Annotated in this window: 112 protein-coding genes, 1 tRNA gene and 8 pseudogenes (2 of these 121 running past the window's edge); 68 read left to right on the forward strand and 53 right to left on the reverse strand. The window is 71.3% G+C overall.

Features of this window, described 5'->3' with window-relative positions; all coding sequences use genetic code 11:
• Together I6J71_RS28890 and I6J71_RS28895 are read left to right on the forward strand one after the other, a co-directional pair.
• A protein-coding gene (locus tag I6J71_RS28890; protein ID WP_204089753.1) for a hypothetical protein crosses the window boundary here: on the forward strand, window positions 1-351 show its 3' portion. The gene continues 87 nt to the left of window position 1, outside the view; only the last 351 of its 438 coding nucleotides appear in the window; its start codon lies beyond the left edge, outside the window; it ends in the stop codon at window positions 349-351.
• Between the two features lie 126 nt (window positions 352-477).
• Window positions 478-969: pseudogene (locus I6J71_RS28895) on the forward strand (M4 family metallopeptidase); the annotation flags it as partial.
• Window positions 970-1449: 480 nt separating this feature from the next.
• On the opposite strand, the gene I6J71_RS28900 reads toward I6J71_RS28895, so the two are convergent.
• Entirely contained in the window at window positions 1450-1770 is a 321-nt protein-coding gene (locus I6J71_RS28900) for a hypothetical protein (protein WP_204089755.1), read from the reverse strand.
• Between the two features lie 351 nt (window positions 1771-2121).
• Window positions 2122-2481 (reverse strand): DUF488 domain-containing protein, encoded by a 360-nt coding sequence (locus tag I6J71_RS28905; RefSeq protein ID WP_204089756.1) that lies wholly within the window; start codon window positions 2479-2481, stop codon window positions 2122-2124.
• Between the two features lie 58 nt (window positions 2482-2539).
• Here I6J71_RS28905 and I6J71_RS28910 point away from each other — a divergent pair, with 58 nt between their 5' ends.
• Window positions 2540-3157, forward strand: coding sequence for a hypothetical protein (locus I6J71_RS28910; RefSeq protein ID WP_204089757.1), 618 nt, complete (start codon window positions 2540-2542; stop codon window positions 3155-3157).
• Window positions 3158-3189: 32 nt separating this feature from the next.
• Here the strand turns inward: I6J71_RS28910 and I6J71_RS28915 are convergent, their stop codons facing one another.
• Complete coding sequence (locus I6J71_RS28915; protein ID WP_204089758.1) at window positions 3190-3921, reverse strand: TetR family transcriptional regulator; 732 nt, start codon at window positions 3919-3921, stop codon at window positions 3190-3192.
• A 97-nt stretch (window positions 3922-4018) separates the two neighbouring features.
• Here I6J71_RS28915 and I6J71_RS28920 point away from each other — a divergent pair, with 97 nt between their 5' ends.
• Window positions 4019-4489, forward strand: a complete 471-nt coding sequence (locus I6J71_RS28920) for a hypothetical protein (protein WP_204089759.1) — start codon at window positions 4019-4021, stop codon at window positions 4487-4489.
• Between the two features lie 510 nt (window positions 4490-4999).
• Here the strand turns inward: I6J71_RS28920 and I6J71_RS28925 are convergent.
• Together I6J71_RS28925 and I6J71_RS28930 are read right to left on the reverse strand one after the other, a co-directional pair.
• Window positions 5000-5380, reverse strand: coding sequence for a hypothetical protein (locus tag I6J71_RS28925; RefSeq protein ID WP_204089760.1), 381 nt, complete (start codon window positions 5378-5380; stop codon window positions 5000-5002).
• A 141-nt stretch (window positions 5381-5521) separates the two neighbouring features.
• A complete protein-coding gene (locus I6J71_RS28930; RefSeq protein WP_204089761.1) occupies window positions 5522-6334 on the reverse strand; it encodes a DeoR/GlpR family DNA-binding transcription regulator in 813 nt (270 codons plus the stop codon).
• On the opposite strand from I6J71_RS28930, the gene I6J71_RS28935 reads away from it, so the two are divergent.
• Window positions 6328-6741, forward strand: coding sequence for an SDR family oxidoreductase (locus I6J71_RS28935; protein ID WP_255569985.1), 414 nt, complete (start codon window positions 6328-6330; stop codon window positions 6739-6741). The two genes, I6J71_RS28930 and I6J71_RS28935, sit on opposite strands and share 7 nt — an antisense overlap.
• A 47-nt stretch (window positions 6742-6788) precedes the next feature.
• Here I6J71_RS28935 and I6J71_RS28940 read toward each other — a convergent pair whose 3' ends face one another.
• A complete protein-coding gene (locus I6J71_RS28940; RefSeq protein ID WP_204097274.1) occupies window positions 6789-7136 on the reverse strand; it encodes an enoyl-CoA hydratase-related protein in 348 nt (115 codons plus the stop codon).
• Between the two features lie 147 nt (window positions 7137-7283).
• Here I6J71_RS28940 and I6J71_RS28945 point away from each other — a divergent pair, with 147 nt between their 5' ends.
• Both I6J71_RS28945 and I6J71_RS28950 read left to right on the forward strand, forming a co-directional pair.
• Entirely contained in the window at window positions 7284-7748 is a 465-nt protein-coding gene (locus I6J71_RS28945; protein ID WP_370541984.1) for an IclR family transcriptional regulator C-terminal domain-containing protein, read from the forward strand.
• Between the two features lie 62 nt (window positions 7749-7810).
• A complete protein-coding gene (locus tag I6J71_RS28950; protein WP_204089763.1) occupies window positions 7811-8230 on the forward strand; it encodes a Fur family transcriptional regulator in 420 nt (139 codons plus the stop codon).
• Here I6J71_RS28950 and I6J71_RS28955 read toward each other — a convergent pair.
• Window positions 8227-9078: a hypothetical protein gene (locus I6J71_RS28955; RefSeq protein WP_239153966.1), complete on the reverse strand. Its 852-nt coding sequence runs from the start codon at window positions 9076-9078 to the stop codon at window positions 8227-8229. The genes I6J71_RS28950 and I6J71_RS28955 overlap by 4 nt on opposite strands.
• Window positions 9038-10042 carry a DMT family transporter gene (locus I6J71_RS28960; protein WP_239153967.1) on the reverse strand — a complete coding sequence of 335 codons (1005 nt, stop codon included), beginning with the start codon at window positions 10040-10042 and terminating at the stop codon, window positions 9038-9040. The genes I6J71_RS28955 and I6J71_RS28960 overlap by 41 nt, the downstream gene beginning before the upstream one ends.
• A gap of 69 nt (window positions 10043-10111) precedes the next feature.
• Here I6J71_RS28960 and I6J71_RS28965 point away from each other — a divergent pair, with 69 nt between their 5' ends.
• From I6J71_RS28965 to I6J71_RS28975, 3 genes are all read left to right on the forward strand, one after another.
• Window positions 10112-10966, forward strand: a complete 855-nt coding sequence (locus I6J71_RS28965; protein ID WP_204089765.1) for a LysR family transcriptional regulator — start codon at window positions 10112-10114, stop codon at window positions 10964-10966.
• A gap of 991 nt (window positions 10967-11957) precedes the next feature.
• Window positions 11958-12031: transfer RNA gene (locus I6J71_RS28970), tRNA-Cys, on the forward strand.
• Window positions 12032-12062: 31 nt separating this feature from the next.
• On the forward strand, window positions 12063-12530 hold the full coding sequence (locus I6J71_RS28975) for an HNH endonuclease (RefSeq protein WP_204089766.1): 468 nt from the start codon (window positions 12063-12065) through the stop codon (window positions 12528-12530).
• A 43-nt stretch (window positions 12531-12573) separates the two neighbouring features.
• On the opposite strand, the gene I6J71_RS49935 is transcribed toward I6J71_RS28975, so the two are convergent.
• On the reverse strand, window positions 12574-12696 hold the full coding sequence (locus I6J71_RS49935) for a hypothetical protein (RefSeq protein WP_255569986.1): 123 nt from the start codon (window positions 12694-12696) through the stop codon (window positions 12574-12576).
• A gap of 1345 nt (window positions 12697-14041) precedes the next feature.
• Between I6J71_RS49935 and I6J71_RS51175 the strand changes: the two are divergent.
• Window positions 14042-14089 (forward strand): annotated as a pseudogene (locus I6J71_RS51175) (hypothetical protein); the annotation flags it as partial.
• Between the two features lie 204 nt (window positions 14090-14293).
• On the opposite strand, the gene I6J71_RS49025 reads toward I6J71_RS51175, so the two are convergent.
• From I6J71_RS49025 to I6J71_RS29000, 5 genes and pseudogenes are all read right to left on the reverse strand, one after another.
• Entirely contained in the window at window positions 14294-14554 is a 261-nt protein-coding gene (locus I6J71_RS49025; protein ID WP_239153968.1) for an alpha/beta hydrolase fold domain-containing protein, read from the reverse strand.
• Between the two features lie 282 nt (window positions 14555-14836).
• Window positions 14837-15205, reverse strand: a complete 369-nt coding sequence (locus I6J71_RS49030) for an alpha/beta hydrolase (RefSeq protein WP_239155470.1) — start codon at window positions 15203-15205, stop codon at window positions 14837-14839.
• Window positions 15206-15359: 154 nt separating this feature from the next.
• Window positions 15360-16231, reverse strand: a pseudogene (locus I6J71_RS28990) (ornithine cyclodeaminase family protein).
• The gene (locus tag I6J71_RS28995) at window positions 16228-17361 is read right to left on the reverse strand and encodes an aminotransferase class I/II-fold pyridoxal phosphate-dependent enzyme (protein ID WP_204089768.1); all 1134 of its coding nucleotides are present in this window, start codon (window positions 17359-17361) and stop codon (window positions 16228-16230) included. The pseudogene I6J71_RS28990 and the gene I6J71_RS28995 overlap by 4 nt, the downstream one beginning before the upstream one ends.
• Window positions 17345-17962: a transcriptional regulator gene (locus tag I6J71_RS29000; protein ID WP_204089769.1), complete on the reverse strand. Its 618-nt coding sequence runs from the start codon at window positions 17960-17962 to the stop codon at window positions 17345-17347. The genes I6J71_RS28995 and I6J71_RS29000 overlap by 17 nt, the downstream gene beginning before the upstream one ends.
• A gap of 128 nt (window positions 17963-18090) precedes the next feature.
• Between I6J71_RS29000 and I6J71_RS29005 the strand changes: the two are divergent.
• From I6J71_RS29005 to I6J71_RS29015, 3 genes and pseudogenes are all read left to right on the forward strand, one after another.
• Window positions 18091-18653: pseudogene (locus I6J71_RS29005) on the forward strand (alkene reductase); the annotation flags it as partial.
• Window positions 18654-18773: 120 nt separating this feature from the next.
• On the forward strand, window positions 18774-19196 hold the full coding sequence (locus tag I6J71_RS29010; protein ID WP_204089771.1) for a hypothetical protein: 423 nt from the start codon (window positions 18774-18776) through the stop codon (window positions 19194-19196).
• 147 nt (window positions 19197-19343) lie between these two features.
• The gene (locus I6J71_RS29015; RefSeq protein ID WP_204089772.1) at window positions 19344-20231 is read left to right on the forward strand and encodes an SDR family NAD(P)-dependent oxidoreductase; all 888 of its coding nucleotides are present in this window, start codon (window positions 19344-19346) and stop codon (window positions 20229-20231) included.
• Here the strand turns inward: I6J71_RS29015 and I6J71_RS29020 are convergent.
• Window positions 20198-20659, reverse strand: a complete 462-nt coding sequence (locus I6J71_RS29020; RefSeq protein ID WP_239153969.1) for a helix-turn-helix domain-containing protein — start codon at window positions 20657-20659, stop codon at window positions 20198-20200. The genes I6J71_RS29015 and I6J71_RS29020 overlap by 34 nt on opposite strands.
• Before the next feature lie 81 nt (window positions 20660-20740).
• Here I6J71_RS29020 and I6J71_RS29025 point away from each other — a divergent pair, with 81 nt between their 5' ends.
• The 3 genes and pseudogenes from I6J71_RS29025 (at window position 20741) to I6J71_RS49945 (ending at window position 22663) form a co-directional block, all read left to right on the forward strand.
• Window positions 20741-21448, forward strand: a complete 708-nt coding sequence (locus tag I6J71_RS29025; protein ID WP_204089773.1) for an SDR family oxidoreductase — start codon at window positions 20741-20743, stop codon at window positions 21446-21448.
• A 310-nt stretch (window positions 21449-21758) separates the two neighbouring features.
• Window positions 21759-22073: pseudogene (locus tag I6J71_RS51180) on the forward strand (phenylacetaldoxime dehydratase family protein); the annotation flags it as partial.
• A gap of 77 nt (window positions 22074-22150) precedes the next feature.
• Window positions 22151-22663: a phenylacetaldoxime dehydratase family protein gene (locus tag I6J71_RS49945; RefSeq protein WP_204089774.1), complete on the forward strand. Its 513-nt coding sequence runs from the start codon at window positions 22151-22153 to the stop codon at window positions 22661-22663.
• Between the two features lie 64 nt (window positions 22664-22727).
• Here I6J71_RS49945 and I6J71_RS29040 read toward each other — a convergent pair whose 3' ends face one another.
• The 3 genes from I6J71_RS29040 to I6J71_RS29050 are packed head-to-tail and all read right to left on the reverse strand — an operon-like array spanning window position 22728 to window position 25652.
• Window positions 22728-23957 carry an amidohydrolase family protein gene (locus tag I6J71_RS29040; protein WP_239153970.1) on the reverse strand — a complete coding sequence of 410 codons (1230 nt, stop codon included), beginning with the start codon at window positions 23955-23957 and terminating at the stop codon, window positions 22728-22730.
• A gap of 32 nt (window positions 23958-23989) precedes the next feature.
• A complete protein-coding gene (locus I6J71_RS29045) occupies window positions 23990-24751 on the reverse strand; it encodes an alpha/beta fold hydrolase (RefSeq protein ID WP_204089775.1) in 762 nt (253 codons plus the stop codon).
• Window positions 24752-24773: 22 nt separating this feature from the next.
• Entirely contained in the window at window positions 24774-25652 is an 879-nt protein-coding gene (locus I6J71_RS29050; protein ID WP_204089776.1) for a fumarylacetoacetate hydrolase family protein, read from the reverse strand.
• Between the two features lie 148 nt (window positions 25653-25800).
• Here I6J71_RS29050 and I6J71_RS29055 point away from each other — a divergent pair, with 148 nt between their 5' ends.
• The 3 genes from I6J71_RS29055 (at window position 25801) to I6J71_RS29065 (ending at window position 29751) form a co-directional block, all read left to right on the forward strand.
• Entirely contained in the window at window positions 25801-26463 is a 663-nt protein-coding gene (locus tag I6J71_RS29055) for a FadR/GntR family transcriptional regulator (RefSeq protein ID WP_204089777.1), read from the forward strand.
• Window positions 26464-26541: 78 nt separating this feature from the next.
• Window positions 26542-28065: a catalase gene (locus I6J71_RS29060; protein WP_204089778.1), complete on the forward strand. Its 1524-nt coding sequence runs from the start codon at window positions 26542-26544 to the stop codon at window positions 28063-28065.
• 66 nt (window positions 28066-28131) lie between these two features.
• Window positions 28132-29751, forward strand: a complete 1620-nt coding sequence (locus I6J71_RS29065) for an ABC-F family ATP-binding cassette domain-containing protein (RefSeq protein ID WP_204089779.1) — start codon at window positions 28132-28134, stop codon at window positions 29749-29751.
• Window positions 29752-29980: 229 nt separating this feature from the next.
• Here I6J71_RS29065 and I6J71_RS29070 read toward each other — a convergent pair whose 3' ends face one another.
• Window positions 29981-30373, reverse strand: coding sequence for a hypothetical protein (locus I6J71_RS29070; RefSeq protein WP_204089780.1), 393 nt, complete (start codon window positions 30371-30373; stop codon window positions 29981-29983).
• Between the two features lie 407 nt (window positions 30374-30780).
• Here I6J71_RS29070 and I6J71_RS50180 point away from each other — a divergent pair, with 407 nt between their 5' ends.
• The 5 genes from I6J71_RS50180 (at window position 30781) to infA (ending at window position 33099) form a co-directional block, all read left to right on the forward strand.
• The gene (locus tag I6J71_RS50180) at window positions 30781-31284 is read left to right on the forward strand and encodes a TetR/AcrR family transcriptional regulator (protein WP_204089781.1); all 504 of its coding nucleotides are present in this window, start codon (window positions 30781-30783) and stop codon (window positions 31282-31284) included.
• Window positions 31254-31532, forward strand: a complete 279-nt coding sequence (locus tag I6J71_RS49950; RefSeq protein ID WP_255569988.1) for a hypothetical protein — start codon at window positions 31254-31256, stop codon at window positions 31530-31532. Before I6J71_RS50180 ends, I6J71_RS49950 begins: the two co-directional genes overlap by 31 nt.
• Window positions 31436-31954, forward strand: coding sequence for a hypothetical protein (locus I6J71_RS49955; RefSeq protein ID WP_370541985.1), 519 nt, complete (start codon window positions 31436-31438; stop codon window positions 31952-31954). The genes I6J71_RS49950 and I6J71_RS49955 overlap by 97 nt, the downstream gene beginning before the upstream one ends.
• Before the next feature lie 198 nt (window positions 31955-32152).
• The gene (locus I6J71_RS29085) at window positions 32153-32881 is read left to right on the forward strand and encodes a GNAT family N-acetyltransferase (protein WP_370541986.1); all 729 of its coding nucleotides are present in this window, start codon (window positions 32153-32155) and stop codon (window positions 32879-32881) included.
• Window positions 32881-33099, forward strand: a complete 219-nt coding sequence (infA, locus tag I6J71_RS29090; protein WP_204089782.1) for a translation initiation factor IF-1 — start codon at window positions 32881-32883, stop codon at window positions 33097-33099. The genes I6J71_RS29085 and infA overlap by 1 nt, the downstream gene beginning before the upstream one ends.
• Before the next feature lie 56 nt (window positions 33100-33155).
• Here infA and I6J71_RS29095 read toward each other — a convergent pair whose 3' ends face one another.
• On the reverse strand, window positions 33156-36452 hold the full coding sequence (locus tag I6J71_RS29095; protein WP_204097278.1) for an error-prone DNA polymerase: 3297 nt from the start codon (window positions 36450-36452) through the stop codon (window positions 33156-33158).
• 222 nt (window positions 36453-36674) lie between these two features.
• On the opposite strand from I6J71_RS29095, the gene I6J71_RS29100 reads away from it, so the two are divergent.
• Together I6J71_RS29100 and I6J71_RS29105 are read left to right on the forward strand one after the other, a co-directional pair.
• Window positions 36675-37265, forward strand: a complete 591-nt coding sequence (locus I6J71_RS29100) for a TetR/AcrR family transcriptional regulator (RefSeq protein ID WP_204089783.1) — start codon at window positions 36675-36677, stop codon at window positions 37263-37265.
• Window positions 37262-37555: a putative quinol monooxygenase gene (locus I6J71_RS29105; RefSeq protein ID WP_204089784.1), complete on the forward strand. Its 294-nt coding sequence runs from the start codon at window positions 37262-37264 to the stop codon at window positions 37553-37555. The genes I6J71_RS29100 and I6J71_RS29105 overlap by 4 nt, the downstream gene beginning before the upstream one ends.
• Before the next feature lie 33 nt (window positions 37556-37588).
• Here I6J71_RS29105 and I6J71_RS29110 read toward each other — a convergent pair whose 3' ends face one another.
• Complete coding sequence (locus I6J71_RS29110) at window positions 37589-39133, reverse strand: UbiD family decarboxylase (RefSeq protein ID WP_204089785.1); 1545 nt, start codon at window positions 39131-39133, stop codon at window positions 37589-37591.
• A 334-nt stretch (window positions 39134-39467) separates the two neighbouring features.
• On the opposite strand from I6J71_RS29110, the gene I6J71_RS29115 reads away from it, so the two are divergent.
• The 5 genes from I6J71_RS29115 to I6J71_RS29135 are packed head-to-tail and all read left to right on the forward strand — an operon-like array spanning window position 39468 to window position 43610.
• Window positions 39468-40826, forward strand: coding sequence for an MFS transporter (locus I6J71_RS29115; RefSeq protein ID WP_204089786.1), 1359 nt, complete (start codon window positions 39468-39470; stop codon window positions 40824-40826).
• Window positions 40827-40858: 32 nt separating this feature from the next.
• Complete coding sequence (locus tag I6J71_RS29120; protein WP_204089787.1) at window positions 40859-41794, forward strand: ABC transporter substrate-binding protein; 936 nt, start codon at window positions 40859-40861, stop codon at window positions 41792-41794.
• Window positions 41791-42600 carry a carbon-nitrogen family hydrolase gene (locus I6J71_RS29125; RefSeq protein WP_204089788.1) on the forward strand — a complete coding sequence of 270 codons (810 nt, stop codon included), beginning with the start codon at window positions 41791-41793 and terminating at the stop codon, window positions 42598-42600. The genes I6J71_RS29120 and I6J71_RS29125 overlap by 4 nt, the downstream gene beginning before the upstream one ends.
• The gene (locus tag I6J71_RS29130) at window positions 42597-43235 is read left to right on the forward strand and encodes a DUF2848 family protein (protein ID WP_204089789.1); all 639 of its coding nucleotides are present in this window, start codon (window positions 42597-42599) and stop codon (window positions 43233-43235) included. The genes I6J71_RS29125 and I6J71_RS29130 overlap by 4 nt, the downstream gene beginning before the upstream one ends.
• A 27-nt stretch (window positions 43236-43262) precedes the next feature.
• Window positions 43263-43610, forward strand: coding sequence for a cupin domain-containing protein (locus I6J71_RS29135; protein ID WP_204089790.1), 348 nt, complete (start codon window positions 43263-43265; stop codon window positions 43608-43610).
• Between the two features lie 158 nt (window positions 43611-43768).
• Here the strand turns inward: I6J71_RS29135 and I6J71_RS29140 are convergent, their stop codons facing one another.
• Together I6J71_RS29140 and I6J71_RS29145 are read right to left on the reverse strand one after the other, a co-directional pair.
• Window positions 43769-45247, reverse strand: a complete 1479-nt coding sequence (locus I6J71_RS29140; protein ID WP_204089791.1) for a 4-hydroxyphenylacetate 3-hydroxylase family protein — start codon at window positions 45245-45247, stop codon at window positions 43769-43771.
• Entirely contained in the window at window positions 45244-45807 is a 564-nt protein-coding gene (locus tag I6J71_RS29145; RefSeq protein WP_204089792.1) for a flavin reductase family protein, read from the reverse strand. Before I6J71_RS29145 ends, I6J71_RS29140 begins: the two co-directional genes overlap by 4 nt.
• Window positions 45808-45927: 120 nt before the next feature.
• On the opposite strand from I6J71_RS29145, the gene I6J71_RS29150 reads away from it, so the two are divergent.
• Together I6J71_RS29150 and I6J71_RS29155 are read left to right on the forward strand one after the other, a co-directional pair.
• On the forward strand, window positions 45928-46464 hold the full coding sequence (locus I6J71_RS29150; RefSeq protein WP_204089793.1) for a MarR family winged helix-turn-helix transcriptional regulator: 537 nt from the start codon (window positions 45928-45930) through the stop codon (window positions 46462-46464).
• Between the two features lie 63 nt (window positions 46465-46527).
• A complete protein-coding gene (locus I6J71_RS29155; protein ID WP_204089794.1) occupies window positions 46528-47073 on the forward strand; it encodes a MarR family winged helix-turn-helix transcriptional regulator in 546 nt (181 codons plus the stop codon).
• Window positions 47074-47490: 417 nt separating this feature from the next.
• Here I6J71_RS29155 and I6J71_RS29160 read toward each other — a convergent pair whose 3' ends face one another.
• Genes I6J71_RS29160 through I6J71_RS29170 form a run of 3 tightly spaced genes read right to left on the reverse strand, consistent with a single transcriptional unit; the run spans window position 47491 to window position 49848 of the window.
• Window positions 47491-48255 carry an ABC transporter permease gene (locus I6J71_RS29160; protein ID WP_204089795.1) on the reverse strand — a complete coding sequence of 255 codons (765 nt, stop codon included), beginning with the start codon at window positions 48253-48255 and terminating at the stop codon, window positions 47491-47493.
• On the reverse strand, window positions 48245-49021 hold the full coding sequence (locus tag I6J71_RS29165) for an ABC transporter permease (RefSeq protein WP_204089796.1): 777 nt from the start codon (window positions 49019-49021) through the stop codon (window positions 48245-48247). The genes I6J71_RS29160 and I6J71_RS29165 overlap by 11 nt, the downstream gene beginning before the upstream one ends.
• Complete coding sequence (locus tag I6J71_RS29170; RefSeq protein WP_239153972.1) at window positions 49018-49848, reverse strand: ABC transporter ATP-binding protein; 831 nt, start codon at window positions 49846-49848, stop codon at window positions 49018-49020. The genes I6J71_RS29165 and I6J71_RS29170 overlap by 4 nt, the downstream gene beginning before the upstream one ends.
• Window positions 49849-50082: 234 nt before the next feature.
• Here I6J71_RS29170 and I6J71_RS29175 point away from each other — a divergent pair, with 234 nt between their 5' ends.
• Genes I6J71_RS29175 through I6J71_RS29185 form a run of 3 tightly spaced genes read left to right on the forward strand, consistent with a single transcriptional unit; the run spans window position 50083 to window position 53200 of the window.
• The gene (locus tag I6J71_RS29175) at window positions 50083-51045 is read left to right on the forward strand and encodes an ABC transporter substrate-binding protein (protein WP_204089798.1); all 963 of its coding nucleotides are present in this window, start codon (window positions 50083-50085) and stop codon (window positions 51043-51045) included.
• Window positions 51046-51059: 14 nt separating this feature from the next.
• Entirely contained in the window at window positions 51060-51995 is a 936-nt protein-coding gene (locus I6J71_RS29180; RefSeq protein ID WP_204089799.1) for an alpha/beta fold hydrolase, read from the forward strand.
• Window positions 51996-52012: 17 nt separating this feature from the next.
• Window positions 52013-53200: an NAD(P)/FAD-dependent oxidoreductase gene (locus I6J71_RS29185; protein ID WP_204089800.1), complete on the forward strand. Its 1188-nt coding sequence runs from the start codon at window positions 52013-52015 to the stop codon at window positions 53198-53200.
• Between the two features lie 415 nt (window positions 53201-53615).
• On the opposite strand, the gene I6J71_RS29190 is transcribed toward I6J71_RS29185, so the two are convergent.
• The 6 genes from I6J71_RS29190 to I6J71_RS29215 all read right to left on the reverse strand — a co-directional run bounded on the left by I6J71_RS29190 (window position 53616) and on the right by I6J71_RS29215 (window position 59569).
• Complete coding sequence (locus I6J71_RS29190) at window positions 53616-54416, reverse strand: thioesterase family protein (RefSeq protein WP_204089801.1); 801 nt, start codon at window positions 54414-54416, stop codon at window positions 53616-53618.
• An 87-nt stretch (window positions 54417-54503) separates the two neighbouring features.
• Entirely contained in the window at window positions 54504-55337 is an 834-nt protein-coding gene (locus tag I6J71_RS29195) for an amidohydrolase (protein ID WP_204089802.1), read from the reverse strand.
• 5 nt (window positions 55338-55342) lie between these two features.
• Entirely contained in the window at window positions 55343-56380 is a 1038-nt protein-coding gene (locus I6J71_RS29200; RefSeq protein WP_204089803.1) for an Ldh family oxidoreductase, read from the reverse strand.
• Window positions 56377-57123 carry an N-acyl homoserine lactonase family protein gene (locus I6J71_RS29205; protein WP_204089804.1) on the reverse strand — a complete coding sequence of 249 codons (747 nt, stop codon included), beginning with the start codon at window positions 57121-57123 and terminating at the stop codon, window positions 56377-56379. Before I6J71_RS29205 ends, I6J71_RS29200 begins: the two co-directional genes overlap by 4 nt.
• Entirely contained in the window at window positions 57120-58475 is a 1356-nt protein-coding gene (locus tag I6J71_RS29210) for an MFS transporter (RefSeq protein WP_204089805.1), read from the reverse strand. The genes I6J71_RS29205 and I6J71_RS29210 overlap by 4 nt, the downstream gene beginning before the upstream one ends.
• A gap of 14 nt (window positions 58476-58489) precedes the next feature.
• Window positions 58490-59569: an isocitrate/isopropylmalate dehydrogenase family protein gene (locus tag I6J71_RS29215; RefSeq protein ID WP_239153973.1), complete on the reverse strand. Its 1080-nt coding sequence runs from the start codon at window positions 59567-59569 to the stop codon at window positions 58490-58492.
• Window positions 59570-59749: 180 nt separating this feature from the next.
• On the opposite strand from I6J71_RS29215, the gene I6J71_RS29220 reads away from it, so the two are divergent.
• Window positions 59750-60922, forward strand: a complete 1173-nt coding sequence (locus tag I6J71_RS29220; RefSeq protein WP_204089806.1) for a citrate/2-methylcitrate synthase — start codon at window positions 59750-59752, stop codon at window positions 60920-60922.
• Window positions 60923-60932: 10 nt separating this feature from the next.
• Here I6J71_RS29220 and I6J71_RS29225 read toward each other — a convergent pair whose 3' ends face one another.
• Together I6J71_RS29225 and I6J71_RS29230 are read right to left on the reverse strand one after the other, a co-directional pair.
• Window positions 60933-62771, reverse strand: coding sequence for a bifunctional sugar phosphate isomerase/epimerase/4-hydroxyphenylpyruvate dioxygenase family protein (locus I6J71_RS29225; protein WP_204089807.1), 1839 nt, complete (start codon window positions 62769-62771; stop codon window positions 60933-60935).
• The gene (locus tag I6J71_RS29230) at window positions 62758-63630 is read right to left on the reverse strand and encodes a shikimate dehydrogenase (protein ID WP_204089808.1); all 873 of its coding nucleotides are present in this window, start codon (window positions 63628-63630) and stop codon (window positions 62758-62760) included. Before I6J71_RS29230 ends, I6J71_RS29225 begins: the two co-directional genes overlap by 14 nt.
• 148 nt (window positions 63631-63778) lie before the next feature.
• Here I6J71_RS29230 and I6J71_RS29235 point away from each other — a divergent pair, with 148 nt between their 5' ends.
• Window positions 63779-64441 (forward strand): TetR/AcrR family transcriptional regulator, encoded by a 663-nt coding sequence (locus I6J71_RS29235; RefSeq protein WP_239153974.1) that lies wholly within the window; start codon window positions 63779-63781, stop codon window positions 64439-64441.
• 5 nt (window positions 64442-64446) lie between these two features.
• Here I6J71_RS29235 and I6J71_RS29240 read toward each other — a convergent pair whose 3' ends face one another.
• From I6J71_RS29240 to I6J71_RS29260, 5 genes are all read right to left on the reverse strand, one after another.
• Entirely contained in the window at window positions 64447-65214 is a 768-nt protein-coding gene (locus I6J71_RS29240) for an N-acyl homoserine lactonase family protein (protein WP_204089810.1), read from the reverse strand.
• Entirely contained in the window at window positions 65211-66569 is a 1359-nt protein-coding gene (locus tag I6J71_RS29245) for an MFS transporter (RefSeq protein WP_204089811.1), read from the reverse strand. The genes I6J71_RS29240 and I6J71_RS29245 overlap by 4 nt, the downstream gene beginning before the upstream one ends.
• A 296-nt stretch (window positions 66570-66865) precedes the next feature.
• Entirely contained in the window at window positions 66866-68794 is a 1929-nt protein-coding gene (locus tag I6J71_RS29250; RefSeq protein WP_239153975.1) for a prolyl oligopeptidase family serine peptidase, read from the reverse strand.
• Between the two features lie 524 nt (window positions 68795-69318).
• The gene (locus I6J71_RS29255; protein WP_204097280.1) at window positions 69319-70083 is read right to left on the reverse strand and encodes a putative hydro-lyase; all 765 of its coding nucleotides are present in this window, start codon (window positions 70081-70083) and stop codon (window positions 69319-69321) included.
• A 28-nt stretch (window positions 70084-70111) separates the two neighbouring features.
• Window positions 70112-71335, reverse strand: coding sequence for an NRAMP family divalent metal transporter (locus I6J71_RS29260; RefSeq protein WP_239153976.1), 1224 nt, complete (start codon window positions 71333-71335; stop codon window positions 70112-70114).
• Window positions 71336-71436: 101 nt separating this feature from the next.
• Here I6J71_RS29260 and I6J71_RS29265 point away from each other — a divergent pair, with 101 nt between their 5' ends.
• From I6J71_RS29265 to I6J71_RS29280, 4 genes are read left to right on the forward strand one after another with little or no spacing between them, the layout of a single operon-like run.
• Window positions 71437-72261, forward strand: a complete 825-nt coding sequence (locus I6J71_RS29265) for a creatininase family protein (RefSeq protein WP_204089814.1) — start codon at window positions 71437-71439, stop codon at window positions 72259-72261.
• 3 nt (window positions 72262-72264) lie between these two features.
• Window positions 72265-73050 carry a GntR family transcriptional regulator gene (locus I6J71_RS29270; RefSeq protein WP_204089815.1) on the forward strand — a complete coding sequence of 262 codons (786 nt, stop codon included), beginning with the start codon at window positions 72265-72267 and terminating at the stop codon, window positions 73048-73050.
• Between the two features lie 10 nt (window positions 73051-73060).
• Window positions 73061-74305: an MFS transporter gene (locus tag I6J71_RS29275; RefSeq protein ID WP_204089816.1), complete on the forward strand. Its 1245-nt coding sequence runs from the start codon at window positions 73061-73063 to the stop codon at window positions 74303-74305.
• Between the two features lie 22 nt (window positions 74306-74327).
• The gene (locus I6J71_RS29280; RefSeq protein ID WP_204089817.1) at window positions 74328-75320 is read left to right on the forward strand and encodes an LLM class flavin-dependent oxidoreductase; all 993 of its coding nucleotides are present in this window, start codon (window positions 74328-74330) and stop codon (window positions 75318-75320) included.
• Here I6J71_RS29280 and I6J71_RS49045 read toward each other — a convergent pair.
• Window positions 75317-75568: a nuclear transport factor 2 family protein gene (locus I6J71_RS49045; protein ID WP_239153977.1), complete on the reverse strand. Its 252-nt coding sequence runs from the start codon at window positions 75566-75568 to the stop codon at window positions 75317-75319. The two genes, I6J71_RS29280 and I6J71_RS49045, sit on opposite strands and share 4 nt — an antisense overlap.
• Window positions 75569-75736: 168 nt before the next feature.
• Between I6J71_RS49045 and I6J71_RS49050 the strand changes: the two are divergent.
• The 5 genes and pseudogenes from I6J71_RS49050 to I6J71_RS29305 form a co-directional block, all read left to right on the forward strand.
• A pseudogene (locus I6J71_RS49050) lies at window positions 75737-75907 on the forward strand (aldo/keto reductase); the annotation flags it as partial.
• A gap of 61 nt (window positions 75908-75968) precedes the next feature.
• The gene (locus I6J71_RS29290) at window positions 75969-76463 is read left to right on the forward strand and encodes a DUF664 domain-containing protein (RefSeq protein WP_204089819.1); all 495 of its coding nucleotides are present in this window, start codon (window positions 75969-75971) and stop codon (window positions 76461-76463) included.
• A 102-nt stretch (window positions 76464-76565) separates the two neighbouring features.
• Complete coding sequence (locus I6J71_RS29295; RefSeq protein WP_204089820.1) at window positions 76566-76853, forward strand: YciI family protein; 288 nt, start codon at window positions 76566-76568, stop codon at window positions 76851-76853.
• On the forward strand, window positions 76853-78067 hold the full coding sequence (locus I6J71_RS29300) for an RNA polymerase sigma factor (RefSeq protein WP_204089821.1): 1215 nt from the start codon (window positions 76853-76855) through the stop codon (window positions 78065-78067). The genes I6J71_RS29295 and I6J71_RS29300 overlap by 1 nt, the downstream gene beginning before the upstream one ends.
• Window positions 78068-78160: 93 nt before the next feature.
• Window positions 78161-78547, forward strand: a complete 387-nt coding sequence (locus I6J71_RS29305; RefSeq protein WP_204089822.1) for an Imm1 family immunity protein — start codon at window positions 78161-78163, stop codon at window positions 78545-78547.
• 48 nt (window positions 78548-78595) lie between these two features.
• Here the strand turns inward: I6J71_RS29305 and I6J71_RS29310 are convergent.
• Window positions 78596-79343 (reverse strand): annotated as a pseudogene (locus I6J71_RS29310) (transposase family protein).
• Between the two features lie 68 nt (window positions 79344-79411).
• On the reverse strand, window positions 79412-80869 hold the full coding sequence (locus tag I6J71_RS29315; RefSeq protein ID WP_239155398.1) for an NF041680 family putative transposase: 1458 nt from the start codon (window positions 80867-80869) through the stop codon (window positions 79412-79414).
• A gap of 681 nt (window positions 80870-81550) precedes the next feature.
• Between I6J71_RS29315 and I6J71_RS29320 the strand changes: the two genes are divergently transcribed.
• Complete coding sequence (locus tag I6J71_RS29320) at window positions 81551-82237, forward strand: antibiotic biosynthesis monooxygenase (RefSeq protein ID WP_204089823.1); 687 nt, start codon at window positions 81551-81553, stop codon at window positions 82235-82237.
• A gap of 50 nt (window positions 82238-82287) precedes the next feature.
• Here I6J71_RS29320 and I6J71_RS29325 read toward each other — a convergent pair whose 3' ends face one another.
• Together I6J71_RS29325 and I6J71_RS29330 are read right to left on the reverse strand one after the other, a co-directional pair.
• The gene (locus I6J71_RS29325; RefSeq protein ID WP_204097281.1) at window positions 82288-82524 is read right to left on the reverse strand and encodes a DUF2568 domain-containing protein; all 237 of its coding nucleotides are present in this window, start codon (window positions 82522-82524) and stop codon (window positions 82288-82290) included.
• A 185-nt stretch (window positions 82525-82709) separates the two neighbouring features.
• A pseudogene (locus tag I6J71_RS29330) lies at window positions 82710-83747 on the reverse strand (MFS transporter).
• Between the two features lie 1285 nt (window positions 83748-85032).
• Here I6J71_RS29330 and I6J71_RS29335 point away from each other — a divergent pair.
• Window positions 85033-85227 carry a hypothetical protein gene (locus I6J71_RS29335; protein ID WP_204089824.1) on the forward strand — a complete coding sequence of 65 codons (195 nt, stop codon included), beginning with the start codon at window positions 85033-85035 and terminating at the stop codon, window positions 85225-85227.
• A 35-nt stretch (window positions 85228-85262) separates the two neighbouring features.
• Here the strand turns inward: I6J71_RS29335 and I6J71_RS29340 are convergent, their stop codons facing one another.
• Genes I6J71_RS29340 through I6J71_RS29355 form a run of 4 tightly spaced genes read right to left on the reverse strand, consistent with a single transcriptional unit; the run spans window position 85263 to window position 90991 of the window.
• Window positions 85263-87095: an ABC transporter substrate-binding protein gene (locus tag I6J71_RS29340; RefSeq protein WP_204089825.1), complete on the reverse strand. Its 1833-nt coding sequence runs from the start codon at window positions 87093-87095 to the stop codon at window positions 85263-85265.
• Window positions 87092-89161: an ABC transporter ATP-binding protein gene (locus tag I6J71_RS29345; protein WP_204089826.1), complete on the reverse strand. Its 2070-nt coding sequence runs from the start codon at window positions 89159-89161 to the stop codon at window positions 87092-87094. The genes I6J71_RS29340 and I6J71_RS29345 overlap by 4 nt, the downstream gene beginning before the upstream one ends.
• Before the next feature lie 4 nt (window positions 89162-89165).
• Window positions 89166-90047, reverse strand: coding sequence for an ABC transporter permease (locus tag I6J71_RS29350; protein WP_204089827.1), 882 nt, complete (start codon window positions 90045-90047; stop codon window positions 89166-89168).
• Window positions 90047-90991 (reverse strand): ABC transporter permease, encoded by a 945-nt coding sequence (locus I6J71_RS29355; protein WP_204089828.1) that lies wholly within the window; start codon window positions 90989-90991, stop codon window positions 90047-90049. The genes I6J71_RS29350 and I6J71_RS29355 overlap by 1 nt, the downstream gene beginning before the upstream one ends.
• A 291-nt stretch (window positions 90992-91282) precedes the next feature.
• Between I6J71_RS29355 and I6J71_RS29360 the strand changes: the two genes are divergently transcribed.
• The 3 genes from I6J71_RS29360 to I6J71_RS29370 all read left to right on the forward strand — a co-directional run bounded on the left by I6J71_RS29360 (window position 91283) and on the right by I6J71_RS29370 (window position 93735).
• The gene (locus tag I6J71_RS29360; protein WP_204097282.1) at window positions 91283-92533 is read left to right on the forward strand and encodes a hypothetical protein; all 1251 of its coding nucleotides are present in this window, start codon (window positions 91283-91285) and stop codon (window positions 92531-92533) included.
• A 139-nt stretch (window positions 92534-92672) separates the two neighbouring features.
• Complete coding sequence (locus I6J71_RS29365) at window positions 92673-93443, forward strand: trypsin-like serine protease (RefSeq protein ID WP_204089829.1); 771 nt, start codon at window positions 92673-92675, stop codon at window positions 93441-93443.
• Window positions 93444-93534: 91 nt separating this feature from the next.
• On the forward strand, window positions 93535-93735 hold the full coding sequence (locus I6J71_RS29370; protein WP_204089830.1) for a ferredoxin: 201 nt from the start codon (window positions 93535-93537) through the stop codon (window positions 93733-93735).
• Between the two features lie 320 nt (window positions 93736-94055).
• On the opposite strand, the gene I6J71_RS29375 is transcribed toward I6J71_RS29370, so the two are convergent.
• The 4 genes from I6J71_RS29375 to eno all read right to left on the reverse strand — a co-directional run bounded on the left by I6J71_RS29375 (window position 94056) and on the right by eno (window position 96856).
• Window positions 94056-94757, reverse strand: coding sequence for a LysR substrate-binding domain-containing protein (locus I6J71_RS29375; RefSeq protein ID WP_204089831.1), 702 nt, complete (start codon window positions 94755-94757; stop codon window positions 94056-94058).
• A gap of 1 nt (window position 94758) precedes the next feature.
• Window positions 94759-94908 (reverse strand): LysR family transcriptional regulator, encoded by a 150-nt coding sequence (locus I6J71_RS29380; protein WP_204089832.1) that lies wholly within the window; start codon window positions 94906-94908, stop codon window positions 94759-94761.
• A 41-nt stretch (window positions 94909-94949) separates the two neighbouring features.
• Window positions 94950-95504 (reverse strand): PadR family transcriptional regulator, encoded by a 555-nt coding sequence (locus tag I6J71_RS29385; protein ID WP_204089833.1) that lies wholly within the window; start codon window positions 95502-95504, stop codon window positions 94950-94952.
• 77 nt (window positions 95505-95581) lie between these two features.
• Window positions 95582-96856, reverse strand: a complete 1275-nt coding sequence (gene eno / locus I6J71_RS29390; RefSeq protein WP_204089834.1) for a phosphopyruvate hydratase — start codon at window positions 96854-96856, stop codon at window positions 95582-95584.
• Between the two features lie 577 nt (window positions 96857-97433).
• Between eno and I6J71_RS29395 the strand changes: the two genes are divergently transcribed.
• The 13 genes from I6J71_RS29395 to I6J71_RS29455 all read left to right on the forward strand — a co-directional run bounded on the left by I6J71_RS29395 (window position 97434) and on the right by I6J71_RS29455 (window position 110951).
• Window positions 97434-98393: a phosphate/phosphite/phosphonate ABC transporter substrate-binding protein gene (locus I6J71_RS29395; protein WP_204089835.1), complete on the forward strand. Its 960-nt coding sequence runs from the start codon at window positions 97434-97436 to the stop codon at window positions 98391-98393.
• Entirely contained in the window at window positions 98390-99190 is an 801-nt protein-coding gene (gene phnC, locus I6J71_RS29400; protein ID WP_239153980.1) for a phosphonate ABC transporter ATP-binding protein, read from the forward strand. Before I6J71_RS29395 ends, phnC begins: the two co-directional genes overlap by 4 nt.
• A complete protein-coding gene (phnE, locus tag I6J71_RS29405) occupies window positions 99187-100833 on the forward strand; it encodes a phosphonate ABC transporter, permease protein PhnE (RefSeq protein ID WP_204089836.1) in 1647 nt (548 codons plus the stop codon). The genes phnC and phnE overlap by 4 nt, the downstream gene beginning before the upstream one ends.
• Before the next feature lie 275 nt (window positions 100834-101108).
• Window positions 101109-101783, forward strand: a complete 675-nt coding sequence (locus I6J71_RS29410; protein ID WP_370542233.1) for a GntR family transcriptional regulator — start codon at window positions 101109-101111, stop codon at window positions 101781-101783.
• Window positions 101776-102210: a phosphonate C-P lyase system protein PhnG gene (phnG, locus tag I6J71_RS29415; protein ID WP_204089838.1), complete on the forward strand. Its 435-nt coding sequence runs from the start codon at window positions 101776-101778 to the stop codon at window positions 102208-102210. The genes I6J71_RS29410 and phnG overlap by 8 nt, the downstream gene beginning before the upstream one ends.
• Complete coding sequence (phnH, locus tag I6J71_RS29420) at window positions 102207-102794, forward strand: phosphonate C-P lyase system protein PhnH (RefSeq protein WP_204089839.1); 588 nt, start codon at window positions 102207-102209, stop codon at window positions 102792-102794. Before phnG ends, phnH begins: the two co-directional genes overlap by 4 nt.
• Window positions 102794-103909 (forward strand): carbon-phosphorus lyase complex subunit PhnI, encoded by a 1116-nt coding sequence (locus tag I6J71_RS29425; RefSeq protein ID WP_204089840.1) that lies wholly within the window; start codon window positions 102794-102796, stop codon window positions 103907-103909. The genes phnH and I6J71_RS29425 overlap by 1 nt, the downstream gene beginning before the upstream one ends.
• A complete protein-coding gene (locus I6J71_RS29430) occupies window positions 103909-105726 on the forward strand; it encodes an alpha-D-ribose 1-methylphosphonate 5-phosphate C-P-lyase PhnJ (RefSeq protein ID WP_204089841.1) in 1818 nt (605 codons plus the stop codon). Before I6J71_RS29425 ends, I6J71_RS29430 begins: the two co-directional genes overlap by 1 nt.
• A 5-nt stretch (window positions 105727-105731) precedes the next feature.
• Window positions 105732-106469 (forward strand): ATP-binding cassette domain-containing protein, encoded by a 738-nt coding sequence (locus I6J71_RS29435; protein WP_204089842.1) that lies wholly within the window; start codon window positions 105732-105734, stop codon window positions 106467-106469.
• Window positions 106470-106503: 34 nt separating this feature from the next.
• The gene (locus I6J71_RS29440) at window positions 106504-107709 is read left to right on the forward strand and encodes an alpha-D-ribose 1-methylphosphonate 5-triphosphate diphosphatase (RefSeq protein WP_239153981.1); all 1206 of its coding nucleotides are present in this window, start codon (window positions 106504-106506) and stop codon (window positions 107707-107709) included.
• A gap of 76 nt (window positions 107710-107785) precedes the next feature.
• Window positions 107786-108607: an inositol monophosphatase family protein gene (locus tag I6J71_RS29445; protein ID WP_204089843.1), complete on the forward strand. Its 822-nt coding sequence runs from the start codon at window positions 107786-107788 to the stop codon at window positions 108605-108607.
• Window positions 108604-109140 (forward strand): HD domain-containing protein, encoded by a 537-nt coding sequence (locus I6J71_RS29450; RefSeq protein ID WP_204089844.1) that lies wholly within the window; start codon window positions 108604-108606, stop codon window positions 109138-109140. Before I6J71_RS29445 ends, I6J71_RS29450 begins: the two co-directional genes overlap by 4 nt.
• 251 nt (window positions 109141-109391) lie before the next feature.
• On the forward strand, window positions 109392-110951 hold the full coding sequence (locus tag I6J71_RS29455; RefSeq protein ID WP_204089845.1) for a metallophosphoesterase family protein: 1560 nt from the start codon (window positions 109392-109394) through the stop codon (window positions 110949-110951).
• A gap of 290 nt (window positions 110952-111241) precedes the next feature.
• Here the strand turns inward: I6J71_RS29455 and I6J71_RS29460 are convergent, their stop codons facing one another.
• Window positions 111242-111637, reverse strand: coding sequence for a PPOX class F420-dependent oxidoreductase (locus tag I6J71_RS29460; RefSeq protein WP_204089846.1), 396 nt, complete (start codon window positions 111635-111637; stop codon window positions 111242-111244).
• A gap of 423 nt (window positions 111638-112060) precedes the next feature.
• Between I6J71_RS29460 and I6J71_RS29465 the strand changes: the two genes are divergently transcribed.
• Complete coding sequence (locus I6J71_RS29465; RefSeq protein ID WP_204089847.1) at window positions 112061-112996, forward strand: LysR family transcriptional regulator; 936 nt, start codon at window positions 112061-112063, stop codon at window positions 112994-112996.
• 55 nt (window positions 112997-113051) lie between these two features.
• Window positions 113052-113431 carry the 5' end (the start) of an MmgE/PrpD family protein gene (locus I6J71_RS29470; RefSeq protein ID WP_204089848.1) on the forward strand. The gene runs 979 nt beyond the window's last position, so 380 of the gene's 1359 nt are visible here — the first part of the coding sequence; the start codon lies at window positions 113052-113054; its stop codon lies off the right edge, out of view.

Consider the following 113431-nt stretch of genomic DNA (forward strand, 5'->3'; position numbering starts at 1 on the left):
CAGCTCTGGGGTGAGACGAAGGCCGCCACCAACCGCGTCGTGTGCGACGCGAACCGCAAGGTCGTGGACCTCGACGTCGCCAGGCTGGCGGATTTGCGCCGCGGCATCGGCACCGCCTTCAGCGCGACCCGCAGCGAGGGCCAGGCCGCGATGTCGATGGCGGACGTGAACAGCGTCTACGACTTCTTCGGCAAGGCGCAGGACTTCTACTCGCGCTACGCCTCCTACGACCTGACGAACAACATCGACGCCGACTACCGCGACGGCAAGGGCAAGGCGCTGCGCGGCACCGTGCGGACGTACGAGGTCGAGACCGAATCGGACGGTCGGCGGCACACGCAGTGCCCGTAGGCCAACGCGTTCTGGGAAGGCGAGCGGTGGCCTTCGGCGAGGGCGTGACCACGATGGACATCACCGGCCACGAGCTCACCCACGGCGTCACGCAGCACACGTCGCAGCTGGGCAACGGCTACGGGCGCCCTGAACGAGGGTATGTCCGACGTCATGGGCCAGTTCATCGCCATCAAGGCGGGGGACGCCAACGTGCAGGACGCGAACCGCTGGCTGAGGGGCGCGGGTTCGTCGATCGGGCAGGTGCGCGACCTGAAGAACCCGCCGAACTCCGGCGAGGGCCCCAGCCCGGACCGCGTCAACGGCCAGTACTGGGTCGGCGCGAACGGCGACCCCCACATCGAAGCGGGCGTCGTCGACAAAACCGACTACCTCATCACCGACGGCGCCACCTTCAACGGCCAGACGGTCCGCGGCCTCGGCGAAGACAAGGCCATCGCGCTCTGGTGGAAGGTCGAAAACCTCCTCCGCCCGACATCCACCTTCCGCGACGTCGGGACGGCCCTCAACTCCGCCTGCGCCACCAACGCCCGCACCGGCGGCGCCGGCACCACCACGGCGGCCTGCACGCAGGTCGCCAACGCGGTCAAGGCCACGCAGCTGAACCTGGCCTCGTAGATTTCACCCGTCTCGGCCGCTGCCTGCACCCACCCCGGGGCGCCGGCAGCGGCTTCTCGTGTCGCAAACCTGCCAGCGCTCTGCGCCGCCTTCTGTGACGATCGTCGTGACGGTTCCACCAGGAGGCGGTGCGAATGCCCCACCACACATCCGGCGAGCACCGCCATTGCGGTGCCGAACCCCCACCCGCCCGACCGCACAGCAACGTCCTCCGCGCGCAACCCAACATCACCCGTCCAGATCGCGACACCCCCTCCACGCCCCTCACCACTCACCAGTTCGGCAAGCACCGCCGCGACGGTGCCGATCACACACGCAATCGACCCCGCGGCACCGGATCACGAGCGCAACCCAACACCGTGCGTCCAGCACACAACACCTGTTCGATCCATCCCACCGCTCAACAGCTCAGCCGCGACCACCGCGACACTGCCGAACGCCCAACCGGTCGACCCCGCAGCGGCCGGCCCCGAATGAGGATCACCCCCGCAATTCCATCTCGCGGTTCACTTCGCGGGCGCCGCCGTTCAGCGATACCGCCACCACCGCGATGGTGCCGAATGCCCACCAAACCGACCCAGCGGCGACCGAACACGAACGGAACCCATCACCACGCGTCCAAACTGCAACACCCGACCAGTGCTTGCCACCGTTCAGCGATTCGGCAGGCAGCACCGTGATGGTGCCGAACCGCCAGCCAACCTGCGCCGTGACGACGGGACACGAGCGCAACCCACCACCGCACGTCCAGATCGCGACGCCAGCCCATATGCCACCGCCCAGCGATTCAGCTGGCAACACAGCCGCGATGGTGCCGAACGCCCACCCAGCCGACGACGTAACAACCGGGCACGAGCACAACCGATCATCGCCTGTTCAAGTCATGACACCGGCCCAGCACCTGGCGCCGCTCAACGAAACGGCGCGCAACACAGCAGCGATGATGCCGAACGCCCACCCGGCCGGCACCGTGACGACCACACGCGAACACAACCCAACACCGCACGTCCAGATCGCAATACTCGCCCAGCACTTGGCGCCGTTCAGCGAAACGGCCACCACCACTGCGGTGCCGAACCCCCACCCCACCGACGACGTAACAACCGGACACGAGCGCAACCGAACATCGCCTGTTCAGGTCGCGACGTCTGATCAGCGTTTCTTGGTGTTCAACAGCTCGGCGAGCACCGCCGCCTGGCTGATGTCCAGGGCTTTCGTCGCGGTGAGCAGCGTGAGCGGGCCCTTCGCGGCGAGCGCGCGGAGGTCGGCGAGGGCGTCGGCGGCGGGGCCGGGCTCGGAGAGCTCCGCGTGGTAGCGGCGGCTGAACTCGGCGAACCGGGCGGGGTCGTGGCCGTACCACTTGCGCAGCTCGGTGGAGGGCGCGACCGCCTTGCACCAGTCGTCCAGGGCGGCCTTCGCCTTGGCCAGGCCGCGCGGCCAGACGCGATCGACGAGCACGCGGGTGCCGTCGTCGGGGCCGGCGGGGTCGTAGACGCGGGCGATGCGGACCATGTGGCCATTGTCACCCCAGCGCGGGCCTGGGTCCACCTCGACCACCCGGGAGTCCACTGTGGATAGCTCGCCGGCGCGGAACCGCGTGACGCCGCTGGGCGAGATCGTCGCGATCCCGCTGCGCGGCGCGTGGACCGGCAACCGCGGTGTCCTCCACTCGGGACGGGAGATCGTCCGCACCCACGCGAGCGACCTGTGGCTCACGTGCCGCCTGGAGTTTCGCGGGCGGTGGCGGGAGCAGTGGCTACCCCGGCGGTACACGCACCTGTTCTTCCACGACGAAGCCGTTTCGTTCGCGGCGGGACACCGTCCGTGCGGCGAGTGCCGCCGGGCGGACTACGTGCGCTACCGCGACACCTGGGCCCGCGTCCTCGATGTCCCGCCGCCGTCGGCGCGGGCGGTGAACCGGCAGTTGCACACCGAACGCCTGGCCGGGCGTCGGCGCCGGCTGCACCCGATGGCCTGGCGCGACCTGCCGGACGGCGCGTTCGTGCTGCTCGACGACGTTCCGGCAGTGGTCGTCGACGGCGAGCTGACCGAGTGGACCACGAGCGGCTACGGCATCCACCACCGGCTCCCGCGCGAGGGGACCGCCCAGGTGATCACACCGCCGTCGACGCTCGCCGTGCTGCGGGGCGGGTACGCCGTGCAGATCGACCCGTCCGCCCGACGATGACCTGCGGATTCACCTTGTGGCACTGAGTGCACTTAAACCTCGTTCTCCGGGAAGACGGCACTGAGCCGAGCCATGACCTCCGGCAGCGGCGCGGCGGTGTTCAACACGGCGACGACCGTGGTCTCACCGTCCGCCTTCACCGGCCGGAAAGCCTCCCGGACCAGGGCGAACGCCCGCGCGGCGCTCGCCGCGATGTCGTCTTTGCCGCCGCTGCGCAGCCAGCGTCGCAGCACGTGGTTGTTGGCCGCCGCGATCGCCGCGGCGGCGACGGCCGCGCGCAGGCTCGCCGTCACCTCCCCCCGCTCCGCGAAGCGGCCCTGCAGGTAGCGGGCGAGCACACGCTGGTAGCGGTCGACCGTCGCGACTTCCTTGTCCCGCAACGAAGGCACGGTGCGCGTCAGCGTGAAGCGCTTGAGCGAAACGTCGAGATCGGCGGCGTAGTAGTCCAGCACGAGGCTGACCGTCTCGCAGGCCACCTCGACGGGGTCGCGCGCCGGGTCGGCGTTCTCGAAGGCCTGCTCCATCTCGGTGACGATCTCGTCGTGGTTGGCGAAGAGAACGTCGTCCTTGGTGTCGAAGTACCGGAAGAACGTGCGGCGCCCGACGCCCGCGGCCGCGGCGATCTCGTCGACGGTCGTCGTCTCGTACCCGTTGGCCGTGAACAGGTCCACCGCCGCCGAGGACAGCGCCCGGCGCAGCTGCCGTCGACCGGCGGGCGTCGCCCCGACCCGGGTGGCCGGCGCGCGGCGCGGCGATTCCGTCATGTCCGCAGACGGTAGCAGCCCCCTTGCTAGTGGCACTGAGTGCCGTTAGACTCCGGAGCGAGATCTTCTCGCGCACCTCGACCGGAAGGCGTCGACGATGACCCTCGACCAGCACCTGTCGCCGACCGACACCGTCGCGCTCGCCGACCGCCCCCACGAGCGCTTCGACGCCTACTACGGCCGGCTTTTCGGCTGGTCCGTACGCCGGCAAGACAACCGGCTCTTCCTGGCCCTCGAGAACGGTCTCTGCGCCGTCACCCTGCCGAAACTCGCGGCGGGCCCCGTGCTCCGGCACCTGAACACGACGGGTTGCCAGGGCCCCGTCCTGGTCCTCCCCACGCCGCACGGCCCGCGCGTCGCCATCCTCGCCGAGACCGACGGCCTGGTCCCGCCGCGCGCCACCCTCCCCGCCGACGCCGACCTCCTCGACTGCGGGGCCCTCGTGCCGCTGCCCTTCGGCCCCGGCCTGCCCGGCATCTCCGCCGAGTGGCTCACCGCACCTGACCCCAGCCAGCGCTGGCTGCCCAGCCTCAGCGCCGTCCTCGCTGCGGTCCGCATCCGCCACTGACCCCACGCCCGCCGACCGACACCCGCCCGCTCGACGCACCGGCCGCCGACCGGCACCGTCCCTGGCGTCACACCGATTCGTGACGCAGCTTGCTGCGGTGGCTACCGGACGACGGTGCGGACAGGAACGTCGGCGGTCGATCGCACGCAACGACATCGCAGCCCAACGAACCGGCCCGCGATGAGCATCCGCGCGGCCACGCCCGAAGACCGTAGCCCCCGCCCTCCCTCGGGGGGCGTCCCCATCTCAGTCTACCGTTGCCAGACCTCGAAAAGTGGTCTGCACAGAATCTGTGGACAACTGCGGCGAGCAGCGGCGGACTGTGGACAACCGCGAATCCTTCAGCCAGCTGCCGCGTACGGCCGCCATCCGGAGCCACCGTTGAGGCCCGGGGACGGCGAGCAGCGACCTGGCCGCCGGATGGCGCGGTGAGCCGCTTTTGTTGCCTGGGCCCGGGAGAGACGGCGGCTGCCGGCCCACGGCGCAGACAGGAACCTCAGGCCGCGACGATCAGCGACTGGCGGCCAGCTGTCCCCGGAGCACCTCCGCCGCGTGGTCCACCAGGGCGTCCACGCCGGCGACCAGGCCCTCGATCTCCGCCCAGCGACGGTGGTCGCGGTCCGGCTCGGGGGCGAGGGCGGTGTCGACGAGGAGCAGGAGGGTGTCGATCTCGTAGGCGAGGTCAGCCAGACGCAGGAAGGGCACGTGGTCCGGCGCGGGGCCGACGCCGGCGGCCCGGGCGCACGCCGCGTGGCCCAGGCTGCGGCAGATCTCCTGCAGCCGCGCCCGGATCTCCTCCTTACGAGCCCCGCCCCGCGGGACGCCGGTGCGGATGTTCCAGGCGACTGAGAGGAGACAGCGCCCGGCGTCCTCGAGGGAGGTGTTCGTCACCGGACGAGTCTGGGAGATCCGGGGCCCGCCGCAGCCGTTCGACACGCGAGAGCCACCGGATCGGGTGACACGGCACGACAAGTCCTTTGCAGACCAACAAATGGTGTCAGAAGAACACCATCGGCCGGCGGACAAGCACCACTACGCGATCGCGTGCTTCTCTTCCACCGGTACCGTGATCACCTCGACCCCGTGCTGTCGCAACGCATCGCGGTGGCGCACGGGCAGCCGGTCGTCGGTCACGAACACGTCGACGTCGCTGAGCGAACACGCCCGCACCATCGCCGAGGTCTCGAACTTGTCCGAGTCGGCGAGCAGGATCACCTCGTCGGCGACCTCCACGAGCGCGCGCTTGGACACCGCGTCGAAGTGGTTGCCGCAGTACACACCCTCGCCGGTGAGCCCCGAGGCGGCGAGCAGCAGCGTCCGCAGCCGCAGCTCCCCGATCGCCGCCACCGTCATCGGCCCGGCGAACGACTGCGACTTCTGGTGCAGGGTGCCGCCCAGGCTGATCACGTCGAACCCGTCGCGCCCGAGCAGCGTGTTGATGACGGGCACCGACGCCGTCACCACCTGCAGGTTCAACTCCGGCCGCAACAGCTGCGCGACCTCGTGCGTCGTGGTGCCGGCGTCGAAGGCGACCGCACCGGATTCAGGGAGCAGCTCCAGCACCTTGCGCGCGATGGCCTTCTTCGCGTCGCCGTTGCGGGCGGCGCGGGTGTGGAAGTCGGTGCCGCCGATGGCCGCCGCGGGCAGCATCGTCACGCCGCCGTGGACACTGCGCATCCGGCCCTCACCCATCAGCTGGCGGGCGTCGCGGCGGACGGTCATCTCCGAGACGCCGAGCGCGTCGGCCAGCTCGGCAACCGTGCAGAAGCCCTGCGCCGCCACGAGCGCGACGAGTCTGCTCCGGCGTTCCTGTGCGGGAGACAGCTGGGTCTCGGGTGGTGCCACGCGTTCCTCCGGTCGGTCGCGGCGGCCCGTCACCACGACGGGGCCTGCCGGATCCGTCCGATGTTAACCAGCACCAATTCCCGAACACCAACATTGCGCGGCACGACCGGTCCCCTGGCACGTCCAAGCACGCCGTGCTCGGCCTCACCCGCGCGGCCGCCGTCGAAGCAGCCGACCGTGGCATCCGCGTGAACGCCGTGTGCCCCGGCGCCGTCGACGGCCGGATGATGCGCACCATCGACGCGCAGCGACTGTCCACTGAGGACCTTCCGGCCGGCAACCCGCGCGGCCGCCGCGCCCGACCCGCCGAGATCGCGGAAACCGTCGCGTTCCTGCCCTCCCCGCAGGCGAGCTTCGTCACCGGTGAAGCCTTGGTGGTCGACGGCGGCGAACGCGCCCGCACGTGATCGGCAGGTCCCCCGCCGAGGCGCACCTCGGCGCGGAAGCCCGGACGTCAGGACACCGTCCACCGAGGAGCCCGCTTCTCACGGAATGCCCGCGGTCCCTCCGCCCCGTCGTTGCTCTCCGCGATCTCCTTGTCGAGGTGCTTGGCGTAGGCCGACAGCGTCGGTTCGCCCGCGGACATCCGGTACAGCTGCACGGTCGCCTGCACCGCGAGCGGCGAGCTGCGGCACACCATCTCGGCGATCTCCTCCGCCGCTTCGATCAGCTTGTCCTGCGGCACGACGCGGTTCACGATGCCCTGCTGCAGGCACTCGGGGGCGGTAAGCCGACCGTTGCACAGCGTCAGGTACGCCGCCGTCGCGCGCGGCAGCGCCGTGTATTCGAGGTGACGCGCCAGTGGTCGACAACCCGGGCCCGATCAGCAAGGGCGACCTGGTCCAGTCGTTCGAACGCGGCTTGGCCGTGATCCGCGCGTTCGACGGGCACGGGCCGGAGCTGACGCTGACCGAGGTCGCCCAGCTCGCCCCGGTCACGCCCGCCGCTCGTGCGCACGCCGGCGCGGCGGATCATGGCGCTCAACGTGACGATCGGCAGCCGGATCCCGGCGCACCCGTCGTCGATGGGGCGGGTGCTGCTGGCGAACCAGCCCGAGGACTGGCGCGAGGCCTACCTCAAGCGGGTGGAGCTGCAGCCGTTCACCCCGCGCACCGTGAAGGACCCCGAGAAGCTGGGCACGATCCTCGAGCGCGTGCGCACCGACGACTTCGCGCTCGTCGACCAGGAGCTCGACCTCGGCTTGCGCTCGATCGCCGTGCCGCTGCGGCACGCGGACGGCGAGGTCTACGCGTCGCTGAACGTGTCGATGCACTCGACCCGGCGGTCGAAGGAAGCAACGCGCAGCCAGCTGCTCGAACCGTTGCGCCGCACGGCGGCCGGCATCGAATCCGACCTGCGCGCGATCGCGCAGCGGCGCCGGTCGTTCTCGATCAGCGGCGAGGACGGCGCCTGAGCCCGCTGTGACCCGGATCCCTCGGCCCGGACCCGGCGCGGCGGCGAAGTTACCATCAGTTCATGGATGACTTCGCGGGCCTGCTGAAGCAGCGGGGGCTGCGGAACACGGCTCAGCGTCGCACGGTGCTCGGCGCCGTCCGCGAGCACCCGCACACCACCGCGGCCGAGATCGCCGCGCTCGTGGAGGCCGAGGCCGGCGGGCTGTCGCGGCAGGGTCTGTACAACGTGCTGGAAGACCTTGTCTCCGTCGGGCTGCTGCGCACCCTCGAACCGGCCGGCTCCCCCGCGCGGTTCGAACTCGACCACCACGACAACCACCACCACCTCGTGTGCCGCGGCTGCGGACGGATCGAGGACGTGCCGTGCGCCGCGGGGTCCGCCCCGTGCCTCCACCCGGTCACCGCGCCGGGCTTCACGATCGACGAGGCCGAGGTGACCTGGTGGGGCCTGTGCGCTGACTGCGCGCGCCGGGCGTCCTAGTCCTGCGGCGGCGCGGTCTCGTCGACGGCGACGGTGAGCAGGCGGATCATCGCGTCGATCGGCAACCGGTTTTCGTCGGCGTGGTCGAGAAACGACAGGACACGCAGGCCCTCCGCCGTGAGTTCCGACGTGTCGTCGCCGACGTGTGCGCTCGCGGCCTCCAGCGTGCCGAGGCCCGCGTGGTGGTGGGCGTCGCGGACGGCGTTGCGGAGGACGGCGAGTTCGGCCGGCGACGGGCCGCGCTTCTCCGCTCGCAGCCGTTCCACGATGCGCACGACCTGCGGCGACCGCGCCGCCACCGACTGGCGCGCGGCGAACGACGCCACCATCCGCGGGGTCGCCCGCGTCTCGGCCGGCGGTGCCGGGACCGCCGGCGCCGGGGCGCCCTCCACAAGCAGGCTGTCGAGCGCGGCGGCGCGGCGCCGTTCGCTTTCGCGCAACCGGGCCAGCGGGTCCTTGCGCTTCGACGCGGCGAACGCGCGCGCCTGCTCCCGGGCCTGCCGACCCGCCTCGGTGACTCGTGGCGCGCGCCGACCGGTGCCGTCGGCCGCGGACTGGCGCCGGTTGTTCGCGAACCACGCCTCGAACGACTGCCCCTTGCGCGGCGGCTCGTGGACTTCGGACATCGTGGTGTCCGAAGATTCACGGAACCAGCCGTTGAGGCGTGTGCGCAGGAACTCCCCCGGACGTTCGCCGGGCTGGCGCGGGCGCTGGCGGGTGCCGTCGGGCAGGGCGCTGAGCGCGATCAGCAGCGCGTCGGGGCAGTAGCCGCTGCTGTACCAGAACTCCAGCTGGCGCTCGACGTCGTCACGCTCGTCGCGAGTCAGCCGCTCCGTGACCCAGCCCATGCGCCGGAACAGGACACCGGTCGCCTGCGCGCGTTCGTGCGCATCGCTCGGGATGACCGTCGACGGCCACGCCCGGTCCGACATCCGAACCACTCGCCACCTCCTCCGGCTCCGACGGTACGGGGCCCGCTTCCGCGCCTTTCACCCGACACGCCGTCGCGTTGGCAGCGACGATCACCACGATCGCGGTCCACGCCGGCGAGTCGAGGTGCTGACCGAGCACCACCAGGCCCACGAGGGCGGCGAGGACCGGGTTGACGCTCATGAAGACGCCGAAGAACCGCGCCGGCACGCGGCGCAGGGCCAGCAGATCGGCGAGGAGAGGCACCGCTGACGAGAGCACCCCAGTGGTGAGGGCGGCGCCGAGCGAAGCGAGCGTCGGGTGGTGGTGGACGAACACCACCACGCCGACCGGCACGTAGGCCAGCCCGGACACGGCCGCCGCGGCAGCCGAGCCCCGCGCACCGGGCAGCCGGCGGCCGATGGTGCGGTTGAGCAGGATGTAGCCGGCCCAGCACGCGGCGGCGGCGAGCGCCAGGCCGATGCCCCCGTAGTCCGTGCTGGGCCGCGGGCGGGTCAGCACGCCGACGGCCGCCGCCGCCGTGAGCGCGCACACCAGGTCCCTCCGGCGGCGCGAACCGGCCAGCGCGATCGCGAGCGGGCCGAGGAACTCCAGCGTGACGGCGAGGCCCAGGCCGATACGGTCGATGGCCGAGTAGAGCGTGAGGTTCATCGTGGCGTACACCGCCGCGAGCCCGAGCACGGGCCGCCACTGCCGGGCCGTGAAGTCCCGCACCCGCGGGCGTCCGATCGCGAACAACACCACCGCCGCGACCCACTGGCGGACGGCGACCACGCCGGCGGGGCCGAGCACGGGGAACGCGAGCGCGGCCGTGGCCGCGCCCATCTGGTTGGCGGTGGCGCCGCCGAGCATGAGCGCCACGCCTTGGCTCTGCTTGCTCATGACGGCGAGCGTGCGGCACCCGCAAGCATGCGCAAAATGCATTCATCGGCCCGGCTATACGCTGGAGTCATGGATCTGGAGCTGCGGCACCTGCGCTGCCTGGTCGCGATCGTGGACACGGGCACGTTCACGGACGCAGCGATCGAGCTCGGAGTTTCCCAAGCGGCGGTATCCCGCACACTTCTTTCGCTGGAATCCGCACTCGGCGTGCGGCTTCTGCACCGCACGAGCCGCAGCACCACGCCGACCACGGCGGGCGTCCAGGTGCTCGCGCGCGCCCGGCACCTGCTGGCCGAGGCCGACGACCTCGTGCGCGAAGCGACCACCGGCCACACGCGGCTGCGCGTCGGGCACGCGTGGTCCGCGATGGGCCGGCACACCGCGGAGTTCCAGCGCCGCTGGGCCAAGCGGCACCCGGACGTCGAACTGCTGCTGGTACGCACCAACACCGCGACCGGCGGCCTGGCCGAAGGGCTGTGCGATCTCGCCGTGGTGCGCACTGCGATCGACACGTGCCGCTTCGCGCACGCCGTCGTGGGCCACGAAGCCCGCTACTGCGCCATGGCCGCCGACGGCCCGCTGGCGCGCCGCCGCACCGTGACGCTCGCCGACTTGAGCACGCGCGTGCTGGTGATCGACCGCCGCACCGGCACCACGACGACCGGTCTGTGGCCCGAGGCGACCCGCCCGCGCGTGGAATCCACCCACGACATCGACGACTGGCTCGCCGCCATCGCGACCGGCCGCTGCGTCGGCGTCACGCCGCACTCCACCGTCACCCAGTACCGCCGGGACGGGATCGCGTACCGCCGGGTGCGCGACGCGGCCCCGGTGCCGGTGCAGCTGGTGTGGCGCAGCCACGATCCCCACCCGGCGACACACGCGGCAGTGGCGCTGCTGAGCGAGCTGTACCGGAGCCACTGAACCCCGGCAGGCGCATACCGCCGTCGAAACCACTGTGGACGGTCACCCCTTCGGACCAGTCCGGGCCGCCGGGGTGGACAGCCGGCGCCGCGCGGCGGATGCTCCATTTCGGACAAACCGCGAACAGCAGGGGCAGTTTCGGGAGAATTCCCGCTTCCACGCTGGATTCCTGGTCGCTCCGGTCCTGGTCGCGGGCCGCCTCGTCTCGCCGGCGAGTGCGAGCACCGAAGGCGGATCTCGACTTCGGCGTGTTCGCGTGCAGCTGGGTGTTCAGCAAGAACACACGGAGCTGATCTCGGAAACGGATTCGGCGGCCGCGCCTGCAAGAACATCCGGCCTCCGGGCAACGCGGTGTGCGCGATCGCCATCGACGCGCTCGTCATCACCGCGAAGAAAGCGCACAGCGAGGAGGAAGTGCGCGAAGATCTCCTGGACCAAGACCGCATCAGCCGGTGGGCACGTGGTGGCCTTTGCCCGAGGCGGCACGCGCGTCAAGCAAGTCCGCCGCGGCCGCCGGTGCCTCGACCGCCGGTCGCGTGGAGTTCGGCGGCGGCCGGTACCCGTTCGCCGCACCGAGGTTCCCGCCGGCCGGTGGCGCTGCGACACCCACCGGCCGGTGTGGTGCGGGGCCGTCCCGTCCACTGTGGAGAAACGGCGTACGCGTGGACGGCCCCGCCCATGATTTCCGGAGGTGTTCCCCACCCGGGGAAGTCGTTCGCTCTGCGAATTATCACCGTTGCGCGCCCGCGCGCGGTCGGTCATGATGTTCTGGTCCACCCACCACCGAGGAGTGACGAGATGTCCGGCCTGGAAGAGCGCGTGCCGTGGTGCCTGATCGGTACCGCGTGCGCTGCACCGCGCTTTCCGCACGCTGCCGAGACCCCAGGCTCCACGCCGTGACGTGCCCAGGCACGCCGCAGCTGGGAGCCGCCCGTCGGGAGACCGATCAGGGCGGCCTTTTTGTACTCCATGCCATTTCGCCCGACTCCCCGACCACGTGCCCGAACGGCAAGGGCACCGCCTGCAAAGCGGGGCAAACCGGTTCGACTCCGGTCGTGGTCTCCACCTTGACCTGTGGAAGGAGGTGCCCGTCGCCATGGGTGTCCTGGTCCTCAACGCCGGCTACGAGCCCCTGCACACCGTCTCAGTACCCCACGCGATCCGGATGCTCGTCCGGCACGTCGCGGTCGTGCACGAGAGCGACGGCGCCGATCTCGGTGTCTTCCCGCGGCCGAAGGTCGTGCGGCTGATCCGGTACGTCGTGATGAAGTGGCGCTACTGCGGCCCGCCCCGGTGGTCGCGTCGCGGTGTGCTGCAGCGCGACGGCCACCAGTGCGCCTACTGCGGCCGCCACGCCACCACCGTCGACCACGTGGTGCCGCTCTCGCGCGGCGGCGAGCGCACGAGCTGGCTGAACACCGTCGCCGCGTGCGGTGGCACGGCGCGCAGCTGCAACGCGCGCAAGGCCGACCGCACGCCCGCGGAGGCCGGGCTGACCCTGCGGTTCACCCCGCGCGTGCCGACGTGGGACGAGCTGCACCCGCTACGCGCATCGTCCACATGAGACACGTGCTCGCGAGGTGCGCCCGGCGTTAAGCCGGTTCCGCTTAGGGGCTGCTGTTGTGCTTGTCGGCCATCGACGCCGCCGCCGAAGCCGCGGTGCGGGTGATCGCGTACTTCGACGAGCTCGTGACCCGCCGCGCGACACTGCCCGACCTGGTGCGCGCCACAGCGTCGCCGGCCGAATGCGTCGCCGGCCCGCGCCACGGCGACGGACCGCCGCTGCGCTTCCGCCCCGACGGCACCCCCGCCGCCGGGGCGGAAGCACGCCCGGCCGCGACCGAAGCCGGCGGCGCCGCGAGCCAAACGGTGGTCCACGAGCGTGCAACCGACCTCGACGATCACACCCGGGCGGAAGCACACCCGGCCGCGACCGAGACCGGCGGCGCCGCGAGCCAAACGGTGACACGCGAGGGTGCACCTGAGCTCGGCGGCGCCACCGCCCTCGGCGATCACACCCGGGCGGAAGCGCGCGGTGCCGCGCCCCGGCGCTGCCGCTGCGACCAACGTCGGCGACCACACCACCGGTGCAGACGCGGACACCGGCGCCTCCGGCTCGGCTGCCAACACCGCGGCCGCCGACCCCGCCGGTACGGAAGCGCGTCCCACCGCCATTCGTCCCGGCGACCGCTCCACCCGGTCAGGTGCGCACACCGCCGCGGCCATGCTCGTCGGTGCCGCCGCAACCGACCCCCACGGCTCGGAGGCGGAAGCAGGCCCGGCCGCAGCCCACCGCGGCGGCTCCGCTACCGAGCCGGGCGCGCGCTCCAGCGCGGCCGTGGGCCGCGCCGGCGCGGAGGCGGCGGTGCGCGTCGTAGCCGCCGGGCGGGTGTGGCTGGAACGCACGGCGGGGCCCGGGCCTCTCGATGATCTCGTGCTGGAGCGCTTCGCGATCGCCGCGTGGTTGCTCGGGCCGGCGCCGCAGGTGGCACCTCCGCACCTGGCGGATCCGGCGCTCGTCGAGCTCGTGCCGGGTGAGCGGGCGGCCGCGGCGGACCGGTCGCGTGCCCTCACCCCGCTGGGGCTGGACGCAGGGCGCCCGCCGCGGGTCATCGCCGCCGGCACCGAGGACGGAAGCGCCGCGCTCAGCGTGGCGGCGAGGGGAACCGCGGTGGGCGCACGCGTCGCCGTGGTCGGGCACGTCGCGGCGGTGCTGCTGCAACCCCGCGAGGGCTCCGAAACCGTCGTTTCCACGCTGCGCCCAGCCCTCTCCTCGCGCGCCGCCGAGCGCTCGCCGGCGGGCACCGTCCGCGTCGGGATCGGCGACGCCGTCCCCACCCTCGACATCTGTCGGTCCTGGCTTCAGGCGCGCCTCGCCGAACGCTTCGCCGTGCCCGCCACCGACCCCGTCGTGGTCCACCGCGGCGACCTCGGCTCGCTCACCTTGCTCGCCGAGCTCCTGCCTGAGCACCTCCGCTCCCATCCCGGCGTCCGAGCCCTCGACGCGCTCGGCCCGCCGGACCGGGAACCCTGGAAGCCTTTTGCCGCACGGGTTCCCTGCGGCAAGCGGCTGTCGTGCCGCACCGTCACCACAGCTCCGTCGCCACGCGTCTGGCCCGCGCCGAAGATTCCCTGGGCTGGGCCGTCGACGACCCCGCCGGCCGCTTCCGCGCCAGACTCGCCTCTGGCCCACCGGCTGGCACGTCGCGCCTGAGACAGCCCAACCGTCACCACCAGAGCAACGGCCCGAAGCCGCACCACGGCCACACTCGGCCTTCGAGAGACGCGCAACCACTGTCCGTACGACACCACTTCCGAATCAGAGAATCAGCGGAGCTCCACCCCGAGCGCCCGAGCCGGCACCACCCTCGCCTCCCCTTCTTCCCTCCGGGTCACCGCGGCATGCCGCACCATCGCCGACCCGTGAAACGTCCCCGGGAACAAGTGCAGCTCCGTCGGCACGCCGGCAGCCAGCAACGCCTGGGCGTACGCGATCCCCTCGTCCCGCAACGGATCGAACTCCATCACCGATACGTACGCGCGCGGCATTCCCGCGAGCTCCGTCGCCCGCGCCGACGCCGCGTACACGGGAACCTCCGCCGTTCCCCGAACCCCTTCACCGAGATAACAAGTCCCAGCTGAACTCGGCGTTCGGCAGGTTCCACAGTGGAGTGTCGACGAACCGCCGCATGCTCCCCGTCCGCAACCGGTCGTCGATCTCCGGCACCCCAAGGAATTGGAACGCGATGGCCGGCCGACCGCGATCGCGTGCCAGCAACGCCAGCGCCGCGGCCAGCCTCCCCCGGCGCTGGTCCCGTGGATCACGACCCACTCCGGATCGACGCCGAGCTCACCGCCGTTCTTCACGGCCTACACCAGCGCCGCGTAGCAGTCCTCGAGTCCCGCCGGATACGGGTTCTCCGGCGCCAGCCGGTAGTCCACCGACACCACCCCGACACCGAGGTCGCGGGCCAGCGCGACCGCGCGCGGGTGATCGGTCCCCAGGGTGCCCACGATGAACCCACCACCGTGGATGTTGAACAGCAACGCCGGCGAGGCGGCCCCGTCCGGTGTGTACACACGCACCCGAACGTCGGGCGCGCCCTCCGGCCCGGGCACGAGTTCGTCGCGCACCGTCAGGCCGGTCTCGTCGACATCGCCGAGCACCTCGGCCAGCACGGTCTTCATCTGCTCGCACGCCGCGGGCAGGTCCCGCAGGTTGCCGGTGTCGGGCAGCATCAACAATGCGGCGGCGATCTCGGCGTCGAACAGTAGTCCATCGGTCTCCTCCAGATGGCGGGCCTGCCGTCCATCCTTCCGGCCCGGACCGCCAACCGCACCGGAAAACCGTCGCCGGCCCGCACACGCGCACCCGCCACGCGGCGGCACCCGCTCAGCCGAGGTGCGTGAACACCGCCGTCGCCACCGCCGCGTCGGCGACGCCCACGCCGGTGAGGTCCGCGATAGTGAGCCCGGAGCGTTCGGGGACGCCGTCGCGCAGAACCAGACCGGCCGAGACGTCCGCGCCGGCCCCGACGACACCCGCGCGGACCGCGTTGCCGAAATCGCCGTGGGCGAGGCACTGGTCGTGGTCGTCGGTGGCGATCGTGGTGGCCCGGTCGAACAGGCCCGGCGGCAGTTCGGCCTTGCCGGGCAGGTCGGTGCCGATGCCGGTCACGTGCTGGACGCCCGCGGAAAACGCCTCCGCCGGCGCCAGCGGGCTCGTCGATGGCGTCGCCGTGATCACGCAGGGCGCGCCCGCCGCCTCTTCGGCCGTCGCCGGTACCGCCTTGAGGCCGGCGGTGGCCAGCTCCGCACACAGCTGCCGCACGGCGTCGGGCCGCCGGCCGCACACGCGCACGCGGCTCAGCTGACGCAGTTCGGCCAGCCATTCCACCTGCAGCCGGGCCTGCAAACCCGTGCCGAAGACGGCCACCTCGTCGACGTCGGCGGGCGTCAGCGCGTGGGTGGCACACCCGTCGTGGCGTCCAGCACGAGCACAAGGCCGCTGTTGGTCGGCAAACCGCGTTCGGCGTTGCGGTAGAAGCCCGAAGCCACCTTCACCGCGAAGTGCGAGGAGCCCGCCAAGTGCCCGGCTTTCACGTGGCAATCGCCTTCGGCATCGGCGAACCACAGCGCGATCGGCTGCGGCATCATCGTGCGGCCATCGGCGTGCGCGACAAGGGCCGTGCGCACGGCGTCGAACACGAGGTTCCGCGTGGCCACGGCCTCGATCTCGGCCAGCCCCAGCACTTCCAGCGTCATCGCCGCTCTTCCAGGAACTCCGCCCACGCCGCCAGTCCTTCGTCCGGGTCCCGCCTGCCGACGCCGACGCGGAACCGGTCCGCCGGCGTCGGAGTGAGTTCCGACCGGTAGATGCTCGACGGCAGCAGCAAGACCCCGCGCTGCTCGACGAGTTCGGTGCACATGGCCTCGACGCCGTCCGCGCCGAGGTAACGCGGGAAGCACACGCAGCCGCCACGCGGCGCCGTCCACTCGAACAGGTCCGGGAACCGCGCGAAGAACGCGTCGAACTTCGGCACGTTTTCGGCGATCACCGCGCGGTTGCGCGCCAGGATCGTGTCGCGCGCCCGCAGCCCGATCAGTGCGAGCACCTCGCTGGGTGCGGAGTTGCAGATCGACGTGTAGTGCTTCGCCCGCTCGAGCCGCCGCAGGATCTCCGGGTCGTGGCAGGCGATCCAGCCGACGCGCAGGCCGGGGAGCCCGTAGGCCTTGGACATGACGTTGAGCGACAGCGCCGAGGCCGACAGGTCGGCCGCCTGCGGCAGCGTCGCGGCCGGGTCGGGCTCCAGTCCGCGGTAGACCTCGTCGCTGAACAGCAGGATGCCGCGGTCGTCGCACAGCCGGATCAGCCGCGTCCAGGTGTCGAGGTCCGGCACGGCGCCGGTCGGGTTGTTCGGGAAGTTGACCGACACGATGCGGGTGTTCGGCCGCAGGTGCCGCTCGATCTCGTCGACGTCGAGCGCCCAGCCGGCCTCCTCCCGCAGCGCGACGCCGGTGACCTCGGCGATCGACAGGGGGATCGTCTCGGCGGCCTGGTAGTTCGGCGTGATGACGACGATGTGGTCGCCGGGTTCGAGCAGTGTGCGCATCGCCAGGTAGAGGCCTTCTTCCGCGCCGGCGAAGCACAGCACGTGCTCCGGGCCGACCTCGGTGTAGGTCCGCGCGATCTCCTCGCGCAGCGCGGGCAGGCCGTAGGTCTCGGTATAGCCGAGGGTGAGGTTCTCCCAGCGTTCGCGGCCGTCGTCGTCGGCGAGCGCCAGCAGCTCACTGACTGTGAAGGTCTGCACATCGGACGCGGTCAGGTGGTAGCGGGCGGTGAACTCCCACCGGGAGAAGTACGTTTCCAGCCGGAAGTCAGGAAGCGTCGGCATCGGGCTCCTTGCGCAGGTCGGCGAGCAGTTGGTAAGTGGTGGAGCGGGAGATCCGCAGCGCGCGGGCCACCACGGGCACGGACCGGCGCTGGGCGAACACGCCGACGGCGTCGAGCCGTGCGAGAAGCACCAGGCGCTGTTCGCGGGTCAACGCCTCGACGGGCGTGGCGTGGTCGCGGACGAACTCGCCCACCACGTCGTTGAGTGTTTCCGTCCAGTCGCGTTCGAACAACGCCTGTGGCTGACCGGTCACGGGAGCTGCGAAACCGGACAACAGCTGCGCGGCCTGGTCGAACGCGGTGCGGTCGACGTTCACACAGAGCACCACCTCGGCGTTGCCGTGTTCGTCGCGCACAACGGCGCTCACACTCGACAGCCGCCGCCCGTCGGGCAGCGACTTCGGGTACGGGCCGTAGACGTCCTTGCCCGCGGGCCGCAGCCTGTCGAGCTCGCCGAGCAGCGACGGATCCCCGGGCTCTCGCCCGGATAACGCGTTCCAGATCCCGAGCACGCTGTCCGTGCGTGGGTCGTGCAGCACCACCTCCGCGTGCGGGGAAAGCAGGCGCACGATCGCCTCGCACGCCGGGGCCCAACGGCTCATCCTCCCGTCCATGGATGTGGACACTACATCCAGCGTGGACGAAGTGTCCATTCACCTCGGAATGACCGGTCTTCAGTCTGTACCGGACCGCACACTTCGATCTGCACGATCCAGACAGTGGAGGCACCGTGCCCGACCTTTGGAGCCCCGTCGACGTCGGCCGCCTGCGGCTGCGCCACCGGCTCGCGCTTTCGCCGATGATGTGCAACCGGGGCCGGCCCGACGGATCACCCACCGCGCTGGACGTCGAGTACTTCGCCCAGCGCGCGTCGCTCGGGCTGCTGATCACCGGTGACACGCAACCGTCGGCCGACGGCCAGGGGTTCCTGCTGAGCCACGGCTGCTACATCGACGAGCACGCCGCCGGCCGGCGGCGCGTGAACCGGACGGTGCACGACGCGGGCGGGCACCTGTTCGTCCAGCTCGTGCACGCCGGCCGCGTGGCACACCCGGCGAACACGCCGCACGGCAATCGTGCGGTGCCGACGACGGAACTGTCCACAACGGAGATACGCGCGACCGTCGACGATTTCCGCGCGCTGCCGGCCGCCGCTGTCGGAGCCGGCGCCGACGACGTGGAAAACCACGCCGCCAACGGTTTTCTCCCGCCGCAGTTCCTGTCGGCCAACGCGAACCACCGCAGCGACGCCTACGCGGGTCGATCACCAACCGCGCGCGGTTCGCTCTCGAGGTCGTCGAGGCGGCCGCCGGGGAGATCGGCGCGGACCGCACGGCGGTGCGGCTTTCCCCGGGCCCGCGCGGGTTCAGCATCGACGAAGGTGTGCCGGGGCCCGCGACGTACCGCCCCCTCGTGCGCGTACTCGCCGGCCTCACGTTCCTGCACGTGACCCACCACGGTGAGGAGGCTTTTGTCGCCGAGTTGCGCTCCGCCTGGTCCGGGCCGCTGCTGCTGACCCGGCCGGCCGGCACCGTCGAGGAGCGTGCCGCCGACGTCGGCAGTATTCTCGCCGACCTCGCCACCCTCGGCCGGCCGGCTCTGGCCAACCCCGACGTCGTGGACCGCCTGCGTGCGGGCACGGGGTTCACCTCGCCGGATCCCACGACGAGCCACGGCGGGGACGCCGAGGGCTACACCGACTACCCGACGTTGAACCGGAGAAAAGCGTTTCCTCCGACGGAACACGACTTTCGCGCCACGGTGACCAGACCATTTCGGGGAAGTAGCGTCGATTTTCACGCACGGTCCGCCGGCCTGCGCCTGGTCGGACGCTGACCAGCCGGCGGCTGCGAAAGCGATCTTCTTCGCGCAACGTGCCGGTGACGCCGGCGTGTGGTGGTGCAGACAAGGGTTGAAGGAACCCCGGCGGACCTCACCAATGTAGTCGTTGACCACAATCCAGACAGTGACCACATTGGCACCGTGAAGACCTGGTTCATCACCGGCACCTCCTCCGGCCTCGAGCTCGAAGTCGCCAAGCAGCTGCTCGCGAAGGGGCATCGGGTGGCCGCGACGGCGCGGGCGGGCGGCGGGGCCTGGGAGGTGTTGGGGAAAGAACATCGCGACCATCCGTGGACAGCCGACCGCGATGTCGGCGAACCGGGGGCGGTCCGGGCCGTCGCGGACAAGGCGTTCGGCGAGCTGGGGCGGATCGATGTGGTGTTCTCGAACGCCGGGTTCGGCACGCTCGGGGCGGTCGAGGAGCTCAGCGAAGACCACATCGCGCGGCAACTGGCCGTGAACCTCGCCTGGCCGATCCACCTGACGCGCGCGGTGGCGCCGTGGCTGTCCAGGCAGGGCGGCGGCCGGATCATCCAGATGTCCAGCCCGGGCGGCACCGTGCCCGGCCCCAGGATGAGCGGCTACAACGCGTCGAAGTCCGGGGGCAAGGGGTTCTGCGAGGCGGCGGCGATCGAGCTGGCGGCGTTCGGCATCGAGGTCACGCTCGTGGCGCCCGGCGGAACGCGGACGGCGTTCACCACGAGCCTCACCCGGGCCGAGCCGCTGCCCGCGTACGAAGCCGGCGTCGTCAGCCGGATCCGGAGCGCGCTCGACGGCGGCACGGACGCCGAAACACTTCGCCACGCCATCGCCGGAGACCCGGTGAAGATCGCACACGAGATCATCACCTCGGCCGCCACCGCGCCGGCCCCGCGCAAGCTCGTGTTCGGCGCCGCGGCCCACGACAGCATCACCGCCGCCCTTCGAGGGCGCCTCGCCGACCTCGAAGCCCAGCGGGACCTCGCGCTCAGCACCGACGCCGACGACGTGCGGGCTCAGTCGCCGAGGTCACCAGGGCCGCGGCGGTAGGCGACCTTCTCCGGGGCGACGACGTTGCCGTCCGCGTCGACGAACGCGAGGTGGACCGGGCGTTCGTCGGTGGTGTCCACGTAGACCGTCGATGGCTCGTGGCCGGTCGGGAGGTGCTCGTCGCCCCACTCGGACAGCGCGGCCAGCACCGGGAGGAGGTCCTCCCCCACCGGCGTGAGCACGTATTCGACGCGCGTGCGCTGCCCGGGCTGCTGGTACGGCCGCCGTGTGAGGACACCGGCCTCGACGAGGGCTTCGAGGCGCGACGCGAGGAGGTCCGTCGGCACGCCGATCTTCTGGAACTCGGCGAAGCGGGTCCGCCCGCGGAACGCCTCGCGGACGATCAGCAGGCTCCACTTCTGCCCGAGCACCTCGAGGCTGCGCGCGATCGAACAGCGGCTGTTCGCCGGGAGCTCCATGGCCTTCATGAAGCCATCCTACGTCACACTTGGCAATTCGGAGCCAGCTTGCTAACTTGGTAATTCCAAGCCAGAGAGCTGGAGGTTGTCATGACTTCATTACGGAACGCGGTCGTCCTGGTCACCGGAGCGAACGGCGGACTCGGCCTCGAGTTCGTCGACCAGGCGCTCGCCCGCGGAGCGAAGCGTGTGTACGCCACGGCGCGCACCCCGCGCAAGTGGGACGACGAGCGCGTGGTGCCCCTCGCCCTGGACGTCACCGACGAGGCGTCGGTCAAGGCCGCCGCCGCGGCGGCCGCCGACACCACGGTGGTGGTGAACAACGCCGGCGTGAGCGGTCGGCAGAGCCTGCTGACCGCGCCGCTGGCCGACGTGCGCGCGCTGTACGAGACGAACGTCCTCGGCGCGCTGGCCGTGGCGCAGGCCTTCGCGCCCGCGCTCGCGGCCAACGGCGGCGGCGCGCTCGTGGACATCCACTCGGCGTTGAGCTGGCTCGCCAAGTCCGGCGCGTACTCGTCGAGCAAGGCGGCGTTGTGGCAGATCACCAACTCGCTGCGCCTGGAGCTGGCCGGCCAGGGCACGCAGGTGCTCGGCGCCCACCTCGGCTACACGGACACGCCCATGACGAAGGCGCTGACCGTCGACAAGGAGGACCCGCGCGACATCGTCGCCGCGATCTACGACGGCCTGGCGGCGGGTGCCCACGAGGTGCTGGCCGACAAGACGTCGCGCGAGATCAAGGAGAACCTGTCCGGCCCGCTGGAGGCGCTCTACCCGGAGCTCGCCGCCACGGTCTGAAGTCGGACCACTGTGGACCGTGCGCTCAGCGGCAATCCGCGGTGCGCGGTGGAGCGAGTCACTGGTCGCCTACTCGGTTACGTCCACCCGAACCGGCCCGCCCCGCGGCACCGGAGCCGGCCGCCCTCGGTACGACTGCCCCCGGAGGCCGCCATGACCCACCACGAACCGGCGGTGTGACGCCGTGGAATCCGCGATCGCCGAGCACCTGCGCGTCGAGCGGGTCCACCCGCGCCGCAAGCCGGACACCTTCCACCCGCCGTACCCGTCGTTCTCCGCGCGGTTCGACCCGGCCGTGGAACAGGTCGTGATGGCCTGCCGCGGCGTGCAGTACCGCGCGGCGCAACCGCCGCCGGTCGTGGTCGAAGCGCTCGCCGCGCTCGACGCCGCGGGCGATCACGCGCCGGACCACCACGACCGCGCCCGCTACGTCGACGAAGCCGGGTACCCGACGGTACTCACCATCCTCCACTGGACGGACCCGGCCGAGTACGACCGCTGGAGCCAGGCCCGCGGCGCGTGGACCGGCCCGCACCACCGGACGCCCGATGCCGGCTTCTTCAGCGAGGTCGTGCGCCCGACCGTGTGGCGGTTCGAAACGCTCTTCTCCAGCGACCGCACCGAAGGCGTGTCCGTCGCCGCCCGCAAGCTCAGCGGCGAGATCCACGAGCACGGTTACGGGGGCGGCCCGCCCGCGACCAGTTGCCGCAGGGGCAGACCGACCGCCTCGAACCCACCGGCGAACCGGTCGCCGAGACGGACCCGGCGAGCGGCGTCATCACGGTGCGGCCGCCGGGCAACCTGTGCCTCATCCGCTCGGGCCAGGAGTGGACGGAAACCGAGGGCGACGAACGCGCCCTGTACCTCGGCGACGTCGAGCCCGTGCTGCGCGCCGGCATGGACTTCCTGCGCGATGACGGCCTCGCCGTCGGCTGCTACGCCAACCGGTACGTGCGCGTCACCGACGAAACCGGCGCCGAAACGGACAAGAGCTTCGGCCTGAGCGGGTGGCACAGCCCCGCCGATCTCGAAGCGTGGGCCGAATCGCACCCGACGCACGTCGCCATCTTCCGGGCAGCGATGAAGTATCTGTCCACACTGGGCCCGGCCGCGAATTTGCGGCTCTACCACGAGGTCACGGTGATCGACGCCGGCCGGCAGGAGTTCCGCTACCTCGGCTGCCACGACCGGACGGGCCTGCTGCGCGCGGTGTGAGCGGTGCGGAGGGCGGTGCGCCTCGCCGAACCGAGCCGAAGCGCACCGCCACCACACGACCGGATCAGGCGGGATCCTTGTGGAACCGGCCGTCCTTCATGATGCCGTTGAGCTTCTCCTTGTCCTGCAGCACCGTGATGTCCGCGAGCGGATCGCCGTCGACCAGGAGCAGGTCGGCGAGGTAGCCGGGCTGGACCTTGCCCAGTTCGCCGTCGCGGAGCATGATCTCGCCGCCCTGCGCGGTGGCCGCGAGGATGGCCTCCATGGGCGTGAACTCGAAGCGCTCGACGAAGTGCTGCAGGTCTCGCGCGTACGTGCCGTGCGGGGTCCAGGCGAAACCGTAATCACCGCCGGGGAGCACGCGGATGCCGCGCTTGTGCATCTCGATCATCGCGGCCGTGGCCTTCTCCAGTTCGCGCTTGTAGCCCACGGCTTCGGCGGCCTCCTGCGGGAACCCGAAGTCGGCGGCTTCGTAGAGCGTCGCGATGAGCCAGTTCACCCCGGGCGCCACGAAGACCCAGTCCTTCGCCTGCTCCAGCAGGTCCATGCCCTCCTCGTCGGTGAAGCTCGCGTGGTAGACGATGTCGACGCCGTGGCGCACGCACATCTTCACGCTCTCGGCGCTGCGTGCGTGGGCGCACACGCGCTTCCCGCGCCGGTGTGCCTCGGTGACGGCCATCGCCACCTCTTCGTCGGACATGTAGGTGTCCTCGGCGCGTTGCGTGCCGGTGATCTCCTCGCCGGTCATCGACAGCTTGATCTGGTCGACGCCGATCTCGATGAGCCGGCGCACGGCCTTGCGCATCTCGTCGGGCCCGTCGGCGAACCAGGTGATGCCCTTCACGAGCTCCCCGCCGGTCACGGCGATCTCCGGTCCGTTGGCGAGGTAGCGCGGCCCGGGGATCCGGCCGGCGTTGATGGCGTCGCGGCAGACGACGTCGAGCCGGTCCTTCGCCGACGCCGCGCCCAGGCACATCGTGTATCCGGAGTCCAAATAGGACCTGGCACTTTCGACGGCGAACAGCAGGTGCTCCTCCACGGGCAACGCGGCCAGCCCGTCGAGGTCGGCGCTGTTGTTCCAGGTGAAGTGGGTGTGGGCGTCGCACAAGCCCGACATCAGGGTGCGGCCCCGGCCCTCGACCACGCGGGCGCCTTCGGTGGCGGCCGCGTCGACGGTGCCGACGGCGGAGATGCGGTCGTGGTCCACCAGCACGTCGCCGGGATACGGCTGCGCACCTGTGGAGTCCAAGATGGACACGTTGCGGAACAGGGTCCGGTCGGCGGTGAGCGGCACGGTGGTTCCTCTCGTCGTTGAGGGAAAACGGGTTACAGGAACTTCAGCAGCAGCGAGGTGACCTCGGCGGCGGCCTCCAGCGCGGTCCAGTGCCCGACCCCGGGCAGGATTTCGACGGTCGCCTTGCCGTGCGCGGCGGCGAGCGCCTCGCTCACGGCGGGTGCGCCGACCTTGTCGTCGGCCCCCGTGACCAGCAGCAGTGGCAACGCCGGGTCGATAGGCCCGGGGTCGGTGGCGGCGGCGAGGGCTTCGCAGTTGCGGGCGTAGCCCTCGGGGTCCTGGCGCATGACCAGTTCCCGCACGAACGCCGCCACCTCGGGCCGTTCGCGCCGGGTCTCTTCCGACACCGCGTTGGCGACGACGCCGGGTGCGACCGCCGCCGTCCCCTCGCTGCGCAGGACAGCGGCGCGGTCGTGCTGCGCCTTGCGCCCGGCCTCGGCGGGTTCAGCGACGGCGCCGAGCAGCGCGAGCGCCGTGACCTTCCCCGGGTACCGCGCCGCGAAACTGCGGGCGACGAGCGTACCCATCGAATGTGCGACCACCGCCGCGGACTCGACGCCGAGTTCGTCGAGCACCGCAGCCAGGTCGTCGGCGTGCGACTCGACGGTGATGCCGTCCCGCAGGCCCGATCGCCCGGCGCCCGCCGCGTCGACGCGGATGACTTGGTGGCCAGAGGCCAGCGCGTCGGCCTGGATCTGGTAGAAGTTGCCGGTGCCGCCGAGGCCGTGCACGAGCAGCACGGCGGGTCCGCTGCCGTCGACCTCGACGGCGAGGTCCGTTCCGTTGATCTTCATGCGCGCTCCTTTCCGGGCGGGGTCAGGCGATGCGGTTGCGCAGCACGCCGAGGCCGGTGATGGCGATCTCGATGACGTCGCCGCTCGCGAGGAACTTCGGCGGGTCCAAGCCGATGCCGACGCCGGCGGGGGTGCCGGTGGCGAGCACGTCGCCGGGCAGCAGCGTGAGGCCGGCCGAGAGCGTCGCGATGAGCTCCGGGATGTCGAAGATGAGGTCCCTCACGCGGGCGTGCTGGCGCTGTTCGCCGTTGACGGTGGTTTCGAGCTCGAGCGCCGTCACGTCCGGCACCTCGTCGGCGGTCACCGCGTACGGGCCCATCGGGCAGTGGGTGTCGAGCGATTTGCCGAGCAGCCATTGGCGGTGGTCGCGCTGCAGATCGCGGGCGGTGACGTCGTTGAGGATCGTGTAGCCCCACACGTGGGCGAACGCGTCCTCCCGGCGAATGCCGCGGCCGCCGGGCCCGATGATCACGGCCAGCTCGCCCTCGTAGTCGAGTTCGGCGGTGAGCCCGGTGTGCGGGTCGACGTCGGCGCCCGGCCCGACGACGGCGGTGGTGGCCTTGGAGAACAGGATCGGCCGCGCCGGCAGGTCTTCCGAACGGTCCGGGCTGTCGTAACCGCTGCGGCCGAACTCGGCGGCGTGCTCGCGGTAGTTCTTGCCGACGCAGAACACGTTGCGCCGGGGCGTGGGGAACGGCGCGCGGAGCCGCACGTCGGTGAGGGGAACCGGGGTGCGGCCCGCAGCCTGGTCGGTGAGGACGGGACCGACCTCGGCCCAGCCCTCGACGGCACCGAGCAGCGTCCCGCCCGGTACGAGATCGGTGACGTCGTGAACGGCGCTCGTTCCGGTCACGAGACCGACCCGGTCACCGCTCCCGGTCGAGAAGGTCGCCAGCTTCATATGAGACCAATCTGAACCAATGTGTACCAATATGGACCCGCCTGACCGTACGCCGGTTGCCCACCGTTGTCGACACGCAGCGAACACTCTGGTCACAGCGGTGGCTATTGGTTCAAATTGGTCTCAAGTCGTGCGGTAGAGTGCGGCCATGACGATGGTGGAACACGCCCTGCGCGCGCTGCTCGACGAAGGCGCGGCCGACGGCACGCTCGGCCCCGGCGCCAAGCTGCCGACCGAGCGCGACCTCGTGCAGCGGCTCGCCGCGCCCCGCAGCGCGGTCCGCCGCGCGCTGGACTCGCTCGAACGCGACGGGCTCGTGGTGCGCCACGTCGGGCGCGGCACGTTCCTCACCGACGTCGCGGCGCAGCGCGTGGAACCCGCACCCGCCGACACGAGCCCGGCCGAGATCATGCAGGTGCGCCAGCTGCTCGAACCGCAGATCGCGACACTCGCCGCGCGAGTGGCGACACAGGCCGACCTCGATCGCATCGGCCTCGCGCTGAGCGCCGGCGGCGCCGCGCACGACTTCGAGGGCTTCGAACGCGCCGACGCGGGGCTGCACCGCGCCATCGCCGTGGCGGCCCACAACGGGTTGCTGATGAACATGTTCGACGTCATGAACACCGCGCGCTCGCTGCCGGTGTGGGGCAGCCTCAAGCGCCGCACGTCCACCCCCGAACTGCGCACCTGCTACCACGGCGAGCACACGCTGATCGTCGAAGCCCTGTGCGACCGCGACCCCGTGAAGGCCGGCGACCACATGCGCCGCCACCTCCAGCACGTCGCCGACACGCTGCTCGGCCGCGACTGAAGGATCGCGCGTGTAAGGCCCTTCCCGCCGGGTATCCGCCACGAGCGACGTGACAGCCCACCACGAGGAGATGGCGACATGACGCACCCGCGGCCCGAGCCGACGACGACCGACGCCGGCATCCCGGTGGAAAGCGACGAGCACTCGCTCACCGTCGGCCCGGACGGTCCGATCCTGCTGCAGGACCACTACCTCATCGAGCAGATGGCGCAGTTCAACCGGGAACGCGTGCCGGAGCGCCAGCCGCACGCGAAGGGCAGCGGCGCGTTCGGCCGGTTCGAGGTGACCGGCGACGTCAGCCGGTACACGAAGGCCGCGGTGTTCCAGCCTGGCGCGAAAACCGAGATGGTGGCGCGGTTCTCGACCGTGGCCGGTGAGCGCGGCAGCCCCGACACGTGGCGGGATCCGCGCGGGTTCGCGCTGAAGTTCTACACCACCGAAGGCGTGTACGACATGGTCGGCAACAACACGCCGGTGTTCTTCGTGAAAGACCCGTTGAAATTCCAGCACTTCATCCGGTCGCAGAAACGCCGGGCGGACAACAACCTGCGCGACCACGACATGCAGTGGGACTTCTGGACGCTGTCCCCCGAGTCGGCGCACCAGGTGACGTGGCTGATGGGCGACCGCGGGATCCCGCGCACGTGGCGGCACATGAACGGGTACAGCTCGCACACGTACCTGTGGGTCAACGCGGCCGGTGAGCGGTTCTGGGTGAAGTACCACTTCAAGACCGACCAGGGCATCGAGTTCTTCACGCAGCACGAAGCCGACCAGATGGCCAGCGCCGACACCGACTACCACACCCGAGACCTGTTCGAGGCCATCGAGCGCGGCGACTTCCCGAGCTGGACGCTCCACGTCCAGGTGATGCCGTTCGACGAGGCGGAGAATTACCGCTTCAACCCGTTCGACCTCACCAAGGTGTGGCCGCACGGCGACTACCCGCTGATCGAAGTCGGACGCATGACGCTCGATCGCAACCCCACCGATCATCACGCCGAGATCGAACAGGCGGCGTTCGAGCCCAACAACATGGTGCCCGGCATCGGCCCGAGCCCGGACCGGATGCTGCTGGGCCGCCTGTTCGCCTATGCCGACGCGCACCGCTACCGCATCGGGCCGAACTACAAGCAGCTGCCGGTGAACGCGTCGCACTCCCCCGTGCACAGCTACAGCAAGGACGGCTCGATGCGCTACACCAAGGTGTCGGACCCGGTGTACGCACCGAACTCGAAGGGCGGGCCGCGCGCGGACACCGACCGCTACGGCACGCCCGCGGGCTGGCACACCGCCGGTGACATGGTGCGTTCGGCCTACGTCGACCACGAGCAGGACGACGACTGGGGCCAGCCCGGCACGATGGTGCGTGAGGTTCTCGACGACGAGGCGCGCGAGCGGCTGGTGGACAACATCGTCGGCCACTTGCTCAACGGCGTCAGCGAACCCGTGCTGCAGCGGGCGTTCGAGTACTGGCGCAACGTGGACAAGGACCTCGGCGATCGCGTCGAGTCCGGCGTGCGCGCGAAGGCCGGGGAGAAGGACCCGAAGGCGGGCGAGCAGGGCAACCCGGCGAGGCGGGACATGCAACGGAAGGCTTGATCGTCCACTTCGGAACGTGGGAAATTCCGGCGAGCCCGGAGGGCGCGTCGCCTAGACTCCCCTCCCATGGGTCACCTGGAGGTCGCGCACCTCGACTACTCGCTGCCCGACGGGCGGCCGCTGCTCGGCGACGTGTCGTTTCGCGTGGGCGACGGCGCGGTCGTCGCGCTGGTCGGGCCGAACGGAGCGGGGAAGACGACGTTGCTGCGCCTGCTCTCGGGTGAGCTCAAACCGCACGGCGGCACGGTGACCGTGTCGGGCGGGCTCGGTGTGATGGGCCAGTTCGTCGGGTCGGTCCGCGACGACCGCACGGTGCGCGACCTGCTGGTGGCGGTGGCACCCGCGCGGATCCGCGCCGCCGCGGCGGCCGTCGACGCGGCCGAGGAGAAGATCCTGACCGTCGACGACGAGCCGGCGCAGATGCAGTACGCGCAGGCGTTGAGCGACTGGGCCGAGGTCCGCGGCTACGAGGCCGAGACGACCTGGGACGTGTGCACCACCGCCGCCCTCGGCGTGCCGTACGAGAAGGCGCGGTGGCGGCTCGTGCGCACGCTGAGCGGCGGTGAGCAGAAGCGGCTGGTACTGGAGGCGCTGCTGCGCGGGCCGGACGAGGTGCTGCTGCTCGACGAGCCGGACAACTACCTCGACGTGCCGGGCAAGCGGTGGCTCGAGGGCCGGCTGGCCGAGACGCGCAAGACGGTGCTGTTGGTATCACACGACCGGGAGCTCCTCGCGCGGGCGGCGGAGAAGATCGTGAGCGTCGAGCCCGGCCCGGCCGGCGGCGACGCGTGGGTGCACGGCGGCGGGTTCGCCACGTACCACGAGGCGCGGCGAGAGCGGTTCGCCCGCTACGAGGAGCTCAAGCGGCGCTGGGCCGAGAAGCACGCGCAGCTCAAGAAGCTGGTGCTGGACATGCGGCAGTACGCGGCCCGCAGCGACGAGATGGCGTCGCGCTACAAAGCCGCGAAGACCCGGCTGCGCAAGTTCGAGGAGGCCGGCCCGCCGCCGGAACCGCCGCGGCAGCAGGACATCCGCATGCGCCTGCGCGGCGGACGCACCGGCCTGCGCGCGGTGACGTGCGAGGAGCTGGAGCTCACGGGGCTGATGAAGCCGTTCTCACTGGAGGTCTTCTTCGGCGAACGCGTCGCCGTGCTCGGCTCCAACGGCTCGGGCAAGTCCCACTTCCTGCGCCTGCTGGCCGGCGGCTCCGTCGCCCACACCGGCGGGTGGAAGCTGGGCGCCCGCGTCGTGCCGGGGCACTTCGCGCAGACGCACGCGCACCCGGAGCTGACGGGCCGGTCGCCGGTCGACGTCCTCTGGACCGAACACGCGAAGGACCGCGGCGCCGCGATGGCCGCGCTGCGCCGCTACGAACTGGAACGCCAGGGCGACCAGGCCTTCGACCGCCTGTCCGGCGGGCAGCAGGCGCGGTTCCAGATCCTGCTCCTCGAACTCGGCGGCGCCACCGCGCTGTTCCTGGACGAACCGACGGACAACCTCGACCTCGAATCGGCCGAAGCCCTGCAGGCGGGCCTCGAGGCGTATCAGGGCACCGTCGTCGCGGTCACCCACGACCGCTGGTTCGCCCGCACCTTCGACCGCTACCTCATCTTCGGCTCCGACGGCGTGGTGCGCGAAACCCCGCACCCGGTGTGGGACGAGCGGCGGGTGGAGCGCGCCCGTTAAGCGAGCCGGCAGCCGCAGCGGTTGACGGGGCGCGGTCGGGCCACCGTGGGTGGTGCAACCCGCCGCCCTCGGCTGCCCATCGCGACGACCGGGCAGCCGCGGAAGCACGGCCCAGGGCAAGCGGCGGTGAACGCGCAAGCCGGTCGCCAAAGCCGACCGGCGAGCGCGCAGCGTCACTCGCCTGCCCGGGGCAGTGGCCAGGGGACGAGCGGCGGGTGGAGGGCGCCCGTCAGCGAGCCGGCAGCACGAGCTCCGCGCGGGTCACCGAGATGTCGCCCAGGGTGTGGGACCACCAGGTGGACGCGAGGTCCTCGATGAGGAACCGGCCTGCGACGCGCTCGGGGGAGAGTTCCGTGGCCGCCGGGGTCTCGGGTTCGTCGCGTTCGACGTCGATGCGGAGGCGGGGCGGCGTCTGCACCAGGCTGAGGCGGAGGCCGCGGAAGGTGGCGCCGTCGCGGCCGGCGTCGGTGACGAGTTCGTCCATGAGCTGCACGGCATCACCGACGATGGCTTCCGGCACGTGGGCCAGCATGGCCCGCAACGTGACCCGCGCGGCCGCCGCGGTGTCGGGCCCGTTGAACACGGCCGTGGCAGCGCCGGGTGGCTGCGGCTCCTCGGTCATGGCTGTGCCCTCCCCTGTCAGGCGGTGATCGAGCTCAGTGCAGGTACCCAGCGCGTTCGATCTTCAACCCTCCGGGTTACCGTCCGACCACATGGTGAGAACACTCGGTCCGGGGATGTTGTTGATGTTCCCCAATCTGGACCGGCCAGGACAGCGAACCGCCCGTCAGCGCCGTGGTCAAGTCCCCCCCGCCGCTCCACCGCGGCCGAGGCCACCGAATCCGGCCGGACGCCGAACGCGAACGAGCCGTGGGCCGCGAGCGCGCGTGCCGCGCCGCCTCGACCACCTCGTCGGTGGGGGTCGGGACCGTCCACTGCGGACGTACCTCGCAGGTGCGGTCAACCGGGACCGGCCCTGTGGTTTCCTGAAACGGAGAACTCTCCGCCCGGCGCACCCCAAGAGGCCCGATGCCCGACCGCACCGACGCGGAGCACAACCACACGCGCATCCTCGAGACCGCCGCGGCCGCGCTGGCCGAGGACGGCGACGTGTCGCTGAACTCGATCGCGAAGCGAGCCGGCGTCGGTCCGGGCACGCTCTACCGGCACTTCCCCGCCCGGGAAGCGCTCGTGCTCGCCGTCGGGGCGGTGGCGGACCGGTGGGGGTGTGAGGTCCGGTGGTGGCGCGGTGAGCGGATCGTCACCGTCGAGGACAACTACGACAACCTGGGCTACGGCACCGGCGACATCACGCGCGACAGCCGTTACACCCGCTACGTCGACGACCACCGGATGCTGCGCAGCCACACCTCCGCCCTGATCCCCGCCGCACTCCGCGCGCTGGCCACCGACCCGGCCGGCGACGTGCTCCTCGCCTGCCCGGGGATCGTCCACCGCCGCGACAGGACCGGGTGCACACCGGCACTCCCCACCAGCTCGACGTGTGGCGCGTCACCCGCGGGAAGCGGATGACCACCACCGACCTGGACGAGCTGGTGGAGGTCATCGCCGCAACCCTGCTGCCCGGTGCGGAGTACCGGCACGAACGCCGCGTCCACCCCTACACCCTCGACGGCCGCCAGATCGACGTCGCCCGCGACGGCGCGTGGCTCGAGGTCGCGGAGTGCGGGCTGGCGCACCCGCGGGTGCGCTGCCCCGCGCCGGCCTCGGCGACGAGTGGAGCGGCCTCGCGCTCGGCCGCGGACTCGACCGGATGCTGATGCTGCTCAAGGACATCCGGGACATCCGGGTCCTGCGTTCGCCCGACCCCTCCGTCGCCGCGCAACTCGCCGACCTGGCGCCCTACCGGCCCGTCTCGGCGATGCCGGCGATCCGCCGCGACCTCTCCGTCGCCGTCGACGGTACCGACCGCGCCGAAGACCTCGGCGACCGCGTCCGCGAAGCCCTCGGCTCCGATGCCGACTGCGTCGAGACCGTCGAAATCCTCGCCCAGACCCCGGTCGCCGACCTGCCACCCCAGGCGCGTCACCGGCTCGGCGCGCGGCCGGACCAGAAGAACGTGCTCGTCAAGGTCGTCCTGCGCCGCCTCGATCGAACCCTCACCGACCCCGAAGCCAACGCGCTCCGCGACCGCATCCACGCCGCCGTCCGCCAGGGCACCGGCGGTTCGCCGGTTTCGTGAAGTGACCGGCGTCCCGCGTCCGCCGGAAATCCGGTGGACGCGGTGGCGGGGCGTCCGTACCCTGCACGTTGACCGTGGCATCGAGCCCAGGAGGTGAGGACCCATGAACACTGTTTCGATGTGGGTGCTCCCCTCGTCGTCACGGTCGGGCGGCTAGGGGTCCGCCCGGGAGCGCCTTCGGTGTACACATCCCGAAGGGTGACTACCTTGGATTCTTTGTGTGTGGCCCGGGTGTCGCGCAGCTGCTGGCACGCGCTGGACGACGACCGGGTGATCGGCCGCGGAGAGGTTTCCCGGCGGCCCGATGGACGACCGTTCCTGAGCATCGACGTCTGGCGCGACGACGCGTTCGCCCGCCTGGCCGAAGCGATGCTGCCGGCATTGCCGAGACCGCTGTACACAATGGTCGACGAACGTGAGGCCGGCTTGACGTCCCACTGGCGGGCAGCCGGCTTCTCGGTCCGCCGCCGGGAATGGGACTGCCTGATCCCCACCGGCCCCGCGGAGCCGTCGGACGTGCCGGTGATTTCCCCCGAAGAAGAACCGCTGTCCGAGCTGGACCGCGTGATCCGCGAGGAGGTCGAGGCGACCGTCGGCTGGCAGGAAATGCCGGCCGAGCTGGTGGGCCCGGGCGTGGTGGACCCGTCGAAGTACGCGGTGGCAACGAACTCCGGCCGCTACGTCGGGTTGATCCGCGTGACGCAGGTGCAGCGCCTGCCGCGGATCGGACTGATCGCGGTACGCGCCGACGAGCGGCGGCGTGGTGTCGCGCGCGCGTTGCTCGGCCACGCATTGGGTTCGCTGCACGAGCGTGGCATCGAAACGGCGTCGGCGGAGCTGAACGAATCGAACGCCGCCGCCTTGGCGCTGTTCGACGGATTCGGTGCGCGCCGCGTGGGCAGCAACCTGGAATTGGTGCTGCGCTGATGGCCAAGACGGGGATAGAAGTGGAAGGCACCGTCGTGGAGTGCCTTCGCAACGCGACCTTCCGCGTGGAACTGGCCAACGGGCACCGGGTGCTCGCCCACATCAGCGGGAAGATCCGGCGCAACTACATCAAGATCATGCCGTTCGACCGCGTCCTGCTCGAGCTGAGCCCGTACGACCTCGATCGAGGCCGGATCCTCTTCCGCTACCGGACCTAGTGCGGCACCGGGCTCTTCCGGGTCACCACCGGCCCGGAAGAGCCCGGCCCGGGCCGTCACCGGAAGTCCCGCGACTTCAGGGCCAGGTTCCTGAGGTCCAGCGGCTCGATCCGATCGGCCACAATGGACACTGTGCCCTGGCCGACCTGCGCGATCCCGCGCACCACGACCGCGCTGTGGTTCTGCAGCACGCGGCGGCCGCGGCGCCACACGCCGACGGACACGATGACGTTCGCCATGCCCGTCTCGTCTTCCAGGTTCAGGAACGTGATCCCGCCGGCGGTGGCGGGGCGTTGCTTGTGCGTGATGGCACCGCCGACGTGGACGCGTGTTCCGTCGGGCACCGCGAGCAGCTCACCGGCCGGGATGGCACCCAGCGTGTCGAGGTGCTCGCGCAGGAAGGAGACCGGGTGGCGGTCCGGGGTGATGCCCGTCGCCCACAGGTCCGCGGTGGCCAGTTCGAACGCCGTCATGCCCGGCAGTGCCGGAGCGTGGTGGCCGAGCGCCAGGCCGGGCAGGTGACCGGCCCGGATGCTCGCCGCGGGACCGGCCGCCCACAGCGCCGAGCGGCGGTCGACCGAGCCGAACGCCCCCGCGGTGGCGAGGGATTCGACAACCGGGCGAGCGAGCTGCACGCGTTCGGTCAGCTCGCCGATCGACGCGAACGGGCCGCTCGCGTCTCGTTCCGCGACGATGCGGTCGGCGACGTCCTGGCCGACGGACCGGATTCCGGCCAGACCGAGGCGGATCGCGACGCCGCCGGTGCTGTCCGGACAGGACTCGAGCGTCGCGTGCGGCAACGACCGGTTCAGGTCGGGTGAGCGGGTGAGGACGCCGTGGTGGCGGGCGTCGGCGACCAGTGACTGAGGACTGTAGAACCCCATCGGCTGCGCGCGCAGCAGCCCGGCGCAGAACGCGGCCGGGTAGTAGCGCTTGAACCACGCCGATGCGTACACCAGCAGCGCGAACGACATCGAGTGCGCCTCGGGGAACCCGTAGCCGGAGAAGGCGTGGATCTGCTCGAAGATCCGGGCCGCCAGCTCGGGCGCCACGCCGTTGGCCGCGGCGCCTTCGAAGAACCGGCCCGCGAGCCGGCGCATCTTGGCGCTGGACCTCTTGGCCCCCATGGCCCGGCGCAGCTGGTCGGCTTCGGCCGCGGTGAACGAGGCGACGTCGCGCGCCATCTGCATCACCTGCTCCTGGAACAGGGGCACGCCGAGCGTGCGCTCCAAAGCGGACGCCAGCAGCGGGTGCGCGTGCTCCCACTTCTCTTCCCCGCGCCGGCGCCGGATGTACGGGTGCACGGAACCGCCCTGGATCGGGCCGGGCCGGATGAGCGCGACCTCCACCACGAGGTCGTAGAACTTCCGCGGCCGCAGGCGGGGCAGGGTGCCGAGCTGCGCGCGGGACTCGACTTGGAACACTCCCACCGCGTCGGCTTCGCAGAGCATGTCGTACACCGACGGGTCCGCGAGGTCGAGGTCGTGCAGTCCGATGTGGACGTCGTGGTGCTCGGCGACGAGGTCGATCGTGTAGTGCAGCGCCGAGAGCATGCCCAGCCCGAGCAGGTCGAACTTCGTCAGGCCGATCGCGGCGCAGTCGTCCTTGTCCCACTGCAGCACCGACCGGTCGGCGGCCGTCGCCCACTCGACGGGCACGATCTCGCTCACGGGCGTCTTCGCGATCACCATGCCACCGGAGTGCACACCGAGGTGGCGCGGGGTGTCCTCGAGCCAGGTGGCGCACTCCAGCACGTCTTCGGGGATGTCGTGCCCTTCCCGCTCCCCCGGCGCCGAACCGCTCGCGACGGACGACCAGCGGTCCACCTGCTTGCCGAACGCGTCCTGCTGCCCCTGCGAGTAGCCGAGCGCCTTCGCCGCGTCGCGGATCGCCGAGCGCGCGCGGTAGGTGATCACGTTCGCGACCTGCGCGGCGTGGAAGCGGCCGTGCTTCTCGTAGACGTACTGGATCACTTCCTCGCGCCGGTCGGACTCGATGTCGACGTCGATGTCCGGCGGCCCGTCGCGTTCGGGGGCGAGGAAGCGTTCGAACAGCAGGTTCCACTTCACCGGGTCGGCGTGGCTGATCTGCAGCGCGAAGCAGACGGCGGAGTTGGCGGCCGAGCCTCGGCCCTGCGCGAGGATGTTCTCCTGACGGCAGAACCGCACGATGTCCCACACCACCAGGAAGTAGCCGGGGAACCCGAGCCGGCGGATCACGTCGAGCTCGTGGTCGAGCTGCGCGTAGGCCTTCGGGTTGTCCGCGCGGCTGCCGTATCGCCGCGCGGCGCCCTCGAACGTGAGGTGGCGCAGGAAGTCGTCCTCGTCGGCGAACGCGGCGGGCACGCCGAACGGCGGCAGTTCCGGCGCGACCAGCGCGAGGTCGAACGCGCATTCCACGCCCAGCAACGCCGCCCGCTGCACCGCTCCCGGGTAGCGCGCGAAGCGGCCGGCCTGTTCGGCGCCACTGCGCAGGAACGCCGTGCCGTCGGCGGGCAGCCAGCCTTCCAGGTCGTCGACGGAGCGTCGCGCCCGGATCGCCGCGACCGCGGCCGCGTGGCGCGCCTGCTCGGGGCGCGCGTAGTGGACGTTGTTGGTCGCGACGGTCGGCAGCTTCAGCTCGCCGGCCAGCGCGGCAAGCAGGTCGTTGTGGACGTCGTCGAGCGGCAGGCCCTGCTCGAGCAGTTCGACGGCCACGTTGTCCCGGCCGAACCGGTCGGCCAGCGTCTTCAACGCGGCGGCCGCGCCCGCGTCGTCGCCGCGGGCGAGCGCGCCGCGGACGGCACCCTTGCGGCAGCCGCTGAGCACGAGGACGTGGCCGCGCAGCTCGTCGGCGACGTCGTCGAGCGCGAGCACCGGACGGCCCTTCTCCCCCGCCAGCTGCCCGCGCGAAATGACCGAGCACAGGCGCCGGTAGCCGTCGATGTCACGTGCGATGACCTGCAGGTGCGTGCCCGCCGGGTCGGCCACGCCGCCCTGCGGCGCCGGCAGGCCGAGCGACAGCTCCGCGCCGTACCCCGTGCGGACGCCGATCTCCCGCGCCGCTTCGGCGAAGCGGACCGCGCCGTACATGCCGTCGCGGTCGGTGAGCACGAGCGCGTCGAGCCCCAGCCGCACGGCCTCCTCCACCAGCACCTCGGGCGACGTGACGCCGTCGAGGAACGAGAAGTACGAGTGCAGGTGCAGCTCCGCGTACGGCACCCGCGGCTCGTCGGACTCGATGTCGGCCCACGGCTGAAGCCGCTTGGGCGGCCGGTAGCCCTCCCGCTTGCGCGACCACGCGGGCGAGTCCCCGCCGTCGCCGCGCACGGGCGCGCGTCCCGCCGCGATCCGCTCCAGCTCAGCCCACCGCATGAGCGGGTTGTTGAAGCCGCCTCGCCCGTCCTGCTGGTCCACCGCACCGTCCTCGCTCGCGTGGAGTTGCGCCGCGGGGAAGACAGCGTGTTCCGGCCTGCACCCGGATCAGGGGAACAGGTGTTCGAAAACCCAGCTTACCTCCTCGCGTCACCGGGGGCCGCAGCGAGGCAGGCCACATCACTGGACCGCCAGGCCCAGACCTGGACTACAGTCCCGCCCGTGGACGCGCCCAGGCTGACCCCGAAGGGACAGGCGACGCGGGCGCGCATCGTCGAAGCGGCGGCGGAACTGGTCGCCGGGCGCGGGGTGCACGGCACCGGCAACGGGCAGCTGCGCGCCAGGGCCGGCGTCAGCGGTTCGCAGCTCGCGCACTACTTCCCGGACAAAGCCGGGTGGGTGCGCGCCGTGCTGGAGTGGCGGGCGGGCACGGCGCCGGCGGGCCACCGCCGGGCGCAGCCGGACAGCCTCGACCGGCTGCGCAGCTGGGCCGAGCACGTCCGGCCCGACGAGTTCGGCGCGCTCGCGGCCGAGCTCGCCAAGTCCGGGCTGGACGGGCACGACGAGGTGCGAGCCGGCTTCGACCGGTGGACGGAGCTGTTCCGCGGCGGCTTCCAGGCGATGCGCGACCGCGGCGAGCCGGCGCCCCGAGCCGACCCCGGTCACCTCGCCCGCGTGCTGCCGGCCGCGTATCAAGGCGGTTCGCTGCTCACCCGCGCCCCCAGCGACGGCACCGCCCTGCGGGACGCGCTCCACGGCGCCCTCGCCCACGTCACGAAGTTCAGGAAAACCCGAGGAGTAGGAGAAGCATGACCCAGCTGCAGGTGATCGCCCGCTACACCGTGTCCGCCGGCCAGGAGGACGCCGTCGCGGCGCTCGTGCCCGAGCTCGCGAAGGCCGCGCGCACGGAGCCGGGCAACGTGTCGTTCGACGTGTACCGCTCGTTCGACGACCCGCGCTCGCTCGTGCTGCTCGAGCGCTACGTCTCGCGGGAGGCGTTCGCCGAGCACCGCGAGACGGAGCACTTCAAGCGGCTCGTGCTCGAAGGCATCGTGCCGCTGCTGGACGAGCGGACCGTGGAGCTCTACGACGTCACCGGCTGAGTCCACCGAGTCCGCCGGCACCACAGTGGACGGTCACGAACCGGCGTAGCGCCCCCGTGCGGCGTCGGCCGCCGCCTGGCGGTCGGCGTCGGACCAGGCGCCCAGTTCGTAGCCGTGCCACGGTTCGGCCAGGGTCAGCTCCGGCAGCCCCAGCTCCTGCCACAAGTCCTGCGCGCGCTCCATGAACTCCTTGGCGGGCAAGGACGTCGGCGGGTACGGCCGCTTGCGCGTGGCGTCGATCAGCAGCGCCGAAGACAAGCTGCCGTCCTCGGCCGCCGACGGGTCGAGCCGCGGCAGCTTGCCCGGCAGGACGGTGACGTCGCGCGCGGGCTGCATGCGGAAGCTCATCGCCCACGCCACCGCGTTGAGGTCCTCGGGGTCGACGTCGTCGTCCACGGCGATGATCGTCTTGCCCATCGAAGCCTCGTACCCGGACGCGGCGTAGAGCGCCTGCCGCGCCTGGCCCGGCGTCGGGTTCTTCAGCTGGATCACGAAGAACATGTTGCAGGTGCCGCTCTCGTGCGTGACGAAGCGCTGCACCGCGTTGATGTTGCACGCCTGCTTGAGGAAACGCAGGTACACGTTCTCGAAGGCGATCTTGCGCATCAGCGTCGACTCGCTCGGCGGGAACTCGCTGATGAACGCCTGCACGACCGGCGCCGTGCGGTGCGTGATGCAGCGGATCCGGAACACCGGCGAGGTCGTCTGCGGGCCCATGTACCCGCTCGCCTCGCCGAACGGACCCTCCGGTTCGAGGTGCTCCGGGTCGATCTCACCTTCGAGCACGATCTCCGCGTGCGCGGGCACCTCGAGGTCCACGATCTCGCAGCGCACCACTTCGAGCGGCCGGCCCATCAACCCGCCCGCCACGGCGTACTCGCTGACGCCGAACGGGATCTTCTGCGCGCCGGCGAACCCGACCGCGGGCACGGCGCCGAGGACGACCGCGGCTTCGAGTTTCTTGCCGAGGCGGCGGGCCTTGGCGAGGTGGATCGCGATGTGCTGCGTGGGCGTGTCCATCTGCAGGCCGATGCGGTCGGGCCCCTTGACCATGCCGCGGTAGATGCCGACGTTGTACGTGCCGTCTTCCGGGTCCTTCGTGATCCAGTACGGCGCGGTGAGGAACGGCGCCGGGTCGAAGCCGGGCGTCGAGATCGGGTGCGGGAAGCCGTCGACGCCGCGGAAGTCCAGGAGGGACTGTCCGGTGAGGACGTTCTCCTTGCACGGTCCCGTCTCGACCACGACGGGTTCCACGGGGTTGGCGAGCGCGGCCGCCCAGCGGCCGGCGACCTCGTCCGGCTTGGCGGCCAGCGCCGTGGTGTACACGGCGCGCGACGAAGCGAAGGCGCCCATCACCACGGTGCCCTCGAAGCTGCGCCCCGACCCGTCCGTCACGTTCTCGAAGAGGAACGCCTTGCGCTCGGCCTCCGGCAGCCCGCGAAACTGCAGGCGCACCAACGGAACCAGCTCCGTGTCCTTGTCGACGGGCCGGGTCACCCGCACCAGCAGGCCGCGGCGGTCCAGTTCGGCCAGGTACTCGCGGAGGTCGCCGTAGGGGTACTCGTTCGCGCTCGTCACCGTTCCTCTTTCGTCAGCGGGAAAAACTCACGGACTCCGTGTTACCGGAGCCGTTAACAAACGTGCGAAGGACCTCGAAACCGTCTCCGCCACACCGGTGCCGGAGTACGGTTTTCCTTGCCGGCACTGGGGTTCCGTGCGTCTCGGTTCCGCATCATCCGGGCGGCTCCCCTGTTCGGCGTTGACACCCGGTCGGGCTCGACCTATCGTCTCCCGCATCATTTATGGCTGTCAAGTCAGGTACTAAAGTTAAATAAATCCTGTCCACCCGCGGCACCTGTCCCCCACACGGTGATGTGTCGTGTGCTGGTGCCGCCCGGGCCGAGGAGCGCGGATGCGACCCGCTGCCACGTTCGACCACTGTCTCACCGAGACCCCCCTGACGTCCCGGGTCCTCGCGATCGCCGCGATCGGCGGCGCCGCGGTGATCTTCGACGGCTACGACCTGCAGGCCCTGGCCTACGCGCTGCCGAAGATCGTCGCCGAGTGGCACATCTCCCCCGTCCAGGCGGGCCTGCTCGCGTCGTTCACGTTCGTCGGCCTCTTCATCGGCGCCGTCGGGCTCGGCGCGCTCGGCGACCGCTTCGGGCGCAAGCGCATGCTCGTGCTGGGCGTGTCCGTGTTCGCCGTCTTCATGGGCACGGCCGGGTTCGCCGGCGACTACACCCAATTCGCGGTCCTGCGGTTCTGCGCCGCCATCGGCATGGGCGGCGTGCTGCCCGCGACGATCGCGATGCTCGGCGAATACGTGCCCGTCCGGCGCCGCGGTCGCATGATCGCCGTGTCGGCGGGCTGCTTCACGTTCGGCTTCGTGCTCGCCGCCGTCGCGGCGACGCTGCTGGTGCCGAGCTTCGGCTGGCGGCCGCTGTTCCACCTCTCCTACGCGGCACTGGTCGTCGCGGCCCTGATCGCCTGGTTCGTTCCGGAAACCCCGCAGTTCCTCGCCACGCGCAGCCGGTACGACGAAGCCCTCGCCACCGTCAAAAAGGTCTACCCGGCGATCTGGCCGGCCGCACAGGCCGCCGACCCCGCCGAGTTCTTCACCGGTCCGCGCACCAAGGACGGGCAGATCCAGCTGCGCACTCTGTGGACGGCGCGCTACCGCAACTCCACCCTCACCATCTCCCTGCTGTACTTGTTCCTGCAGTTCGTCGTGTACGCACTCGACTTCTGGATGGTGTCGCTGCTCGTCAAGCACGGCCTGTCCCTGGTCGGCAGTTACTCGTATGCGATCGAGCAGGCGGCCGCTGCCACCCTCGGCGGGTTCGTGCTCGGCTGGGTGCTCGACCGCATGAACCAGTACGCGGCCCTCGCCATCGCGTTCGCCGCCGGCGGCGTGTGCCTGGTGCTGTTCGGGTTCGCCACGTCCGTGGTCGCGCTGTACCTGCTCAACGCGCTGGCCGGCGCGTTCATCATCGGCGGCCAGAACGTGGTCCACACTCTCGTCATGGCGACCTACGGTCCGGAGGCCCGCGCCACCGGCCTCGGCTGGGCGCTGGGCATCGGCAGGCTCGGCGGCCTGCTCGGGCCGCTCATCGGCGGGTACCTGCTCGCCGCTTCGCTGCCCTTCCCGGTGTACTTCCTGGTCTTCGCCGTGCCGGCTGTGCTGTGCTCGATCACAGTGGTGGTGCTGAGGGCCGTTCGAACACCCCAGCCGGCCGCCATGACCCGCCAGCTTGACCCTAAATACTAAGCTAAGTACATTACTTGAGTACTGTTAATTTCTTGACCAGGAAGGCCGCCATGCGCCTTGCCGTGCCCGACCTCGTCTCGAACTCCTACTTCCCCGCGATCGCCGCGGTGGAGCTGGGATTCCTTCGCGACGAGGGACTCGACGTGGAGCTCGAACTCCTCTTCCCCGTCACCGACGCTGCGGTTGCTCTTCGCGACGGGCAGATCGACTTCCTCGCCGGTTGCGCCCACGCCCCGCTCTACGCGGACCCCGCCTGGGGCGACCAGAAGCTGCTGGCCGCGCTCGCGCAGAACATGTACTGGTTCCTCGTGGTGCGGCCCGATCTCGACATCACCCGCGAGGACCTCGGGAAGCTGCGGGACATCCGGATCGGGGCCGCGCCCGGCCCCGATCTCGGCCTGCGCCGGCTGCTCGAGGCGGCGGGCACGGACCTGACCGGTGCGGGCGTCACCATCGCGCCCGTGGCCGGGGTCGCTGGTGACGTCTCCTTCGGCGTCACCGCCGCCCAGGCCCTGGCCGACGGCAAGATCGACGCCTTCTGGGCCAACGGGATGGGCACCGAGGTCGCGGTGCGGCGCGGAGTCGGCAAGGTCGTGGTGGACGCCCGCCGCGACGGTGGCGAAGCCGCGCTGTACACCTTCCCGGCGCTGATGACGACGGGCCGGACGGCGGCCGAGCGGCCGGATGAGACCGCCGCCGTCACCCGCGGCGTGCTGCGGGCGCAGCGCGAGCTGCGGCGCGACCCGTCGCTGGCCACCAAGGTCGGCACCGCGCTGTTCCCCGAGATGGAAGCCGGGCTCATCGCGGGCCTGATCGAACGTGACGGGCCGTTCTACGAGCCCGCCATCTCGCCCGAGGCCGCGGCCGGGCTCGCCGGGTTCGCCCGCGCGACCGGGCTGACCGAGCGCGACCTCACGTACGACGACATGGTCGCCGCGGCCGCGCGCGACCTGTGGCAGACCTCGTGAGGATCGCGCTCGTCCAGATCGCGAGCCCGCAGGACGAGCCCGTCGCCGCCCGGTTCGACCGGGTGGCCGGGCTCGTCCGCTCGGCGGCCGCGGCCGACCTGATCGTCCTGCCCGAGCTGTGGGCGACCGGCTACTTCGCGTTCGACGACTACGCACGCGACGCCGAACCGGCCGACGGCCCGTCGGTGACCCGCCTCGGTGAGCTCGCCCGCGAGACCGGCGCGTACCTGCACGGTGGCAGCTTCGTCGAGCGGCTGCCCGACGGCGCGCTGCGCAACACCGCCGTGCTGTTCGACCCGGCCGGCGAGCTCGTGCACAGCTACAGCAAGGTGCACGTCTTCGGCTACCAGTCGAAGGAAGCGCAGCTGCTCAAGCCCGGTGACCACGTGTCCGCCGTGGCCACGCCGTTCGGCCCGGTCGCCGGCACCACGTGCTACGACCTGCGCTTCCCCGAGCTGTGGCGCTGCCTCGTCGACGCCGGCGCCGAGATCGTGATCGTGCCCGCCGCGTGGCCTGCGGCGCGCCTGGCCCACTGGCAGCTGTTCACCACGGCCCGCGCCGTGGAGGACCAGGTGCTCGTGGTGGCGTGCAACGCCACCGGCAGCCAGGGCGGGGTCGAGCTCGGCGGGCACAGCCGCGTCGTCGACCCGTGGGGCACCGTGCTCGCCGAGGCCGGCACCGAAGAGGGCATCACGTGGTGCGAGGCCGACCCCGGCGTCGTCCCGGCCACGCGCGAGCAGTTCCCCGTGCTCGGCGACCGGCTCCCCAGCTACCAGGACCTGACCAACCGAGGAGCGCACGCATGACCGCACTCACCTTCACCGTGGCCGGAACGGGCGAAACCGTCACGGTCACCGACTTCGACCTCGTGGTCGCCGGGTACACCGGCCGCGACGAGGCCGCTGTGAAGCACCACATCGACGAGCTCGCCGCCATCGGCGTGCCGCCGCCCGACTCCGTCCCGGCGTTCTACGAGCTCGAGGCGGCGCTGGCGACGCAGGCCGCGACGATCTCCGTGTCGGGCACCAACACCTCCGGCGAGGTCGAGCCCGTGCTCGTGCGCGCCGGCGGCAAGCTGTACCTCACGGTGGGCTCCGACCACACCGACCGCGACATCGAGACCTCCAGCGTCAAGGACTCGAAGGCCGCGTGCCCCAAGCCGCTCGGCGCCACCGTGGTGCCCGTGGAGAACCCCGACTGGGACGCGATCGTCGCCGAATCCACTGTGGACGGCGTGCGTTACCAGCACGGTCCGCTCAGCGCCTTGCGCATCCCGACCGACGTGCTGGCGCTGCACCCGGGTTCGGACTCGCGCGACCTGGTCATGTTCTGCGGCACCCTCACGCTGATCGACGGCAAGTTCGTGCCGGGCCGCGACTGGACACTGTCGCTGGCACTGCCCGGCGGTCCCGAGCTCACGCACACCTACTCGGTGTCCTGACCCCAGAACCGGAGAGAGAGAAACCCCATGGCCAAGCCGGAACACGAGTTCTTCCCCACCAAGACGGTCGAGTTCACCCCGTGCGCGGGTGTCGTGCCGCAGCTGACCGAGCGCATCCTCGCGGCCGACGGCGACACCGGCGTCGCGACCCGCATGCTGCGCTTCGAGCCCGGCACCGACACCACCCCGAACGGCGTGCAGGTGCACGACTTCTGGGAAGAAGTCTACATCCTCGAGGGCTCCTTCACCGACACGCGGCTCGGCGAGACCTTCTCCGCCGGCGACTACGCCTGCCGCCCGCCGGGCATGGAGCACGGCCCGTGGACGAGTGAGGAAGGCTGCCTGACTTTCGAGGTGCGCTACCGCACGAGCTGAACCGTCCACAGCGGACAGGGCGCCCGGTGCCGACCGGGCGCCCTTTCTCGTGTGCGCGCCCGACACCCGCCGCCGCATCTTCGTCCGCGCACGTGGAAACGGGGCGCCCGGCGTTCGCCGGGCGCCCCGCTGTCCGTGTGCCCCGCGCGGGGCCCCGCTCAGGCCTGCACGGTCTCCGTGCGGCCGTCGAGGTCGTAGCCGGCGAGCGCGCCGTCCACGAGCGCCTCGGCGCGGGCGAAGTCGTAGATCTGGCTCATGCGCGACTTCACCAGGAACGGCGCCCCGGCGTAGAACATCTCGTACTGCTGGTGCCGGCTCGCGAACTCCGAGCCGATGAGGTCCCACACCAGCTTCAGCAGCTTCACGCGTTCGACGGTCGGGTGACCGGGCGACTGCACGTAGCGCTCGAAGTCGGCGCGCGCTTCGGGGTTCGCGAAGTCACCGGCCGACGACGGCAGCTGGATCACGCCACCGCCCACGAGGTCGCGGACGAGGTGCAGCAGCTTCGGGTAGAAGTCCGACTGCAGCGTCATCGTCGCGTAGCACTCCTCACGACCCGGCCAGGCCACGCCCTTCTCGTCGACCTCGCAGTGCTGTTCCTGCGCGTACACGAGCCCCGCCACCATCGCCGCGTGAGCGGCCAGCTCACCGAGCACCCCGCGCACCGGCGGGAACTTGTCCGAGCCGTTCATGCGCGCGACCCGCAGCGCGAGGCCCGCCAGCAGGTCCAGCTTCACGGAGAAGCGGATCTGGGCCTGGTTGTTGCCCAGCAGGTGCGCGGGCGTGCGGCTCCACTGGTCGCTCGTGATCTGCCGGTCGCGGAACACGAACACGTGCTCCCACGGCACGAAGACGTCGTCGAACACGATCAGCGAGTCGGTCTCGTCGAAGCGGCTGGCGAGCGGGTAGTCGTACACGCTCGTGGCGGCTTCGGCGTAGCTGCGCCGCGAGTAGATCTTCAGGCCCTCGGCGCCGATCGGGACGGCGACGGAGATCGCCTGGTCCTCGTCACCCGGCTGAAGCGGCACGATGCAGCTGAGCACCAGGTAGTCGGAGATCGCGGCACCGGTGCCGAGCATCTGCGCGCCGGCGACCACGATGCCGTCTTCGCGCTCCTCCTTGACCCCCGCGTACAGGTGCGGGTCGGCCTGCTGGTGCGCGGGCTTGCTGCGGTCGATCTGCGGCGGCACGATCGCGTACGAGCAGTACAGGTCGTTGTCGCGCACGTATTCGTAGAAGCGCGTGACGTTGTCGGCGAAGCGCTGCCCGCCGGCCGCGAAGACGTCGGAGCGGCCCGCCCAGCCGGCGAGGAACCCGGCGACGTGCTCCGGGCCGCGGCCCATGAGGCCGAACGTGGCCTCGGCCGTCTTCCGCAGTGCCACGCGGCGGCGGCGCAGGTCGTCCTCACCGCGCGGGATGAGGTACGACAGGTTCACCGGCGCTCCCGTGACGGGCGACGGGAACGTCATCTCCGCCGCGTTGGCGGGGTCGTGCGCCATGTCGTACACGCGCGCGATGGACTCGACGGCCCCCTTGAACGCGGGGTGCGAGGCGACATCGGAGACGTATTCGCCGTCGACGAACACCCGCCGGTTGTCGCGCAGTCCTTCGACGTAGTCCTTACCGGAACGCGTCACGCCGATTCCTCCAGTGCGATCGGTAGCGGCCGGGGCCGCGGGTGGTGGATCCCCGCCTGCAACTGCCGGTAGCTGCCCCGGAAGTGCACGAGCGGTTCATGGTGTGGCAGCGCCGAGCTGAGCCCGATGCCGCCGACGGTGGCGATGAGCACGGCGTGCGTGCCCGCTTCGACGTCCTGGTCGATCTCGCAGTCCAGGAACGCCAGTGCCCCCGAGAGGGCGGGGCTGTGCCAGCCCTCCCGCCGCGTGAGCCACTCCGCCGGCAGGGCCTTGTCGGCGCCCGGGCGCGCGCAGTGGTCCGAGATCTCGCGGGCGGGCGAGCCGAGGATGTTCACGCCGAAGCGGCGTGTTTCGGCGATGCGCTCGTAGGTGCGGGTGGACCGGTTGACGCAGACCAGGATCAGCAGCGGATCGACCGACACCGACGAGAAGGCGGTGGCCGTCATGCCGATCGGCCGGCCCGCCGCGTCCCAGAGGGTGATGACGTTGACGCTCGACGCGAACGAGCCGAGAGCCGCCTTGAACCCGCTGGGATCACTGTCCGCGGAATGCAGAGCCATGGGTGACCTCCTGGACCAGAAGGCTAACAATAATACCTGACTTTAGTCAACTAAAACTGTGCCACGTATGATCGCCGCGTCCGCTCGCCGCCGCGCTCGCCCGAGAGGAAACTCAGTCCCATGAACGACGCAATGCGCGCCTACACCAAGTGGGCCGACATCGGCGACGCCAAGCGCAGCCGCGAGTTCCAGGCTTACGTGAAGAACATCGCCGACGCGCGCTACGTCACGCGTCGCGTGCTGCGGATCGTCGACGACCAGGCGAAGCACCACGGCTTGGAACCCCTGCTGCACCAAGCGCTCCTGCAGGTGTACGGGTCCAACGAGGCGCGCGGCATCACCGTCAGCACACTGGCGGCTCGGCTCGACGTGGCCGCGGCGTTCGCTTCGCGCATGGTGCGCCGCCTCGAGGAGATGGGCCTGGTGACGCGCGAGGCGTCCGAGAGCGATCGCCGCGCCACCAACGTCGTCGCCACGGAAGCCGGCGCGCAGAAGCTCGCCGAGATCGACGACGAGGTGCACCACAACGTCGCATTCCTGCAGCACCAGCTGCGCGAAGACGAGCGCCTGTCGGCGCTGTCGATCTTCGCCTTCTACGTGGGGCTCGACCCCGACTCGGCCATCGCCGAAGCCATCCGCGCGGCCGCGGAATCGTGAGCGTCCCCTGATATAGTGTCCTCAGGTCAATGACCTGAAGATGTCATCACGGAGGGGAGCACGGTGGAGGACGGGACCGCCCAGCTACTCGCCCTGTGGGGGAAGGGCGCGCACGCGGCGAGCGACCTCGACTTCGCCAACCACGTCAAGGCGATCGCCCACGCGCGGTTCGTGCTGCGCAAGATCCTCCGGCTGCTTGACGAGCAGGCGATCGCCGGCGGACTGCAACCGTTGCAGCACCAGGCGCTGCTGCAGATCTTCGGTGCCGAGGACCCGCTGCCGGTGAACAAGGTCGCCGACCGCCTCGACATCGCGCCGGCGCTCGCGTCGCGGCTGGTGCGCCAGCTCGAGGAGAAGGGGCTCGTGCACCGCGCCCGCATCCCCGACGACCGCCGGGTGATCGCCGTGCACGCGTCGGAGGCCGGCATCGAGGCGCTGCGCAACATCGACAACGCAGTGCACCACCACGTGAATCACTTCCAGCGCCAGCTGTCCGACGAGGGCAAGTTCGGCGCGCTGGCCACGTTCTCGTTCTACCTCGGGCTGGACTCCGACCCGCGGCTTGCGCTGCTGCTCTCCGCTGCCGGACGGCAGGCGCACCACCACTGACGTTTCCGGGCTCAGCGCAGAATGGGAGTGCAGCCTCCGCTGAGCACAAACCTCCCGGCGAAATCAGGGGCTTGGGGGTCGTCAAGCCACACGTGGGGCCCGGTGTGCCGGGCCGTCGATGTCGAACCGCGCCACTCCCGCCACCGGGCGAGCGTGCCGGGGATGGTCATCGACAGCGGGCGGACCTTCAGAATCCGCCTGCCGCGCTCACGTGCACCCGTAACCGCGCCTCATAAGGCAGACCATCGTCGTGGCCCGGGAGGCGTATTCGCTCATCGGCGCCGCGGGGTCATCCGCCTTCTGCGACGGCCACACCGGGGCGTGGCGCACCTCGTGTCCGAGATTGGTGACCCTGCACAGGACGAAGGGCCTTCGGCCGGGCGTGTCCACACCGGACCGAAGACCCTTCGCCGTGCGTCAGTGCTGCGGGCGGTACCGCAGCAAGAAGCCCTCCACGGCCGACACGAGCATGTTGATCACGAGCGCCACGAGGCCGACCACGACGACGAGCCCGTAAACCTGCGCCGACTGGAAGTTCTGCTGCGCGGTCTCCATCAGCTTGCCCAGCCCGGACACCTGCGTGCTGATCTCGACCACCAGCACCAGCACCAGCGTGAGCGGCGCGGCGATCTTCACCCCGAGCAGCAGCCCGGGCACGATCGAAGGCAGGTGGATCTTGCGGAACGCCGCGAACTTCCCGAGCCGCAGGCTCGAGGCGACGTCGGAGAGGATGGTGTCGGCTTCCTTCGCCGAGGCACGCACCTGCAGCAGCACGGGCCACAGCGCGCCGAACACCACGACGTAGAGCTTCATCGACTCCGTGTAGCCCACGATCAGCACGGCCAGCGGCACGAGCGCGACACCCGGGAGGAACCGGAAGTACTCGAGGATCGGGCCGAGCAGCCGTTCCGCGATCGGGACGCGGCCGATCAGCAGGCCGAGCACCGCGCCGAGCGCGGTGGCGGCCAGCAGCGACAGCACGAACGTCTCGAGCGTGGCGAGCAACCCCGTCAGCAGCGCCCCACCGGAGGTGAGCTGCAGGGTCTGCGTGAACCACGCCGACGGTGGTGGGAAGAAGGTGCTCGAGCTGTCGCCGACGACCTGCCACAGCACCAGCAGCAGCGCCAGGGGCAACAGGCCGCGCAGGGGCGCGACCCCGGACTTGCGGGTTTTACGCGGCATCGTCGCCTCCCCGGGCGGTTTGACGGGCACCCGGTACGAACCGCAGCGCCCACACGAGAACGAAGTTGAGCACGATGCCGAGCACACCGGTCAGCAGGATGTAGGAGAACATCGCGGCCGGGCGCAGCGACTGCTGCTGCTCCACGAGCGCGTAGCCGATGCCTGCCGGGTCGCCGACGATCTCGGCGACGATGGCCAGCACGAGCGCGGCCGACAGGCTCAGCCGCAGCGCCACGACGATCTTCGGCAACGCCGTCGGCAGTGCGAACTTCACGATCTTGGCGACCGGCGAAAGAGCGAGGCTGCGCGCCAGGTCCTGGTGGACCGGGTTCACCCCGCGCACGCCGTCGATCGTGCTGATGGCCACGGGCCAGATCGCGACCCAGGCGGCGATCACGATCTCCATCTCCACCGTCTGCGCCAGCAGGATCACCACGATCGGCACGAAGGAGATCGCGGGCAGCGCGCGCAGGACCTCCACCGAGGCCATGCCGTAGGTCCACGCCGGACGGACGAGCCCGAGCAGGAGCCCCAGCAGCAGGCCCAGCACCGACCCCAGCGCCCAGCCGCCGAGGCACGCGGCGAGCGTGTGCCCGGTGTCGGTGGCGAGCTCACCGGAGGTGATCAGGTCCACTGTGGCCGACCAGATGTCCGACGGTGCCGGGATGTTGTCGTACGGCAGCAGTCCGGTCGACTTCACCAGCTGCCACAGCAGGATCGCGACGACCGGGACGACGAACCCGGCCAGCCGCCGCCCGGCCCTCACCGTGTCTCCGAAACGCGCGGTGTCTCCGACTCGGCGCGCAAGGCCTCGTACACGCGGTGGCGCGCGGCGAGGTAGGCCGGGAGCTCCTTCGTCGCCACCTGGTCGCGCGGACGCGGCAGGTCGATGGCCAGCTCGCGCCCGACCGTCGCGGGCCGGCCAGCGAGCACGAGCACGCGGTCGGACAGGTACACGGCTTCGTCGATGTCGTGGGTCACGAACACGACCGTCGCGCCGGTGACGGCGGCGACCTTGAGCAGCTCGTCCTGCAGCTGCGCCTTGGTCATCGCGTCGAGCGCGCCGAACGGTTCGTCCATCAGCAGCACCTCGGGACGCATCACGAGCGCTCGCGCGATCTGCACGCGCTGCTGCATGCCGCCCGAAAGCTGCCAGGGATAGTCCTTCCCGCGATCGCCGAGGCCGACCAGCTCGAGCGCTTCGCGCACGCGCTCCTCGCGTTCGGCTTTGCCGGTGCGGCCTTCCAGCCCCAGCGCGACGTTGCGCTCCACCGTGCGCCACTGCAGCAGCGACGCGGCGTAGTTCTGGAACACGATGCCGACCCCCGACGGCGGGCCGGTGATCTCCTCGCCGCGGAACCGCACGGACGAACCCTCACCCGGCGCGAGGAGGCCGGCGAGGATCCGCAGCAGGGTCGTCTTCCCGGTCCCGGACGGACCGAGGATGCTCAGGAACTCCCCCTGTGCGCAGGAGAATCCGACGTCCTCGAGCACCCGCAGGACCCGGTCGCGGGTGCGGTACTCGACGAACAGCTTGCTGCACGAAAACGCATCCGCCGTCTCGGTGGCCGGTGCGCTGGCTTCTACGGTCACGGGCTCGGGACCTCCTTCAGGGCTGGCGTTGGCCATGATGGGCGTCTACCTTCCACACGTCAATGACTTGAGTAGTGCTTTTTGGTCTGCGATACAGCCTTAACAGTGCTGTTACCAAGGTCCTGAGCTGGAGCATTGAGCGATTAGCTAACTTGAGTTACTGTCTCTGCTCAACTACTTCGGATAGTGAACCAGTACACGATCCCCAATCCACCCCCATCCCACGGAGGCGTCATGAGGGGCACCCGCATCACCGCGCTGGCCACGGCCCTGCTCGCCGGGGCGCTCGCCCTTTCCGCCTGCAGCGGTTCCAGCGGCTCCACGTCCTCGAGCGACGGCACGATCCGCCTGGCGCTGAACAACACCAACGACTCGCTCGCCGTTCTCGTCGCGCAGCAGCAAGGCTTCTTCGCCAAGCACGGCATCAAGGGCGTGCAGACGACGACGCTCAACGACATCACACTGGTGCCCTCACTGCTGGGCAAGCAGTACGACCTCGGCTTCAGCGTCGCGCCGATCATGCTGCGCGCGTCGTCGTCCGGTGTGCCGCTGGTTGCCGTGTCGGGCAACAACGGCGACTCCCCCGAAGACCAGAGCGTGCAGATCTTCGTGCGCCCGGACATCACCGACGTGAAGCAGTTGCGCGGCAAGCGGATCGGCTCGCCGACGCTGACCGGCAACATCAACATCGCGACCAAGGCGTGGCTGTCGAAGAACGGCGTGGACCCGGCCGCGGAGCAGTTCGTGCAGGTGCCGACGCCGAACATGATCGACGAGCTCAAGGCCGGCCAGGTCGACGCCGTCGAGGTGATCAACCCGTTCATCACCGTCGGCAAGCAGGCCGGGATGCGCAGCCTCGGCGATCCGGAGCGGGCGCTGAGCCCCAACTACCTCGGCGGCACCTACTGGGTCGCGACGAAGGACTGGACGCAGGCGAACCCCCAGCTCGCCGACGGGTTCAAGGCGGCGATCCAGGACGCGGCGCAGTGGATCAAGGGCAACACCGACGGGGCGTACGCGGCGTCGGCCGCCTACACGAAGGTGACCGCCGAACAGGCCAAGAAGTCGCCGCTGGGCGAGTTCACCACCGAGGTGTCGGAGGGTGACCTCAAGATCTGGGGCGACGCCATGAAGCAGTTCGGCGGGTTCGGCGGCACCGTCGACTACAGCAAACTCGTCTACTCCGGCTCGAAGTGACAGGAGCAACTGACTTGTCCACAACGGACTCCGTGGCCGCGGCGGTGACCTACCGCCTCGCCGAAGCCCCCTCGTCGCTGCACGACTTCCACGCCCCCGAAGGCGTGTCGCTGCAGTACTACGAGATCACCTCCCTCGACGGCCGCAGCGGGCCGGCCGCGCACCTGGTGCCGGCCGAGCCGCTGCCGGACGCGCCACTCGTGCTGAGCGTGCACGGCAGCGGCGGCAGCATCGGCAGCCGGCCGGTGCGCACGCTGGCGCTGGGGCTGAGCGCTCGCGGCGTGCCGGTGCTGGCGATCAACACCCGCCAGTCGGGCGAGGCCGTGAACACGGACAACTACTACGCCACGGTGCGCGACGTCGAGGCCGCGTACTGGACCGCGCGCGCACTCGGGTACTCGAAGATCGTGCTGCACGGGCACAGCCTCGGCACGTCGCAGGTCTCACTGTTCGCCGCGACGCACTGGCACGAGACCACTGCCGGTGTCGTGCTGACGGGCATGTTCGCGGACCTGCCGTGGAAGTCGCGGCACCTGCTCATCAACGACGAGGCGACCTACCGCGCGCTCACCGAGGAAGCGGTGGCGGCCGTGCGGGCCGGCGACTTCGGGCGCACGCTGTCGACGGAGATGTCCTGGCTCGGCGGGCGCTCGGTTCCCGTGACGGCACAGCACTTCCTGACCTACCGGCGCACCGGGATCGCGGGTGCGCGCAGCCTCGACTGGGTCGCGCGCGTGCCGAACCCGATCCTCATGCTGCGCGACGAGCACGACACCGTGATCCACGACTTCGAGCCGGGCTGGCTGGAGGCGGCGCTCGAGCACGGGCTGTCGCCGTCGGTCACGTCGGTGTCGCTGCCGTCGCCGGAAGGCACGGAGGGACACCGCTTCGACGGCTCCTCGGAGTCGCTTGTGGACACCGTGGCCGGCTGGCTCGCGAAACTCGGCTGAAAGGGGAAAAGACAGCAATGGGACAGCGTGTTCTGGTCGTGGGTGCGGGTCCGGTGGGCGCGGTGTTCGCGCTCGCGGCCGCCCGGCGGGGGTTCGACGTGACGCTGCTGGAAGCGGAGCAGGCGGTCGAGGACGCCCCGCGCGCGGCGACGGTGCACCCCTCGACCCTCGCGATGCTCGGTGAGCTGGGCCTGATGGACGAAGTGGTCCAGCGGGGGCTCGTCGCGCGGTACTTCGACTTCTGGGACCGGCCCGAGCGCTCGCTCATCACGCGGCTGGACCACGACGTGCTGCGCGATGTGACCCCCTACCCGTTCGTGGTCCAGATCGAGCAGCACAAGATCGTGAAGATGGTGCTGGAGCGGCTGTCCGGAATGGACGTCCGGTTCGGCGCCGGCGTCACGGGCGTGACGCAGACCGCGGACTCCGCCACGGTGCACACTGCCGAGGGCCCGATCACCGCGGACTACGTCGTCGGCAGCGACGGCGGGCGCAGCACCGTGCGCAAGGCGCTCGGGATCGAGTTCGAGGGCTACACGTGGCCCGAGCGGTTCCTCGTGCTCACCACGCTGTTCGACTTCCAGTCCGAACTGGACTGCAGCTACCGCAACTACTGGGCCGACCCGCGTGAGTGGGTCAACCTCTTCAAGGTCGCCGGCGACGACGGCAAGGGCCGCTGGCGCGCGGTCTTCCCCACCACCGTCGGCGAAACCGACGAGGAAGCCGTCGGCGACGAAGGCGCGCGTTCGCGGCTCGAGGGCCTGGCGCTGTCGGCCAACCCGGCGGACCAGCTCGTGCACCGCAAGCTGTACAACGTGCACCAGCGCGTGGCGAAGGACTTCCGCTCCGGGCGCGTCTTCCTCGCCGGCGACGCCGCGCACGTCAACAACCCCATCGGCGGCCTCGGCCTCAACTGCGGCATCCACGACGCCGTCGAGCTGGCCGCTTCCCTGCACGAGTTCGCCGGCAGCGGTGACGAGACCGTGCTGGACCGCTACACCGTCCGCCGCCGCACGGTGAACATCGAGTTCGTCCAGCAGCAGACGGTGACCAACAAGCGCCGCCTGGAGGAGAAGGACCCCGTGCGGCGCAAGGAACGGCTGGCGGAACTCGCGGCACTGGGCGACGATCCCGCGCTGGAGCTGAAGTTCCTGATGAACTCGTCCTTGCTGAACAGCGTCGCCCGCGCGGCGTCGCTCGGCTGAGCCGCCCCCCGGGGGCGCTTCTGGGCGAGAAGCGCCCCCGTTCCCTCAGCCCTGGACCTGCTTCACCGCGGCGACGAACTCGCTCACGCGCTTTTCGTCGCTGTAGCCGTACTCGAAGACGTTGCCGGGCAACTTGTCCGCGAACAGCGGCACCGTCTCGACGACGGCACCGGAGTCAGGCTGCGCACCGGGGTGTTGCGGGTTTCGGTGGCGCCGAAGATGCCGGACTTCTTCGCGGCCTTCAGCGTGATGCTCCAGCCGTCGAACCTGATCGAACGGCGTCCGGCCCAGATGGGCACCGTTTTCCCTCCCCTGTCGGCGACCTTCCCTGTCACCACACGAGCAGGGCCTTGCGGCTGGTCCGGACGTCGTCTTCCCGGCAGCCGAACGGTGCAGCGCCGATCGGCCGGAAGCCTCAGCCGAGGCGGATGCCGGCGAGCTGGGTGGCCTGGGCGACCAGCGTGCCGGCGCTGTCCCAGACGTGGCAGGACTCGTCGGCGCGGCTGTCGGTGATGAGGTGGGCCCGGTGCAGGACGCGCAGCGGGCCCGGGGCCGGACGGGCGCGGACGTAGACCGTCAGTTCGAGGGTCGGGACCCAGCCCGTGGGGGCGATGTCGAAGGTCGCCGGTGGGAAGGCGTCGACGGCGAAGAGCAGGCTGACCGGGGCGAAGGGTTCGCCGCCGGGGAGGGTCAGGGTCCCGCGGAGTTCGCCGTGGCCGGAGGGGCCGGCGGTGAAGACACGGGCGCTCTCGGCGTCGAAGCGGACATCGATCTCGTCCATGATGGCGACGGGTACGCCGACCGGCGTGGTGCTCGGCACGCGGAACGTCGCGTCGGCGGCGAGCGGCGCCGCGGGGAGGCCGTCCTGCCAGTGCGCGGCGCCGGGAACCAGGGTGCCGACGGTGAACAGCGCTTCCACGCACGTCTTGCCGTCCTGGCGGAGCCGGCCGCGGACCTGGCTGGCGGCGCGGCCCGTGCGCAGGGTCTCGACCTCGACCTCGGCCGGGCCCGGGTCGGGCGAGCGCAGGTAGTGCGCGCTCGCGGCCAGGACGTCGGCGTGCTCGCGGTCGGCGACGGCGGCGCGCCCGACCAGCGCGAGCAGGTACCCGCCGTTGGGCTTGCCCCCGATCGTCCACTGCGGGCTGATGTCCGCGTCGAACCCGTTCGGCGACCGCCGCTTGACCGCGGACACCGCGGCGAAGGTCGTCGTGCTCACCGGCTCCTCCCGAGACTGAGTTGTTCCGCGCAACTTAGCTCGCAAACCGGACGAGCGCCCGCGGACTGAGACGGACGCCACCCGGTTTCAGAAGCCGTACAACCCGGCCGGGTTGTCCACGAGGATCCGCCGCCCCGCTTCCGGGCCGGTCCACTCCAGCAGCCGCGCGACGGCGCGCGCGTCGTCGATCGGCTCGAAGGGCTCGACCGTCAGGCGGTTCGCCGCGGTGCGCGGACGGCCACCGGTGTGCGGCCAGTCCGTGCCCCACAGCAGCCGGTCTGCGGCGGCGGCGACCAGTGCGCCGACCAGCGGTTCGACGTCGGCGTGGTCGGCCGCGGTGGAAATCCGGTGCGGCGCAGAGAGCTTGACGTACGCCGCACCGGATCGCAGGAGGTCGGTCAGCACGGACAGCCGACCGGGGCCCGCCGAGGCGGGCGCGAGGGCGAAGTGGTCGAGGACGACCGGCACGGGCAGCCGCGCGAGGTCGTCCGCCAGCGCCTCGACCACCGGCAACGACGTGAACACCTGCAGGTGCCAGCCGAGGTCCGCGATCACCGACGCGGTCGCGCGCAGGGGCGCGACCGCCACCGCCGGGTCGTCGACCGCAAAGGTCGCCAGGTTCACGCGCGCGCCCCGCACCCCCAGCGCGTGCCACTCCTCGAGCGGCGGCGCGTCGGCCGGGTCGAACACCACGACACCGCGCGCGCGGTCGCCGCGGATGCGCAGCTGGTCGAGCAAGCAGGAGTTGTCCGTGCCGTACGGGCTCGGCTGCACGAGCACGGCCCGGCTCACACCCAGCCGCCAGTGCAGCTCGTCCAGCTGTTCCCCGCTCGCCGGGCCGGGCGTGTAGGCCCGGTCGCCGGCGTACGGGAAGCGCGGGTCGAAGACGTGCACGTGGCAGTCGCAGGCACCCGACGGCACGGCGGTCACCGCACGGCGCCCGCGAACTCGGACAGCCGCGCGAGCACCCCATCGTCGACGGGCACGCCGTCGCTCAGCTGCCGGTGGTAGCGCGCCAGCTCGAGCTCACCCGGCAGCAGCACCGGCTGGGCCGGGTCGGCGGGCGGGGTGGTGTGGAGGATGTCCGCGAAATCGGCCATCCGCTCCCCCAGCTGGGGACCGGGCACGAGCTTCGTCGCGTCGATCAGGAAGAACACGTGGCCGAGGTTCTGCGGCCGGTCGGGGTCGACGCTCCACGAGCTGATGCGCGTGAGGTAGCCGGCTCCCGAGAGCACGCCGGCGAACAGGTCGACCATCACCGACAGCCCGTAACCCTTGTGCCCGCCCAGCGGCTGCAGGAAGCCCTCCAGCGCGGCGGCCGGGTCGGTCGTCGGCTTGCCGTCGCGGTCGGTGGCCCAGGTGTCCGGAATGGGCTCCCCCGCCGCCTCGGCGGCGCGGATCTTGGCGCGCGCGGCCACGCTCATGGCGATGTCCAGCAGCACCGGGTCACCGCCCGGCGCCGGCACGCCGATGCCCAGCGGGTTGTTGCCCAGCCGGGCCTCGCGGCCGCCCCACGGCGCGATCGTCGTGGTCGCATTGCTCGCGATGATCGCGGCGAACCCCTGCTCCGCGGCGCGGAACAGGTAGGGCATCACGGGACCGAAGTGGTTGCTGCCCCGGACGAAAGCCGCGCCGAGGCCGGTCGCGCGGGCGCCGGCCAGCGCCGCGTCGAGCGCGTGCGACCCGACGAGCGGACCGATGCCGTTCGCACCGTCCACTCGCGACAGCGCGGGCGCAACCTGCTCGACGGTCACCTTCGCGTGCAGGTCGACCCCGCCCACACGGGCGCGGTCGAGGTACTGCGGGATCCGCGCGACGCCGTGCGTGCGGATCCCGAAGAGGTCGGCGAGCACCAGCACGTCGGCAACCCGGGCGGAGTCCTCTTCGGACATCCCGTTCCCCGCCAGCGCGCGGGCCGCGAGCCCGCGCAGTTCCTCGGCGGTGATCTGGGTGTCGCCGGTCATCGGTTTCCTTCTCCTTCGGTGAGGTCGAACTCGGTGGTGTCGGCGAGGTCTTCGCCGAACCACGAACGGATCCCGGCGTTGCGGGTGTCCGTGTAGGACGGACGGCCGTCCTGCCAGCGCATCGGCACGTCGTGGCCGGGCACGAGCAGCGTGTCCGGCTGCTCCCGCCACAGGTCGAGGATCTTGCGCACGGACGCGCGGCTGCGGTCGCGGTCGAGCGTCATGTCGACATCGCCGCCCAGCAGTTCCGCGCGGTTCTTCGCGGCGTCGCCGCTGAAGAGCACGGATCCGCCGACGCGGTAGACCGTCGAACCGGGGGTGTGTCCGGGCGTGGCGAACGCCTCCACGCCCGGCAGGATCTCACCGTCACCCGCCACGCGGCGGGTCCGCGGGTTGCTCGCCAAATCGGCCGCGTACAGCTCGGGCAGCGGGTCGAAGGCCGGCTCCCGCCTCGTCGCCCATTCCAGCTCGGCCGCGCCGACCCACACGGTGGCCCGCGGGAACAGCAGGTAGTTCGCGGCGTGGTCGTAGTGCGCGTGGGTGAGCAGGACGTCGGTGACCTCATCCGGCGCGACACCGTGGGCGGCGAGCCGCCGCGCGAGCATCGACCGCATCCCGAACGAGCCGGTGTCGGCCAGGATCAGCCGGTCGTCGTGGCGCACGAGCGTGACGCTGCTCCAGCCGAGGCCGCCGTGCTGCGTGCTCTTGCCCGGGTACCCCTGGGTCAGCGGGAGGATCTTCACCGCACCTCCGGCGACACCGCGCCGGTCGCCGGGACCGTCGCCTCGTCGTGGTCGAACGTGCGCCGCGCGAAGAACGCGACGACCGCCGTGATCAGGCCGAGCGCGGCCAGGTACACCCCGAGGCCGTACGGCCCGCCGGTCACGTCGTTGAGCCACACGCCGATGATCGGGCCGGTGCCGCCGAACACGGCCTGGGCCACGTTGTAGGCGAGCGCGCCCGCGGTGACGCGCACGGCCGTGGGGAAGATCTGGCTGATCGCCAGCAGCGCCGGCAGCGCGAGCACACCCTTGCAGGCGCCGATCAGGGCACCGCCGGTGAACGCGCCGACCCCGCCGCCGGCCGCGAGCGCGAGCGACGGCACCGCGAGGATCGCGACCACGAGCCCGCACAGGCTCAGCGCCTTGCGCAGCCCGATCTTGTCCGCGACCGGGCCCATCACGAGCGAGCCGGCGATGACCAGCACGTTGCTCACGATGGTCGCGTTGTAGGCCTCGGTGCTGTCGAGCTTGCCGACGTTGATGAGGAAGGTGGTCAGGAACGACGTGATGGTGGTGCTCAGCAGCGCGTAGCTGGCGGTGCAGACGATGAAGATGACGATGGGCACCCAGTGCAGGCGCAGGGCGTCGCGCAGCGGCGTGGCCGTCTCCTTCGCCTTCGCACGAGCCTTGGCCAGCATCTCGAACTCCGGGCTTTCCTCGACCTTCGAGCGCAGGTACACGCCGAACGCGGCGAGCGGCAGGCCGACCAGGAACAGGATGCGCCAGCCGAACGTCTGGTACTCGTCCTTGGTCAGGAAGCTCGAGAACACGCGGGCCAGCAGCGAGCCGCACAGGATGCCGATGAACGTGGTGGCGATCAGCGAGCTCACGTTACGGGCGCGCCGGCCGGCGGGGCTGTGCTCGAACACGAAGCTGATCGCGCTCGCGTACTCACCACCGGCGCCCATCGACTGCGCGAGCCGGCACACGAGCAACAGGATCGGCGCGAGCAGGCCGATCTGCTTGTACGTCGGCAGCACACCCATGAGCGCGGTGCCGAAGCAGGTGAACAGGATCGAGATCGACAGCGCTCGGCGGCGGCCGTACTTGTCGCCGATCCAGCCGAAGAAGATGCCGCCGATGGGGCGGGCGATGTAGCCGAGCGCGAACACGGCGTAGGTGTTGAGGAGCGCGACCGCGGGATCGTTGCCGGGGAAGAACTTCGCGGCGATGATCGTGGCGACGACGCCGTAGACGCCCCAGTCGTACCACTCGGCGAAGTTCCCGGCCGACGCCGCGATGATGATGCGGCGCCGGCGGGCGCCGGTGAACTCGAGCTCGGTGTTCATGTCGGGGTTTTCCGTTCTCTTCATCGGGACCGGTTCTCTCAGCGAGACGGGGAAATGCGGGCCGCCACGGCTTCGGCGACGGCCTGGGGGCCGCCCGCCGCCGAACCGTCGGGCCGGAGCGTGATGTCGCCGGCCTCGAGGGCACCGGCGACGGCCGCGCGCACGAGGTCGCCTTCGGCGGTGTGGTGGAGGTGGTCGAGCATCATCGCCGCGGCGAGGATCTGCCCGATCGGGTTCGCCAGCCCCTTCCCGGCGATCGAGGGCGCGCTGCCGTGGATGGGCTCGAAGTACGCGCTGACGTCGCCGATGTTGCCGGAGCCGCACAGCGAGATGCCGCCGACGGTCGCGCCGCCGAGGTCGCTCAGCACGTCGCCGAGGAAGTTCTCCATCACCAGCACGTCGAAGTCGCCGGGCCGCAGCACGAGCGCCTGCGCGGCGGCGTCGGCGTAGAGGACCTCGGTCTCGATGTCCGGGTACTCGGCGGCGACCTCGAAGAAGATCTCGCGGAACAACGCGTGGCTGCGCAGCACGTTGCTCTTGTCCACGCAGGTCACGCGGTGCTTGCCGTCACCGGGGGCGCCGCCGCGCGCGGCCGCGAGCTCGAACGCGCGGCGGCAGATGCGCAGTGTGCCCTCCCGGGTGGCCATGAGCGTGTCCGAGACGGCCCAGCGGTTGCCGACGCCCTTGCCGCGCGAGGCGTACAGGCCCTCGGTGTTCTCGCGGACGATCACGTAGTCGATGCCGCCCGCTTTCACCCCGCCGAGTGCCGACGTGACGCCGGGCAGCAGCAGCGCGGGGCGGACGTTGGCGTACGCGTCGAGCCCGATGCGCAGGATGCCGCCGAGCAGGCCGGCCTCGGTGCCGTCGGGGAAGCGCACGTCGGGCAGCCCGACCGGGCCCTTCAGCGTGGCCGCGACGCCGGTGCGCAGGTACTCCAGGTCCTCGGGCGAGCAGGCCACGCCGGTCCGGCGGTAGGTGTCGGCGCCCGCGTCGACGTCGGTGTAGCGCAGCTCGAAGCCACCCCGGCCGGTCACCGCGCCCAGCACGGTGAGCGCGGCGTCGACCAGCTCGGGGCCGATCCCGTCCCCGCGGATGACGGCGATGTCGTGAACCTGCACTGGCGCTCCACCTCGAAAATCAATACAATCAACATTGAGCATCAACATTGACGAGAACGACGCGAAGGTAGTTCCGGTCCGAATCGCTTGTCAACCCGATGTTTCTGTTCCGTGACAAGGATTCGCGGTCACTAGACTTGCCGCGAGCCGAAGTCCGCGCAGGAGGAGGGGTCACCACACGTGAGCACCGACACGGAGGTGCTGTCCATCGCCGAGGCCGCCGACATCCTCGGGGTCAAGCAGAGCACGGTCTACGCCTACATCAGCCGTGGCCTGCTCAAACGCCACCGCCTCCCCCGCGACCGGCGCAGCTGGCTCGCCCGCAGAGAGGTCGAGGGCTTCGGGCAGCGCAAGGGCACCCGGACGCTGCTGCGCGACGACGAGCCGGCCGCGACGGTGGAGGTGAGCACCGTCGCACGACTCGACGGCGACACGCTGCTCTACCGCGAGCGCGACGCCGTGGAACTCGCACGCACCGCGTCGTATGAAGAGGTGGCCGAATTGCTGTGGGGCCAGGACGACGCGGCGGCCCCGCGTGAGCTCGAACCGGAGCTCGTCACGGCCATCCGGCGGCTGCAGGACACGATGCCGGAGACGAGCCTGCCGCTCGACCGGCTCAAGGTGACCGCGACGCTGCTGGGCGCGCGCGACTCGTTCCGCTACGACCTCACCGTGCCTTCGGTCCTGGCGGCGGCGCGCACGATGGCGCCGGCATTCGTGGAGTCACTGCCGCAGCCGGGCGCGGCGTGCGAACGAGGCCGGCCCATCGCCGAGCGGCTGTGGGGCCGGCTCACGGCGGAACCCCCGACACCGGAACGGATCGCGGTGCTCTCGGCTGCCCTGGTGCTGCTCGCCGATCACGGCCTCGGCCCGTCGACGCGCGCGGTCCGCGAGGCCGCGGTCAGGGCGGCGGACCCGTATTCGGCGGTGCTCGCGGGCATGAGCGTCGCGAGTGGACTGTTGCTGGGCGGCGGTTCGTCCCTGGCCGTGCAGGCGTGGCTGGGCGACATCACCTCGCCCGCGTCCGTGTCCCGCGTGCTCGAACAGCGGCTGCTGCGCGGCGACCGGCTATCCGGCTTCGGGCAGCCGCGCTACCGCAGCCACGACCCGCGCGCGGCCGAGTTGCTGCGCCTGCTGGCCGCGGCACCCGCCGACCCGGAACGGCTGGAGATCGTCGAAGCCGCCATCGACCTCGTCCGGCGCCGGCGCGACCTCGAGCCCAACGCCGAGTTCGCCCTCGGTGCCTTGTGCTTCGTGCACGGCATGGCCGAGGGCGCCGGCGAGGCGGTGTTCGTGATCGCCCGCACGGCCGGGTGGATCGCGCACTCCCTGGAGACCTACACCGTCCAGTGAGGACAGTGGCTCACCGCGCGGCCAGACGGCTGCGGCGATGGGCGGCCATCCGGATCGGCGCGTTGGCGGCGCCGTAGGCCGCGTAGCCGTCGATCCGCTGCAGGACCTCGAAGAACACGCGCCCGCCCAGGACTTCGGTGAAGAAGTGCAGGAGCACGCCGTGTTCGTCGCGGTCGTAGAGGATCGAGTGGGCGCGCAGGGCCTCGAGCAGCTCCGGCGGCGGGGCGAGGCGGGCGTCGAGGTCGTCGTAGTAGTTGTCCGGAATGGCCAGCAGCGGCGCTCCGGCTTCGCGCGCGGCGCGGGCACTGGCGAGCGCGTCGTCCGTGGTGAACGCGATGTGCTGCGGTTCGCGCACGCCCGGCGCCCAGTCGCCGCGGCGCAGCAGCGCCGAGTCGAGCGCGATGCGCACCGCGCCATCCCCGCCGGAGACCGTGCGGCTGCGGACGAGCCCGAACGGCGCCGCGAACTCCGTGACCGGATCCGGTTCGAGGCCCAGGACCGCGCGGTAGAACAGCGCCGCCTCGTCGAAGTGGTCGAACGGCTGGGTCAACGCCACGTGGTCCACCCCCGTGAGCCCGGCGTCGGGGTTTTCCGCGGGCAGCACTGCGAAGTCGTCGAGCCAGCTGTCGCCCGGATCGGTGCGGCAGAAGAACACCGATGTCCCGTCGGGCGCGGCGACGGCGGACAGGTCGGCTTCGCCCGCGCTGTGCTGCCGTGGCAGGACGGGCGCGAGCAGCCGCTGCGCGCGCTCCGCCGAAGCGCGCGGGTCCGCACTCTCCACCGCCAGCGCGGCCACCGACGCGGTCCCCTCCGCGGCGCCGGCCCGCGAGTTCAGCAGGATCCGGGCCGAACCCTGCTGCCACAGCGCAACGGGTTTGGTCCGGTGCTGCCCCACGTGCGCGAACCCGAGCGCGGCCAGCGCGTCGCGCACCCCGGCGCCCGCCGCGCCGTCGACAGCGAGTTCCGTGAAGGCGTGCCCGCTCACCGCCGGCGCGGGCGGCAAGTCAGTGGCACCGAGCGATTCCTCCAGCGCCAGCAGGGAACGCATGGCGTCGACGGCGGCCGGGCCCGGATCGGCCTGGCGGAACACGTCGTTGAACACCTCCAGCGACAGCGGCCCGCGGTACCCTGCGGCGTGCACGTGGCCGGTGAACGCGGCCAGGTCGAACGCGCCCTGCCCCGGGAACAGCCGGTGGTGGCGGCTCCACTGCAGCACGTCCATCTCCAGCCGCGGCGCGTCGGCCAGCTGCAGGAAGAACAGCTTGTCGCCCGGGATCGTCCGGATCGCGGCGGGGTCGCTGCCGCGGGAGAGTATGTGGAAGCTGTCGAGGCACACGCCGAGCGCGGGGTGCGCGGCCCTGCGCACGATCCGCCACGAATGGTCGTACGTGTTCACGAACCGGCCCCACGCCAGCGCCTCGTACGCGATCCGCAGCCCCCGCTGCGCCGCGTGCTCGGCCAGGGTGCGCAGCTGTTCGGCCGCGAGGTCGTCGTCGTCGACCGCGTCCGGCGACACCGACGAGCACACGAGCATCGTGTCCGCGCCGAGCTGCTCCATCACGTCGAACTTCCGCTCGGCGCGGCGCAGGTTCGCCGCGAGCACGAGCGGCGGCACCGCTTCGAAGTCGCGGAACGGCTGGTAGAGGTCGACCGTCAGGCCGAGCTCGGCGCAGCGCTCCCGCACCCGCTTCGGCGACCACGGCGAGGCGATCAGGTCGTTCTCGAAGATCTCCACGCCGTCGAAGCCCGCGGCCGCGGCGGCGGTGAGCTTGTCTTCGAGGGTGCCCGAAAGGCACACGGTGGCGATCGCCCGCCGGTTTTCGCGGCGCTGCGGCTCAGTCGAGGACATCGGCGGGTTCCCTTTCTCCGGGGTCGGCGAGCCGGTCGAAGTGGCGGCGCATGCGCGCGGCGTCGGGTTCGGCACCCGTGAACAGGGCGAGCGCCTCGGCGGCCTGGAACACGGCCATGCGGCCGCCGTCGAGCACGCGGCACCCGCGTTCGCGCGCGACGCGCACGAGCTCCGTCTCCAGCGGCCGGTACACGACCTCCGCAACCCACAGCCGCGGGCCCAGCAGAGCGGCGGGCACTGGCAGGCCGGGGTGCGCGGCCATCCCGACGGGGGTGGCGTGCACCAGTCCGTCGGCTTCGGCGAGCGCTTCGTCGAGCGCGCCCCCGGCCCTCGCCCGTCCGGCGCCGAAGCGGTCGCGCAGGGCGGCCGCGAGCGCGCCGGCCCGCGCCGCGTCGAGATCGAGCACGCGGACGCGGCCCGCGCCGAGCGTCAGCAGGCCGTGCGCGACGGCCGCGCCGGCGCCACCCGCACCGAGCAGCACGACGGAGTCCAGCGGCACGCCCGGCAGCCCGGTTTCGAGGCCACGGGCGAAACCCGACCAATCGGTGTTGTGCCCGGCCGCCGCTCCGTCGCGGAACACCACCGTGTTCACGGCGGCGAGCGCGGCCGCGTCGGCCGACAACTCGTCGAGGTGCGCGAGCACGACCTGCTTGCACGGGTGCGTCACGTTGAGCCCGGCGTACCCCGCTGCGCGCGCGGCCGCCACGACGTCGCCGGCGGCGCTCGCGGGCAGGCCCCACTCGTCGAGGTCGAAGCGGGCGTAGGCGAGCCGCAGTCCGAGCCGCCGGGCCTCGGCCTCGTGCAGCGGCGGGCTCAGCGACGGGCCGATGCCCGAGCCGACGAGCCCGGCGAGCACCACTCCGGGTCCGGCGCGGCGGGCGTGCTCGCGGACGGCGTCCACGACCGTGGCTGGGTACAACGGGCTTCCTTTCGACGTGGTGACGGTGCCGCGCGGGCCGCGCGGCCTACAGTGGGAGGAGATCCATCTGCCGGGAGAAGGGAAGTCCGTGGCCGCACCGTCGCCCGAAGATGCCACCGGGAAGGCTGCCGAGCGCCGGCGCGACGCCGAGCGGACCAAGGCCGAGATCCTCGACGTCGCCGCCGCGGAGTTCGCCGAGAAGGGCTACGACGGCGCCCGCGTGGAGGAGATCGCCGCCAAGACCCGTACCACCAAGCGGATGATCTACTACTACTTCACCAGCAAGGACCAGCTCTTCGTGACGGTGCTGGAGCGGGCCTACACGGTGATCCGGAACCTCGAGCAGAGCCTCGACGTCGACCACCTCGACGCGGTGGACGCGATCCGCCAGCTCGCCGAGCTCACCTTCGACCACCACGAGTCCCACCCCGGTTTCGTGCGGCTCGTGAGCATCGAGAACATCCACCGCGCCGAGCACATCGCTCGCTCGAGCACTCTCTCGACACTCGCGAACCCGGCGCTGGACGTGCTCACCCGCATCCTCGAACGCGGCCGCGCCGCCGGGCTCTTCCGCGGCGACGTCGACGCGCTCGACGTGCACATGGCGATCAGCGCGTTCTGCGTCTTCCGCACCGCCAACCGCTACACGTTCAACGCGATCTTCGGCCGCGACATGCTCGACCCGGCCACGCGCGAGCACCACCGGCGCATGCTGGGCGATCTGCTCGTGAGTTATCTGACCGCGCGCTGACCCGTTCACGCGATCCTCGCGATCCGGCCCGACGGGTCCGTCGGGTACCGCTCCAGCACACGCGGATCGTGGCCGGGCAGGAAAATCCCGGTCGGGCCGGCCAGCTCGCGAATGCGGTCGAACCCGCCGTACACGCCGGTCGTGGAGTGCAGCAGCGGCGCCGGGTGGTCGGCTTCGAGGTTCTCGTAGAAGTGGCTGGCGTCCGAGGCGACGACGACCGGACCGGCCGCCGTCGCGATCCGCACCACCTGGGTGCCGGCCGTGTGCCCGCCGACGAGGTGAACGCTCACCCCGGGCACGACCTCCGCGTCGCCGTCGACGAGCCGCAGCCGTTCGCCCGCGGCTTCGAGCCGCCGCAGCTCCCCTTCGTCCAGGAGCCAGCGCTCGCGCGTGATGCGCTGGGCCCAAGGGCCCGTCCAGTAGTCCACTTCGGACTGCTGGACGGTGTGGACCGCGCGCGTGAAAGCGCTCGCCGTGCCCGCGTGGTCGTAGTGCAGGTGCGTCAGCACGACGTGGTCCACACCCCGCGCTTCGACGCCGAAGCAGGCCAGCAGGCGCACCGGGTCGGTGTAGTCGAGGCCCGGCACCCGCGCCGCGCGCTCGGGCCGCATGCCGGCGTCGACGAGCACCGTGTGCTCCGGTGACCTCGCGAGCCACACGTAGTACGCGGTAGCGTGCGGCTCGGCGGAATCCGGTGTGTGGCCGAGGAAGTGGTCGCCGCGGACCCCGTCGCGCCGGGCGTAGCACAGGGCGTGGACCTCGAACTCGCTCACGGCTGGACGCCGACCTCACTCCCCTGGGGCTGCCGGGCCGGCTGCTGCTTGAGACCGAGCAGCGCGGTCGGGACGCGGTAGGTCTCGCGGCCGGTGGCCACGGCGATCGCGTTGACCACGCACAGGCCGGCGGTGAAGATGGCGACCCCGAGCCAGGCGCCTTTGCCGTCACCGGCGACCGCGGCCGCCACGCTGGGCAGGAACCCGCTGATGGCGAACCCGATCTGCGTGCCGATCGCGGTGCCTGAGAGTCGCACGCGGGCCGGGAACATCTCGCCGTAGAACGAGGGCCAGATCGCGCTCGTCGCGGTGTAGACGATGCCGAACATGCCGATGCCCAGCACGAAGATCCACACGTAGCTGCCCGCGGCGATCGCTCCGAGGTAGCCAAAGATGAGCACCGCGCAGCCGAGTGAGCCCGCGATGAAGATGCGCTTGCGGCCCGTGCGGTCGGAGAGCTTGGCCCACAACGGGATCGAGATCACCGCGGCGACGTTGGCGAGCACGCCGACCCACAGCATCGGCGTCTTGCTCAGGCCCACCGTGTTGACCGCGTAGCTGAGTGCGTAGACGGTGAAGATCGTGCTGACCGAAGCGATCAGCGCGGCGACGATCACGCGCAGGACGTCGGTCCAGTGGTCGCGCAGCAGCACTGCGAGCGGCAGCCGGACGACCTCTCCCGCCGCCACCTCCTCGCGGAACACCGGCGTCTCCTCCACCGAGCGGCGGATGAAGTAGCCCACTGCGACCATCACCGCGCTGAGCCAGAACGGCACGCGCCAGCCCCACGAGAGCAGCGCGTCCTGCGGCAGCGCGGCCACCGGCAGGAACACCGCCGTCGCCACGATCTGCCCGGCCTGCGTGCCGCTGAGAGTGAAGGATGTGTAGTACGCGCGGCGGTTCTCCGGCGCGTGCTCCAGGCTCATCGAATTCGCGCTCGCCTGCTCGCCGCCGGCGGACAGGCCTTGCAGCAGCCGCAGCGCGACGAGCAGGATCGGCGACGCGACGCCCATCGCCGCGTAGCTCGGCAGGCAGCCGACCAGGACCGTCGAGAGGCCCATGAGCAGCAGCGTCGCGATGAGCACGCGCTTGCGGCCGAACCGGTCGCCCAGGTGCCCGAGCAGCAGCGCCCCCAGCGGCCGCGTCACATATCCGACGCCGAACGTCGAGAGCGCCAGCAACGTCCCGGCGGCGGGCGAGGACGACGGGAAGAAGATCTTGCCGAAGACCAGCGCCGCCGCGGTGCCGTAGATGAAGAAGTCGTAGTACTCGAGCGCGCTGCCGATCCAGGCGGCCAGTGCCGCCTTGGCAGGCCGGCCCGCGGCGGGGCCCGCCCGATCCGGACGACCGTTCACTGTTTCTCTCCTCTGCGGTGCGCCGTTGCCTCGCCCGTCGGCTAATGTACCGAACGGTTAATTGAAGAGGGTGAAGGGTGGGCAGGGGGTTGTCAAGGTCGAGTTTCGCCCGCGGGAAGGCCGAGAGCCACTGGACGGCGCGGCGGCGCGAGGTGGCTGATGTGGACGGTGGGCGCCCACGCGAAAGCAGCCGGGGCAACGATTTCCGGCTGCTTCCCGGCTGCTTCCGGCTCGGCGGAGAGCAGCCGGGCGGCGCGCTCCTCAGCGCGCGTGGGGTGGCCTGAGCGCGGGCGCGGTCAGAGGTTCTCCACCTCGACCGGCTCGATGTCCTCGCCCTCGGGGAGCCCGAAGCCGAGGATCCGGCTGTAGAAGCTCAGCTCCGCGTCGAGCGCGCGGCGGAGGGTCCGGGCCTTGCGGAAGCCGTGCTGTTCGCCCTCGAACAGCAGGTAGGCGACGGCCACCTTGCGGGCGCGCAGCGCGTCGACGATCAGCTCCGACTGCTTCGGCGGCACCACCGGGTCGTCGGCGCCCTGCAGCACGAGCAGGGGCCGGCTGAAGGCGTCGATGTGCCGGATCGGCGAGCGCTCAAGGTAGACATCACGCCTTTCCGGGTACGGGCCGATCAGCCGGTCGAGGTAGCGGCTCTCGAACTTGTGCGTTTCGGCCGCCAGGGCCTCGAGGTCGGCGACGCCGTAGAGGTCGGTACCGGCGGCGAACGGCGTGTCCTCGCGCGCGAGCACGGCCAGGACGGTGTACCCGCCGGCCGAGCCGCCGCGGATGAGGAGCTTGCCGCCGTCGACCCGGCCTTCGCCGGCGAGCCAGCGGACGGCCGCGATGCAGTCGGCGACGTCCAGCACGCCCCACGTGCCGTTGAGCTCGCGGCGGTAGGCGCGGCCGAAGCCGGTGGAGCCCGCGTAGTTCACGTCCACGACGCCGAAGCCGCGGCTGGTCCAGTATTGGATGCCCAGCGACAGCACGGGAACCGCGTTCGACGTCGGTCCACCGTGGACGACGACGATGACCGGCGGCTTCGAGCCTTCGGGGCCGGTGAAATCCGGGTTCGCGGGCGGGTAGAACAGGGCGTGCGACGTCCGCTCCCCCGACGGGAAGTCGATGGCCTCGGGGGTGGACACGTACGCGGTGTCGAAGCCGGGCTCGCGCGGTTGGCGCAGGGTGCGGACGGTGCCGTCCGCGGTGACCGCGTAGACGCTCGGCTCGGCTTTCGGTGAGCCGGCGAGCAGCAGCACGTCGGCACCGGCCGGGCGGAGCGCGGAGATCACCGAGAACGGCGTGTCGACGTCGGTGATCGCGCCGTCGGCCGTCGCGGTCGCGAGCCCGTCGAAACCGCCGGACCAGCGGGCGAAGACCACGCGGTGGTCGGCCAGCACCACGTACCGGCCCGTGCCGAGCCCCCAGCCCGGTACGCCGATCTCGGCGTCGAGCAGGACCGCCGGTTCGACGGTGCCGCCGGGCCGCAGCCGGTAGAGGTTCCACCAGCCGGTGCGGTCGGACAGGAAGTACAGCGTGCCGTCGGCGTGCCAGCGCGGCTCGGACACCGATTCGCCCGCGCCGCCGGCGACCACGGTCTCCGCCCCCGTGGCCAGGTCGCGCACCCGCAGTTCGGTCGAGTCCCACGGCATGTCCGGGTGGTTCCACGAAATCCACGCGAGCCGGCTCGCGTCGGGCGAGAACCGCGGGCTCGACACGAAATCGGGGCCGGTCACGACGACCTCGGGCTCGGTGGCGTCGGTGAGCACCACGAGTTCGTTGCGCACGTCGACCGCCCCGCGGCCGCCCTTCGGGTGGTGCTCCCGGACGACGACCAGGCGCGTGCCGTCGGCGGTGAGGTCGCCGTCGGCGTACCGGTCGCCGCGCGGGACTTCGGGCTCCGGCGTCAGCGGCTCCGGCGCGCCACCGGGCGCCAGCCGGTACAGCCGCTGGTCGGCCCAGTTGGCGAACCAGACGACCCCGTCGCGCACCCACCAGTCCGCCCCGCCGTACTCGTGGACCGACGTGCGCGCCCCGAAGCCGTCCGGAAGAAGGTCCTCGGTGGTCCCGTCGGCCGCCCGCCGCACCAGCTGCACGCGGCCCCCTTCCGACGGCCGCGCTTCCGACCACACGACGGCGTCGCCGTCCGCTCGCACGTCGGTCAACCGGACAGCGGTCTTCGTGATCAGGTCGGCGGTGATCGGCGTGGCCCAGGAACCGAACTCGGAGATCTGCACGGCCGCCACGCTAGCCGATCCGGCGTGCGGATCGACGGACAGTCCGTGCGGGCTTCGAGCTGGCCATGGTCCACGGAGGAAGAGCGCGAGGCGGCGGGCGGCGCCGCGGCGGCAAGCAGCGGTGGCGGGAAGCGGCAGGCCCACCGCTCTCTGGGACACCCCCACCCTTTCTATCGTTACCAGGCCTCGAAAACCGGCCGAATCGGATTCTGTGGACAAGTAGGGTCCCCGGCTGGTTCGCGGTGGACACGTGGGGAATGCGCACAACGGCGTCCGCGCAGCGCGGACAATCAGAGAGCCGCTCGCGCCTGTCGCGCAGGGTGGGCGCAGTGGCGGGGTCGTGCCCTGCCCAGAGCTTGCAGGCACAGCAGGGTCGCGACCAACGACGCGGCGCGACAGTGGGCCGCGCGAGTCGAAAGACGCGATGCGGTCCAGGGCGCGCCGGCGCGAGGGAACGCGAAGGAACGCAAGGGGCCGAGCAGCCCGGCCGGCTGCTCGGCCCTCACCGGCCAAGCCGGGACAGCTCACACCGCGAGGGTGTAGTCCGGCACGTCGGTGATGAACATGTACCCCGGGGCGTGCGTGATCGCGAAGGGCGGCTTCGACGTCATGATCGCGGCCTGCGGCGTGACGCCGCACGCCCAGAACACCGGCACCTCGCCCTCGCGGATGTCGACCGGGTCGCCGAAGTCCGGCTTGGACAGGTCGTCGATGCCGAGGGCTTCCGGCGCTCCGATGTGGACGGGCGCGCCGTGCACGGACGGGAACTGGCCGGAGATCCGCACGGCGTCGGCGACGCGGTCGGCGGCGATCGGGCGCATCGAGACGACCATGGGCCCGCTGAAGCGGCCCGCCGGCGCGCACGGACGGTTGGTCTTGTACATCGAGACGTTGCGGCCCTCGGTGATGTGCCGGATCTCGATGCCCGCGGCGAGCATCGGCGTCTCGAACGTGAAGCTGCACCCGATGAGGAAGGTGACGAGGTCGTCGTTCCAGTACTTCGTGACGTCGTCGGGTTCGTCGACCAGTTCTCCGTCGCGCCAGACGCGGTAGGCGCCGACGTCGGTGCGCAGGTCGGCGCCGGCCGCGAGGTCCGTGTGGGGGCTGCCGGTGTCGGTGACGCCGATGATGGGGCACGGCTTGGGGTTGCGCTGGCCGAACAGCAGCGCGTCGTAGGCGTACTCGCGCGGCACGATGATCATGTTGGCCTGGGCGTAGCCGGGCGCCCAGCCGGCGGTCGGCACGCGAAGGCCGCCGCGGAACGCTTCGCGCGCTTCGGCCGGGTTCACAGCGGGGGTGACAGTCACAGGGAACTCCTCAGGAGAAGATCGAGCCGAGCGAGGTCAGGGATTCGATGGCGGCGTACGCGGTGAACAGCCACGCCGCGAGGCCGACGCCGAGCAGCACCTTGGGGTAGCGGTAGCCCGCGATCAGGTCCCGGCGCCGGAGCGCGACCCACAGGATGATCGCCAGGCCGATGGGCAGCACCAGGCCGTTGATGGCGCCCGCGAACACGAGCATCGACTGCGGCGTCTGGCCGGCGGCGATGAAGATGATCGTCGCGATGCCGATCAGCACGATCACCGCGCGGTTGAAGTGCGTGCGCACCGGCTTCACGTACGACTGCAGGAACGTCGCCGTGGTGTAGGAGTTGCCGATCACGCTCGTCATCCCCGCCGCCCAGAACACCAGGCCGAACAGGTGCAGCCCGACCGTGCCGAACGCGGCGAGGAAGCTCGACCCGGCGGCGTCGTTCTTGTTCGCCAGCGTGGCACCGGTCGCGACGACCCCGAAGAAGCCGAGGAACAGCACGATCCGCAGCACGCACGCCACCAGGATGCCCGTCCAGGCGCCGCGGTTGATGCGCTTGAGGTTCGAGACGCCGGTCAAGCCTGCGTCGATCAGCCGGTGCGCGCCGGAGTAGGTGATGAACCCGCCGACCGTGCCGCCGATGAGCGTGAGGATCGGCAGGAACGGGAGGCCCTTCGGGTCGACGGTGCCGATCGCGGCCTGGCCGACCGGCGGCGCCGTCGCCACGACCAGCGCGATGATGAGCGCGATCTTCACGAAGCCCAGCACCACCATCACGCGGTCGACCGCGGTGAGCACCGAGCGGACCAGGAAGATCCCGATCGCGAGGATGCCGCTGATGGCCGCGCCGATCCGCGGGTCGACGCCCAGCAGGTTGTGCAGGCCGAGCCCGGTGCCGGCGATGTTGCCGATGTTGAACACGACCGCGCCGAGCACCACGAACGTCGTGAGCACCTGGCCGGCGACCGGGAACACCTTGCTCGCCAGGTCCTGCGCCCGCTGGCCGGAGATGCCGAGGATGCGCCACACGTTGAGCTGCACGGCGACGTCGATGACCATCGACACCACGACCGCGCACGCGAACGACGCTCCGTAGAGCACGGTGAACGAGGCGGTCTGGGTGATGAACCCCGGACCCGCCGCGCTCATGGCCATGAGCAGGGCCGCGCCGAACAGCGGCGGCACCCGCAGCCGGCCTGGCCGGGCCTGCCGGTCCTGGGTTCTGGTCACGCCGTCCATCCCACTCCTTGGTCGCGATTGGCGGGGGCTGCCCGGCAGCTTAAGTTAGACGTCTGACGTCTTACGACCTGTTTCACCATTTGGGAGGCGACGTGACGGAAGCTCTGCCGTCGGTCTGGATCCAGGACCTGACCTGGGAAGAAGTGAGCTCCTACCTGGAGCGCGAGCGGATCGTCATCGTGCCGATCGGCAGCACCGAGCAGCACGGCCCCGCCGGTGTGCTCGGGGTCGACTCGTACGTGGCGATCACGCTGGCCGAGGACGTGGCCGAGCGCAAGGGCGTGCTGGTCGCGCCGCCGATCTGGTACGGCGACTCGTCACACCATGGCGCGTTCCCCGGCACCATCACCGTGCGCCCGGACACGCTGACACTGCTGATCCGCGACGTGGCCCGCAGCCTCGCGCGCCACGGGTTCGATCGGATCATCCTGCTCAATGGGCACAAGGGCTCGAACCTGCCGGCGCTCAACAGCGCCGTGCGCGTGCTGCACGACGAGGAGCTGCCCGAGGTGCTGTTCGCCGTCGCGGACCCGCTGCACCTGGCGCGCTCGGCCTCGCCGACGATCAAGGAGACCAACGAGCACCACGCGGGTGAGCTCGAACTGTCCCACGTGCACTACCGCTACCCCGGCAAGATCCGCACGGACCGCCTCACCGACGCCTCCGTCGACTTCGACGCGGTCTTCGGCGGCTTCGTCGGCAACGACCTGTTCGGCCCGGCGCCCGACGGCGTCGAGATCATCTGGTCCGGCGACGAGCAGCGCGCGTTCACCCCGACCGGCTCCTTCAGCTCGTCGAAGGGGCTGTCGGAGGACAAGGGCAAGCGCTATCACGACCACATCGTCGGGCGCCTGGGCGAGCTCGTCGACTGGCTGCGCACGTACAACGGCCCGATCGGGCACCGCGGCGAAGGCTGAGCCGTGGTCACCCGGATCCACCCCGAGCCCGCGCAGCCGGCGCTGCCCGCCGACCTGTCGGCGGTGACCACCGACGCGTACCGGCAGGTCAAGGACCGGCTGCGCGAGGTGATCACGCGCCTCGGCGAGGAGGGCCGGCTGCGGCTGCCCTCGGAGGCCGAGCTGTCGAGCGCACTGGGCGTGAGCCGGGCGACGCTGCGGTCGGCGCTGCAGTCGCTGCAGAAGGAAGGCCGCATCCGCCGCCTGCACGGCCACGGCACGTTCATCAACCGCCACGCGCTCGGCCTCGGCGCGAACCTCGCCGAGGCGGGCGCGTTCGTGGACCTGCTGGCCGAGGCCGGGCACGTCGCGGCGGTGCGCACGGCCGACCAGCGCGTGGTGCCGCTCGATGCGGATACGGCCGCGGCGCTGGAAATCCCGGCCGGCGCGCAGGCGTTGCGGATCGAGCGGGTGTTCGCGGCATCGGGTGAGCCGGCCGTGCACAGCGTGGACCACTTCCCCGTCGGGCTGCTCGGCACCGATCCGCTGGCGCTGGACCCGGCGCAGTCGACGTTCGAGTTCGTGGAGCGCCACATCGGCGCGCCGGTGTGCTACTCGGTGGCCGAGGTCCGGCCGGTGCTGCCGCCCGCCGACGTGGCCGCGGCGCTGAAGATCCCGGCGACGCGGCCGTTGCTGCGGCTGCGCCACACCCACGTCCAGGCGGACGAGCAGCCCGTGGCCGTCACGGTCGTGCACGTCAACGACGAGTACCTGCGGTTCTCGGTGATCCGGACCTACCTCGACGAATGACGAGTGAGAGATGACCACACTGGCGAACGCGCCGCGGCTGGACCGCAAGGCGTGGGGCGTGCTGGCCCTGACCCTGGTTTTCTGGGTCGCCGACGGCTACGACACGTTCGTGCTGCTGATCACGGCACGGCCGACGCTCACCGAACTGCTCCCCCACGACCAGCTGCCGCACCTGACGACGTACCAGGGCTACCTGGTCGCCATCACGCTCGCGGGCTGGGCGACCGGCGGGATCGTCGGCGGTGTGGTCGGCGACCGGCTCGGCCGGCGCCGCACCATGATCGCCGCGGTCGCGGTGTACAGCGTGTTCACCGCGTGCTCGGCGCTGTCCGGGAACTGGTGGGTCTTCGGGCTCACGCGGTTCCTCACCGGCCTCGGGATCGGCGCCGAGTGGGGCGTGGGCACCTCGCTGCTGCAGGAGGTGTGGCCTGAGAAGTGGCGCGCGAAGGGCGCGGGGCTGTTGCAGAGCGGGTTCTCCGTCGGCGGGGTGCTCGTGTCGGGCCTGTGGGTGCTGCTCGGTTCGACACTCGGGTTGTCGTGGCGCTGGATGTACCTGTTCGGCGTGCTGCCGCTCATCGTCGTGCTGCTGGTGCGCCGCAGCATCCCGGAATCGCAACGGTGGGCGGCGCAGCGGCGCGACCGCGTCGGCGTAGGGCAGCTGCTCGCGCCGGGCGTGCGGCGCAACTTCCTGGGCGCGCTCGCGGTGTCCATCGCCATCACCGGCGGGTGGTGGGCCGTGAGCTCGTTCCTGCCGAGCTTCGTCGGCAGCCTCGTCGACGATCCGAGGCGGACCGCGTTCTACACCGGCTGGGCCGGGGCGCTCTACAACCTCGGTGAGATCGCGGGCTGCATCCTGCTCGGGTTCCTCGCCGAGAGCTGGGGCCGCAAACTCTCGATCCAGGTCTACTTCGTCGGGTGCATGGCGATCGTGCCGATCGTGTTCCTCGCCGTGCACGACGCGGCGACGGCGACCTGGCTGCAGCTGATCGCCGGGTTCCTGACCGGCGGCGTCTACAGCTGGTACACGGTGCACACGCCGGAGCTGTTCACGACGTCGATCCGGGCCACGGCCATCAGCGTGGTGTTCAGCGGGTCGCGTTACCTCGCGATGGCGGGCGCGGTGCTGATCGGCCCGCTCGCGTCGGCGGTCGGCGGGTTCGGCAACGCCGCCGCGATCTTCACCCCGATCTACCTGCTCGGCGTGCTCGCCGTGCTGTTCCTGCCGGAGACCAAGGGCAAGCCGCTGCCCGCCTGAGTTCCCACAGAGAGGACCGCAAATGACCGTGAAGGTCGACATCCGGGTTCCCGTCGGCCGCCCGCTGCCCGAGCTGACGAAGTTCATCGTGTCGTGCGAGGAGGCCGGGTTCAACGGCGTCGGCGTGCACGACCACCACCACTCGGGCCGTGACGTCTACTCCGCGCTGACGCTGGCCGCGGCGGCGACGTCGAAGCTGGAGCTGTACCCGGCCACCACCAACACGGTGACGCGCCACCCGCTCGTGCTCGCGGCGATCGCGAACTCGCTGGCCGAGATCGCCCCGGGCCGGGTGCTGCTCACGCTCGCGCCCGGGTTCCTGTCCGTGGAGAAGGCAGGCCGGCCGCAGGGGCAGCGGCAGCAGCTGGGCGAGGCGGTCACGGCCATCCGCCGGCTCGTGGCCGACGAAACGGCCACTGTGGACGGTCACGAGCTCAAGATGAACAACGTCGCCAAGCCGGCGCCGGGGATCTTCGTGCTCGCGGCGGGCCCGAAGATGCTGGAGCTGGCCGGTGAGGTCGCCGACGGCGTGGTGATGCTCGCCGGGCTGCACCCGGACAGCATCGAGGCGGCGCGGTCGCACGTGCGCGCGGGCGCGGCCCGGGCCGGGCGCGCGCCGGAGTCGGTGCAGGAGATCCTGATCGTGCCGACGGCGATCGAGCCCTTCGAGACGGCGCACGAGTGGGTGCGGCGCGACTTCCGGCCGGGCAAGCCGTTCCTCAACTACCCGAGCACGGCGAACCTGCGCTGGCTGCGCGCGGCGGGCATCGACATCCCCGAGGACCACGACCCCAGGGCGTTCTCCGCCGCCGAGGCCAAGCGGATCAGCGAGGCGTTCGGGCTGTTCGGGCCGCCGGAGTACTGCGCGGACCGGCTGCTGCAGGCGCGTGAAGAGTCCGGGGTGGAGCACGTGTTCTTCTTCCCGTCGCACACCGCCGAGTCCGGCTACGACCTGCCGGAGGCCGACGTCGCGGCGTTCAGGGACGTGATCGGCCCGCGGCTGGCTCGCGGCTAGCTCGCGATCCCCAGCGCCTCGGCGGCGGCGAAGGAGTCGAGGTGGTCCCGCCGCCGCGTCACCGTGACCCCGTCGACGGTGACGATGGAGACGAAGCGGTTCTGGTACGGCCGGCCTGTCGCGACGAGCCGGCCGTGCACCGAATACTCGAGCACCACCACGGACTGCTCACGGTCGTGGTGCACGGCCAGCTCGCCCGCGCCTTCGAGCACGATGGCGTCGCCGTAACCGCGGTAGAGCTCAGCCACGGCGGTGTGGCCGTCGACCCGCCGCGGGTAGCCGGGCACGGTGACGACGAACTCGGGGACCACGTCGTCGGCGAGCAGATCGGAGAAGTGCTCGCCCTCGGCGTGGCCCTCGAGGCCTTGTTCGATGACGCCGAAGAACGGTTCCAGGGCGGCGAAGTCCTCGAGGACCTCGACGCGTCGCCGCAGGAGGTCGCACTGGCCTGGCTGCTGCGGCGCTCCGCCACCACCGTGCTGATCCCGGGCACTTCGTCGCGGGCGCACCTGCGCGAGAACATCGCCGCCGCCGACCTGGTTCTACCCGCCGACGCCGTCGCCGAGCTCGACGCGATCGGCGCCTGACCGGCCCGTTCGATCCACAAAGGACCGCCGGCTGGCCACGGGGATTGTTACGCTCACGGGCGTGCTCACCACGGACGGATACCTCTACCTCGTCGACCGCGCCCTCGACGGCATGGCCGCCACGCTCACCGGCCTCGGCGACGAACTCGTCAACACCCGCCCCGATCTGCCCGGCGCCAATTCGCCGTACGCGATCGTCACGCACTGTCTCGGCGTAATGACGTTCTGGGGCGGCCAGGTCGTGGCGGGCCGCGCCGTCGAGCGCGACCGCGAAGCGGAGTTCGAAGCCACCGGGCCCGTCGAACCCCTGGTGGAACGGTTGCGGGCCGTGCGCAAGCAGTTCGGTGCGGACGTCGAGGCGGCCGTCCCCGCGGATCCGCCCCGCGGGGTGGTCCCGCCGAAGTATCGCGGCACCCCGATCGGCGAGACGCAGGGCGTGGCGCTGCAGCACGTGTACGAGGAGCTCGCCCAGCACCGCGGCCACCTCGACGTGACGCGCGACCTGCTGCTCGCCCGTCGTGTCGAGGACGGCGGGGCGGCTCCGTCCTTACAGTGAGCGCGCCGGACCGGGCACGCCGGACGGGCGGAGGAGCCACGATGACGAAGTACATGCTGCTGGTCCCCTGAGGACGTCCGCGCCCACGTCGAGTTCCAGCGGGTGCTCAACGACGAGCTCAGGGACAAGGGCGAACTGGTCGACGCGCAGGGCCTGGCGGGCCCGGAGGCGGCGAAGAACGTCGTCTCGGGCGGCGCGGGGGGCACCGTGGTGACCGACGGGCCGTTCCCCGAGGGCAAGGAGCTGCTCGCGGGCTACCGGATCGTCGACGTCGACTCCGAGGACCGTGCGCTCGAGATCGCCGCGCGCATCTCGGCCGCGCCGGGGGCCGGCGGTACGCCGATCCGCCAGGCGATCGAGGTCCGCCAGGTGATGAGCGCGCCGGCCTGATGGCCGGTGAGCGCCTCGAGGACCTGCTGCGCACGCTCGCACCGCAGGTCCTTGGCGTGCTCGCGCGGCGCTGCGCCGCCTTCGACGCGGCCGAGGACGCCGTGCAGGAAGCGCTGCTGGCCGCCGCCGTGCACCGGCCCGCCGAGGGTGTGCCGGACAACCCGCACGGCCGGCTCGGGCAGCCCGCGGCGCGGCGGCTGACCGACCGGTTCCGCAGCGACGAGGCCCGCAAGCGGCGTGAGCTGGCCGTGTTCGCCGAGCCGGCGGGCGCCGAGGTGCCGGACCAGGACGACACGCTGACCCTGCTGTTCCTCTGTTGCCACCCGGCGCTCACGCCGGCGTCGGCCATCGCGCTCACCTTGCGCGCCGTCGGCGGCCTGACGACGGCGGAGATCGCGGGTGCGTTCCTCGTGCCCGAGCCGACGATGGCGCAGCGGATCAGCCGGGCGAAGGCGAAGATCAAGGCATCCGGAGTCCCGTTCCGGCTGCCGGGAGACGACGAACGGGCCGACCGGCTCCGCTCCGTGCTCCGGGTGCTCTACCTCCTGTTCAACGAGGGGTACATGAGCACGGCGGGCCCGAGCCTGCACCGCGCCGTGCTCTCGGGTGAGGCGATCCGGCTCACGCGTCTGCTCCACGCCGTGCTGCCCGGCGAGCGCGAGGTGACAGGCCTGCTGGCGCTCGAACTGCTCACCGACGCCCGGCGGCTCGCCCGCACCGGTCCCGGTGGTGAGCTCGTACCACTGGCGGAGCAGAACCGGACGCTGTGGAATCGGGCGCTGATCCGCGAAGGCGTCGAGCTGGCCACCGCCGCCTTGTCGGCGCACCCCGCCGGCGAATACGCCCTGCCGGCGGCGATCGCGGCCACGCACGACCTCGCGCTGCGCGCCGAAGACACGGACTGGCCGCGCGTCCTGGCGGTCTACGAGCGGCTGGAGGCGCTTGCGGACAACCCGATCGTCAACCTCAACCGCGCGGTCGCCACGGCGATGGTCCACGGCCCGCGTACAGGTCTGGACCTGTGTGACACGCTCGCGGAGCGGCTCGCCGGCCACCACCGACTCGCCGCCGTCCGCGCGCACCTGCTGGAGCTCGCGGGCGACCCGGCAGCGGCGATCGGACAGTACGAAGCCGCCGCCGGCCGCACCGCGAGCACCCCGGAACGCCACTACCTCACGGTTCGCGCCGCCCGCCTGCGAGCTCCCCGGCGGTGAAGTCCTTTAAGGACAGTGTTGGGAGTTCCACACTTCGCACCCTGATCGCGAACCAGTAGGATCGGCGGGGATTCCTTGAGAGCGGAGCGCACCATGGCCACCACCGGCGACCGGCGGACGGGGTACGACGTCACGAGCGTGTCCGCCGAAACTGTGGTCGCCGCGCTTCGGGCTGCCGTTGCGCCGTCACCCTCCGCGGGCGTGGTCTGGTGGATCTACGCCGGTCGGGGTCCCGGCATCCCCCACTTGGTCGCGGGTCTCCGCGGCGACCGCGGCGCCTTGGTGTGGCACGAGAACGGCTCGACCCACCTGCCGGCCGACGGCACCGGCCCCGCGTCCACCGACTACTTCAGCCTCCAGGGCAGCCACTTCCCGCAACCCGCGGGCAGCGATGTACCGGCCGAACTCGTGCTGCGGGCCGTGCAGGAGTTCGCGCAGACCCGGGTGCGCCCGGAGTGCGTGGCCTGGAAGCTCGCCTGAGTGATGTCTCGTAACTGGTGTTGTGGTTGGTGGGGTTGGTGTTGCGGGTCAGACGGCGAGGAGGATGTTGTGGAGGTGGGCGATTCCGGACATTGTGTCGTTGAGCGTGCTGGCGGCGAGGCGGTAGTCGCGCAGGATTTTCCAGCACTTCATCCGCGCCAGCGCGTGCTCGACGCGGGCACGGATCTTGCGGTGGCCGGCGTCGAGGTCTTCCTGCCAGTCGGGCAAATCGCTGCCGTCACGAGGTTGGCGGTAGGGCATGATCACGGCCGGGTTGCGTTGGTAGCCGCCGTCGGCCATCACCGGGCGCCCTGCCAGTTCGCGCTCGATACCGCAGTCGCGGTAGGCGGTGCAGTCGCCTGCGGTTACCCGGATGCGCGTCACCGGTGGCGATCACCAACCGGGTGTCGGCGTCGATCTCGACTGGACATTCGGCGAGTACCGGTAGTTCTTCGACGGCGTAGCCAGCCGATGATCCCGCGTCGGCACCAAGGTGCCGTCCACGATCACGACCGAGTCGATCCGACGCTTGCGGACCGGGGCCAGCGCCAGCCGCGGTCCGATCGTGTCGATCACCCGGTGCGCCGCCGAATGCGACACCCCGAACAGCGGCCCGATCTGGCGCATCGCCAGGTTCGGCCGCCAGTGCGTCGCCACCAGCAGCACACGATCAGCCAGGTCAAGGCGCCACTGCCGACCAGGCCGACCATCGGCGATCTAACGTGCGGAACTGACCCGGCCCCAACCCCGTGAACGGGGCAATCCACTCCGACCGCGACGCCGAGATCACCTGCACCACACCATGATCAACTACCCCGCAGACCAGCCCTCCACCGGGTTGCGAGACATCCCTTAGCTTGGGTTTTAACCTGTTCGGCGGGGTCGTGGGTTGCTCGATCTGGTGTTCTTGCCGTGTTTGGATTTTCGGGTGTTCGTGCTGGTGACGACGTAGACGTCGTGGCGTGATGCGGGCCGGTGGTTGACTGTTCCGGCGGGACGTCCAGGACCGGGCCGCGACGGTTTCGGGACACCGGCCGGGCAGGCGAGTTGTGGACGCAGGTTCCGAAACCCTCGGCGGACCCGTGCCGGGGAGAGCCGCAGGGCTGGTCGGGGTCTTTCCCAGGGGCGGCGCAGATCCGCTGTGAGGTCGCGGGCGAGCCGCAGCTGGGTGTAAGCGCTCAGCAGCAGCCAGGTCCATCGGTCGGCCGCCTCGGGCGAGCGAAGTTTCGGGGTGGTCCAGCCGAGGGTCTGCTTGAGCATGCGGAAGGTGTGCTCGATATCGAAGCGGCGCAGGAACGCCTGCCAGGCCAGATCAACCTCGGCGTGGCCCAGGCCAGTGCGCGAGTGCCAGAGCCACACCGGTTTTGGGATCGCGCCGGAGGGCAGGCGCTCGACCTGCAGCCGGATCACGGTGCCCTCGATGATCGGCAGAGCGCCGTCGTGGCCGGCCCAGGCGATGCGGTGGGTCAGCCGTGGATGCAGCCGATCCCAAGCCCGGATCAGCGCGGGACCGTAGAGCCGGGTCGTGGTTTCGGTGACGGCATCGGGTTGTCCCCAGGTGGCCGGGTCACCGAAAGCGAACTCGTCGCCGTGGCGGCGGGGCCTGCCCAACGTGCCGGATCGCTGCGGCGGGACCGGGCGGTGCAGGACCCGGTCGGTGCGCATCCGCACCAGCACGGTGATCGGAAGATCGGCCAGCACGTGGGCCAGGCGGGGGCCGTCGTAGCCGGCGTCGGCGACCAGCAGGATGTCCGGGTCTCCCGGCCGCCAGTGCCCGGCCGCGACGAGGCGGCCCACCACGGCGCGGATCTGCTGGGCGGTCACGTTTGCGGCGTTGTCGCCGGGTGTGAGCCGGACCGCGTCCAGCGGCGCGGTCCACGAACCCCGCCCGGACTCGAGCGCGACGACCACGGAGTAGGGCCAGCCCGGCACCATCATGTGCTGGTCCCTGCCACGGCCGTAGGTGTGACACAAGATCCGCTGCGGGCAGGTGTGTGCTTCCGGACGCAGCCAGCAGGTCACGTCCACCGCCAGCACCAGCCGCCCGTCTGCGGCGCGCGGCAGCGGGACCCCGCTCAGCGCGTTGCGTAGCCGATCGATGTCGACCCGTCCGCGTGCCAGTGCGGCATAGCTGCTGCCGTGGCCGCGACGGTGCTCACCGGCCAGGGACAGCTCCGCGATCGACCGGACCGGACCGTCCGCGCACAACACTGCGTCGGTCAGCTCGAACAACGCGTCCGCTCGCCGGGGCAGGCATCGGTAGAACTCCTGCCGGAGCGCGGACAGCTCCCTGCCCGCGCCGGTGGCGCCAGCGTGGTGCACACTGATCAATTGAAGCCCTTGGCTCGATCTTCCGTCTGTCGCAAGAAGGAATGATCGACCAAGGGCTTCACTCATGATCGACAGGGGTCACCACCGACCACTCAGACGTTAAAACTCAAGTTAGGACGGGTTTGTCGTCGACGGGCGCCAACCGGCGACACGAAAGGTTCCGGTCGGTTTATCACTGACTCGATCAGGCGGAATCCGCGAATGGTGGCCGTTCGCGAATTCCGGGAGACCCACCACGAAATGCCGGAGCTCCGGCGCGATCCGGCCGGGATCGGTGAGGGTTTCGGCACGCCGGCCGGGGGAACGACGACTTCCCGCGTCACCGTCACCCGGAGGCCCCTGTGGTCGGCATCCGGACAACGGTGTTCGATGAGGGTGGCCACCCTGGCACCTCGCGACGAGCCGGTCAAAAGTTCACCGCACGGAGGCGTGCAGTGAAATTCACCCGTTCGGATCACTGCGCGATGGCCGCCACCCGGTCAGAATCCGTTGTCCTCCAGGGAAAAAGCGCCTCGCCACTGTCGGCCACGAATGTTGCATGTTGTTGACGACCGTCGCAGACGTGGCATATGGTGAATGCCGCTCGATCCCGCCAGCGTCCGCCGTCGGCGGCGGCCCCTTGATAGGACAATGATGTCAACGTCAACTGAAATTCCGCAGACGCTCACGGTCATGGAAGCGTGCTTTACGCTCAATCCCGGCGTCGACGACGAATTCTGGGCGGCTCAGGACAAGTTCGGCCCGATCGCGGCCGCCGCACCCGGCTTCCGCGCGGTGATCGGCGGCCCCATCGCCGGCTCACCGTGGTTGTACTTCTCCGGCAAGTGGGCCACGCCCGACTTGATGGACGAGTGGTACCACACCCGCGCGCACACGGCGGTGCAGAACAAGGCGCACGAGAAGTGGTTCAAGTCCGTGTATCTGCGCAAGTGGCGCCTGCCCGCCGAGGGCGAAGAGGTTCGGGGGCGAGTTTTCTCCGAGATCGCGATCGCCCGTGAGACGCCGCTGCCGGAGGCCGAGTACGCGGCGATCCTTTCGTCGCTGAACGCATCGCTGCCGTCGTTCAACGCCCGGCCGTTCGAGACCGTGATCGGCGAATTCGAACCCCACCCGTACCAGTTCGTCGGCCCGCTCCAGGAGTTCCCCGAGGTCGCACCGGCGCGGTACCTGCTGCTGACGCACTGGGATTCCCTGGCAGACCTGCAGGCGTGGCTCGGCTCCCCCGCCGTGGCCGAACTCCGGAAGGCCGGGGACTTCTCCGCCGAGCACTACGTGCCGATCTTCCACGAGCAGGGCGAACGCGAGCGCCTGACCCCGGACGGGTTCCAGCGGGGCTGGGGCAGCGAAGCGGTTTCCTGATCTGCGGCTGAGCCGCGTTCGACAGCGAACGCGGCTCAGCCGGCGGGACTTCAGGCCGTGGCTGCGTCGAGGCGCATGAAGCGGACGCTGGCGAGATTCGCGGCGAAGAGCACGGGCAGCACGAGCCCCAGCGCGCGGTGGCCGCTCAGCCACAGCCCGGCACCGGCTCCGCCGACCACCACGACGACCGTCAGGGCGTAAAGCACCGGCGTGCGCATCGAGGCGGTGGGGGCCGCGAACAGGGCCCAGAGGCCGATCGCGACGGCCGGAGCGCCGAGACCGAGCAGGAACTTGCCCGCCGTGGACTCGCCGGTGTGGAACCCCCACTAGCCGAGGGCGGCGATCGCAGCCAGTTCCAGGAGGAACGCGAGCGCCAGGTTGCCGATGCGCCAGATGGTTTCGATCACGGCCTCTTCCAATCGAGAGCACTGCTCTTTGTCAGGATCAGCGTTCTCCCAGTGGGCACGCGTTGTCAAGAGCAGTGCTCTCGATTTCGGCTCACCCCGAGGGTGGCGGCAGCCAGGAGCGCGGCGAGCCACACCGGCGCCCGGTAGCCGAGGCCGGCCCCCGAGGGCCGCTGCGGCGAGCCAGGGCCCGGTGGCGGCGCCGACGTTGAAGGCGGCGGTGGCGAGGGCACCCCGCAACACCCGCGCATCGTGGGCGGCGCGGAGCACCCGCCCGACGGCGGTGGACCCGACAGCGAACGACAGCGTCGCCTGCACCGCGACGAGCCCGAGCACGATGACCGCGTGACCGCCCCGAGCGCGAGGGCGACCCATCCCGCGGCGAGCGCCATACCGGCCGGCACCGTGGCCGGGCGGTGGCCGGCGATCGCGACGCCCGCCGACGCCCCGAGGCCGAAGAGCGCGAGGGCGGCCGGGAGCCAGACGACGCCCGCCACGACCGGCGCGAGGTAAGTGAAGACGGCGAACGTCGCGGCGTTCACCAGCGCCCCGCGCCCGAGTGCCACGGCGACGGCCGGACGGCGCAGCACGGCGAACTCCGCGCGGACGCTCGTCGGGGCCGGCTCCCCCGCCGGCACCCAGCGGGCGAGGGCGGCGAAGGCGGGTACCGACACCAGCGCGACGGCGACGAACGCCGATCGCCAGCCCCACACCTGTCCGAGCACCGCGCCCGCGGGGACGCCGGCCACGCACGCGAGCGTCGTGCCTGTGAGCACGATCGCCGTCGCGCGCTTTTCCGCGCCCGGGGCGGCGTCGGCGGCCACTCCGAGCGCGACGGCGAGGAATCCGGCGTTCGCCAGCGCCGCGGCGAACCGCGTCGCGAGTAGGAAACCGAACCCGGGCGCGAGCGCGCCCGCCACGTGCGCCGCGATGAACACCCCCAGGAACACCAGCAACGCGACCCGCCGCGGCCACCACCGCGCGACCACCGCCAGCACCGGCGCCCCGGCCACCATCCCGACCGCGAAGACCGCCGTCGCCGATCCGGCCGCGGCCACGGAAACCCCGAGGCCGGCCGCCAGACCGGGCACCAGCCCCGGCACCATGAACTCCGACGTCCCCTGCGCGAACACCGCCAGGACGAGAAGATACGGCAAAGCAGACGAGACAGACTCCCCGAAGATCGACTTTTCCGTCCGCTTCGGACGGTTGCGAGAAAGCACGGTCGATCGGAGCCGCCCCGGTCTCAGCCGGTCAGCCGCACACCCCGCAACGCCACCGCTCGACCGGTTGGCAGCAGTCTGTTCGCCTCGGGGCTTGTCACCGCGCGCACAGTAGCAGTCCACGGAGCCACCGCCGAACGAATTTCCAGCCGCGTGAGCACCACCCGCACAGCACGAGGCTTCGACACCGGCGCACGCAACGAATCCACCTGGGATCGCGCCTCGCGACGCGGCACGGAAGCGCACAAAGGTCGGCTCGCGCGCCCGAAGCCGGGATGGCGCAGCACAGAAACACCGGCACCCCGCGACCGACTTTTCGCGCAAGCCAAGGCCGGATCAGAACGCTCGACGCAGCGACCACAACACACAAGCACGCCAACCGCCACCGCGCACGCAAACCGGCACCCCGGACAGAACGCGGCCCTCAGCGCACCGAACCCACGAACCCACGACGCCGTACAGAAACGCGCGCCTGAGGGGCTCGCGCCCGAAGCCGGGATGGCGCAGCACAGAAACACCGGCACCCCGCGACCGACTCTTCGCGCAAGCCAAGGCCGGATCAGAACGCTCGACGCAGCGACCACAACACACAAGCACGCCAACCGCCACCGCGCACGCAAACCGGCACCCCAGGCACGACACGGACCTCAGCGCACCGAACCCACGCACCCCACAACGCGATACGGAAGCGCACCTGAACGGTTCGCGCCCCAAAAAACCAGGTGGCGCGCCCAAACACCGCCGCCCCACCACGACGGGCCCTCCGCGCAAGCCAAGGACGGATCGGAACGCTCGCCGCAGTGACCGGAACACACACGCAGAACTCAACACCGAGCGGCGGCAGACGCGGACCTGTCACCGCACGCAAACCGCGATTCCGTACGCAAACCGGTATCCCGGGCACGACGCGACCTCGGCGTACCCAACGCGCGAGGCCACACACCGCACACGGCACGGAGGCGCGCTTGGTTGGTTCGCGCGCCCGAAACCGGGGATCGCTCGGCGCAGAAACGCCGCCGGCCCACCACGATCAGGTCCGGTGGACACCCACCGTGGTACTTCCGGGCAACGGTCACGATGGGTAGTGGCCGAACGGCCTAGCGGGACAAGATCGTGTCCTTCGTTCGGCGGCGTCGCTCTACCGTGGGTCTCAGTAACCTAACCCGCCATGAACGACCGAAGGACCGGGATCCGCACGGTCCAGATGGCGGGCCTGGGCATCGTCGCGGGGCTCGGGTTCCTGGTGGGCAGCCTGTGGTGGGCGGCGGCGACGTGGTGGACGTGGCTGGGCGGGAGCCTGCTGGTGGGACTGCTCACGTGGATCTTCGTGTTCGAGCTGGTGCGGTTGTCCCGCAAGGAATAGGGGCCGTCCGCGCGAGGAGGGCGGCCCCGGGGACCTCACTGGGTGAAGTACCACTCCTCCGGGCTGCGCGCGGTCTGCACGGCCGGGAACGCGACGCCCCCGAGGTTCTTCGCGACCACTTCCGTCGCGCCGCGCAGGGGCATGTTGATCTGGCCCGGCAGGGTCTTCGCGGCGTAGTCCTCGTAGGCGGCGAATGCGTTCTTGTCGTCGCTGTGGAGGGTGGCGTCGATGAGCTCGTCCAGCTGCGGGTCGTCGTAGTTGCCGATGTTGCCCGACGAGCCGGGCAGCAGCAGCTGATCGCCCGTGGGCACGGCGTTGTACTGCTGGTAGCCGAAGTACCCGAGCTGCCACTCGCACGCCGGGCCGGAGCCGTGGCAGCCGCTGAGGTCCGACAGCAGCGCGTTGAACTCCTGGCCCTTCAGGTCGAACACGATGCCCGCCTCGGCGGCATCGGACTTCCACTGCTGCATGATCCGCCCGTACGCCGGGTTTCCGGTGGAGTACTGCAGCGACAGCTCCAGCCGCGTCCCCGCCGCCACGCCGGCGCCGCACTGGTTGGGTGCGGTGCCCGGCGCCGTGCACGTCATGGCGCCGTTCTGCAGCGCCCACCCGTGCGAGATCAGCAGGCTCTTCGCCTTCGCCTTGTCGAACGGGTACGGTCCCGCGCCGCGCTCGGCGTCGGTGACGTATTGGTTGTCCGGGTTGATCGGCACCGGCCCGGTGGTCACCGTGGCGTAGCCGCGGTAGGCGACGTTCACGTCGGTCACCTGGTCCAGCGTCTGCTGCAGGGCCTGGCGCACGTAGAGCTGCTTGAACGCGGGCCCGAACTTCGGGTTGTCCATGTTCAGCAACGTCGAGCTCCAGCCCCACGAGGCCGCGGGCACAAGGTTGTAGTTGGCCTGCAACGGGTTCGTCGCGGGCACCTTCTCGTTCGCCTTCTTGGCCGGCAGGTCGGCGCCCTGCACCGACCCGACGGAAATGGTCTTGCCGCTGCGCAGCGTGTTGAACTCCGCGCTGGTGCTCGTGAACGGCTGCATCTTGTAGTGCGCCAGGTGCGGCTTGTCCGGACCGCTGTACTGCGGGTTCGGGTCGTAGGCGATGTTGCCCTCGGCGTCGAACGACGTGAGGTGCCACGGCCCGTCCACGACCTGCCACAGTGGATCGGTGGCGTACTTCGAGAGGTCCTTGCTCTTGTCGTAGAGGTACTTGTAGACGGCGTCGCACTTGGCCCGGTCCTGCGTGCAGCCGCCGCTGCCGGGCGCTGCGGAGTCGGCCGTCTTGTCCCACGCCATCGGCAACGGCGCGATCTGCGTGAGCTCCTGGCCGGTGAACCACGTCGGCGAGTAGGAATCCGTGAGCTGCAACGTCACCTGCTGCGGCCCGGTCTCGGTCACGGACTTCACGTTGTCCGGGAACTGCCCCGGCACGTACTGGTACCAGTTCGCCTTCTCCGCGAACATCAGGTTCATCCAGAAGACGACGTCCTTGGCGTTCACCGTCTCGCCGTTGGACCACTTGTACGGCTTGACGTTGATGACGACTTTGGTGTTGTCGTCGCTGAACACCGGCGGGTCGGCGAGGCTCTTGCGCGTGTTGAGCGCGGTGCTGCCGCTGTTGTCGCCGAACCAGTACAGCTCGCGGTACATCAGCTGCTGCAGATCCCCCGTCGCGTACCCGCTGTTGTGGGCCGCGTCGACGAACGGGAAGATCCAGTTCGGCTGGGTGCCCGGCCCTTCGGCGAACACGGCCGTGCCGCCTTCGGTCGGGGTGCCGCCACCCGAGCCCGAGGTCCCGCCGCTGCACGCCGTGGCGAGTGCGGCCGCGGCGAGCAGCACCACCGGTGCCACGAGAGCCTTGCGCAGTCTCATCCGTTCTCTCCTAAGTAGACTTTCGTCGCGTCGTGCTCACGAGCGGCGTCGAGCGGGAAGTGACAGGCGGCCTCGTGCCCGCCGCCGAAGGGCCGCAGCACGGGTTCCTCGGCCGCGCAGATGTCCTGCGCGAAGGGGCAGCGCGTGCGGAACCGGCACCCGGACGGCGGCGAGAGCGCTGAGGGCAGCTCGCCGGAAACCCCGCCAGTGCGCCGATCCGCCCACGGGTCGGCGACCGGGACGGTGTCGATCAGCCCGCGCGTGTACGGGTGGCGCGGGCGGGCGTGCACCTCGGCCGCCGGTCCGGCCTCGACGAGCTTGCCGAGGTACATCACGCTGATGCGCTGCGCGAGGTAGCGCACCACCGACAGGTCGTGGGAGATGAACACGTACGTGAGCCCGTGGCGCTCGCGCAGGTCGTTCATCAGGTTGAGGATCTGTGCCTGCACGGACACGTCGAGGGCCGACACCGGCTCGTCGGCCACGATCAGCTTCGGTTCCAGCGCCAGGGCCCGCGCGAGGCCGATGCGCTGGCGCTGGCCCCCGGAGAACTCGTGCGGGTAGCGCTGCGCCGCGTCGGCCGGCAAGCCCACCTCGCCGAGCAGCTCGCGCACCCGCCGGGCCCGCTGCGCCCGCGTGCCGGCGCCGTGGATCTCCAGCGGCTCGGCGAGGATCGCGCCGACGCGCATGCGCGGGTCGAGCGAGGCGTACGGGTCCTGGAACACCAGGTGCGTGTCGCGCCGGCGCTGCCGCAGCTCGGCGCCCCGCAGCGAGCTCAGCTCGGTGCCGCCGATGCGGATCCGCCCCGCCGTCGGCTCGTCCAGCCCCACCACCGCCCGGCCGACGGTCGTCTTGCCGCAGCCGGATTCGCCCACGAGGCCGAAGGTCTCCCCCGCCGCCACCGTGAAGCTCACCCCGGCGACCGCCGACACGGTGCCCGTCCGCCGCCGGAACACGCCCGTCGTGACCGGGAAGTCCTTCACGAGGCCTTCGACCTCGAGCAGCGGCGCGTCCGCCACCGCGCCGGTGTCCTCCGCGGGCGCGACGCCGGGTTCGCGCACCCGCACGACCCCCGCCGGCTCGTCGCCGTCCGCCTCGCCGACGGGGTGGAAACACGCGTACTCATGCCCGGGCGCATCCGCGCGCAGCTCGGGTTCGGTCTCGGCGCACTCGGCGCTCGCGTAGCGGCAACGCGGCGCGAAGCGGCAGCCAGTCGGTGGCTCCCGCAGGTCCGGCGGCAGGCCGGGGATGCTGTAGAGCTTCTCCCCCGACTCCACCGAGTTCTCCGGCAGCGCCTCGAACAGCGCCTCCGTGTACGGGTGGCGCGGGTTGCCGAACAGCCGCCGCGTGCCGGTGAGCTCGACGATCTTCCCCGCGTACATCACGGCGACGCGGTCGGCGCGGCCCGCGACCACACCGAGGTCGTGCGTCACGAGGATCACGGCCATGCCGAGGCGACGGCGCAGGTCGTCGATGAGTTCCAGGATCTGGTGCTGCACAGTCACGTCGAGCGCTGTCGTCGGCTCGTCGGCGACGAGCAGCTCCGGTTCGCACACGAGCGCGCGGGCGATCATTACGCGCTGGCGCATCCCGCCGGAGAGCTGGTGCGGGTAGTCCCCGGCGCGTTTGCGCGCGTCCGGCAGGCCGACGAGCTCGAGCATCGCCACGGCCCGCTCGTGCAGCTCGCCCCGCGACAGCGCCGAGTGCAGGTCCAGCGGTTCGCTCACCTGGCGGCCGATCGGGATCGCCGGGTTGAGCGAGGTCATCGGGTCCTGGAACACGGTGCCGACGCGCTTACCGCGCACCTCGCGCAGCTCGGCGGGGCCCATGGCCGCGATGTTGTCGCCGCCGAGCAGGATCCGGCCCGACGCGACGCGCCCACCGGGCGGGAGCAGCCGCAGGATCGACAGCGCCGTCATCGTCTTGCCGGAACCCGATTCGCCGACGAGCCCGAGCAGCTCGCCGCGGCCGAGCTCCAGCGTCACACCGTCGACGGGCCGCACGACGCCGTCGCGCACGTCGATGGTGGTGTGCAGGTCTTCCAGCCGCAGCACGGGATCGGTCATCGCCTCAGCGCCTCCGCAACCGCACTTCGAGCGCGTCGCGCAGGGCGTCGCCGAGCAGGTTGAACGCGACGACCACGAGCATGATCGCCAAGCCCGGCGGAAGGATCATCCACCAGTAGCCGTTCTGCACGAACTCCGTGCCGTTGGACAGCATGTTGCCCCAGTCGGCGTGCGGCGGGGCGATGCCGAGGCCGAGGTAGCTCAGCGCCGCGACGAGCAGGATCGCGTCGGCCACCTGGAACGTCGCGTTGACGACGATGGTGCCGATCGCGTTGGGCATGATGTGGCGCAGCACCACGCGTTTCCCGTCGCCGCCCATCATCCGCACGGCCTGCACGTACTCGCGGGTGCGCAGCGAGAGCGTCTCGCCGCGCACGAGCCGGGCCGGGCTCAGCCACGCGCCGAACGACACCACGACGATGAGCAACCCGAGGGTCGGGGTGAAGATCGCGGACAGGATCAGCACCAGGAACAGCGTGGGGATGGCGAGGAACGTGTCGACGATTCGCATCATCACCGCGTCGACCAACCCGCCGGCGTAGCCCGCGATCGCGCCCCACAGCGTGCCGAAGACCGTCGCGAGCACGGCCGCGGCCACCCCGATCTCGAGCGACGCCTGGCCGCCTGCCATGAGGCGGCCGAGCTCGTCGTAGCCCACGTCGTCGGTGCCCAGCGCGTGCCCCGCGCCCGGCGGCTGGTTGGCGCCCGCGAGGTTCGTCGCGATCTGCTCGGTGTGGTAGACGAGCGGGCCGAGGAAGCAGAACGCCGCGATCAGGACGATCAGCACCGCCCCGGCCACGGCGAGGTGGTTCTCCAGGAACGCGTGCAGGGTCGCGCGAGCCGCGGAGCGAGCGGGTGCCGCGGCGGTCGCCGCGCGGTCGGTCATCAGTACTTCACCCTCGGGTCGAGCACGGCGTAACCGAGGTCCGCGAGCAGGGAGCCGGCCACGGTCGCGAGCGCGACGACGAGGCCGATCCCGAGCAACACCGGGTAGTCGTGCACCTGGGCACCCTGGATGAACGTGAAGCCCATGCCCGGGTAGTTGAACACCTGCTCGGTGATGAGCGCACCCGCGAACAGCTGCGGCAGCGAGAGCCCGAGCAGCGTGACGATCGGGATCAGCGAGTTGCGCAGCACGTGGCGCGTCAGCACCCGGCCGTCGCTCGCCCCGCCGGCGAGCGCGGTGCGCACGTAGTCCTGGCTGAGGTTCTCCATCACCGACGAGCGCGCGTAGCGGCTGAACGTGGCGATGGTGATCAGCGCCAGCGTGAGCACCGGCAGGATCAGCGCCGGCGCCTGGGACAGGATCTCGCCGAGCGAATCGCCGCTCGGGCCGAGCGGCGAGAACCACTGCAGCTGCACGGCGAACAGCAGCACGAGGACCTCGCCGAGGAAGAAGCTGGGCATCGAGTAGAACGCGAACGACAGCCCGGTCGCCACGTAGTCGCCGAAGGTGTTGCGCTTGCGCGCCTGGTACACGCCCAGTGATACCGCCACCACCAGGGCGACCAAAGTGGACAGTGTCATGAGGAGGAGCGTCTTGGGCAGGTGGTCGGCGATCACGTCGGTCACCGGCTGGTTGAGCTTGTACGAATAGCCGAGGTCGCCCTGCAGCACGCGCCCCGCCCACGTGAGGAACTGCGCGGGCAGCGGTCGGTCGTAGCCGTTGTCGTGCAGGAAGGTCCGGACCTGCAGCGCCGTGGCCTTCGGGCCGAGGATCGCGCGAGCCGGGCCGCCCGGCAGGAGGTGCAGCAGCACGAAGGTCACCACCGCGACGAGCACGACCACCACGACGGACTGCAGGACGCGGCGCGCCAGGTACCCCGCCATCACCCGTCCCCAGGAATCGTTCCAGTACTTGCCCGGTGCATAGACCTACACCGGCAATGCCCCACCTGTCCACGGCGTCCACGGAAACTGACTCGCCACTGTCCCACCTGGTGATCTTCCTACTTTCGGCGCTACCGGTCCTCCAGTGTCCGATGTAGATGGTCGGCAAACCGGACAATCCGGGGCACAACACGATACACGTGCCAGCGCCCGTGTTGTACGGATCGTGTACGGATCGCACACAGACTCCTCACCGTTCGCGACGGAAGAGTGAAGGAGCTGGGTGTCGTGCTGGGGAAGACAGTCGGGAAGACAACGGTCCGCCGCGCCGCGGCGGCACTGCTGGCCGCGGGCGAGGTCACCACGAGCGGAGTGGCGCTGGCGGCGCCGGCGGGTGCCGCGACGGGCGGCACCTGGCGCGCCGACCTGGCCCACGTCGACGGTGACGACGTGAACGTCGAGGCGGTGGGTTCAGCGCTGACACTGACGGATTCCGCCTGGCACAGAACGGATCTACTCACCGCGGGCAGCCAGGGGTACCTGGTCTCCGCGGCGCAGCAGCTGGCTTCGCCGGTGAACCGCGTGACGGCGAACGTGGTGGCGGACCTGCCGAAGGCCACCGACGTGCAGATCGAGGTGCGCGGACGCACCGGCACGGACGACTGGACGGAGTGGACCCCGGCCGGCGCGCAGGCCGCGGCGTTCGCGCGCCCGGTCGGTGTGGTCCAGACCAGAATCTGGCTGTCGAGCACCACCGACGGCGTGCGCCCGACCGTGCGCGAGGTCGACCTCACTGGGAGCACCACTGCCGACGCCCGCGCCACCGCGGCCGGGGTCACGACCCCGCTGACATACACGATCTACGCCACCCGCGAAGGCCTCACCGGCCACACGACCGCCAACGGCCACGTGATCGCCTCGAACGACCACTTCGTCGCGCTGCCTTCGGGCAAGGCGCTGTCGCCGAAGGGCACCGGCAACTACACCGTGCGCGTGTGCAAGACCGACGGCAGCCGCTGCGAATACGCGCCGGTGTGGGACGTCGGCCCGTGGAACACCAAAGACGACTACTGGAACCCGGCCTCGATCCGCGCGGAGTACAAGGACCTGCCGCAGGGCCAGCCCGAGGCGTACGCGGCCTACCACAACGACTACAACGGCGGTAAGGACGACCTCGGCTACGCCGTGGGCAACCCGGCCGGCATCGACCTCGCCGACGGCGTGTTCAACTCCGGCCTGGTCCTGGCCGACAACGGCAACGTCAAGGTGACCTACCTGTGGACCGGTTCGGCCGCCGCCACCGGGATCGTGACCACGGCGGGCGACCCGATGAACGTGCGCGAGAGCGGCAGCACCAGCGCCGCCGTCAAGGGCCTCGCGGCCAACTACGCCAAGGTGAACATCGAGTGCTACGTGAACGGCGACCCGGTCACCGGAACTTTCGGCACCAGCACGATCTGGGACCGCATCGGCCCGGGCGACTTCATCTCCGACGCCTACGTGAAGACCGGCTCCGACGACCCCGTCGCCCCGCTCTGCTGAGGAACTCGTGGTGAACGGCCCGGCACCTCCGCCGGGCCGTTCGCGTTTTCCCGCAACGGTTGACCACCCGGTTCGGTGACATCCTTTTCGCGGTGCTCGGGCTAGGGTGTCTGCATTCTTCTTGTTCGGAGGGGTTTTCGTGCCGGGATCGCGACGTGGTGCGCTCTTCAGCGCGGGAGTTCTGGCGGCAGTCACCCTCATCGGGAGTGCGCCGGGCGCGGCCGCGCAGGGGTCGATCGTCGGCGGGGAAAGGGCTTCCCTGGCCGACTTCCCGTACGCGGTGTACCTCGTGGACGGTGCCGGCACGCAGTTCTGCGGCGGCGTGATCGTCAGCCTCTCGGCGGTCGCGACCGCGGCGCACTGCGCGGAAGCGGTGGCCACGAAGGACATCCGCGTGGTCGTCGGCCGTGAGGACAAGCGCGCGGACGACGGGGCGACGTACGCGGTGTCGAAGGCGTGGGTGCACCCGGGCTTCACGAAGGCGGAAAACGGCGACGACATCGCGGTGCTGACCGTCCGCGGACAGCTGCCGTCCAGCACCGCGAAGCTCGCGCTCGACGCCGAGGTGTACGAACCGGGCACCAAGGCGACTGTGGTCGGCTGGGGCCGTGTCGCCGACGGCGGCGATCGCTCGGACTACCTGCGCAGTGCCGTCGTGCCGATGGTCGCCGATTCGGCGTGCAAATCGGCGTACGCGAGTTTCGACGCGGCGAGCATGGTCTGCGCGGGTTACGAAGAAGGTGGCGTCGACGCGTGTCAGGGCGACTCCGGTGGCCCTCTCGTCGTCGGCGACACGCTCGCCGGGATCGTGTCCTTCGGAGACGGGTGCGCGAAGGCCGGCAAGCCAGGCGTCTACACCCGCGTGACGGAGTTCGCCGGCGTGATCGCCGACCAGGCCCACCTCGCCTGATCCACATCGCCTGTTCTTGACGGTCGTCGCCAGCATGACATACAGTGATCCGGCCCGGCGCCCCCGAGCGCCACCCGTGCAGGCGAAAGGCATGACCGTGGCCCGAACCGTCCGCGTCCACGACAGCTGCATCGGCGTCGGCCTCTGCGAATCGCTCGCCCCGAAGGTGTTCAGCCTCGGCGAGGGCACCCAGGCGAAGGTCCTGTCCGCCGACCTGCCCGACGACCTCCTCGAAGGCGCCACGGACGCAGCCGAAGCCTGTCCCATGGCCGCCATCCAGATCGACGGCTGACGCCCTGACTGCATTTGGCCATCAGCCCGTGGTCACGGGTGAATTCCCGGTTCACGCCCCATGGGCTCGCCGGCCACGGCCTCGGGGATGCGGCCGATCTTTTGACATCCATGTGGACCAGCTCGCGTGGCCGCGGACACGATGTGCGCCTGCGGCCAGCCCGCCCGATGACGCCGGACGATCAGCAACCTGCCCACGAACGTCTTCCGCGCATCACGGTGAGACACCAGAGCCTCCGGCTGGAGCGGGTCCCAGACAACCACCCCCCGGAGGCACTCCCACGTCACCCAGGCCGCTCCCAACGGCCTGGCCAAATGCACCTAACCGCTTCCGGCTGACGAGCGCAGCACGTCCAGGAAATCGGCGATCGGTTTCGCGCGCTGAGCTTCCGGGAGGGGCACCGCGGACGCGAACCCGCGACCGGCGAACGGGCGGTCGGCGAGGTCGTTGCGGTGCGCGGCGAGCGAGAGGCGCGGCACGAGGCTCACGCCCATGCCCGCGGCCACCAGCCCCTGCAGCGACTGGTAATCCGCCGCGCGGAAGGTGATCGGCGGTTCGAACCCGGCGATGCGGCACATCGTCTCGTAGGCCCGGCCGTACGGCGGGCGGTGCGTGCGCGTGACCCACTGCTCGCCGGACAGGTCGGCGAGCGCGACTTCCTCCGCGTCGACCAGCGGGTGGTCCAGCGGCAGCACCACGGGCAGCGGGTCGTCGGACAGGGGGACGTGGTGCAGGTCGCGGTCGACGGGCTGGGGAGCGAAGTCGTAGCCCCGCACCAGAACGACGTGGGCGCCGCCCTCGCGCAGCCACGTGAACGCGTCGTCCCCGTGGGTGGCCGGCAGGCGCAGCCGCACGTGCGGATGCCGCTCGCGGAACGCCTTCACAGCGGGTGGCAGCAGCTCGACGCCGGCCGTCGAGAACGCCTCGATCAGCAGCTCGGCGGGTTCGGCCCCGAACGAGCGCACCTCCTGCGCGACGGGCGAGATCTCGCCGAAGAGACTCTTCGCGTGCGCGGCCGGCACTTCACCACCGGGGCAGCTCGACACCGCGCGGCAGGCGCTTGAGCAGGGACATGCCGACCTCGCGTTCGATCACCGACATCTGCTGGGACACGCCCGATTGCGTGAGCTGCAAGCGGTGCGCGGCCGCGGTGAACGACCCGCCTTCGACCACCGCGACGAGGATCGCAGGCGCCTGACGTCGAGCACCGGCGCCTACTCGCCCGTGACGGCGTACTGCGGCGCCCGCCCGCCCAGCGTCGCGTCGACGAACGCGACGGCGGCGCGCGCGTTTTCGAGCCGGAAGGTCAGCAGCACGCTGTCGAACCCGTCGGACGAGGCTAGCTGCTTCTCCAGCCCGGCGACGATGCGGTCCAGCACGCGCCGCTGGCCTTCGAGCAGCGGCACCGGGTCGGCCCCGCGCCGCTCCAGCAACGCCAGCTTCACCAGCAGCTCCGAGCGCACGTCACGCACGTGCCGCGCCGGCTTCGCGAGCCACTCCCCCACGGCCGCGTGCCCCTCCGGGGTCGCCTGCACGAGCGCGCGCGGCGGGCCGGAGTCGCCGGGCTCGGTGCCGGCGCCCACGGCGAACCCGCGCGCGGTGAGGCGGTCGACGGCCCGGTAGACGACGGGTTTGGGCAGTCGCCAGACGCGACCGACCTCGCCGGCCTCCGACGTGAGCCGGACCAGGGCGAAGCCGTGCGTCGGCGACTCCGCCACGAGGCACAGCAGGATCCATTCGCTCAGCGACAACCCGGCACCGTCTGCCACGACCGCCACTCCAGCTCGTGGCTAGTCTCAGTGAAACTAGTCGGGGGAAGATCGGGCCGGGTGCAGCCGGGGACGGCTCAGCGCAGCGTGCTGCTGCCCGCGTAGCGCGCCTCGGCGCCCAGCTCTTCCTCGATGCGGATCAGCTGGTTGTACTTCGCCGTGCGATCGGACCGCGAGAGCGAACCGGTCTTGATCTGGCCGCAGTTGGTGGCCACCGCGAGGTCGGCGATCGTGGTGTCCTCGGTTTCGCCGGACCGGTGCGAGAGCACCGCCGAGTACCCGGCCTTGTGCGCGGTCTCGACGGCCGCCAGCGTTTCGGTGAGCGTGCCGATCTGGTTGACCTTGATGAGGATCGAGTTCGCGATGCCGCGCTCGATGCCGTCCTTCAGGATCGCCACGTTGGTGCAGAACAGGTCGTCGCCCACGAGCTGCACGCGGTCGCCGACGGCGTCGGTGAGCCGCTTCCAGCCGGCGAAGTCGTCCTGCGCCAGACCGTCCTCGATGGACACGATCGGGAAGCGCCGCGTGAGGTCTTCCAGGTACGCCACGTGTTCTTCGACGCTGCGCTTGAGCCCTTCGCCGCTGTAGTCGTAGATCTCGCCGGTGTAGAACTCCGACGCCGCCGGGTCGAGCAGCAGCGCGATGTCCGCGCCCGGCGTGTAGCCGGTCTGCTCGATGGCGCGCACGACGAACTCGAGCGCCTCGTCGGCCGAACCGAGCTGCGGCGCGAAGCCACCTTCGTCGCCGACGTTGGTGTTGTGGCCGGCGTCGTGCAAGGACTTGCGCAGCGTGTGGAAGACCTCCGAACCCATGCGCACGGCGTCGGCGAACGTCTCGGCGCCGATCGGGCCGATCATGAACTCCTGGAAGTCGATCGGGTTGTCGGCGTGCGCGCCACCGTTGATGATGTTCATCATCGGCATCGGCAGCAGGTGCGCGTAGACCCCGCCGACGTAGCGGTAGAGCGGCAGGTGGTTCGCGGCCGCGGCGGCCTTCACCACGGCGAGCGAGACGCCGAGCGTCGCGTTCGCGCCCAGGCGGGCCTTGTTCTCGGTGCCGTCGAGCGCGATCAGCGCGCGGTCGACTTCGGCCTGCGCTTCGGCGTCGAGCCCGGTGATCGCCTCGGCGATCTCGGTGTTCACTGCCTCGACGGCCTTGCGCACACCCTTGCCGTGGTAGCGCGACTTGTCGCCGTCGCGCAGTTCGACGGCCTCCCGCGTGCCCGTGGACGCACCGGAAGGCACGGCCGCGCGCCCACGCGACCCGTCGGCCAGTTCCACGTCGACCTCGACCGTCGGGTTCCCGCGGCTGTCCAGCACCTCGCGCCCCTTGACCCGCACGATGCTCGTCATCTCGCTCCTCGGAGGTTCGGGCCGGAGCGCTCGTCGACAAGAACCGTGGGCACTGCGGCAGCAGGCGGCACCACGGTGAGCCGCGAATCACGGCGAGGCTAGCAGAAAACGACTGAATCGATCCTGAACATCCGGCGAAAGACTACAGCGGCGCCCCGCTGAGCGGGACGGTCGACGGGGCACGAAGCCTGCTGCGCCGTGACCACTGCCGCCCAGCACACCGCGTATCCCACCAGTTCGCCGGGTGTCCACCCGGGACACGCCGGCACCGCGAGCTCCGCGTGTTCGACCAGCGCCGTGAAAGCGCTCCCCTGAGCGATGACTTCACTCGCGTGATGTTCGTGCCCGGGTCGCACATCACGAGGAAATCACGGCGAGACCGCCGCTCATCGCGACAACCGGCACGCGGTGCGAGGTTCCGATCACCGGGACGCCACTCCTGCGGGCGGGTTGAGGCAAGGGACTCACGGAGTTCCTCAACGTGTAACCACGCCTTCGCCTCGGCTGCATCGGCCGGAACAACCCTACGGGCATCCGACCGACGCCGCCCGAACCCGGGCGGGAAGGAGAGTCCCCGATGTCCCGTCTCCCCCGGCGCCCGGCCGCGGCCGTCCTCGGCGTGGCCGCCGCCTTCCTGATGGCCGCCTGCGGCCAGAGCGCGGCGACGAACACCGGCAACGCAGCCGATGGTGGCGGTCGCAACCCCGACGAGCTCGTCCTCGCCGCGGTTCCGTCCGAGAACGCGCAGAGCCTCCAGCAGGCCTACCAGCCGATCATCTCGCTGCTGCAGAAGGAAACCGGCAAGAAGGTGCGCTTCCAGAGCGCCACCGACTACGCCGCCGTGATCGAGGCGCAGCGCACCGACAAGGTCGACATCGCGCAGTACGGCCCGCTGTCGTACGTGCTCGCGAAGAACAGCGGCGTGAAGGCGAGCCCGATCGCCGCGCAGACCGTGACCAAGGGCGCCGAGCCCGGGTACAAGTCCTACGGCATCACGAAGGCCGGCTCGCCGATCAAGAGCATCGCCGACTTCAAGGGCAAGAAGATCTGCTTCGTCGACCCGAACTCGACCTCGGGCTACCTCTACCCGAAGGCCGCGCTGCTCCAGGCCGGCATCGACCCGGCGAAGGACATCACCCCGGTGATGACCGGTGGTCACGACGCGTCGGTGCTCGCCGTCAACAGCGGCCAGTGCGACGCCGGGTTCGCGGAAGACAGCATGGTCGACAAGATCCTGATCGACAAGGGCCAGCTCAAGCCCGGCGACGTGAACACCGTCTGGAAGTCCGACGTCATCGCCGGTTCACCGGTCGCGATCAGCGACGACCTCGCCCCCGACGTCAAGGCGAAGATCACCGACGTCTTCCAGAACAAGGCCAACGTCGACTACCTCAACGCCAACGGCTTCTGCGCCACCACGTGCAAGGCGGCCGACGACGCCGGTGACTGGGGCTACGTGAAGGTCGACGACACCTTCTACGCGGGTGTTCGCAAGGTGTGCGCGACCACCAAGGACAAGCAGTGCACGGCGTCGTGACCGAGCACCCCGCCGGCCATCCCGCGATCGTCTTCGACGGCGTCAGCAAGCACTTCGGGCCGCAGGTCCGCGCGCTCGACGAGGTGTCGCTGACCGTGCACGCCGGTGAGGTCGTGGTGTTGCTGGGCCTGTCGGGTTCGGGCAAGTCCACGCTGTTGCGCCACGTCGACGGCCTGCAGCGGCCGACCGCCGGCTCGGTCACGGTGCTCGGCACCGACGCCGGCCGGGTCCGCGGCGGCGAACTGCGGCGCCTGCGCCGCCGGATCGGGTTCGTGTTCCAGCAGTTCCACCTGATCGGCAGCCTCACGGTGTTGGAGAACGTGTGCGCCGGCGCGCTCGGGCGGCTGCGCGGGCCCCGGCTGGGCTTGTTCACCTACCCGAAGTCCGTGCGGCTGGAAGCGCTCGGGCACCTCGACCGCGTCGGGCTGCTCGACCGGGCGTTCCAGCGGGCCGACACGCTCTCGGGGGGCCAGCAGCAGCGCGTCGCCGTGGCGCGGGCGCTGATGCAGCGGCCGGAGATCCTCCTCGCCGACGAGCCGGTGGCCTCGCTCGACCCCGAGTCGGCCGCGCAGGTCATGCGGCTGATCCGGGAGATCGGCGTGGAGCAGAAGCTCACCGTGTTGTGCAGCCTGCACCAGGTCGACCTCGCGCTGAGCTGGGGCGACCGCGTGATCGGCCTGCGGGGTGGCCAGGCGGTGCTCGACACGCCCGCGGCCGGGCTGGACCGCGACGCGGTGATGGGCCTCTACGCGAGGGTGGGTGCGGCCGCGCTGCCGGTGCCCGCGTCCGTCGGATGACGGCCGCGCCGCCGCTGTCCGCCGCTGCCGCGCCCCAGCGGACCCTCGCCCGGCCGCGCCCCGGCGGCACGGCGGTGTGGCTCGTCCTCGCCGCGATCGTCGCCGTCGGCGTCTGGGCCGTCACCGACCTGAAGATCAACATCGCGACGTTCGTCGACAGCGCCCGCAACGCCGCCGACTTCGCGGGCCGCATGTTCCCGCTCGACTTCCCGCCCGTGGGCGAACTGCTCGAGCTGTGCGGGAAAACCCTCGCGATCGTGGTGTCGGCGACGCTGCTGTCGGTGCTCATCAGCGTGCCGCTCGCGATCCTCGCGGCGGCCAACACCACCCCGCACCGCAGCGTGCGCGTCGGGGCCCGCACCCTCGTGGTGCTGGCCCGCGCGGTGCCCGACGTGGTGCTGGCCATCGTGTTCTTCCGCATCTTCGGCCTCGGCGCCATGACGGGGGTGCTGGCCATGGGCCTGCACTCCGTCGGCATGGTGGCGAAGCTCTACGCCGACGCGGTGGAACAGGTCGACGAGGGCGCCCGCTCGGCTGTGCGGGCGGGTGGCGCGGGCACCTTCCAGGAGCTCGTGACCGGCGTGCTTCCCCAGGTGCTGCCCGCGTTCGTGGCCACGGCGCTGCACCGGCTCGACATCAACCTGCGGATCTCGGTGGTGCTCGGGTTCGTCGGCGTCGACGGGCTCGGCTACGCGATCGCCACGGCGTTCCAGTCGCTGGACTACCCGCGGGGCATGGCGCTCGCGCTGGTGGTGCTGATCCTGTGCGTGGCCGTGGAGCTGCTGTCCGGGGCGATCAGGCGGGCGCTGCTGCGTGCGCACGACGACCGCAAGGCGGTGCACATCCCGGTGCAGCGCGGCAACCAGGTCAGTCCCGGGTGGACGGTGCACCGGGTCCGCCGGGCGGCCTACGCGCTGGTCACCGTGCTCGTGATCGCGGCCAGTGTGTGGGGCGCGGACCTGTCGCCGGTGCAGTTCTTCGGCGCGCTGGGCGACCTCGGGCACACGGCCGGGCTGTTCTGGCCGCCCGACACCGGTGGGATCTTCGGGCAGCTGCTCGACGACCTGTGGATGACCGTGCAGATCGCACTCGGTGCCACCGTGCTCGGCGCGGTGCTCGCGGTGCCGATCGGGGCGCTGGCCGCGCGCAACGTCGCGCCGGTCCCGTGGGTGGCGCGCACGTTCCGGCTGCTCGTGGTGCTCATCCGCGGGATCCCGGAGCTCGTGCTGGCGATCGTGTTCGTGGTGATCACCGGGCTCGGCGCGGTGGCGGGCACGCTCGCGCTGGCCGTGGGCGCGATCGGGCTGCTCGGCAAGCTCGTGGCCGACTCGCTGGAAGAGGTGGACCCGGGCGTGGAACAGGCGATCCGCGCGACGGGCGCCGGCCCGTGGCAGGTGTTCTTCACCGGCACGCTGCCGCAGGCCGCTCCCGCGTTCGTCGCCCACGTGCTCTACCAGCTCGACGTGAACATCCGCTCGGCGACGCTGCTGGGCATCGTCGGGGCCGGCGGTATCGGGTTCGACCTGCTCAGCACGTCGCGGATCCTCGACTTCGGCATGGTCACGACCATCCTGCTGCTGGTGTTCGCCACCGTGCTGTTCGTGGAGCTGCTCGCCGGCTGGCTGCGGCACGTCGTGCGCTAGTCACCAATCCGACCACAAGCCGGCCGCCGCCCCGGACGAGACGAACCATTGCTACGCAGGGAGGGTGGCCGTGACTGTGGTCGGATCAGTGATGAACGGCACAGTATCCGGAACAACTGTCGCTGATGTTCATCTTCGGGCGCTTTCGCGTTGGCCACGGCGCAGTTGTCCGGACAAGCCGGGCGAGCACCGTGGAGGACATGACCTCGACGAGGTACCTCGACATCGCCGACCAGCTGGCCACCGAGCTGGCGGCTTGCGAACCGGGAACGCGGGTGGCGAGCGAGCCGGAGCTCGCCACCCGTTTCGGCGTGGGCCGGGCGGCCGCCCGCTCCGCCCTGCAGGAGCTGGAGCGGCGGCTGCTCGTGCGCCGCGTGCAGGGCGCCGGAACCTTCGTGAACCGGCGCATCGACTACGTGATCTCGCGGATGCGGCCGCCTTCGTGGCACGCCACCGTGACCGCGGCGGGCGCCACGCCCCGGTCGCAGATCAAGGGGGTCGAGCGGGTCCCGCTGCCCGAGGCGGCGGCCGGACGGCTGGAGCGCCCTGCGGGCACGCTCGTGCACCGGGTGATCCGGCACTTCTTCATCGACGACCTGCTCGCGTCGTGGACCGAGGAGCTGATCCCGGTCGACGTCGCGCCGGACCTCGACATCGCGCTGCACAGCGTGGAGTCGGTGGACCTGGTGCTGCGGCAACTGGGTGGCGCGCTGCCGGTGCGCGCGTGGTGCCGGGCGAGCGTGGACATCCCCCCGGCCGAGGTGCTCCGCGGCCTGCGGATCGAGGCCAGCGTGCCGGTGTGGCGTATCGACAGCGTCAACCGGGACGCCGAAACCGGCCGGGTGCTCATGACCAGCAGCGCGTGGACGCGGGCCGACGCCGTGCGCGTGGTGGTGGAGCTGGAGGACCCGGCATTTCCCGTGAAGCGTGAAGGAGAACAGGGTGACTGACCCCTTGGGCCGGGAGGAGCGCTGCGGCCTGCTGGCCGAAGCCGGACCCGGTGAACTGCGGGCGCTCGCCGACGCCTGCCTCGCCGACGGCGCCGAAGTGCGGGTGCTGCTCGCACCGGAGGTCGGCTGCGTGCAGACGCAAGTGCGCGAGCCCGTGGCGGGCGAGCGGTTCATGCTCGGCGACGTGCTCGCGTGCCGCGCCGAGGTGGAGCTCGCCGGCCACCGCGGCTGGGCGATGCGGCTCGGTGACGACCGCGCGGCGGTGCTCGCCGCGGCGGTGCTCGACGCCGAGGTGCAGGCCGGCCGTCCGCACGCGTCCGAAGTGGACGAGCTGTGCCGGGAGGTCGCACGCCGCCTCGTCGAGCGTGAGGAGCACGAATGGGCCCAACTGGCCCCGACCATCGTCGAGTTCGAGGAGCTGACGTGACCACCGCAACCGGAACCACCGCGAGCGCGGTGCTGCGCCCGGCCGAGTCCCAGCAGGTGTTCCGCACGGTGCTGGAAGCGCTTTCCCGACCGGGCACCGTGCAGCAGCTGCCCGCGGATCTGGCGCAGGGCAACTACTCCGCAGTGCTGCCGGTGCTCGCGCTCGCCGACCTCGGCACCGGCGTGTGCGTGCTGGAAGAAGGCACGCGGTGGGCCGACGCCGTCGCGCTGGCCACGTCCGCGCCGATCCGGCCGCTGGAGCTGGCCCGTCTGGTCGCCGCCGTGCGGCCGGTGACGGCCGGCGAGATCACGAAGCTGTGCCGCGGCAGCGCCCCGGCGCCGGAGGACGCCGCGCTGGCCGCGCTCGCCGTGTCCGATGTGGACGGCGGAGATCGGCGCTGGCGGCTCTCCGGCCCCGGCGTGCCGGGCGAGCTCACGCTGGCACCGCGGGGCCTGCCCGCCGGCTTCGCCGCCGCCCGCGCCGAGGCGGTGGCCGGTTACCCCGCCGGAGTCGACCTCCTGCTCGTCACCGAGGACGGCCGCGTGACCGGCCTGCCGCGCACCACGATCATCGAGGAGGACTGATGGGGTACTCGGGAGCCCGGGGCGGGCTCGAAGCCATCCTCGCGGCCGAAGACCTCGTGCGCCGCGCCCGCGACCACGCGCCGGTGCCGTGGGCGGACACCGGGCAGATCGTCGCGCGGTTCCGGCTCGCGGTCGACCGCGTGATGGGCGAGGCCGGCCTGTTCGACGAGGAGACGGCGGCAGCCGCGTTCCGCCAGGCCGAAGGCGACCCGCTGGAGGCTTCGCACCTGCTGCGCGCCTACCGCTCGACGCTGCCCCGCCTGGCCGTCGGCGAACCGGTGGACCCGGACGAGCTGCTGATCCTGCGCCGGATCGTGCCGGCGTTCCGCGAGCCCGACGGGCCGCAGCTGCTGGGCCGCACCACCGACTACACGGGGCGGTTGCTGGAGAAGCCCGCCGGCGCGCCCGAGGCCGTCGAGCGCGTGCCCGGCACGCCGAAGCCGCGCACCGACGAGCAGCGCCGGCCGCGCCGGTTCCTCGACCTGCTGCGCGAGCTCGACCTGGCCGTGGACCACCGCGGTGAGCACGCAGACGCCGAGCCGTTCGACGTCACGCGCCGGCCCGCGCGGCCACCGGCCCCGCGGTCGGCGGCGCTCGCCGCGATGGCCCGCGCGGAGACGGGTGCGCTCGTCGCGCTGTGGTACCGCTCGATCCTCGGGCCCGACGGCGACATCCACGAGGTCACGCTGGGCGAGGTGCGCCACGGCCGGCTGCCGCTGCGCGTGAAGCACCCGCACACCGGGAATCCGGTGACCCTCGGCCGGTTCCGCGTGACGGAAGCCGAGGCGATCGAGGATCTCGACGGCGCCGAAGAGGACCGCAGCCGCTTCGACGTGGGTTACGGGCTGTGCTTCGGCCACAACGAGCGCAAGGCGATCGCGATGGCCAACCTCGACATCGCCAACCGCCGCTTCGGTCGGTCCGGCCCGTTGGAGCAGCTGCTGCTGCTCACGACCGACGGCCTCGACTCCGGCGGGTTCCTGGAGCACCTCAAGCTCCCGCACTACGTCACGTTCCGCTCGATGGTGGAACGCAAGCAGGCCCTGCAGGCCGCCGCTGCCACCGGTGAGGGACCGGCGCCCCGGCCGACGGAGCCGTTCGGAGGGGAATGCTGATGCGCACGACCGAAGACCTGCTCACGGACCTCGAAGCGCTCGCCGAACCGGCCGGGATCCTCGACGAGGGCGGCAAGCGTGAGGTCCGCCGCGCCACGCTCACCGCCGTGTGCGTGCCCGGCTACCAAGTGCCGTTCGGCTCGCGCGAGATGCCGGTGGCCCGCGGCTGGGGTTCGGGCGGCCTGCAGGTGACGCTCGCCGTGATCGGCGCGCAGGACACCGTGAAGGTCATCGATCAGGGCGACGACGCCGGCGTGAACGCCACCAACCTGCGCCGCATGATCGCCGCCACCACGGGGGCCGCGGAGACGGCCGACACCCGCGAAGCGACGATCGTCCAAACGCGACACCGAGTGCCCGAGGAAGCCTTGTCGGCCGGCGACGTGCTCGTGTACCAGGTGCCGGTGCCGGAACCGCTGCGCGGCGTGGAGAAATCCGTGGTCGCGTGCGCGCGGATGCACGCCGAGGGCGACTACTCGGCGATGTGGGTGAGCCTGTACGAGGACATCGTCCGCAACGGCATGATCACCCGCACGACCGGCTACCCCGTGCTGGTCGGCGGCCGCTACGTGATGGCCACGACGCCGATCCCGCGCTGGGACGTGCCGCGGCTGCACCAGTCGCCGCACCTGAACCTCTTCGGCGCCGGCCGCGAGAAGCGCATCTACGCCGTGCCGCCGAACACCGACGTGGCGCCGCTGACGTTCGACGACGTCCCGTTCGAAGTCGAGCACACGCCGGGCGCGGTGTGCAAGCTGTGCGGCCGCGACGACACGTTCCTCGTGGCGGCGGGCACCAGCGGCGGGTATGCCTGCAGCGACACGGAGTGGTGCGCCCGCGTGCGCGCCGGCGACGCCGACGAGGCGGCCCACCACCACCGCGCGCCGCTGCACCTGCTGCCCGACCCGCGCCGCCGCGCCCGGGCCACCGTCTCCGCCGAGGCGCGCGAGCTGCCGCGCCGCGAGATCCCCGCGGACGCGCCGGAGTGGGCGCTGCGGGTCGACGGCATCGGCAAGGTGCACGGGGCCGGCGGCGCGGACGCCGTGCCGGGTACCGGCCCGGAGCACGGCACCGCGGTCAGCCCGGCGACGGGCGCGATCGTCGCCGCGTGGGACGTCTCCTTCGACGTCGCGCCCGGTGAGGCTCTCGGCGTGATCGGCGAGTCGGGCTCCGGCAAGTCGACCGTGCTCGCGTGTGTCATCGGCGAGGAGCGCGCGACCGCGGGTGAGGTCCGTGTGGCCACTGTGGACGGTGGTCGCACCGACCTGCTGACGCTCACCGACCCGCAGCGCCGGGCTCTGCGGGTCGACGCGATGGCCGTGGTGCACCAGAACCCGGCCGACGGGCTCGACCTGCGCGTGTCCGCGGGCGGCAACATCGCCGAGCGGCTCACCGCCGCGGGCTGGCGAAATTACCACGACATCCGCCGCCGTGCGGCCGAACTCCTCGACCGCGTCGAGGTTCCGCTGCCGCGGATGGACGATCCCGTCGGGACGTTCTCCGGCGGCATGCGCCAGCGCGTGCAGATCGCCAAGGCGCTGGCCACCGAACCGCCGGTGGTGCTGCTCGACGAGCCCACCACGGGACTCGACGCGTCGGTCGCCGCCGGGGTGCTCGACCTGCTGCGCGGCCTGCTGTCCGAACGCGACATCGCGGCCGTGGTGGTGAGCCACGACTTCTCCGTGATCGACGCGCTCACCGACCGCACGATCGTGATGCAGCTCGGCCGCGTGGTCGAGCGCGGCCTCACCGACCAGCTCTTCCACGACCCCCACCACCCCTACACCCAGCGGCTCGTCGCCGCGGCCCGGAGGTGACCCGAGTGTCCGCCGTCCTGTCCGTTCGCGGACTGCGCAAGTCCTTCACCCTGCACACGATCGACGGCCGCACCGTGCACTCGCTGCACGGTGTCGACCTCGACGTGCGCGCCGGTGAGCACGTCGCGCTCGCCGGGCCGAGCGGCGCCGGCAAGTCTTCGCTGCTGCGCTGCGTGAACCGCACCTACCTGCCCGACTCCGGTTCCGTCGGGCTGCGCACCGGCGCCGGCGAGGAGCTCGAGCTGACCGAGCTGCCCGACCGCGCGATGGCGCGGGTCCGCGGCCGCGAATTCGGCTACGTGTCCCAGTTCCTGGCCGCTCCCCCGCGCACCGGGCCGCTCGAGGTCGTCGCCGCGACCGCCCGCCGCCGCGGGATGGCCCGCGCCGAGGCGCGCGAGGCCGGCGCCGAAGCACTCAAGCGGCTCAACCTCGACGAAGCGCTGTGGGACGTCGACTGCTCGGTGCTCTCGGGTGGCGAACGCCAGCGCGTGAACCTCGCGGCGGGCACGGTCCGCCCGCCGCGGCTGCTGCTGCTCGACGAACCGGTGTCGGCCCTCGACCCGGCCAACCGCGAGGCCGCGCTGGACCTCATCGCTTCGCTCACCGCGCAGGGCGTGGCGGTGCTGGCGGTGTTCCACGACCTCGACGCCATGCGGCGCCTGGCTTCCCGCGTCGTGCTGATGAGCGAAGGTCGCATCGCTCGCGACGGCGCGCCCGAAGAGATCCTGGAGGAAGTGGCATGACCACTGCTGACGAACTCACGACCGCGGAGGCAGCGTGACGACCGAGGTGTTCGAGTCGAGGATGGACCAGTGGACGCTCGGCGCGCCGCCGGCGGACTACGTGCTCGGGCACGTGCGCGCGGTGCTGCCGGACCGCGTGCTCGACGACGCGCTCGTGGCGGTGCGCGAGGGGGTGCTCGCCGCGGTGGAGCCGCACCTGCCCGGCGTCGAGGCCGATGTGGACGGTCAGGGCCTGCTGCGCGTGCCGGGGCTCGTCGACGTGCACAGCGACGGGCTCGAGAAGGAGCGGCTGCCGCGCCCCGGCGCGGAGCTGCCGATGGAGTTCGCGCTGCTGTCGTTCGAGGGCAAGCTGCGCGCCGCCGCCGTGACGACGGTGTTCCACGGCGCCGGGTTCGAGCAGAGTCACGGGCGGGGGCTCGCCCGCACCGTCGAGCGCGCCGGGCAGGTGTGCCTCGCGGTGGACGACCGCCCGGCCGGCCTGGTCGACCACCGGATCCTCTACCGGCTCGACGTCCGCTCCCCCGAAGGGCTGCAGGCGCTGCGGGACCGGCTCGCGGCGGCGCCCGGCACGGGCGTCGCGCCGCTCGTGTCGCACGAGGACCACACGCCGGGCCAGGGCCAGTACGCCGACCGCAGCTACTACGAGCGCTACCTCGTCGGCACCCGCGGGATGTCGCAGCAGGAAGCCGCCGAACACGTGACCAGCCTGATCGCCGAACGCGACGGCCGGCTGGGCGTGCGCGAGGACGCGATGGCGTGGCTCGGTGAACAGGCCCGCGCGGGCCGGATCCGCCTGCTGGGACACGATCCCGCGTCGGCCACGGAGATCGGCGAGCTCGTGGCCCGCGGCGGGTCCGTGGCCGAGTTCCCGACCACCGTCGAGGCGGCCCGGGCGGCGCGCGAGCGCGGCCTGCCCGTGGTGATGGGCGCGCCCAACGTGCTGCGCGGCGGTTCACACAACGGCAACGCGTCGGGCCGCGACCTCGTGGCCCTCGGACTGGTGACGGCGCTCGCGTCGGACTACCTGCCCTCGGGCTTGCTCGCGGCGGCGTTCGCGCTCGCCGACGACGGCCTCGTCACGCCGGCCGAGGCGATCGGCCTCGTCACGGCGGGCCCCGCGGCCGTCGCCGGCCTGACCGACCGCGGCCGGCTCGAACCGGGCCTGCGTGCCGACCTCGCCCTGATCGCGGCGGGCCCGCGCTGGCCGGTCGTGCACACCACGCTGGTGAGCGCGGCATGAGCGAGCGCGCGAGCGAATCATGCACCGCAGCCCCCGTGGCTCACGCCGCGGCGCCGAGCGTCAGCGAGGTGCGCGCATGAGCCACATCGGCTGGCCCGTGCCCGAACCCGTCATCCCCGAGGGAACGCACCCCGCGCTGGCCGACGCGACCCGGGCGGCCGTCGCGGCGTTCGCGGCGGCGCGGGCGAAGCACACGCGGGCGGAGCTGGCGGAGAAGGTGCAGATGGGCGCCGACGGGACGCCGACGATGCGGCTGGACATCCTCGTCGACACCGCCGTCGCCGAGGTCGTCGACCGGCACCGGGTGAACCTGCTCAGCGAGGAGATCGGCGTGATCGACCACGGGTCGGCCGTGACGCTCGTGGTCGACCCGGTCGACGGCACCGCCAACGCGGCCGCCGGCGTGCCGCTATCGGCGTTCGCGGGGGTGGTCGCGGTCGACGGGGTCGCGCGGGAGGCGCTGACCTGCTGGCTCGACACCGGCCGCTGCTGGCACGCGGTCGCGGGCGAACCCACGCCGTACCGGACGACCGGCCGCCGTGAGCTCGACGGCGCGGCCGTGAACCTGCTGCGGCCCCACGGGCCGGACGACGCCGCGTGGTGGCGGGTGGCCAAACGCGCCGCGCGCGTGCGGATCCTGTCCACCAGCTGCCTGGAGGCGGCGCTGGTCGCCGAGGGCTCCACCGACGCGTTCGCCGACGCCGGCTCCGATACCCACCGGATCATGGACCTCGCCGCGGCGATGGTCATGGTCCCCGCCGCCGGCGGCGCGGTGCTCGACGTGCGCGGGCGGCCGCTGGAGATCGACCCCGACCTGACGCGCCGCTGGTCCGGCGTCGTCGCCGCCACGCGCGAGCTCGCGGAGCAGCTCGCCGCCACCCTCGAGGAGAAGCCGTGACCCTCACCCGCGAAGACCTCGCCGGGCTCGTCGACGGGCTCGCCGGGCTGCCCTACGGCGGCGAGCCGGTGGACCAGCGCAGCCACGCGCTGCAAGCCGGCTGGTTCGCCGCGCGCCACGGCGCCGACGACGAACTGCTGCTCGCCGCGGTGCTGCACGACATCGGCCGCGCGCGGGCGGTGCAAGCCGAGTGGCCCGAGCTGCCCCACGAGCTGTCGGGCGCCGAGTTCGCGCGCCGCCACCTCGGCGAGCGGGCGGCGTGGATCATCGCGCAGCACGTGCCCGCCAAGCGCTACCTGGTGGCCACCGATACCGAGTACCACGACCACCTCAGCCCGGCGTCCGTCGCGTCGCTGATCGTGCAGGGCGGCCCGATGACGGCCGAGGAGGTCGCCGAGTTCGCGGCTCACCCGAACGCCGACGAGGCCGTGCTGGTGCGCCGCTGGGACGACGACGCCAAGGACCCGGACGGCCCGGTGCTGGAGACGGCCGACGTGCTCGCGGCGTACGACCGGTTCCTCGCGGCCCGCTGACCACCGCCGACCGCCGCGAGATCACCCGGAATGCGACGCACCTGGACGCCGGCGACGTCGCTCGGGTGCGCCGCCCCACCGCCGCGGTCGCGCCCGAATGCCCGAAAAGTGCCGTGCGTGGGAGGTCCTGATTGGACCGTCCGGCCCAAGCCGACGGCCGCGCGGGCACACTTCACGCGGCTGACAGGTCTCGTTCATCACCGCGTCGGCCGGCGCGCCTAGGTTCTGCTCGCCGAAGCCGAGGAGGGTCCATGTCCGAGTCCAGCAAACACACCGTCAGCCGCCGGGGAGCACTCGGCCTGTTGGGCGCCGGGGCGGCCGTGCCGCTGCTCGGCACCGGTGTGGCGAGCGCCGCCCCGCAGAGCGCCGCGTTCGTGCCGCAGGTGGGGTCCGGCACGACGCCCGTGCAGGGTCTGCACCTCACGTTCGGCCGCGACCCCTCGCGGCAGATGGTGGTCTCGTGGATCACCGAAGCGTCCGTGCGCAAGCCGCGGGTCCTCTACGGCACGCTCGACGGCGGCTTCGGCGCCGTGGCGCAGGCCGACACCCGCACGTACGTCGACGGCACGTCCGGCCGCACCGTGTGGGTGCACCACGCGCTGCTCGACCGGCTGCGCCCGGGCACCGAGTACATCTACGCCGCGCAGCACGACGGCGCGACCCCCGACGCGGCGACCTTCCGCACCGCGCCGAGCGGCCGGTCCGCGTTCACCTTCACGAGCTTCGGCGACCAGTCGGCTCCGCAGGTCACCTGGAACGCGAGCGGTGCCGTCGGGCTCGACGCCAACTCGACCCCGGCCACGAAGGACATCGTGACGGGCATCGAGACCGTCGCCCCGCTGTTCCACCTGCTCAACGGGGACCTGTGCTACGCGAACCTCGACCTCGACCGCGTGCGCACCTGGAACAACTTCTTCACCAACAACACCCGCTCCGCGCGCTACCGCCCGTGGATGCCGGCCGCGGGCAACCACGAGATCGAGAAGCTCAACGGCGAGATCGGCCTGTCCGCGTACCAGGCGTACTTCGACCTGCCCTCCACCGAAACCGACGCCGAGCTGGCCGGTCTCTGGTACGGCTTCACCGCCGGTTCCGTGCGGGTGATCGTGCTGCAGAACGACGACAACTGCCTGCAGGACGGCGGCGACGTCTACATCAACGGCTACTCCGGTGGCCGCCAGCTGGCCTGGCTGAAGAAGGAGCTGGCCGCGGCGCGGGCGTCGCGCGACATCGACTGGATCGTCGTCGCGATGCACCAGGTCATGGTCAGCACGTCCGACGCCAACGGCGCCGACCTCGGCCTGCGCGAGAAGTACGGGCCGCTGTTCGACCAGTACGGTGTGGACCTGGTGCTGTGCGGGCACGAGCACGACTACGAGCGATCGCTGGCGGTGCACGGTGTCGTCTCCGGCAGCGAGACGCTCACGCCGAACCCCGTCTCGTCGGCCACCGACAACATCGACGCCACCCACGGCACGGTGCACATGATCCTCGGCGGCGGCGGCGTGTCCGGCACGACCAACGGCAGCTTCTTCAAGGACGGCACCGGCAAGGTCATCACCGCCGTGTCCGCGAAGGCCGACCCGACGTCGGGCAAGCGGGTGGCGACCTACGTCAAGGAGCAGGCCGTGTGGAGCGCGGTCCGCGACGAGGAACACCCGTACGGCTTCGCGGCCTTCACCGTGGACCCGGGCCGCCACCGCGGGGACACCACGACGATGCACGTGACGTACTACAACATCAACAAGCCGCACGGCGAGCTGTCGGTGTTCGAGAAGTTCTCGCTGCACCGCCGCCGCTCCGACGGCTGAGCCGCAGCAGGAAGACGGGGCGCCATCCGGGTGGGCCGGGGCGGCGCCCTTTTTCCTTGTGCGGCTCAGCCTTGCCGGTCAACTCCTGCCGCGCGGTTGCACCCCGAATGGTCGCCGACACCCCGTTTCGGGGTCTTCGCAAGCGGTGTGCGCGCTACAGCTCGCGCCGGAGCCGGTGCCCCTCGGCCGACAGTCCTCTATGGACATCCGGGCCAGCGAGGAGAGCCCGGACGAATTGCGCCCGCTGGCGTCCTTCATCACCAACGGGCACGCCGGGCTGCCCGTCCGGCTCAGCCGCCGACCGAATTGATGTGCTCCGCCTCGATCTTCCACAGCACGCGGACCTGGTCGCGGCCGCCGTACCACGCGTAGGGCCGCCCGGTGTAGCGCTGGGCCAGCTTTTCGATGTGCTCGGCGCCGCCTTCTGTCGTGGCCTCCAGCACGCGCCCGCGCACCGCGAAGTACCGGTACGGGCGCTCGGCGTCCACCACGTTCAACGCCACCCGCGGATCCCGCGCGACGTTGCGCACCTTGCGGAACCCCTCGACCGTGTTGACCAGCACGTGCTTCCCGTCCGTGTCCACCCACGTCTGCGTCAACTGCGGCGACCCATCCGGCATCGACGTGGCGATGAAGCACAGACTCGGCTTCTCCAGCAATGTCAGCAACTCCGCAGGCAACTCCATGCCACCACGCTAGTCGCCCACCACCCCCCATCCGACCGCACCCACACACCACCACACCGCACCGACACACCGGCACGGCACACCCCCGACAACCCCGCACCCAGACCCGCCCCACACCACCTACGACACCGCCACGCACGCACCCACCGAACCTGCACCCAGACCCCGCCCTGCACCGAGACCCCGCCCTGCACCTCGATCCGCAGCCCCAACGCGGTCCGGATCACCTTGTCAAGGCACGCTTTCCCGCCTTGACAAGGTGATCCAGACCGCCGTTACCATCCTCGGATCCGGGGTGGATTCAAACCAGCGCAACGTCGCGCTCCAGGCGCGACGAGCCGCTAATACACCCACTCAAGTACTTTTCACCCCCATCCCTCACCACGCCCGCTCCACTGCCGCCGCAAAGCGGATAATCACCGCGTGGACGACGCACGCGCCGGAAAGGTCACTTTCGCCGACCTCGAGCTCCTGCTGAGCTTCGCGGACACCGAGCACTTCGGCCAGACCGCCGCCGAGCTCGGCGTCAGCGTCGCGACGGTCCAGCGCGGCATCCGCGCCCTCGAACGAAAACTGGAAATCCGCCTGGTCGAACAGGACGGCCGGCGCGTCCGCATGTTGCCCGCGGGTCACGTCCTGGTCCGCGAAGCCCACGCCGTGCTACGGGCCCGTTCCGAAGCCGTCGGCGCCGCCCTCGCCGACGCCGGCGAACCGCAGCGCCTGCTCAGGATCGCCCACACCTATTCCCTCGGCCTGGGCTTCGTCCCCTGCGTCCTCGCCGATCTGCTCGAGGAGCGCCCCGGACTCCGCCTCCGCTGCAGCCAGGGCCCGGCCACCGGAGTCGTCGAGATGCTCCTGCGGGGCGACGCCGACGTCGGTTTCTCCTCGGTGGCACCGACGGAAACCGACCTCGTGGTCGAGCCGCTGTTCACCGAGTCCCTGCTGCTGGCCGTGCCGGTCGGCGACCCGCTGGCGAACCGGGAACGGGTGTCGCTGCGGGAGGTCCGGGACCGGCCGTTCGTGGCGATGGAGCCGGGTTCGAGCAGCCGCACGCACATGGTCAACGCGTGCGCGCGGGCCGGGTTCGTGCCGAGGATCGCGGTGGAAGGCAACGACTTGTTCGTGGTCGAGTCCATGGTGGGCGCGGGGATCGGCGTGTCGGTGGTGCCCGAGGGCATGAACGACCACCAGCACCCGCGGATCACGCGGATCAAGATCGACGACCCGTCGTTCTCCGGCCGCACGATCTTCCTCGCGTGGCACCGCAGCTCGACCGTGGCCGACAGCGTGCAGGCGCTCGCGCACCTCGCGCGCGAGCGCGGCAGGCTCATGTCGCGATCGTTGCGCCGCGTGCAATGATCCCGCCGCACGTTGGCGTTGTTCCCCACCGTAGACCTCCCTACGCTTTTCGATCATGGTCGCCACCACCGCCCGGACCAGGACTTCCGAGTTCTGCGCGTGGGTGCTCGACGCCTCTGTGGCGCCGTTGCCCGACGCGGTGGCGTACGCGGCCAGGCGGAGCCTGTTCAACGTGCTCGGCACGGCGATCGGCGCGGCGCCCACGCCCGCGGTCGAGGCGCTCCTGACGACTGCCCGCACGAGCGGTGGCACCGGCGCGGTCGTCGTGCCGGGCCGGGTGGACACCGTGGACTCCCACTGGGGCGCGATCATCGCCGGCACCGCCGCGCACCACGACGACTTCGACGACACGCACCTGGCCACCGTGATCCACCCCGGTGCCGCGACGCTGGGCGCGATGCTGGCGCTGGCGACCGAACGGTGCGCGCCAGGCGC

It is taken from the genome of Amycolatopsis sp. FDAARGOS 1241 (genome assembly GCF_016889705.1).
Taxonomy (GTDB): domain Bacteria; phylum Actinomycetota; class Actinomycetes; order Mycobacteriales; family Pseudonocardiaceae; genus Amycolatopsis.

Coding starts and splice junctions, on each gene's coding strand:
- I6J71_RS28905 (WP_204089756.1), bottom strand. CDS start 2,481: ATGGTCCGCATCGCCCGCGTCTACGACCCCGCCGGCCCCGACGACGGC.
- I6J71_RS28915 (WP_204089758.1), bottom strand. CDS start 3,921: ATGACGGAATCGCCGCGCCGCGCGCCGGCCACCCGGGTCGGGGCGACG.
- I6J71_RS28920 (WP_204089759.1), top strand. CDS start 4,019: ATGACCCTCGACCAGCACCTGTCGCCGACCGACACCGTCGCGCTCGCC.
- I6J71_RS28950 (WP_204089763.1), top strand. CDS start 7,811: ATGGATGACTTCGCGGGCCTGCTGAAGCAGCGGGGGCTGCGGAACACG.
- I6J71_RS28955 (WP_239153966.1), bottom strand. CDS start 9,078: ATGGGCTGGGTCACGGAGCGGCTGACTCGCGACGAGCGTGACGACGTC.
- I6J71_RS28960 (WP_239153967.1), bottom strand. CDS start 10,042: ATGAGCAAGCAGAGCCAAGGCGTGGCGCTCATGCTCGGCGGCGCCACC.
- I6J71_RS28965 (WP_204089765.1), top strand. CDS start 10,112: ATGGATCTGGAGCTGCGGCACCTGCGCTGCCTGGTCGCGATCGTGGAC.
- I6J71_RS28975 (WP_204089766.1), top strand. CDS start 12,063: ATGGGTGTCCTGGTCCTCAACGCCGGCTACGAGCCCCTGCACACCGTC.
- I6J71_RS49030 (WP_239155470.1), bottom strand. CDS start 15,205: ATGCTGCCCGACACCGGCAACCTGCGGGACCTGCCCGCGGCGTGCGAG.
- I6J71_RS28995 (WP_204089768.1), bottom strand. CDS start 17,361: ATGCCGACGCTTCCTGACTTCCGGCTGGAAACGTACTTCTCCCGGTGG.
- I6J71_RS29000 (WP_204089769.1), bottom strand. CDS start 17,962: ATGAGCCGTTGGGCCCCGGCGTGCGAGGCGATCGTGCGCCTGCTTTCC.
- I6J71_RS29020 (WP_239153969.1), bottom strand. CDS start 20,659: ATGAAGGCCATGGAGCTCCCGGCGAACAGCCGCTGTTCGATCGCGCGC.
- I6J71_RS29025 (WP_204089773.1), top strand. CDS start 20,741: ATGACTTCATTACGGAACGCGGTCGTCCTGGTCACCGGAGCGAACGGC.
- I6J71_RS29045 (WP_204089775.1), bottom strand. CDS start 24,751: ATGAAGATCAACGGAACGGACCTCGCCGTCGAGGTCGACGGCAGCGGA.
- I6J71_RS29050 (WP_204089776.1), bottom strand. CDS start 25,652: ATGAAGCTGGCGACCTTCTCGACCGGGAGCGGTGACCGGGTCGGTCTC.
- I6J71_RS29055 (WP_204089777.1), top strand. CDS start 25,801: ATGACGATGGTGGAACACGCCCTGCGCGCGCTGCTCGACGAAGGCGCG.
- I6J71_RS29060 (WP_204089778.1), top strand. CDS start 26,542: ATGACGCACCCGCGGCCCGAGCCGACGACGACCGACGCCGGCATCCCG.
- I6J71_RS29065 (WP_204089779.1), top strand. CDS start 28,132: ATGGGTCACCTGGAGGTCGCGCACCTCGACTACTCGCTGCCCGACGGG.
- I6J71_RS29070 (WP_204089780.1), bottom strand. CDS start 30,373: ATGACCGAGGAGCCGCAGCCACCCGGCGCTGCCACGGCCGTGTTCAAC.
- I6J71_RS50180 (WP_204089781.1), top strand. CDS start 30,781: ATGCCCGACCGCACCGACGCGGAGCACAACCACACGCGCATCCTCGAG.
- infA (WP_204089782.1), top strand. CDS start 32,881: ATGGCCAAGACGGGGATAGAAGTGGAAGGCACCGTCGTGGAGTGCCTT.
- I6J71_RS29095 (WP_204097278.1), bottom strand. CDS start 36,452: ATGCGGTGGGCTGAGCTGGAGCGGATCGCGGCGGGACGCGCGCCCGTG.
- I6J71_RS29105 (WP_204089784.1), top strand. CDS start 37,262: ATGACCCAGCTGCAGGTGATCGCCCGCTACACCGTGTCCGCCGGCCAG.
- I6J71_RS29115 (WP_204089786.1), top strand. CDS start 39,468: ATGCGACCCGCTGCCACGTTCGACCACTGTCTCACCGAGACCCCCCTG.
- I6J71_RS29130 (WP_204089789.1), top strand. CDS start 42,597: ATGACCGCACTCACCTTCACCGTGGCCGGAACGGGCGAAACCGTCACG.
- I6J71_RS29135 (WP_204089790.1), top strand. CDS start 43,263: ATGGCCAAGCCGGAACACGAGTTCTTCCCCACCAAGACGGTCGAGTTC.
- I6J71_RS29145 (WP_204089792.1), bottom strand. CDS start 45,807: ATGGCTCTGCATTCCGCGGACAGTGATCCCAGCGGGTTCAAGGCGGCT.
- I6J71_RS29150 (WP_204089793.1), top strand. CDS start 45,928: ATGAACGACGCAATGCGCGCCTACACCAAGTGGGCCGACATCGGCGAC.
- I6J71_RS29160 (WP_204089795.1), bottom strand. CDS start 48,255: ATGCCGCGTAAAACCCGCAAGTCCGGGGTCGCGCCCCTGCGCGGCCTG.
- I6J71_RS29175 (WP_204089798.1), top strand. CDS start 50,083: ATGAGGGGCACCCGCATCACCGCGCTGGCCACGGCCCTGCTCGCCGGG.
- I6J71_RS29185 (WP_204089800.1), top strand. CDS start 52,013: ATGGGACAGCGTGTTCTGGTCGTGGGTGCGGGTCCGGTGGGCGCGGTG.
- I6J71_RS29200 (WP_204089803.1), bottom strand. CDS start 56,380: ATGACCGGCGACACCCAGATCACCGCCGAGGAACTGCGCGGGCTCGCG.
- I6J71_RS29210 (WP_204089805.1), bottom strand. CDS start 58,475: ATGAAGAGAACGGAAAACCCCGACATGAACACCGAGCTCGAGTTCACC.
- I6J71_RS29225 (WP_204089807.1), bottom strand. CDS start 62,771: ATGTCCTCGACTGAGCCGCAGCGCCGCGAAAACCGGCGGGCGATCGCC.
- I6J71_RS29275 (WP_204089816.1), top strand. CDS start 73,061: ATGACCACACTGGCGAACGCGCCGCGGCTGGACCGCAAGGCGTGGGGC.
- I6J71_RS29280 (WP_204089817.1), top strand. CDS start 74,328: ATGACCGTGAAGGTCGACATCCGGGTTCCCGTCGGCCGCCCGCTGCCC.
- I6J71_RS29300 (WP_204089821.1), top strand. CDS start 76,853: ATGGCCGGTGAGCGCCTCGAGGACCTGCTGCGCACGCTCGCACCGCAG.
- I6J71_RS29305 (WP_204089822.1), top strand. CDS start 78,161: ATGGCCACCACCGGCGACCGGCGGACGGGGTACGACGTCACGAGCGTG.
- I6J71_RS29320 (WP_204089823.1), top strand. CDS start 81,551: ATGGAAGCGTGCTTTACGCTCAATCCCGGCGTCGACGACGAATTCTGG.
- I6J71_RS29335 (WP_204089824.1), top strand. CDS start 85,033: ATGAACGACCGAAGGACCGGGATCCGCACGGTCCAGATGGCGGGCCTG.
- I6J71_RS29340 (WP_204089825.1), bottom strand. CDS start 87,095: ATGAGACTGCGCAAGGCTCTCGTGGCACCGGTGGTGCTGCTCGCCGCG.
- I6J71_RS29345 (WP_204089826.1), bottom strand. CDS start 89,161: ATGACCGATCCCGTGCTGCGGCTGGAAGACCTGCACACCACCATCGAC.
- I6J71_RS29350 (WP_204089827.1), bottom strand. CDS start 90,047: ATGACCGACCGCGCGGCGACCGCCGCGGCACCCGCTCGCTCCGCGGCT.
- I6J71_RS29355 (WP_204089828.1), bottom strand. CDS start 90,991: ATGGCGGGGTACCTGGCGCGCCGCGTCCTGCAGTCCGTCGTGGTGGTC.
- I6J71_RS29370 (WP_204089830.1), top strand. CDS start 93,535: ATGACCGTGGCCCGAACCGTCCGCGTCCACGACAGCTGCATCGGCGTC.
- eno (WP_204089834.1), bottom strand. CDS start 96,856: ATGACGAGCATCGTGCGGGTCAAGGGGCGCGAGGTGCTGGACAGCCGC.
- I6J71_RS29395 (WP_204089835.1), top strand. CDS start 97,434: ATGTCCCGTCTCCCCCGGCGCCCGGCCGCGGCCGTCCTCGGCGTGGCC.
- phnE (WP_204089836.1), top strand. CDS start 99,187: ATGACGGCCGCGCCGCCGCTGTCCGCCGCTGCCGCGCCCCAGCGGACC.
- I6J71_RS29425 (WP_204089840.1), top strand. CDS start 102,794: ATGGGGTACTCGGGAGCCCGGGGCGGGCTCGAAGCCATCCTCGCGGCC.
- I6J71_RS29430 (WP_204089841.1), top strand. CDS start 103,909: ATGCGCACGACCGAAGACCTGCTCACGGACCTCGAAGCGCTCGCCGAA.
- I6J71_RS29445 (WP_204089843.1), top strand. CDS start 107,786: ATGAGCCACATCGGCTGGCCCGTGCCCGAACCCGTCATCCCCGAGGGA.
- I6J71_RS29455 (WP_204089845.1), top strand. CDS start 109,392: ATGTCCGAGTCCAGCAAACACACCGTCAGCCGCCGGGGAGCACTCGGC.
- I6J71_RS29460 (WP_204089846.1), bottom strand. CDS start 111,637: ATGGAGTTGCCTGCGGAGTTGCTGACATTGCTGGAGAAGCCGAGTCTG.